General features: G+C 40.9%; 92 protein-coding genes (2 of these 92 cut by a window edge). 46 read left to right on the top strand and 46 right to left on the bottom strand.

Translation table 11 applies throughout. The features are described from left to right. The 7 genes in view from CXF95_RS26655 to CXF95_RS26685 are tightly spaced (at most 18 nt apart) and all read right to left on the bottom strand, a layout consistent with a single transcriptional unit that may run on beyond the window. Window positions 1–48 carry the 5' portion of a chemotaxis response regulator protein-glutamate methylesterase gene (locus CXF95_RS26655; protein ID WP_101201451.1) on the bottom strand. The gene continues 999 nt to the left of window position 1, outside the view, so only the first 48 of its 1,047 coding nucleotides appear in the window; its start codon is at window positions 46–48; its stop codon lies beyond the left edge, outside the window. A gap of 4 nt (window positions 49–52) precedes the next feature. Continuing rightward, window positions 53–676 carry a chemoreceptor glutamine deamidase CheD gene (gene cheD, locus CXF95_RS26660; protein ID WP_369809351.1) on the bottom strand — a complete coding sequence of 208 codons (624 nt, stop codon included), beginning with the start codon at window positions 674–676 and terminating at the stop codon, window positions 53–55. Next, a complete protein-coding gene (locus tag CXF95_RS26665; RefSeq protein ID WP_101201452.1) occupies window positions 676–1,506 on the bottom strand; it encodes a CheR family methyltransferase in 831 nt (276 codons plus the stop codon). Before CXF95_RS26665 ends, cheD begins: the two co-directional genes overlap by 1 nt. Window positions 1,507–1,518: 12 nt before the next feature. Further along, complete coding sequence (locus CXF95_RS26670; protein ID WP_304528720.1) at window positions 1,519–3,873, bottom strand: methyl-accepting chemotaxis protein; 2,355 nt, start codon at window positions 3,871–3,873, stop codon at window positions 1,519–1,521. 3 nt (window positions 3,874–3,876) lie between these two features. After that, a complete protein-coding gene (locus CXF95_RS26675; RefSeq protein ID WP_101201453.1) occupies window positions 3,877–4,389 on the bottom strand; it encodes a chemotaxis protein CheW in 513 nt (170 codons plus the stop codon). Then, on the bottom strand, window positions 4,386–6,332 hold the full coding sequence (locus CXF95_RS26680) for a chemotaxis protein CheA (protein ID WP_101201454.1): 1,947 nt from the start codon (window positions 6,330–6,332) through the stop codon (window positions 4,386–4,388). The genes CXF95_RS26675 and CXF95_RS26680 overlap by 4 nt, the downstream gene beginning before the upstream one ends. Before the next feature lie 18 nt (window positions 6,333–6,350). Then, window positions 6,351–6,716: a response regulator gene (locus CXF95_RS26685; RefSeq protein ID WP_101201455.1), complete on the bottom strand. Its 366-nt coding sequence runs from the start codon at window positions 6,714–6,716 to the stop codon at window positions 6,351–6,353. Window positions 6,717–7,311: 595 nt separating this feature from the next. On the opposite strand from CXF95_RS26685, the gene CXF95_RS26690 reads away from it, so the two are divergent. From CXF95_RS26690 to CXF95_RS26720, 7 genes are all read left to right on the top strand, one after another. Further along, a complete protein-coding gene (locus tag CXF95_RS26690; protein WP_101201456.1) occupies window positions 7,312–7,926 on the top strand; it encodes a response regulator transcription factor in 615 nt (204 codons plus the stop codon). 147 nt (window positions 7,927–8,073) lie between these two features. After that, window positions 8,074–8,958, top strand: coding sequence for an IS1595 family transposase (locus CXF95_RS26695; RefSeq protein WP_101197018.1), 885 nt, complete (start codon window positions 8,074–8,076; stop codon window positions 8,956–8,958). A 287-nt stretch (window positions 8,959–9,245) separates the two neighbouring features. Next, the gene (locus tag CXF95_RS26700; protein ID WP_198556723.1) at window positions 9,246–10,115 is read left to right on the top strand and encodes a sensor histidine kinase; all 870 of its coding nucleotides are present in this window, start codon (window positions 9,246–9,248) and stop codon (window positions 10,113–10,115) included. Window positions 10,116–10,358: 243 nt separating this feature from the next. Beyond that, a complete protein-coding gene (locus tag CXF95_RS26705; RefSeq protein WP_101201458.1) occupies window positions 10,359–11,534 on the top strand; it encodes a response regulator transcription factor in 1,176 nt (391 codons plus the stop codon). A 41-nt stretch (window positions 11,535–11,575) separates the two neighbouring features. Continuing rightward, on the top strand, window positions 11,576–12,697 hold the full coding sequence (locus CXF95_RS26710; protein WP_101201459.1) for a response regulator: 1,122 nt from the start codon (window positions 11,576–11,578) through the stop codon (window positions 12,695–12,697). After that, on the top strand, window positions 12,687–13,349 hold the full coding sequence (locus tag CXF95_RS26715; protein WP_101201460.1) for a BLUF domain-containing protein: 663 nt from the start codon (window positions 12,687–12,689) through the stop codon (window positions 13,347–13,349). The genes CXF95_RS26710 and CXF95_RS26715 overlap by 11 nt, the downstream gene beginning before the upstream one ends. Then, complete coding sequence (locus tag CXF95_RS26720; protein ID WP_101201461.1) at window positions 13,346–14,560, top strand: EAL domain-containing protein; 1,215 nt, start codon at window positions 13,346–13,348, stop codon at window positions 14,558–14,560. The genes CXF95_RS26715 and CXF95_RS26720 overlap by 4 nt, the downstream gene beginning before the upstream one ends. A gap of 84 nt (window positions 14,561–14,644) precedes the next feature. On the opposite strand, the gene CXF95_RS26725 is transcribed toward CXF95_RS26720, so the two are convergent. The 5 genes from CXF95_RS26725 to CXF95_RS26745 form a co-directional block, all read right to left on the bottom strand. Then, complete coding sequence (locus tag CXF95_RS26725) at window positions 14,645–15,598, bottom strand: diguanylate cyclase domain-containing protein (protein ID WP_101201462.1); 954 nt, start codon at window positions 15,596–15,598, stop codon at window positions 14,645–14,647. Then, entirely contained in the window at window positions 15,595–20,391 is a 4,797-nt protein-coding gene (locus CXF95_RS26730; RefSeq protein ID WP_101201463.1) for a CHASE domain-containing protein, read from the bottom strand. Before CXF95_RS26730 ends, CXF95_RS26725 begins: the two co-directional genes overlap by 4 nt. 406 nt (window positions 20,392–20,797) lie before the next feature. After that, window positions 20,798–22,201 (bottom strand): NAD(P)(+) transhydrogenase (Re/Si-specific) subunit beta, encoded by a 1,404-nt coding sequence (locus tag CXF95_RS26735; RefSeq protein ID WP_101201464.1) that lies wholly within the window; start codon window positions 22,199–22,201, stop codon window positions 20,798–20,800. Window positions 22,202–22,210: 9 nt separating this feature from the next. After that, the gene (locus tag CXF95_RS26740; RefSeq protein WP_101201465.1) at window positions 22,211–22,492 is read right to left on the bottom strand and encodes an NAD(P) transhydrogenase subunit alpha; all 282 of its coding nucleotides are present in this window, start codon (window positions 22,490–22,492) and stop codon (window positions 22,211–22,213) included. Next, entirely contained in the window at window positions 22,492–23,664 is a 1,173-nt protein-coding gene (locus CXF95_RS26745) for an NAD(P) transhydrogenase subunit alpha (protein ID WP_101201466.1), read from the bottom strand. Before CXF95_RS26745 ends, CXF95_RS26740 begins: the two co-directional genes overlap by 1 nt. A 438-nt stretch (window positions 23,665–24,102) precedes the next feature. Here CXF95_RS26745 and CXF95_RS26750 point away from each other — a divergent pair, with 438 nt between their 5' ends. Further along, entirely contained in the window at window positions 24,103–24,561 is a 459-nt protein-coding gene (locus CXF95_RS26750) for an RDD family protein (RefSeq protein ID WP_101201694.1), read from the top strand. An 11-nt stretch (window positions 24,562–24,572) separates the two neighbouring features. Here the strand turns inward: CXF95_RS26750 and lptG are convergent, their stop codons facing one another. Further along, window positions 24,573–25,640 carry an LPS export ABC transporter permease LptG gene (gene lptG / locus CXF95_RS26755; protein ID WP_101201467.1) on the bottom strand — a complete coding sequence of 356 codons (1,068 nt, stop codon included), beginning with the start codon at window positions 25,638–25,640 and terminating at the stop codon, window positions 24,573–24,575. Beyond that, window positions 25,633–26,742 (bottom strand): LPS export ABC transporter permease LptF, encoded by a 1,110-nt coding sequence (gene lptF / locus CXF95_RS26760; RefSeq protein WP_101201468.1) that lies wholly within the window; start codon window positions 26,740–26,742, stop codon window positions 25,633–25,635. The genes lptG and lptF overlap by 8 nt, the downstream gene beginning before the upstream one ends. Before the next feature lie 248 nt (window positions 26,743–26,990). Here lptF and pepA point away from each other — a divergent pair, with 248 nt between their 5' ends. The 5 genes from pepA (at window position 26,991) to CXF95_RS26785 (ending at window position 35,076) form a co-directional block, all read left to right on the top strand. Further along, window positions 26,991–28,496 carry a leucyl aminopeptidase gene (pepA, locus tag CXF95_RS26765; protein WP_101201469.1) on the top strand — a complete coding sequence of 502 codons (1,506 nt, stop codon included), beginning with the start codon at window positions 26,991–26,993 and terminating at the stop codon, window positions 28,494–28,496. Between the two features lie 27 nt (window positions 28,497–28,523). Then, a complete protein-coding gene (locus tag CXF95_RS26770; protein WP_101201470.1) occupies window positions 28,524–28,991 on the top strand; it encodes a DNA polymerase III subunit chi in 468 nt (155 codons plus the stop codon). Further along, window positions 28,984–31,836 (top strand): valine--tRNA ligase, encoded by a 2,853-nt coding sequence (locus CXF95_RS26775; RefSeq protein WP_101201471.1) that lies wholly within the window; start codon window positions 28,984–28,986, stop codon window positions 31,834–31,836. The genes CXF95_RS26770 and CXF95_RS26775 overlap by 8 nt, the downstream gene beginning before the upstream one ends. 106 nt (window positions 31,837–31,942) lie before the next feature. Then, window positions 31,943–33,445: a bifunctional UDP-sugar hydrolase/5'-nucleotidase gene (locus tag CXF95_RS26780; protein WP_232788064.1), complete on the top strand. Its 1,503-nt coding sequence runs from the start codon at window positions 31,943–31,945 to the stop codon at window positions 33,443–33,445. Then, entirely contained in the window at window positions 33,442–35,076 is a 1,635-nt protein-coding gene (locus CXF95_RS26785) for a diguanylate cyclase (protein WP_101201472.1), read from the top strand. Before CXF95_RS26780 ends, CXF95_RS26785 begins: the two co-directional genes overlap by 4 nt. On the opposite strand, the gene CXF95_RS26790 is transcribed toward CXF95_RS26785, so the two are convergent. Together CXF95_RS26790 and CXF95_RS26795 are read right to left on the bottom strand one after the other, a co-directional pair. Further along, entirely contained in the window at window positions 35,063–35,617 is a 555-nt protein-coding gene (locus tag CXF95_RS26790) for a DUF3016 domain-containing protein (protein WP_101201473.1), read from the bottom strand. The genes CXF95_RS26785 and CXF95_RS26790 overlap by 14 nt on opposite strands. A 205-nt stretch (window positions 35,618–35,822) precedes the next feature. Beyond that, a complete protein-coding gene (locus CXF95_RS26795) occupies window positions 35,823–37,838 on the bottom strand; it encodes a beta-propeller domain-containing protein (RefSeq protein WP_157828273.1) in 2,016 nt (671 codons plus the stop codon). A gap of 170 nt (window positions 37,839–38,008) precedes the next feature. Here CXF95_RS26795 and CXF95_RS29770 point away from each other — a divergent pair, with 170 nt between their 5' ends. From CXF95_RS29770 to CXF95_RS26815, 3 genes are all read left to right on the top strand, one after another. Beyond that, a complete protein-coding gene (locus CXF95_RS29770) occupies window positions 38,009–38,281 on the top strand; it encodes a hypothetical protein (RefSeq protein ID WP_157828274.1) in 273 nt (90 codons plus the stop codon). A gap of 132 nt (window positions 38,282–38,413) precedes the next feature. Next, entirely contained in the window at window positions 38,414–38,815 is a 402-nt protein-coding gene (locus CXF95_RS31005) for a hypothetical protein (protein ID WP_232788065.1), read from the top strand. Beyond that, on the top strand, window positions 38,806–39,150 hold the full coding sequence (locus CXF95_RS26815) for an ATP-binding protein (RefSeq protein WP_101201475.1): 345 nt from the start codon (window positions 38,806–38,808) through the stop codon (window positions 39,148–39,150). The genes CXF95_RS31005 and CXF95_RS26815 overlap by 10 nt, the downstream gene beginning before the upstream one ends. On the opposite strand, the gene CXF95_RS26820 is transcribed toward CXF95_RS26815, so the two are convergent. Both CXF95_RS26820 and CXF95_RS26825 read right to left on the bottom strand, forming a co-directional pair. Continuing rightward, the gene (locus tag CXF95_RS26820; RefSeq protein ID WP_101201476.1) at window positions 39,147–39,512 is read right to left on the bottom strand and encodes a hypothetical protein; all 366 of its coding nucleotides are present in this window, start codon (window positions 39,510–39,512) and stop codon (window positions 39,147–39,149) included. The genes CXF95_RS26815 and CXF95_RS26820 overlap by 4 nt on opposite strands. A gap of 423 nt (window positions 39,513–39,935) precedes the next feature. Then, window positions 39,936–41,189 carry a DDE-type integrase/transposase/recombinase gene (locus CXF95_RS26825; protein WP_101196919.1) on the bottom strand — a complete coding sequence of 418 codons (1,254 nt, stop codon included), beginning with the start codon at window positions 41,187–41,189 and terminating at the stop codon, window positions 39,936–39,938. 607 nt (window positions 41,190–41,796) lie between these two features. Between CXF95_RS26825 and CXF95_RS26835 the strand changes: the two genes are divergently transcribed. Continuing rightward, a complete protein-coding gene (locus tag CXF95_RS26835) occupies window positions 41,797–47,085 on the top strand; it encodes a carbohydrate binding domain-containing protein (RefSeq protein WP_198556724.1) in 5,289 nt (1,762 codons plus the stop codon). A gap of 16 nt (window positions 47,086–47,101) precedes the next feature. Here the strand turns inward: CXF95_RS26835 and CXF95_RS26840 are convergent, their stop codons facing one another. Continuing rightward, entirely contained in the window at window positions 47,102–48,073 is a 972-nt protein-coding gene (locus CXF95_RS26840; RefSeq protein ID WP_101201479.1) for a glycosyltransferase family 2 protein, read from the bottom strand. 14 nt (window positions 48,074–48,087) lie between these two features. Beyond that, window positions 48,088–50,373, bottom strand: a complete 2,286-nt coding sequence (locus tag CXF95_RS26845) for a hypothetical protein (RefSeq protein WP_101201480.1) — start codon at window positions 50,371–50,373, stop codon at window positions 48,088–48,090. 132 nt (window positions 50,374–50,505) lie between these two features. On the opposite strand from CXF95_RS26845, the gene CXF95_RS26850 reads away from it, so the two are divergent. Continuing rightward, window positions 50,506–52,179: a WecB/TagA/CpsF family glycosyltransferase gene (locus CXF95_RS26850; RefSeq protein WP_101201481.1), complete on the top strand. Its 1,674-nt coding sequence runs from the start codon at window positions 50,506–50,508 to the stop codon at window positions 52,177–52,179. After that, entirely contained in the window at window positions 52,176–53,354 is a 1,179-nt protein-coding gene (locus CXF95_RS26855; RefSeq protein WP_101201482.1) for a glycosyltransferase family 4 protein, read from the top strand. The genes CXF95_RS26850 and CXF95_RS26855 overlap by 4 nt, the downstream gene beginning before the upstream one ends. On the opposite strand, the gene CXF95_RS26860 is transcribed toward CXF95_RS26855, so the two are convergent. Both CXF95_RS26860 and CXF95_RS26865 read right to left on the bottom strand, forming a co-directional pair. Then, a complete protein-coding gene (locus CXF95_RS26860) occupies window positions 53,351–54,286 on the bottom strand; it encodes a UDP-glucuronic acid decarboxylase family protein (RefSeq protein WP_101201483.1) in 936 nt (311 codons plus the stop codon). The genes CXF95_RS26855 and CXF95_RS26860 overlap by 4 nt on opposite strands. A gap of 17 nt (window positions 54,287–54,303) precedes the next feature. Next, entirely contained in the window at window positions 54,304–54,966 is a 663-nt protein-coding gene (locus CXF95_RS26865) for a hypothetical protein (protein ID WP_101201484.1), read from the bottom strand. 252 nt (window positions 54,967–55,218) lie between these two features. Between CXF95_RS26865 and CXF95_RS26870 the strand changes: the two genes are divergently transcribed. Genes CXF95_RS26870 through CXF95_RS26880 form a run of 3 tightly spaced genes read left to right on the top strand, consistent with a single transcriptional unit; the run spans window position 55,219 to window position 58,524 of the window. Beyond that, window positions 55,219–56,154, top strand: coding sequence for an NAD(P)-dependent oxidoreductase (locus CXF95_RS26870; RefSeq protein WP_101201485.1), 936 nt, complete (start codon window positions 55,219–55,221; stop codon window positions 56,152–56,154). Beyond that, the gene (gene rfbG / locus CXF95_RS26875) at window positions 56,154–57,272 is read left to right on the top strand and encodes a CDP-glucose 4,6-dehydratase (protein ID WP_101201486.1); all 1,119 of its coding nucleotides are present in this window, start codon (window positions 56,154–56,156) and stop codon (window positions 57,270–57,272) included. The genes CXF95_RS26870 and rfbG overlap by 1 nt, the downstream gene beginning before the upstream one ends. A gap of 22 nt (window positions 57,273–57,294) precedes the next feature. Beyond that, a complete protein-coding gene (locus tag CXF95_RS26880) occupies window positions 57,295–58,524 on the top strand; it encodes a class I SAM-dependent methyltransferase (protein WP_198556725.1) in 1,230 nt (409 codons plus the stop codon). Between the two features lie 8 nt (window positions 58,525–58,532). Here the strand turns inward: CXF95_RS26880 and CXF95_RS26885 are convergent, their stop codons facing one another. From CXF95_RS26885 to CXF95_RS26915, 7 genes are all read right to left on the bottom strand, one after another. Beyond that, on the bottom strand, window positions 58,533–59,138 hold the full coding sequence (locus tag CXF95_RS26885; protein WP_101201488.1) for a hypothetical protein: 606 nt from the start codon (window positions 59,136–59,138) through the stop codon (window positions 58,533–58,535). After that, on the bottom strand, window positions 59,128–59,616 hold the full coding sequence (locus CXF95_RS26890; RefSeq protein ID WP_157828275.1) for a serine O-acetyltransferase: 489 nt from the start codon (window positions 59,614–59,616) through the stop codon (window positions 59,128–59,130). The genes CXF95_RS26885 and CXF95_RS26890 overlap by 11 nt, the downstream gene beginning before the upstream one ends. A 64-nt stretch (window positions 59,617–59,680) precedes the next feature. Next, a complete protein-coding gene (locus CXF95_RS26895; protein ID WP_157828276.1) occupies window positions 59,681–61,186 on the bottom strand; it encodes an oligosaccharide flippase family protein in 1,506 nt (501 codons plus the stop codon). Continuing rightward, window positions 61,173–62,195 carry a sulfotransferase gene (locus CXF95_RS26900; RefSeq protein WP_101201491.1) on the bottom strand — a complete coding sequence of 341 codons (1,023 nt, stop codon included), beginning with the start codon at window positions 62,193–62,195 and terminating at the stop codon, window positions 61,173–61,175. Before CXF95_RS26900 ends, CXF95_RS26895 begins: the two co-directional genes overlap by 14 nt. Further along, on the bottom strand, window positions 62,192–63,703 hold the full coding sequence (locus CXF95_RS26905; protein WP_101201492.1) for an O-antigen ligase: 1,512 nt from the start codon (window positions 63,701–63,703) through the stop codon (window positions 62,192–62,194). The genes CXF95_RS26900 and CXF95_RS26905 overlap by 4 nt, the downstream gene beginning before the upstream one ends. Window positions 63,704–63,709: 6 nt before the next feature. Beyond that, entirely contained in the window at window positions 63,710–64,678 is a 969-nt protein-coding gene (locus CXF95_RS26910) for a DUF6316 family protein (RefSeq protein WP_101201493.1), read from the bottom strand. After that, window positions 64,678–66,369 carry a Wzz/FepE/Etk N-terminal domain-containing protein gene (locus tag CXF95_RS26915; protein WP_101201494.1) on the bottom strand — a complete coding sequence of 564 codons (1,692 nt, stop codon included), beginning with the start codon at window positions 66,367–66,369 and terminating at the stop codon, window positions 64,678–64,680. Before CXF95_RS26915 ends, CXF95_RS26910 begins: the two co-directional genes overlap by 1 nt. Before the next feature lie 276 nt (window positions 66,370–66,645). Here CXF95_RS26915 and CXF95_RS26920 point away from each other — a divergent pair, with 276 nt between their 5' ends. Genes CXF95_RS26920 through CXF95_RS26940 form a run of 5 tightly spaced genes read left to right on the top strand, consistent with a single transcriptional unit; the run spans window position 66,646 to window position 72,546 of the window. Next, window positions 66,646–68,037: a sugar transferase gene (locus tag CXF95_RS26920; RefSeq protein WP_255418965.1), complete on the top strand. Its 1,392-nt coding sequence runs from the start codon at window positions 66,646–66,648 to the stop codon at window positions 68,035–68,037. Window positions 68,038–68,065: 28 nt separating this feature from the next. Then, complete coding sequence (locus tag CXF95_RS26925; RefSeq protein WP_101201496.1) at window positions 68,066–70,030, top strand: aminotransferase class I/II-fold pyridoxal phosphate-dependent enzyme; 1,965 nt, start codon at window positions 68,066–68,068, stop codon at window positions 70,028–70,030. Then, window positions 70,011–70,778, top strand: coding sequence for a polysaccharide biosynthesis/export family protein (locus CXF95_RS26930; protein ID WP_101201497.1), 768 nt, complete (start codon window positions 70,011–70,013; stop codon window positions 70,776–70,778). Before CXF95_RS26925 ends, CXF95_RS26930 begins: the two co-directional genes overlap by 20 nt. A gap of 31 nt (window positions 70,779–70,809) precedes the next feature. Beyond that, window positions 70,810–71,523: a sugar phosphate nucleotidyltransferase gene (locus tag CXF95_RS26935; RefSeq protein WP_101201498.1), complete on the top strand. Its 714-nt coding sequence runs from the start codon at window positions 70,810–70,812 to the stop codon at window positions 71,521–71,523. A gap of 9 nt (window positions 71,524–71,532) precedes the next feature. Beyond that, complete coding sequence (locus CXF95_RS26940) at window positions 71,533–72,546, top strand: glycosyltransferase family A protein (RefSeq protein WP_101201499.1); 1,014 nt, start codon at window positions 71,533–71,535, stop codon at window positions 72,544–72,546. 133 nt (window positions 72,547–72,679) lie between these two features. Here CXF95_RS26940 and CXF95_RS26945 read toward each other — a convergent pair whose 3' ends face one another. After that, complete coding sequence (locus CXF95_RS26945; protein WP_232788066.1) at window positions 72,680–73,078, bottom strand: hypothetical protein; 399 nt, start codon at window positions 73,076–73,078, stop codon at window positions 72,680–72,682. A 392-nt stretch (window positions 73,079–73,470) separates the two neighbouring features. Here CXF95_RS26945 and CXF95_RS26950 point away from each other — a divergent pair, with 392 nt between their 5' ends. Continuing rightward, the gene (locus tag CXF95_RS26950) at window positions 73,471–73,695 is read left to right on the top strand and encodes a hypothetical protein (protein WP_101201501.1); all 225 of its coding nucleotides are present in this window, start codon (window positions 73,471–73,473) and stop codon (window positions 73,693–73,695) included. Continuing rightward, window positions 73,692–74,030 carry an IS66 family insertion sequence element accessory protein TnpB gene (tnpB, locus tag CXF95_RS26955; protein ID WP_101201502.1) on the top strand — a complete coding sequence of 113 codons (339 nt, stop codon included), beginning with the start codon at window positions 73,692–73,694 and terminating at the stop codon, window positions 74,028–74,030. Before CXF95_RS26950 ends, tnpB begins: the two co-directional genes overlap by 4 nt. A 299-nt stretch (window positions 74,031–74,329) precedes the next feature. On the opposite strand, the gene CXF95_RS26960 is transcribed toward tnpB, so the two are convergent. Further along, on the bottom strand, window positions 74,330–76,441 hold the full coding sequence (locus CXF95_RS26960) for a PAS domain-containing sensor histidine kinase (protein ID WP_101201503.1): 2,112 nt from the start codon (window positions 76,439–76,441) through the stop codon (window positions 74,330–74,332). Further along, the gene (locus tag CXF95_RS26965; protein ID WP_101201504.1) at window positions 76,438–79,458 is read right to left on the bottom strand and encodes a chemotaxis protein CheB; all 3,021 of its coding nucleotides are present in this window, start codon (window positions 79,456–79,458) and stop codon (window positions 76,438–76,440) included. Before CXF95_RS26965 ends, CXF95_RS26960 begins: the two co-directional genes overlap by 4 nt. Before the next feature lie 430 nt (window positions 79,459–79,888). On the opposite strand from CXF95_RS26965, the gene CXF95_RS26970 reads away from it, so the two are divergent. Further along, on the top strand, window positions 79,889–81,529 hold the full coding sequence (locus tag CXF95_RS26970; protein WP_101201505.1) for an amidase: 1,641 nt from the start codon (window positions 79,889–79,891) through the stop codon (window positions 81,527–81,529). Window positions 81,530–82,029: 500 nt separating this feature from the next. Here CXF95_RS26970 and CXF95_RS26980 read toward each other — a convergent pair whose 3' ends face one another. Further along, window positions 82,030–83,025, bottom strand: a complete 996-nt coding sequence (locus CXF95_RS26980) for an aldo/keto reductase (RefSeq protein ID WP_101201507.1) — start codon at window positions 83,023–83,025, stop codon at window positions 82,030–82,032. Window positions 83,026–83,258: 233 nt separating this feature from the next. On the opposite strand from CXF95_RS26980, the gene CXF95_RS26990 reads away from it, so the two are divergent. Then, complete coding sequence (locus CXF95_RS26990; protein WP_101201509.1) at window positions 83,259–84,029, top strand: SDR family NAD(P)-dependent oxidoreductase; 771 nt, start codon at window positions 83,259–83,261, stop codon at window positions 84,027–84,029. A 130-nt stretch (window positions 84,030–84,159) separates the two neighbouring features. On the opposite strand, the gene CXF95_RS26995 is transcribed toward CXF95_RS26990, so the two are convergent. Continuing rightward, complete coding sequence (locus CXF95_RS26995) at window positions 84,160–86,388, bottom strand: EAL domain-containing protein (RefSeq protein ID WP_232788067.1); 2,229 nt, start codon at window positions 86,386–86,388, stop codon at window positions 84,160–84,162. Window positions 86,389–86,671: 283 nt separating this feature from the next. Here CXF95_RS26995 and CXF95_RS27000 point away from each other — a divergent pair, with 283 nt between their 5' ends. From CXF95_RS27000 to CXF95_RS30140, 3 genes are all read left to right on the top strand, one after another. Continuing rightward, window positions 86,672–87,877, top strand: coding sequence for a DUF885 domain-containing protein (locus CXF95_RS27000; RefSeq protein ID WP_232788068.1), 1,206 nt, complete (start codon window positions 86,672–86,674; stop codon window positions 87,875–87,877). A 277-nt stretch (window positions 87,878–88,154) separates the two neighbouring features. Continuing rightward, window positions 88,155–88,724, top strand: a complete 570-nt coding sequence (locus tag CXF95_RS27005; protein ID WP_101201510.1) for a DUF2239 family protein — start codon at window positions 88,155–88,157, stop codon at window positions 88,722–88,724. 25 nt (window positions 88,725–88,749) lie between these two features. Then, complete coding sequence (locus tag CXF95_RS30140) at window positions 88,750–89,076, top strand: MATE family efflux transporter (protein WP_198556726.1); 327 nt, start codon at window positions 88,750–88,752, stop codon at window positions 89,074–89,076. A gap of 235 nt (window positions 89,077–89,311) precedes the next feature. Here CXF95_RS30140 and CXF95_RS27015 read toward each other — a convergent pair whose 3' ends face one another. Then, on the bottom strand, window positions 89,312–89,815 hold the full coding sequence (locus CXF95_RS27015; RefSeq protein WP_232788069.1) for a hypothetical protein: 504 nt from the start codon (window positions 89,813–89,815) through the stop codon (window positions 89,312–89,314). Between the two features lie 229 nt (window positions 89,816–90,044). Next, window positions 90,045–91,619, bottom strand: a complete 1,575-nt coding sequence (locus tag CXF95_RS27020) for a YHYH protein (RefSeq protein WP_101201511.1) — start codon at window positions 91,617–91,619, stop codon at window positions 90,045–90,047. A gap of 188 nt (window positions 91,620–91,807) precedes the next feature. Here CXF95_RS27020 and CXF95_RS27025 point away from each other — a divergent pair, with 188 nt between their 5' ends. The 7 genes from CXF95_RS27025 (at window position 91,808) to gnd (ending at window position 103,240) form a co-directional block, all read left to right on the top strand. Beyond that, window positions 91,808–93,193, top strand: coding sequence for a sigma-54 dependent transcriptional regulator (locus tag CXF95_RS27025; RefSeq protein WP_101201512.1), 1,386 nt, complete (start codon window positions 91,808–91,810; stop codon window positions 93,191–93,193). Then, the gene (locus tag CXF95_RS27030) at window positions 93,174–94,469 is read left to right on the top strand and encodes a PAS domain-containing sensor histidine kinase (RefSeq protein WP_101201513.1); all 1,296 of its coding nucleotides are present in this window, start codon (window positions 93,174–93,176) and stop codon (window positions 94,467–94,469) included. The genes CXF95_RS27025 and CXF95_RS27030 overlap by 20 nt, the downstream gene beginning before the upstream one ends. A 150-nt stretch (window positions 94,470–94,619) precedes the next feature. Next, window positions 94,620–95,900, top strand: coding sequence for an efflux RND transporter periplasmic adaptor subunit (locus tag CXF95_RS27035; protein ID WP_232788070.1), 1,281 nt, complete (start codon window positions 94,620–94,622; stop codon window positions 95,898–95,900). Window positions 95,901–95,957: 57 nt separating this feature from the next. Continuing rightward, window positions 95,958–96,662, top strand: coding sequence for an ABC transporter ATP-binding protein (locus tag CXF95_RS27040; protein WP_101201514.1), 705 nt, complete (start codon window positions 95,958–95,960; stop codon window positions 96,660–96,662). Continuing rightward, on the top strand, window positions 96,659–99,085 hold the full coding sequence (locus tag CXF95_RS27045; RefSeq protein ID WP_101201515.1) for an ABC transporter permease: 2,427 nt from the start codon (window positions 96,659–96,661) through the stop codon (window positions 99,083–99,085). The genes CXF95_RS27040 and CXF95_RS27045 overlap by 4 nt, the downstream gene beginning before the upstream one ends. A gap of 12 nt (window positions 99,086–99,097) precedes the next feature. Beyond that, window positions 99,098–101,512 carry an ABC transporter permease gene (locus CXF95_RS27050; RefSeq protein WP_101201516.1) on the top strand — a complete coding sequence of 805 codons (2,415 nt, stop codon included), beginning with the start codon at window positions 99,098–99,100 and terminating at the stop codon, window positions 101,510–101,512. A gap of 273 nt (window positions 101,513–101,785) precedes the next feature. Beyond that, window positions 101,786–103,240: a decarboxylating NADP(+)-dependent phosphogluconate dehydrogenase gene (gene gnd / locus CXF95_RS27055; RefSeq protein WP_101201517.1), complete on the top strand. Its 1,455-nt coding sequence runs from the start codon at window positions 101,786–101,788 to the stop codon at window positions 103,238–103,240. Window positions 103,241–103,317: 77 nt separating this feature from the next. On the opposite strand, the gene CXF95_RS27060 is transcribed toward gnd, so the two are convergent. The 6 genes from CXF95_RS27060 to CXF95_RS27085 form a co-directional block, all read right to left on the bottom strand. Continuing rightward, on the bottom strand, window positions 103,318–103,974 hold the full coding sequence (locus tag CXF95_RS27060) for an OmpW family outer membrane protein (RefSeq protein ID WP_101201518.1): 657 nt from the start codon (window positions 103,972–103,974) through the stop codon (window positions 103,318–103,320). Window positions 103,975–104,767: 793 nt separating this feature from the next. After that, window positions 104,768–105,136 (bottom strand): YacL family protein, encoded by a 369-nt coding sequence (locus CXF95_RS27065; RefSeq protein WP_101201519.1) that lies wholly within the window; start codon window positions 105,134–105,136, stop codon window positions 104,768–104,770. A gap of 145 nt (window positions 105,137–105,281) precedes the next feature. Then, window positions 105,282–105,710, bottom strand: a complete 429-nt coding sequence (locus CXF95_RS27070; protein ID WP_101201520.1) for a response regulator — start codon at window positions 105,708–105,710, stop codon at window positions 105,282–105,284. Further along, complete coding sequence (locus CXF95_RS27075; protein ID WP_101201521.1) at window positions 105,707–107,248, bottom strand: ATP-binding protein; 1,542 nt, start codon at window positions 107,246–107,248, stop codon at window positions 105,707–105,709. The genes CXF95_RS27070 and CXF95_RS27075 overlap by 4 nt, the downstream gene beginning before the upstream one ends. An 84-nt stretch (window positions 107,249–107,332) precedes the next feature. After that, a complete protein-coding gene (locus tag CXF95_RS27080; protein ID WP_232788071.1) occupies window positions 107,333–107,731 on the bottom strand; it encodes a response regulator in 399 nt (132 codons plus the stop codon). A 119-nt stretch (window positions 107,732–107,850) separates the two neighbouring features. Further along, complete coding sequence (locus tag CXF95_RS27085) at window positions 107,851–108,363, bottom strand: M48 family metallopeptidase (protein ID WP_101201523.1); 513 nt, start codon at window positions 108,361–108,363, stop codon at window positions 107,851–107,853. 150 nt (window positions 108,364–108,513) lie between these two features. Here CXF95_RS27085 and CXF95_RS27090 point away from each other — a divergent pair, with 150 nt between their 5' ends. From CXF95_RS27090 to CXF95_RS27110, 5 genes are all read left to right on the top strand, one after another. Then, window positions 108,514–108,846: a metalloregulator ArsR/SmtB family transcription factor gene (locus CXF95_RS27090; protein ID WP_101201524.1), complete on the top strand. Its 333-nt coding sequence runs from the start codon at window positions 108,514–108,516 to the stop codon at window positions 108,844–108,846. Window positions 108,847–108,868: 22 nt separating this feature from the next. Then, entirely contained in the window at window positions 108,869–109,348 is a 480-nt protein-coding gene (locus CXF95_RS27095) for an arsenate reductase ArsC (RefSeq protein ID WP_101201525.1), read from the top strand. Next, window positions 109,348–110,067, top strand: a complete 720-nt coding sequence (gene arsH, locus CXF95_RS27100; protein ID WP_101201526.1) for an arsenical resistance protein ArsH — start codon at window positions 109,348–109,350, stop codon at window positions 110,065–110,067. The genes CXF95_RS27095 and arsH overlap by 1 nt, the downstream gene beginning before the upstream one ends. Before the next feature lie 31 nt (window positions 110,068–110,098). After that, a complete protein-coding gene (arsB, locus tag CXF95_RS27105; protein ID WP_101201527.1) occupies window positions 110,099–111,127 on the top strand; it encodes an ACR3 family arsenite efflux transporter in 1,029 nt (342 codons plus the stop codon). 129 nt (window positions 111,128–111,256) lie between these two features. Then, complete coding sequence (locus tag CXF95_RS27110) at window positions 111,257–112,261, top strand: phospholipase A (protein WP_101201528.1); 1,005 nt, start codon at window positions 111,257–111,259, stop codon at window positions 112,259–112,261. An 18-nt stretch (window positions 112,262–112,279) separates the two neighbouring features. On the opposite strand, the gene CXF95_RS27115 is transcribed toward CXF95_RS27110, so the two are convergent. From CXF95_RS27115 to CXF95_RS27130, 4 genes are all read right to left on the bottom strand, one after another. Then, window positions 112,280–113,179 (bottom strand): GGDEF domain-containing protein, encoded by a 900-nt coding sequence (locus CXF95_RS27115; RefSeq protein ID WP_101201529.1) that lies wholly within the window; start codon window positions 113,177–113,179, stop codon window positions 112,280–112,282. Next, on the bottom strand, window positions 113,172–113,978 hold the full coding sequence (locus CXF95_RS27120) for an alpha/beta fold hydrolase (protein WP_101201530.1): 807 nt from the start codon (window positions 113,976–113,978) through the stop codon (window positions 113,172–113,174). The genes CXF95_RS27115 and CXF95_RS27120 overlap by 8 nt, the downstream gene beginning before the upstream one ends. Window positions 113,979–114,131: 153 nt before the next feature. After that, window positions 114,132–114,698, bottom strand: coding sequence for a hypothetical protein (locus CXF95_RS27125; protein ID WP_101201531.1), 567 nt, complete (start codon window positions 114,696–114,698; stop codon window positions 114,132–114,134). Continuing rightward, window positions 114,680–115,343 carry the 3' portion of a zinc transporter ZntB gene (locus CXF95_RS27130; RefSeq protein WP_198556727.1) on the bottom strand. 308 nt of this gene lie beyond the right edge of the window, so the window shows 664 of its 972 coding nt (coding positions 309–972); its start codon lies beyond the right edge, outside the window; its stop codon occupies window positions 114,680–114,682. Before CXF95_RS27130 ends, CXF95_RS27125 begins: the two co-directional genes overlap by 19 nt.

Raw genomic sequence — 115,343 nt, forward strand, 5'->3', positions numbered from 1 at the left:
ACTCCTAATAAGGGCGGAGTCATCTACAATTAACACTTTTATCGTCATTTACTTAATCCTCAAACAAGTCAATTTCACCACTTTTTAATGCGCCACGGATGAGCATTTTATATTCGCTTTCCCTGTCTAAAATAGTGCTGTTATGGAGAGATTTAATTTTTCTCACATTCACAATGCCTGAACTGGGAGAAAAATATACTTTACGGGGATAGACATCTAGCAGGTCACTGGCCAACACCGGAATATGCTCAGCACTGAGATACTCCATGGTAAATTCTGCATTACGCTCACCTACATTAAAACCGGTGAAACCTTTTAAGACATTGCCCCCACCAAATATTTTGGCCTCTAAGCGTCGTCTATCAGCCCCAAGTTTTAACATCTGGTTGATTAAAAGCTCCATCGCATACACCCCATAACGGGCAGACTCTGAAACAGACGATATGTTAGAGGCACCATCGTTTGGCAACAAAAAATGGTTCATGCCGCCAATACGTTTTTGAGGGTCACGTAAACACACTGCCACACAGGAACCAAGCACAGTGACAATAACGGTATCTTCGGTCGTAGCGTAATATTCACCTGGTAATATTTTGACGACTTCACTTTCAAAGTGTCTGTCATAATATCGATTCGGAAAAGTCCCCGGCTCATTTTCATAATTTTCCATTACCATTAAGGTTTGCCCTTTACAGGTCGGTATAGGGTTTTACCTAAAGGGGCCACTAAGTGACCCGCATTAGAGAACGATTCAGAATGACCGGCAAAATACAGTCCAGTTGCGGGCATTAAATCAATCATTTGGCTGAGAATTTTAACTTGAGTGTCTTTATCAAAATAAATCATCACGTTACGGCAAAAAATAACATCAATCAGCGGTTTAATATCCCATTTGGAATGGGTGAGATTATTTTGTCTGAAATCGACCATTTTTCGCAGTTCTGGTACTACCCTTATCTTGCCGTGATTCAAGCCTATGCCACGATGAAAAAATTCTTTTAGCTGTTCTTGGCTTAAGTCGGTGACATTATTTTGGGTATAAATACCCGCTTTGGCTTTATCAAGAACCGCGCTATCAATATCCGATGCAATGATTTCCACTGGCGTGGTGAAACTACCAAAGGTTTCAGCTACTGTCATGGCGATAGAATAGGGTTCTTCACCGGTGCTGCTGGCTGCGCACCAAATACGTTTTTTACCTGGGTGTTTTTCCAGATAATCACGTAACGCCGGAAAATGGTGTTTTTCCCGAAAAAACGAGGTGAGGTTTGTGGTTAACGCATTGATAAAAGCTTGGTCTTCTGAGCGATTAGCTTCAAGATATTTAAGATACTCTGCCACGCTGGTGATTTTTAAGGCGCGCAGACGCCTAGCCAGACGACTGTACACCATGGAATCTTTACTATCAGCCAGCTGAATGCCTGCTTTTTTGTACAAAATCCTGCGTACATTATCAAAATCCAACCGGCTGAATTGAAACTCCCGTCCTGCTTCTAGCTCTGCCATAACTCAGCCTACTTAGAAGCTTTCCCACTCATCGTCTTTTGGTGAGGCTGGTTTTATTTTCTTCTGAGCCTTAGGTGTAGGTGCCCTTTCCTTTGGTTTGCTTGCTCTGGGTGCCGGCGAGCTTAATGCTTTACGTGGCGCGGCGCTTTGTTGAAGCTCTTGTGAGTCACTCATTTTAAAGGATGCAACACGTTCGGTCAGTTGTATTGCTTGAGACTGCAGACTTTCGGCTGCTGCTGCCGCTTCTTCCACTAACGCAGCGTTTTGTTGTGTCACTTCATCCATCTGGCTGATGGCTTTGCCGACTTCATCAATCCCAGTCGCTTGCTCGGCTGAGGCTGCTGCAATCTCTGACATGATATCGTTAACCCGTTTAATCGATGTCACCACTTTATCCATGGTTTCGCCTGATTGGTTCACCAACACATTACCGTTTTCTATTTTGCTGACCGAGTCAGAAATTAGCTCTTTGATATCTTTAGCCGCATTGGCTGAGCGTTGCGCTAAGGTTCTTACCTCAGATGCAACAACCGCAAAACCACGTCCTTGCTCACCGGCTCTTGCTGCTTCGACGGCGGCATTCAAGGCAAGAATATTGGTCTGGAAAGCGATGCCATCTATGACACCTATAATATCCGATATCTTATTGGCAGATTCATTGATGGAAGCCATAGTAGCGACGACCTTCTGAATCGTTTCGCCCCCTTCCATAGCCACTGTTGAGGCTTCTGACGCCAAACTATTGGCTTGATTAGCATTTTCAGAATTTAATCTGACTGTGCCTGTGAGCTCTTCCATACTGGAAGCGGTTTCTTCCAAACTGGAAGCCTGCTCTTCAGTTCGACTGGATAAATCTGAATTACCCTCTGCTATTTCTGATGAGGCATTATTAATCACTCCAGCTGCCTGACGAATTTCACCGATCATATTACTTAAATTACCGGTAGTGGTATTGCAATAGTTAGCCAGTTGTTCATAGGTGCCCTGGTATTCACTATCAATGCGTTCGGTTAGGTCGCCTTTGGCTAAGGCATTAAGTACTCGGGCAATATCTGTCAGGCCTGCATCGGTCACCTCAATCATGCTATTGAGGCCTTCGGCCACATTTAACATAAAGCCCTGTTTACCCTCTGTGGTGGCTTTTTCATTAAAATCACCACTGGCCGCAGCTTTAACTATGTTCGATATTTCTTGTTCAGCAAACACCTCCTCTGTTCGGTCAAGCCACTCCACAACTGTGCCCAAACGCTCATTGTCTTTACCGAAAATAGGGCTGGCAATCAAACGGAAATACAGTTCACCGACTTTAATCTGTGACTCATAAGGTGTTTGTAGACCCTCTAATAAACCTTTCTGGTGAGCAGGGTTTTTATGAAAAATATCAATGTTAGAGCCCACAACTTTATCAACCACAAAATTGGGTAATGACTTACGCAGCTCATTTTCATTGCGTCTGAGCATGGCTTCGACAGAGCGATTAATATAGATAATATTGCGATCCGGGTCGGCTATCATTAAGTTGGTAGAAGTACCATTAAGGGCTTCAAGAATACGCGTTGTACGATGTAATTCCTCTTGTACCTTAGTGGTATCTAACCACTCGACCACTGTGCCTAAACGTTCACCTCCCTCTGCAAAAATCGGGCTAGCCGTTAAACGGAATTTTAGGTTTCCTACCTCGATATTGCCTTCATAACTACTTTTTAAATTTTCCAAAAGAGATGATTGATGAGATGGGTTTTTATGAAAAATATCCATACTACTGTTCAACACTTTATCAACTGAAAAGTGAGGAAGTGCTTTTTGCAATTCAGACTCAACACCCCGCAACATTTTTTCTACCGACTTATTCATGTAAATAATTTTTCTATCAGGGTCGGCTAACATTAAATTTGTGCTGGTTGAGTCCAATGAACCCAGCATGCGCGCAGCAAACTTTTCAGTGATTAACAAGGTTGTTTGATTCAACCACTCTACTACGCTGCCTATATTATTACCTTCAGGGTCAAACAAGGGGTTAACCGTTAGTTTAAAATTCAGTGAGCCAACAGTGATGTCGGCAATATAGGTGCTTTTAAGATTACTTAACAACCCCATTTGATGGGATGGATTGGCATGAAACTGGTCGATACTTTGACCAATCAAATTATCTGCTGAAAACTGTGGCAAGCTCTTACGTAACTCGACCTCTGCCTCTTTAAGTAATTTTTTTACCGCCTTATTAGCATAAATTATCACTCGATTTTCATCAGCCATCATAAAGCAGCTTGAACTGGCCTCTAATGCCTGTGAATTTCTGTGTATTTTTAATGTATTTGCATTATCTGCATCGGTGTTTTTATTTTTGAACCAGTCGAATATTTTCATGTGTTACTCCTGAGAAGCGCTAATTTGTTTGTCTACTAATCCAAGTTCATCGCTGGATATAAGACTTTCTATATTGACTAAGATGACCATGTGATCTTCTATCGGTACCAGACCGAGTAAATAACGACTATCGAAGGCCACTCCAAATTCTGGTGGTGGACGTATTTGCTCATCCGTTAAACGAATGACATCGGATACGCCATCCACCACAATGCCAACAATGCGCTGGGCTACATTGAGCATAATGACTATGGTAAATTCGTTATAGGTCGCTTCGCCTACTTCAAATTTCAGACGTAAGTCCACAATTGGAACAATATCTCCTCGAAGGTTAATGACCCCTTTTATGAACGGGGGGGCATTGGCAATTTTGGTAACGGCCTCATACCCGCGGATCTCTTTAACCGACATGATATCCAGAGCATAATGCTCTTCACCCAGCACGAAACTCAGGAATTCTCGAGAGTCTGCGTCTGTGTAGGATTGATTATCTTGACTCATCTGTGCGTTAGTCATGTTTTTTTACTCTCGGTACTAGGTGGTTTAACTAAGCCGGCCAAGGATTCAACGTCAAGGATCATGGCAACTCCACCGTCCCCCATAATGGTGGCTCCCGCCACACCTGTTACCCGCTTATAATGTTTTTCTAAACTTTTTATCACTACCTGCTGCTGGCCCACTAAAGCGTCCACCAACAATGCAAAACGTTTTTTACTACTTTCAATCAGCACCACTATGGCTTTATCAGGCTCACTAATGGCATTCTCGATTTCCATGGTTTTATGCAACGGTATCAGTGGCCAATACTGTTCTCTTATCCATAAAAGGTTGTCATTTGAGATGACTTTTATTTGATCTTTAGAGGGTTGAATCGACTCGACAATATTCACTAGGGGTACCACAAATATTTGGTCGCCCACTGACACACACATGCCATCCACTATGGCTAAGGTCAGCGGTAAATGAATACGAAACACCGAGCCCTTGCCAAAGGATGATTCAATTTCAATGCGCCCGCCAATGGCTTCTATATTTCGTCTCACCACATCCATACCCACGCCGCGTCCTGAGACATCTGTTACTTCAACTGCCGTTGAAAAACCGGCTTCAAAAATCAGGTCCCACACTTGGCTATCAGGCATGTTTGAGTCGTGTTCTAGTCCATTCTCAACTGCTTTGGATAAAATTCTTTCGCGGTTCAGACCCGCACCATCGTCGGTGATACTAATCTCTATGCTGCCACCACGCTGTTCGGCGCGTAAGATAACAGTACCGGTTTCAGACTTACCCGAGGCTAAGCGCTGTTCTACTGTTTCAATCCCGTGGTCAATGCTGTTTCTAACTAAGTGGGTCAGAGGGTCAACCAATTTTTCAATCATGCCTTTGTCGATTTCGGTGGTTCCACCTTCTATTTGTAAATCGACTTTTTTACCTAATTTGCTAGACAAATCTCGAACCACTCGAGGAAAACGATTAAAGGTTACGCTAATAGGTAACATTCGCATTGACATGACTGACTCTTGAATTTCTCGGGTATTACGTTGTAATTCGGCTAATGCGGTCTGTAATTTATCTTCTATCTCTCCCGTCACTTCAGAACCAATCATGGCCAACATCGATTGGGTAATAACCAATTCACCTACCAGATTGACTAGTGAGTCAATTTTTCCAGTGTCCACTCTAATTGAGGCGGACTCAGCTACTTTTTTGGGTTGTTCAGATACTTTTTGGGACGGGTTGTTTTTACTGGGAGTAGCCCTTGCAGATGCGTCCGAAGTCTTATCTTTGGCATTGGGGTTTCCGACATTTTTATCATGAAAACCATATGCCTTGTTGTTGTCTTGAGGTTTCATAGGCATGGTTTCAAAAAAGCCAAAGCCATCCTCATCAGCAGCTGCTTTTGGCTGTTCGACAAGTCCAAAATCGTCGACTTCACCACTAACGTTATCAGTTATGCTCTCAGGGGAAGAGTCTGCTGTATCGACCGGTGGGTCAGATTCAAATAAACCAAAACCTTCTATGTCATCAGAGTCGTGATCCGTTGTTTCTGCAGATGCATCCAGTCCACTTTCGTCTGCCAGCACTAACTCAAGGGTTTGAATGCCCGCATCAATGCTTTGTTGGTCGACCTCTTCTTTATTTTTATAGGTATCCAGTGTTTTTTTGAGCAAATCAACAGTTTCAAGTAATACATTCACCATAGCTTCATTTAGCTGGGTGGTCCCCTGGCGGGCTTTATCTAACAGGTTTTCCATTATATGGGTCAAACCGGTTAACGCATCGAAGCCAAATATGCCACTACCGCCCTTAATAGAATGAGCGGCACGAAAAATACTATTTAGCTGTTCTGGATCTGGATGATTTAAATCCAGTTCCATCAGCTGTTGTTCCATGCTATCTAGATGCTCCTGACTTTCATCAAAGAACACACCATGGAACTGCTCCATATCAATAGACATATAAACCCTTTACGTTGTTTAACCGAGGACTTTACTGAGCACTTCTAACAATTTTCTGGGGTCAAATGGTTTTACCATCCAACCTGTAGCACCAGCAGCCTTACCTTGACTCTTAATTGTGTCGCTTGCTTCAGTGGTTAATACCACTATAGGCACAGAGGCATATGCAGACATGGCTCGCAAAGATTTAATCAATGTCAAACCATCCATCCGTGGCATATTTTGATCGGTTAGTACAAAATCAAAACGGGTATATTTGCATATATCTAAAGCCTCTTGTCCATCTTGGGCTGCTGTTACTGTATAGTTCGCTGACTTTAGTGTGACCTCAACCATTTGTCTTATAGAGGGTGAATCATCAACTATCAAAATGTTTTTACTCATATCTATCTCACTCAATGACTAAGGATTTTTTTGCTCGTTCGTTAACATTCATGTTTTGGCAATTTCAATACTTTTAATCCGGACATGTATTTGCCTGCTATTTCTAACTAAAAAAGTTCTACTTCTCCGGACGACATCGACACAGATGAAACAGGATTGGTGACTTTTTTTGTCGATTTCAGACTATTTTATGAGAAACTCACTAACACCCTTGCCGTTTTGTGCATTGATTATCTGCAACTGACGCATCACGAACGCCAGTGTTTCTATTGCATAGTCATGAGTTGCCAAAATCCCACTGAGAGTATTCTCACATTCAAAAACTAAAGGTTTGCAAAAACCATTGTCTGTAAGGCTTTATGTTTCTCATAAGCATTTTCAATTAACATCTGAGCCACATAACCTGTATAATAAAAATTTTTTTACTAACCGATTAATCCATTACAACTGTCGGAACACGACAACTTCCGAGCTGGCTTTAATTTAGACCCATTAGTACTCTGCTGACTATTAGTAAAAATACCTAAATTGTATTTTTAGATAACATCAGCTTTTAAAATTTTTACTTAATTGACTAAAATAGTGCAGGTATTTTTTGAACAATAAAATAATCTACATAGTGGATGATGAGGAGAACGTTCGAACTACATTGGAAAATGTTTTTCGACTAGCTGGTTTTATTGTCTATGTTTTTGATAATCCTTTTTCGGCAATCTCAGCATCACTTGAAACAAAAAACAGTTGTATTTTGCTTGATTTAAGTATGCCCGAAATGGGCGGCATTGAGTTTCAACAACTTTTGCACGAAAAACGAATTAGTATTCCGATCGTTTTTTATACCGGTAAAGCAGATATTGATTCAGCTGTCGATGCTATGAGTGGTGGCGCTTTTACCCTTGTCCGCAAACCAGCAGCAAACAGTGTATTGATTGAAAAAGTGCTGGGTGCCATCAAAATGTATAAGGATCAGGACCCTTTTTCTGATGAATCCGAGCAAGCACATGCAAGTTTACAGATCCTTTCAAAACGAGAATTACAGGTTGCTTTGCTGGTCGCCAATGGCGAAACCGCTACAGATATAGCTGAGCATTTATTTATAAGCCGCCGGACTGTAGAGGCCCATCGTGCGAATATCTTTGAAAAGTTAGAAATTAAGTCGGTTGCCCGCTTGGCTCAATTAGTACTGCTGGCTAAGGTGCATTTAATCTGATTATGAGAAATAATTTGCACTGATGTTTAAAATATTTTGATTTTCCTGTCAGTCATTCTAATGCTTAATTGTTTTACATGCTTCTCCACTTTGCTCAGGCATGAACTAAACTGTATATGAAAATAAACAGTTTAAGGGAGTTCGAACATGAACACGCCAGAAGCCAGTTTTTTAACGTGGCAACAGCAATTCAGAACGAATAAAGATTGTCTCCAGTATCTGAAGGAAATGAAGTGGCCTAATGGGTTTATGTGTCCTCAATGTGGTCACGACAATGGGATTGACCTTCACTGCCGAGAATTAACCGAATGCAGCCATTGTCATAAGCAAACATCGGTGATGTCAGGTACTTTATTTCATGGTAGTCATCTACCGTTACTCAAATGGTTTTGGGCACTGTATTTTATAGGCTCAGACAAAGGCAGTATTTCAGCGTTAAGGCTAAGCAAGCTTATTGAAGTGAATTGGAAGACTGCTCGGCTTATGTTAACGAAAGTGAGAGCGGCTATGGGACACAGGGATAGCCTCTACCGATTGTCGGGCACAATAGAGTTAGATGATGCCTTTGTTGGCGGTAAGCACAAAGGCAAGCGTGGTCGTGGAGCAGAAGGGAAAACCCCCATTATCATAGCATGTGAAAACAAGCATAAAAAGGCAGGGTTTATCGCAATGAAAGCGGTTAAAAATGTGAATTTTAAAACAGTAAAAGAATTTGTATCACATCACCTTTTAGCTAATCAGCATGTCAGAACGGATGCTTATCCTGCGTTAAATATTATAGATAAAACACAGCAACATGAGCCAAGAGTCACGCCAAGTGAAAAGGTAGACGAATGGTTGCCTTGGGTTCATATCGCGATAGGTAATTTGAAAACGTTTTTGTTGGGCACGTTTCATGGCGTTACGGGTAATTACTTACAAGAATACTTGAATGAGTTTTGTTATCGGTATAATCGCCGTTTTGTGGAAAAACAAATACCTAATCGATTGTTAAACTTGGCAATTATTCATACTCCTTTAAAATCAACCTGAGTTAAATGGAGAAGCATGTTGTTTTAATAAGAGTGTCCTCGAGTTAATTTCAAAACCCTTAAGTGTGACTTGCTTACCTAAAGGAAGTGGTCAATAACATGCGTTTTTCAGCCAAATTTCTCACCCTATTTATAAGTTTCAGTACCCTGATACTTTTTATAGTGAGTGTGGCTACTGGCTATTATGTCAACCTTTTACCTCTTTATATCCTGACAATTATCGCCACATCCAACAGCCCTAAAAACACTTTTAAAACAGTATTTTACATGTGTTTACTGGGTATCTTAATGACTAGTTATCTGGCTCTACCGCAACCCTCAAGTCTAGAGTTAGATGATGTATTGACACCAATTATTGCTCTATTCTCAACTGTCGCAGCTTATTTATTGCTACGTTCAAGAAATGCCAATCAGTACACTGATACTCAACTACTCATAGATAGGCTGAGGGATCGTCAAGAGATTCAAAAATTACAGCAACTTTCAGGTTCCGTAGCCCATGATTTTAATAATGTTATGAGCGTGGTTATGGGTAATGCAGAGTTGTTGAAATATACCTTATCCCAGCCTGAGAATTCAAAACAATTTATTGATGCCATTTTGGAAGCGGTGCAAAAAGGCATCGACTTGACACAAGATTTATTGTCTTTTGCACAGAAACAATTTTTACAACCGGCCGACATTGACTTGAATCAGCTTATTCGCAAACATCTGAGTGACATTGATTTACCCCTAGATGCTAAAAATAAAATCCATTTTACCGAGACGACAGATTTATGGATTGCAAAAGTAGACCCTAAGTTTTTGGAGCAGTGTTTATTACATTTAATTCACAATGCGATCCAAGCCAATTCAAGTCATATAGAAATAAAGGTTTCAAATATTTTCGATAATTCAAGTGTCGAAGATACTTTAGTAGATACGAAGCGTTATTTGTCAATTATTATTTCTGACGATGGGCTTGGCATGTCAGATCAAAACCTTAGCCGCATTTATCAACCCTTTTTTACCACCAGAAAAGCTGAAGGGGCTAAAGGTTTAGGTTTGAGTGCGGTCTGGGGGGGGTGTCAGCAAAGTGGGGGGCATATTTATGTTTACTCTACATTGGGAAAAGGTACAACATTCAACATTATTATTCCTGCAACTATGTTCGAGTAGTAAAAAAACACAACCAAAAATTCGAGTCACGAACTAAAAACAAACGTTATTACAAGATTCCAGCTGTGCTTTATGGTGAATTCTTTAACCTTTTTTGACTCTTTCTGTAAATCGATAGATAAAATGGGCACTCAGAATCAGTAATTCTACGTATTTACCACTCTCCTAATTAATTTAAACTAAATATCAATCTACTGTCACCGCAACACATTATGGCGAGCGTTCTTAGAATATGGATTTTATATGACCACGACAAAAAATAAGATATTAATTGCTGATGACGACCCAGAATTGTTATCACTTATGCAGAGCTTATTGTCTCCCCATTTTGAAGTGGTCGTTGCCAAAGACGGTGATGAGGCTCAAAAATGTATAGATAATGAAAAATTTTTATTTTTAATATTAGACATTCATCTTCCAAAGGTAACGGGGCTGGAGTTATGCCTAGGCATTTTAGAAAGTACCAAAATACCCAAGCCACATATTGTTATTTTAAGTGGTGATGACAGTTCAAAAACTATTCGCTCTGCCTACGAATTAAATATTGATGATTATATTATTAAGCCAATAAGTTCCCTTGCCTTTGTTCAAAGAATGCAACGTTTGGAAAGAGATATATTGGATCTGGCTAATCTAGAAGATCTTCGCAAGCAAACATTGAATATGGCAGATACTGCTATGCGCCAGGCGTCTGAATACGGAGGTGCATTAGAGTTAATTGCACGTCTTAACTATATTTCAGACCCCGTTCAACTCGCAAAAGAAGTCGCTGAATATCTAAAATCGTCTGGTTATTTCACCGCCATACAATTCCGTTCAGAGATGATGACAGTTAATTTTGACATTGATTTAAGTGAATGTTCGGAAGTTGAAATCAAAGTTTTCAACTTATTACATCAACGTGGCCGTATTTATAGTTTTGGCCGAAGGATCATATTTAACGATGAGCATGTTTCGATTCTAGTTAAAAACATGCCGCCAGTATCCTCACATTCATACGGTATGTTAGTGGATATAGCAGCCAAAATAGTACCAGCCATAAACAGCCGTTTTATCAGCTTATGTAATGAAAAAGCCATAAACAATAGTGTGACTATTTTGTCTGATGCCATGGACATGGTTGCAAAAGGAATTTCAGCAATGGAAGTTGAAAAAAGGGAAATAATACAAGGAGTCATCACCCAAATTAGCAGTAGTTTTCATAAACTTGAACTGAACGACGAACAAGAGCAATTTTTCATTCATTTGATTGAAACACAACTTCAAAATAAAGAGGTCAGTAGTGACTTTTTAACAGTACGAGATACGCTGGAAAACTGCCTTACATCGGTTCAATCTGCACAGAAGATGACCTTAGCCACAAACACAGATAATGATGAATCATCACAATCAACGTATCTAGATGTTGAATTATTTTAATTTGTATTTTATGAACCTTAGCTATTAAGTGCTGAAACTAAATGCCGAGTGAAATTTTGAACGATAAACTCAACACAAAGCAAGATTTTGATTATATCAATGAATATAAAGGATATGCGCTGTTAGATAATCTTCTGGAAGTAAAACTGCATACCCAAATGATTGGCGATCTGCTGAGTATTGCCACGCTGCCACATAGCATTAAACAGTATAATGCTTACCTTTATTCATTTATTAAGACATTAGTTAACAACGCAAAAACCAGCCATCATGGATGGAGTCAGGAACAACTAATATACGATACTCAACATTATGATTGCGCGGTAAATGTTGAAAAAGACACAGCGACTGGACTTGAACAGACACACTTATTTATGAGTTATTCCTTAAGCTCAAAATTACAAACACCCTTGTTAGAATTAGCCGAAACTGAAGTCAAAATCAGTGAAATGTATGCCCATATTGGACACGAAATAAATAATCCATTAGCCATCGCACTGGGAAATTTAGCGTTTTTAAAAAACACATTGCTTGATAACCCTTTAAGCTCGAAAAACACTGATCATTACCTGCATGCTCTTGATAGTAGTTTAGAGCGCATCCAATCAATCGTTTCAGGTCTTAGATATTTATCCAGTGATACATCCCATGAAGCCAAGTCTGAAGTACATATTTATGATTTACTTGAAATTACCGAATCTTCAGACCATCCAGTTTCAAAAAAACATGACACAAACCTCAATATAAAACAGGTATCCGTTTCACCAAATTTATCAAACGTGAATGCCGTGATCATAGATGATGAACCTATGTTATTAGAAGTGGTAGCTGCTAACTTAGCATCGTTTGGGATGAATGTTTTTGCGACCGATAGTTTCAAAAGAGTGCTGGATGAAATCAAAAATGGTCAGTATCAATTATTGATCACCGATATGTGTATGCCTGATTGTGACGGTTTGGAGTTAATTAAAAAAGTTAAAAAGCTATCTGCTAACAAGGTCAAATGTATATTAATGACGGGTGGCATAGTGAATGGAGTAAACCCTAACAGTTTATATTCTGATCAGATAGACGGTGTTTTAGACAAACCATTTTGCCTCAATAACTTGTTGGAATTGCTCAACAAATTAGATTTAAAACCGGAGAATCAAGATGTCGGATAAATCAATCCTTAGAAAATTTATTCATGACCTCTCTAATAAAATCATGATTTTAGAAGGTTACATAACACTAGTTAATATAAAACCTGATTTTGACTTAAAGCTGATGATTTCTAAGTTAGAAGAGAATGTTGTATCGGTTGTACAGATTTTGGAAAACATGCGGGGATATGTAAAACAGGAGTCCGATGAAACGGCTTTAATCTCCCTGGTCTATAGCAGCAAAGTGAAGGAATATATGACTGGCCTTACTCTTGAGTCTGAGCTAGAAAAAATTGAGCTATCTTCCGCTGCAAATAATACACACATCAATGTAACCGGATACTTATTGTATATGGATGGCTATTTCATTCAGTACCTTGAAGGTAGCCCTAAGGATGTTGAAACACTCTATTTAAAAATATCCCTCGACCCTCGCCACCATTCGATAACATTGCTGTCCCACGAAACAATCACAGAAAGATCCTTCAATAAGTGGACTAAACTATACAGAATGAACCTCAATAATCATTCTCAGATCACTGATATTTTGAAGTCTATTGTAGGTGAAAAACAACGATTATTATCTAAAACAGAATCACTGGCGCTAATTAACTTTGTCGCTTTGATAAATAAAAACAACCCGCCAAACTTTGAAGGCCGTAATACAGTATGAATATTAAAAGTATTTATATTATTGACGATGAGCCTGATTTATCAGAGCTCATCTCCCAGTTTGCTATGACACACAAAATCAAAACACATGCAGCTAGTGCTTGGAACAACGTTTGCCTAAAAAAACTGCAAGAAACTGATTTCATTTTACTCGACCTAAACCTTCCTGATTTAGATGGCCTGGATATTTTAGAACAACTCAAAAAAAACAAGGTAACTGTGCCTATCGTTTTTTGCTCTGGGCAGGATGATAATGTTGTCGATACGGCAGCAGATCTGCTTAAAGCACATGGTTTAAATTATGCTGGGAAAATATTAAAACCTTTTTCTTTTGCTGACTTTACTAAACTATTAGTTACATTAAATAAAAGGGACGTAACTAAGGACTTGGTTGCCCCTGAAAGCTCAATTTCCGAAACACCTTTAGATGTACTCGACAAAAAACAGTTACAAAATGCCATTGCAAATAACTATTTTTGTGTTGTTTTTCAACCTCAGTTCAACTCACAGAATCATCAGTTATGTGGAATAGAATGCCTAGCTCGTTTAGACATACCGGGTAAAGAACGGATCATGCCAGATTCGTTTATTCCAGCACTTATTGCCCATGATCTCATTGACGACTTCACATTCAATATTATTAAATATGGCTTAAACGTATTAAATGACTTACCCCTTCCCAGCGATATAAAAATTGCGTTTAATATTTCTAGAACCTCTTTAACCAATGAGTTCATCACTAAGCTTTGTGATTGCTTTAAACCATTTCGATTTAATGCATCTGACTTAGTTTGGGAAATAACTGAAACGGCTGCATTAGAGATAAGAAAAACCACAAAAAAATTGATGACTAAGCTACGATTAAACGGTTTTAATCTATCACTGGACGATTTCGGAACGGGTTATTCAACACTCCAAGAGATAGATGCACTGCCATTTAATGAGGTTAAAATAGATAAACAGTTTATTCACTCCATGCATGATAAAAAAACCTCTATGGCAATAGTATTGGCAACCATTCAGTTGGCCAAGTTACTTGATTTTAGAGTAGTAGCAGAAGGGGTAGAAACACTGCAACAGGTTGAGACGCTTAAGTTACTTAACTGTGAAGTTTCCCAAGGTTATTTTTATTCACGTCCTCTAGATAGCTTAGATTTTGAGTCTTTTATACATATAAATAATAATCAACAGCAGGAAATGGTCTCCCTCTAGATGTTTCTAAACTAGAGTGTTTGTGTGGCTATTTGAATAGGAGACGTTGAATCCAAGTTTCAATTAAGAATACCATTCACTATATCACTCAGTTGTTCGACCTTTGCTTTGCAGCTCGCTTAATTTAGCTGAATAAACACACCCGCGACCATTCTTTTTTGCCACACTTAACGCTTTGTCTGCGCTGGCCAACAATAATTCAGGGCTATTCTCAATTGAGGGTAATAAAGCGTAGCAGCCAATGGATAGAGTCACCATTTCGCGCTCAGCACTAGGGGCATGTGGGAACGCATGATTGGCAATATTTTTGAGTATATTTTCACCTATTTGGTTGGCACCTATTAGATCGGTATCTGGTAGCAAAATAACAAACTGGTGCTCTGTATAACGAGCAATAAAATCGGCAGTACGTCGAATCGAACCATGCAAAATACTGGCAATTTTTTTTATGCAATCATCACCCTGTGTGTGTCCAAAATGGTTGACATAAGGTTTGAATTCATCTATTTCAAGCATTAAAAGCGCCAGTGACAGTTTATTACGCTTGGCACGCAGCCATTCTACTGCAAGCTTTTCGTCTAATGCTCTAGGATTATATAAACCCGTTATACTGTCAATAAAGGTAAGGGATTGCAGCCTATCGATAGCTTGTTTATGAGCGATATGGGCTTTGGTTCTAACCGCAACAATGCGTGGGTTTACCGGTTTATGCATAAAATCTGTCGCGCCATAATCAAATATCTTTTGCTCGAAATCGGCCTCATTATGACTGGTGATAAATAGTATCGGAATATTGGCCGTTACTTCGTTTGCTTTTAGCTCACGGCAAACCTCAAAACCACTCATACCAGGCATTTCAATATCAAGTAGAATAATATCAGGCATCTCACTTTCGGCAAGTTTCAAAGCACTACAACCCGAAGTAGCGAATACAATCCGTCCTACTCCAAGAAGCGCTTTACTGGTTGCCATAATGAACGAAGGATCATCATCAACAATTAAGATGGTGGCAGAATTAAAATCACTTGATAATGTCATTGAACGCACTCCCTATTGATATTTTGAGATGAAGTAAGCAATGTTAAAGCTTGTTGAAAATGCAGGTCTTCTAACATAGATTCAAATTCCTCAAAGACTTTATTACCTAACATAAAGCGTAAATTTACTGAATATTGCTCTACTGTGTCCAGCGCCGATAACTCTTGTTTTTCTAAGGCAATAAATAGCGTCTCTAATTGCTTTTGATCCAGAGGTGTTGCATTTTCAATCGCAATTTGATCATGTTTTTTTCGTACATTTTGCTGTTGTGATAGAAACTCAGCACTGTTAATCCGTAAATTAATGAGGTTTTTTGCTACCTTTACTAATAATGGATTTATTTCACTGGCGTTGTTGCGCAAAGCTATCTCAGCTTCCCCTGCAACTTGATATAATTCCTGAGCACCGATAAGACCGGCACTGCCACGCAATTTATGTATGTGTGCTGCCATGGCCAACCTTTCAGACTCATCTAGGTTTTTTGTTGAATGACCGTCTTTAAGGGTTTCCAAATGTTGAAATTCATTAAATAGACGTTCAAGAATTGTCACAAACAACACCAAATCACCATTCAGTAAATCAGTATTGTTGGTCATGCCTTCTATATTTGGCCAACTATCACCGATGACTTCACTGTCTGTGGCGAGACTTTCAAAATTAATAATACGATGTCGATAACACTCAACCAGTTTTCGCAAAGTGTTGATTAATTTTGAAGGCTCAATAGGTTTAGTTAAAAAGGCATTCATACCTGAAGCGATTCCGCGTTTTCTTTCTTCCACTAAAGTGCCTGCAGTTAGCGCAACTACGGGTAATGTTTTGAGCCCAAGCTCTTCTCGAATATGCTGTGTCGTTTCCAGACCATCCATTTCTGGCATCTGCACATCCATCAATACAATATCAAACACATCCGGGCTTAAACGTAATTGTCTCAGAGCTGCTTTACCACTGCTTAATGTGGTCACCTTGGCACCATTTCGAATCAGTATTTGTCCAACCACTTCAAGATTTATGTCACTGTCATCTACTACTAATACATTTACCCCTGGTAACCATCTGGCTTTCAGTGCCTCGGTTCGAGTGGCTTCAAGTACTCGTTGAGAATCGTCGGTATGTTTGACAACCGCATCATTGACAGCATTAAACAACTGCGCCCCACTTATGGGTTTATATAATATTTTGTCAATCAATTGACCCGTATCTAATGCGGCAATATGCGCCTTTTCATAGGCTGAAACGACTAACACAGCGGGTAACTTTTTGTTTCCAAGATATGTGTTTAACTTAGACACAGCCTCTAGCCCATCCATTTCTGGCATATGCCAGTCAATCATTAGGACATCAGGTAACTTGCGCCCAGACTCAACCAGCGCAATCATCTCTTCAACAAGCACTACACCTGAACTGACACTCCTGACATGCCAACCTAACGCTTTAGCATAATCTTCAATCTGTTGACGGTCGATATCATCATCATCTACAACCCAGACGTACAGTGTATTTATACTAGAGTCTAAGGCATGTAGGTCTTCTTGATTGAGTACTTCAATAGGTAGTGTTAGCCAAAACTGACTGCCTTCATCAGGAATGCTATTGACACCGAGTTCACCCTGTAACAAATCGACCATACTGCTGACGATTGACAAACCCAAACCGGTTCCACCAAAATGCCTACTAGTACTAGAGTCCGCTTGGCTAAATGGCTGAAAAATACTTTTTTGTATTTCTTTACTGACACCAATTCCAGTGTCTGCCACTTCGAAGTAGACCTTAACCCTGTGTTCGGAAAGTGAATGGGATTCGACCACTTTAGCACTAAGCACTATAGTGCCATGACGTGTAAACTTAATCGCATTGCCAATCAGGTTGGTTAATATTTGACGTAACATTTTGCTGTCAGTATTTATGCAGTCAGGTAAAGTATGGCCGAGTTGAAGATTAAGTTGTAATCCCTTTAATGCTGCTTGCTCAGAAAATGCACTTTGCAGCTCTTCGAGTAACTCATGGAGCAGACAAGGCTCCTCATTGAGTTCCATTTCATTTGCTTCGATTTTGGCTAAGTCTAAAACGTCATTGACAATACCTAGTAAGGAGCGCCCAGAAAGTTGCACTTTATCCACTAGATTACGCTGTGCATCATCTAATTGTGAATCCCCAAGTAGGTATGAGAGTCCAATAATGGCGTTGAGTGGCGTACGGATTTCATGACTCATATTGGCTAAAAAAGCACTTTTCGCCAAATTGGCTCTTTTCGCTGCATCGGTTGCGTCACGCAATGAACTTTCGATACTTAGCCTTTGTGAAATATTGCGCACCGATGCGGCGACTAATAACCTATCATCAAGCTGTACTTCGCTAAGACTGACCTCAACGGGGAACAATGCTCCATCCGAATAACGACCATAAAGTTTCTCTCCATTGTCAATTAGCCAATCTATCGGATTCTTAACAATTTTTTTCACATGAGCATCATGATTTGCGGCGACATTTTGCGGGACAAGCATATTGATATTCTTGCCCATCATATATTTACGGTCATAACCAAATAAGTGTTCAACTTGTGAATTTACAAGCTCTACCACGCCCTTTGAATCAGTAAATATCATGGCTTCAGGAGATAACTCGGTGAGCCTTTTAAACATACTATCTTTGCCACGCTGAGTCTCTAATTCTAGCTCAGCCTGTGTGGCAATTATCTTGCGCTGATTGGCCACCCAGAATAAATAAACCACAATCACACTTAAAAATGTTAAGCCGAGTAATGGTAAAAAGAGGTATAAAAGTGCTAACTCTACTTTTTCATATACCTTTGATGTGAATAACGTCACCTTAAATGTTGATTTTCCACTTTTGGATGCACTTTCGGCTGACAAAATAGTGCCTGAAGGCCCTTCCCAGGTTTTAATATTTCTATTTTTCAAACCGAAAGGTGACCGAACAAGGGTGAATTCATTGTCCCATTGATAAGTCTCATTGAAGTCAGAACGGAAGGTTTTTGCCAAATCTGGATGAAATACATAATCACCACTGTGATTAATGACATAAATAACATGTTCAGGTTTTGCCAATTCAGCCAATTCAGTGAAGATGGATTTAGCATCAACATTGATAATGATTATGCCAAAGGGTGAAAAATTCTCATTAAAAACGGGAGTAGCGTAACGCAATGTCGGTCTTATAGGCGTTTCGATGACATCATTTTCCACATTGAGTTCAAGGTCAGAGACCCAAATATCTCCTTGGTTCAATGCAAGTGTTTCTTGCAAATAGGAACTATCGCTCTTGTATTGCAACTGTGCTTCGGGAACAACAAAAATACCGTTTTCTGTGCGCTCTATACGGATCAATTCTCGACCACTGGGATTAGCTCTAATTAGACGCAATTGATACACATCGGGAGACGAAACCATATAGGCTTTAAATACTTCGGCTAATTGTCCTTTCCAAGCATCGAGGGATAAAAGTGATGTTGGCTTTATTCCCGTATTCGAAGCCCGCACAATGCCTCTAACGGCTGGGGTGGATTGCAATAAGGTTAAGTTTTCATCATAGCTTTCATGCTCTCGCTCCATAATTTTCAGACTATGTTGTAGATTTTCTGTGAGATTGGCACTGGTTGATTTAAACTCTTGTTGCAAATATGACAGAGCACTGGCACCGAACAAAAACACTATTAATATGACGTAGGCTTGAATCAACCTTTTAAAAAAAAGGCTGCTTAAAAAGTAGCGAATGCCTATGGCTTTAGTCTTGTTTTTAGCTAGCTGGTCACTGTCGCGTTTGATTAAACTTATGGATAATAATAAAGCGACAATACTTGTGCTTATTAGACAAATAGTGGCTACCCAAACTGGTGACCATAAGCCCAGAGCTGCAGACATCTCAGTTAAAGAATGACTCTCTAACAGCCAATTACGTCCCATAAAGTGTATATCGCGTGTATCACTAAAGGTGGTATATTCGCTCAACACGTCTATAGAATGGGTTGCAAAAAAAGGCTTGTTTTCGGTTTTATCAGTCAACACAACAGACATTTCTCGCAGCACCGGCCCCAAATCAGCCAGTACTTTATCCACCACTAGCGGCGCATATGCCCATCCTAACGTGGCTTTTTCTCTTGCATCTGGGGTGCTCAGGTGCAGTGCTGGATCATAAATAGGTAACAGGGTTAAAAATCCACTCCCCTTCTTTCCTTCTGCTTGCACTAAAGTGATGGGGGCAGTGAGTCTAAACTTGCCATCACGGGCCGCAGCAAGCGCCGCATTACGCCGATTTGTTTCAGAGCCAATATCAAGACCTGTTGCACCCTGATTATCTTTTTCGGGGTAAATATACTGAATAATAAAACGATTTTGTTGATGTGCAGTAAGCGTTCTTATAGCAAAGTTTGGTCTTCCATCTGCACGTGCATTGGCAATAAACTTGGCTTCATAAGAAGGGCTGACATTACGTATAAGGCCAAAGCCAAGTGCCCCAGGGAATTCGCTTTTTAAATCACGAGAATTAATGTACCGTTCAAAATTTGAGCGTTTTATTTGATTGATATCTGCGGCTAACATAGCCCCACGAATACTTAGCAAACCATACTCGTATAGCTCAAAACGTTTTATGATAAGTTGTTCAACTGAGTCGGTTAATTGCTCCACACGGGACTGCATGGCAGCTGTATTTTGTTGATGTATAAACCATGTTGTTAAAATGGTGACTATGATGCCGATAAACCACACAGTCAACATAGGTAATTTTACTGACCAATTAAAATTTTTGAATACCTTTTGTGGTGTACTTATCATCGAGTGAATTCTACCTCAGGGGCTTACTTGGAAACGTTTATGTCATAAGCTATCTGTTCAAATAGTCGATGACACCAAGTTAAACTTTATGGAATACAGAATGTTTTACAATCCGTAAAAATACGCATTATGATGAAAAGATACGTTTTGTTATTAGTCTGAATGGAATGACATATTTTTTCAGTAACGTGAAAAAAAACGCTCAATCAGACCTCTGCTATGCAGATATTCACGAACTGGTGAGTGGACATGCGCGACAAAAAAATAAACCCGCTAATAAGCGGGTTTGTTTAACAATGAGTACAATTGGCATGCTGCAGAGGCTTCGTTTATCAGTATTTCATTTATCCTTCACATAATACTGACTGGTTTTACCCGCTAGGCATCCACTTTTACTTAGAAATTCCTAGTCTGAAAACTGCCTTATGATGCCATTCAGGGTTTCTTTGGCGTCACCAAATATCATTCGACAGTTAGGTTTGAAAAACAGCGGGTTGTCGATACCGGCAAAACCTGAGGCCATGCCCCGTTTGAGCACAAACACGTTTTTCGCCAAATCCGCATTGATCACTGGCATACCGTATATAGGGCTGCCTTTCATTTCTCGGGCTGCTGGATTCACTACATCGTTGGCACCAATGACCATGGCTACGTCAAAGTTTTGAATCCGCTTGTTTATTTCGTCCATTTCAAATAACTGCTCATAAGACACGTCAGCTTCAGCTAGTAGTACATTCATGTGCCCAGGCATCCGCCCGGCGACAGGATGAATGGCGTAAGCAACTTCAGCGCCGTTGTCTTCTAACAGTTGCTGTAGCTCTTTCATGGCATGTTGCGCTTGCGCCACTGCCATGCCGTAGCCAGGGATAACTACCACTGATTGCGCCGCTTCGAGCACGTAATACGCATCTTCGGCTGATAGTGGTTTAACTTCCCCCTCTATCACCATGTCTGTTTTGGTCACTGGCATAAACCCACTAAATAACACATTACTTAAGGAGCGATTCATGGCTTTACACATGATGGTGGTCAGGATAATCCCGCTGGCACCTACCAACGAACCGGCCACTATCAGGATGTTGTTATGTAAAGCAAAACCGGCGGCACAAGCCGCTAGCCCAGAGTATGAGTTGAGCAGTGAAATAACCACCGGCATGTCTGCGCCGCCAATGGGTAGTACCAGCATGATGCCGAATAACAAAGCAAAACCCATAGCCGTATACAACACCACATTAAAGTCGATGTTTATGCCAGCTAGCATTGTAGGCTGAGCCACAAATAGATAAGCAGAAAAGATAATCGCCAGTACCAGTAGACTATTAAACACCGCCTGACCGATGAACGTAATCGAACGACCAGAAATACGCTCACTTAGCTTTGCCCATGCAATCAAACTGCCGGAAAAGGTCACACCACCAATTAACAAGGCCAAAAATGTCACTATCATAGTGAAAGCGGTAAATTCACTATTAGCCTCAACCGTTGCCCAAGCAACAAACAAACTGGCGAGGCCACCGATACCGTTTAGCAAGGACACCATTTCAGGCATGGCAGTCATGGCTATCATCCTAGCGGCAAGCACACCTAATATGCTGCCTGCTAACATAGCAATGGCTATCACCTGAAAGCTAACAATGTTGTTGTCGAACATAGTGACAACAATCGCAATGAGCATCCCAATGGCAGAAAGCAAGTTACCCTTGCGAGCTGACGAAGGATGGCCTAGCAGCTTTAAACCAAAAATAAATAAGGCAGCGGCGAGCACATAACTGAAGTTGATCACGAGATCGGTTGTAGTTGTTTCTATCATCATAGTTCCCTACTGCTTTTTCTTGAACATGGCGAGCATTCGGTCAGTCACTAAATACCCTCCCACCACGTTTATAGTCGCCAAAAAGACCGCGAATGCTCCAAGATAAGTGGAGTATTCTCCCATGCTGTCACTACCAGCTAAGGCCAGCGCCCCTACAACTGTGATACCAGAGATTGCATTAGCACCAGACATCAAAGGCGTATGTAATGTAGCAGGGACTTTTTGAATCAGTTCAAAACCAACAAAAATTGACAGTAGTAAAATAAATACTAAATATACGGCGTCCATTAGAATCCCTCTTTTTTACTTGTGGTTTGATTATTAGCCTCATAAACAGACTTAAGCATGGCATTCACTACTTGCCCTTGATGAGTAATGATACAGCCAGACTGAACTTCGTCTTCAAGATCCAGCTTAAAAACATTGTCTTCTTTGTGCCAAAATTCGCTGATTAAATTAAACAGGTTGTTGCTGTACATTTGAGTGGCATGTTTGGCAACCCCATTTGCCCAATATCCAGTGCCTATAATGGTCACCCCATTATGCTGGATAATTTCACCGGCTATGGTGCCTTCGACGTTACCGCCATTTTCAGCGGCCATATCAACTATCACACTGCCAGCTTGCATCGATTCAACCGTTTTTAGGTCGATGAGCATGGGGGGGTTGCGCCCAAATAACTGAGCTGTGGTGATCACAATATCTGACTCGGCAATACATTTAGCTTGTTCCCGTTGCTGAATTTGCATTTGCTCTGGTGTCAAAGCCTGAGCATAACCCTGCCCTGTCTCACCGGTTTCACCTAAATCGATATGCAAAAACTTGGCACCCAAGGATTGCACTTGTTCAGCTACCACAGTGCGAGTATCGAATGCCGTTACACTGGCCCCTAAACGTTTAGCCGTAGCGATAGCTTGTAAACCTGCCACCCCAGCACCTATTACAAATACTTTAGCGGGCTTAAGGGTGCCTGCTGGTGTCATCATCATAGGTAAAACACTATCAAGTTGATTAGCCGCTTGCATCACCATAACATAACCAGCCAAACTGGCCTGAGAACTGAGGGCATCCATCTTTTGACAGCGACTAATGCGCGGGATCATTTCCATGCTAATGCTGGTGATTTCGTTGTCGCACAGACTGGCTACAAAGCCCTTCTCATTAAATGGGTCTAAATAGCTCACGATAAGCGTGTTGGGTTTTAAATGACGGAGATCATCGGTACTAAGTTTATGCAAACTAGGCACAATGTCAGCATTGGCTAAGATATCAACGCGACTCGTCACAATCTCTGCCCCAGCCGCTACATATTCTTCATCACTCACATGGATATGCTTACCGATACCGGCTTGCACATGCACAGTAGCACCCAATAATTTGTATGCCTTAACGTTTACTGGTAACACAGCACAACGTTTTTCCTGTGGCTTAAGCTCAGCAGGGAACCCAAGAATTGTCATAGAAACCTCAAAAGTTAATGTACTTTAATAAATATGGCTTATTTAAGAGTAGAATGTAAATTCATAGTATTTATAGTGGGTATGAAATTGGATGCTGTTTAGCGAACGAATAAGGAAACAGCCATCATTTGACATTAGTATTACCAGTGGCCATTTTTAAATCTAATTTTTGTTGTATTTATGTTATACGTTGTACCTACCGCTCAAATATGGGCTTAGGCTAGCCTCATAAGCCTACAGACACAGGTTTATTAATATTTCTACTGGTCGCTGCTGATCAAAATTTCATTACCAATAATAATTACAATATTATGTCATCTCAAAATGTATATTTATGTGATTTAACTGATAAGATCTGGTTTATTTTTTTAAAGGTATATTGTGAAATCTTCGCACCCACAACACATTCGAGCAAATTTCTTACGCAGACTAGCTGCCATGGTGTATGACGTTTTAGTTGCTGTTGCTGTCGGCATGTGTGCGGCAATGATAATGGTAGTAGCTATGTTGATACTAGTAGAAAATAATATCTTGAGTAATCAAGGTTATGAGGGTTTTAGTGAGCTAATGCAGCATTCCTTTGCCTACAAACTAATCCTGCAAGTTTGGGTAGGTTTATGGGTAGTAGGCTTTTTCTTGTGGTTTTGGCGAAATGGTGGTCAAACTATAGGTATGAGAGCGTGGCGCCTACGTTTATTTAGTACCAATGACAAACCTTTTGGTTATAGACGCGCACTGTTGCGTTTAATATGTTCATTTGGCGGATTAGGTACTATTTTAGTGTTATTCGATTTCAAATCTAAACAATCATTGCAAGACAGGATCGCTAATACTGAAATATTGGTGCTTAGCAAAGAAGATAACCATCATTCATCTTGGGGCAAGATTCAAGAATAAATGGGCAGACGCTAGCCTTTCCTTTGCAACATATAGATTGAAAAAGCAGCAAATACTAAGCTGGGTAAAGCCGCCCCCATAAACGGCGGCAGATGGTAAACCAAGCTTAAAGCACCAAAGACTTCATTACTCACAAAAAATCCAAAACCGGTTAACACCCCTAAGATGACTCGCGCACCCATAGTGACGCTGCGTAACGGCCCAAAAATAAACGACAAAGCCATTAACAACATTACACCCACAGATAAAGGTTGCAGTACTTTTCGCCACAGGGCCAACTCGTATCGACTTGGATCAAGACTGTTATTATTACTATAGTTAACATACTCAACTAACCCCCGAATCGACAGCGCTTCAGGTTTGACTGTTACCACGCCAAGTTTGTCTGGTGTGAGTGTTGACAACCACACACCTTTTTCAAGTTGCTTGAATCGGATCCTCTGATCGCCAATAAAGGTGTATTTGACTTGCTCTAATTGCCAACCCTTCTCGCTATAATTCGCCTGCAAAGCACTGGTGATTTGTCTTAGCACCAGATTCTCATCGAACTCGTACACATTCACTTTACGCAAAGTCTTGGTATCGACCACTTCACCGATACTAACGAAGTTCTCACCATCCTTTGCCCAGGTTATTTTGTCAGAAGCAAATAAGCTACCGCCAGAAATAGCCTGAGTACGAATTTCTTTCGCTTTTGTTTCTGTAACAGGAGCCACCCATTCACCGATAAACATCACAAATAACATCATTAACAGAGCTGATTTCATAGCAGAAGTAATAATATTCCATCGGCTTTGACCGGCGGTTTGCATCACAACCAATTCGCTGTTGCTTGCCAAGATCCCCATGCCTATTAACCCTCCAATCAGGGTAGCCATAGGGAAAAACTGTTCTAGCTCTCTGGGTAAACTAAGTAACACATACACTGAAGCGACGGTCATATCATAACTGCCACGCCCTACCTGTTTCATTTGTTCAATAAATTTAATTAAGGCGCTCAAGCCTACCAATACACTCAAACTCAGTGCAGTTGTCGCCAACAATGTCTTAGCGATATACACATCGAGTATTTTAAACATGGACATCTCCTTTTAATCGAGCGCGCAGCTTTACGCCAAAAGGTCGCCCTTTTAGTAATAATGCCGCTCCAATAGATAACAGCACTGCATGCACCCACCATAATCCAAGCTGAGGAGGTATATTGCCATCTTCCAATGCCTTGCGGCCCGCCATTAGCAGCATAAAATAGCCTAGGTATAGCATCAATGCAGGAAACATTTTCCCGAAGCGACCTTGTCTAGGATCAGCGGCACTGAGAGGCACCGCAATCAGTACTAAAAAGGGTAGCGATAAAGGAATGGCAATACGCCAATGAAGTTCTGCTAGAGCATCTACCGATGGGTCCGATATCAAGTCGGCGGTTGGATAGGCACTTAATTTTCTGCGCTTTTTTTCAGGCTGTTGTTCGGCAATTTGAATTTGATACTCTTCAAACTCAACAACGCGATAATCTTGCCTACCCACTTCACCTTCATATTGTTTGCCTTGGTTAAGTATCAGTTTTTGGGCGCCATTTGCTTGCTCTTGTATGCCTCCGCTGTTGGCATAAACAATTCGCACGTTTTCAGAATCGGAGTCATTATCTCTTTGTGCTAGAAAAACTTTTCTTAAGGGGCTTTGACTATTATCGATGTCATGTACAAATATCACCGCTTGCTGATTGGCAGTTTGTTCGAAACGTCCAGGTATCAAGCTTGTTAGGCCACTTTGTGCACCGACCTTTTCTTCAAGTTGATAAGTACTTTCAACGGATAAAGGCGTTAACCACAGCGTTAAACCCGCTGTGAATAAAGCCATAAAAAAAGCAAGGATCAGCATAACACGGGTGATATACCATTCACTGATGCCACATGCCCGCATGACAGTCATCTCACTGTCGACGTACAGCCGGCCATGTGCCAACATAATGCCCAGAAAAAGGCTGAGTGGTAACACTATTGATGCTAAAACCGGCGAATACAGAGCCAAAAAACCTAAAACTAAGCCAGCAGGGATTTCACCTTCTGACGCATCAGCCAATACTCTGACAAATTTCTGTGTAATAAAAATAGCCATCAACAGCATAAAAATTGCCAGTTGAGATTTCAAAGTTTCTTTCATTAAATAGCGGAAAATCAGCACAACACATCCAAGGGAAAGTAGTATTTTTAGTGGCACTATGGGAAATTTTAAGTAAACTTAACGTTTTCACAAGTTTAATTTATAAATTGTACGTATTTAAAGCACTCAGCCACGATCTTATTTACAGATTATGTCCGGCTGAAGTTAATCTTACAATAATATAGCTGTATTACCCAATGTCACCTTTAAATTATTCATTAAAAGGAAGAATGGTTGCAGTATTATTCATCATGTAACGAGGATTCAAAGTGGAATTTAGCGTAAAAAGTGGCAGTCCAGAAAAACAACGCAGCGCCTGTATTGTGGTGGGTGTGTTTGAGCCTAGGCGTCTCACATCTGTCGCCGAACAGCTCGATATTATTAGTGAAGGCTATATTAGCAACTTACTCAGAAGAGGGGATTTGGAAGGTCAAGCCGGTCAAATGTTGTTGCTTCACCATGTTCCTAACATCTTAAGTGAACGAGTATTGTTGGTAGGTTGTGGCAAAGAACGCGAACTAGACGAGCGTCAATACAAACAAATCATCTCCAAAACGATTAAAACGCTCAATGAAACAGGTTCGATGGAAGCGGTTAGTTTCTTGACTGAATTACATGTTAAAGGTCGCGATACCTACTGGAAAGTGCGTCAAGCCGTAGAAGCGACACAAGATTCTCTATACACCTTTTTGCAGCTTAAAACCAAAAAAGGTGAATTACGTAGACCACTTCGAAAAATCGTTTTTAATGTATCCACACGTCGCGAGTTATCCATTGGCGAACGAGCACTTGAGCATGGTTTAGCCGTAGCAAAAGGCGTTAAAACGGCGAAAGATGTTGCCAATATGCCACCGAATATTTGTAATCCTAAATATCTACTTGAGCAAGCAGAAGGTTTAGCCGTCACTTATGAAAATCTGCATGTTAGCTCAGTGAATGAGAAACAGATGGACGAGTTAGGTATGCACTCATATTTGGCGGTGGGCCGTGGCTCTGTGAATGAGTCAATCATGACTATTATGGAACATAAAGGTGGGCCATCAGATCAAGCGCCAATCGTTTTAGTCGGTAAAGGATTAACCTTCGATTCTGGTGGTATTTCTATCAAACCAGGCGAAGCCATGGATGAAATGAAATATGACATGGGGGGTGCAGCTGGGGTATTAGGCGCAATGCATACCATCAGTGCTCTGAACCTGCCAGTTAATATTGTCGGTATTCTAGCGGGTTGTGAAAACATGCCTGATGCCAACGCATACCGTCCCGGTGATATTTTAACCACTATGTCAGGCCAAACAGTTGAAGTGCTCAATACCGATGCCGAAGGACGTTTAGTATTATGTGATGCATTAACCTATGTAGAACGTTTTGATCCTGAGTTGGTCGTGGATGTTGCTACATTAACGGGGGCTTGTGTTGTGGCTTTAGGCAAACATGCTAGTGCCGTATTCAGTAACCATAATCCTCTTGCTCATGAATTGATCAATGCATCTGAACAAAGTGGCGATAAGGCTTGGCGTTTACCTTTATGGGATGAATACCAAGACCAAATCGAAAGTCCTTTTGCCGATATGAGTAATCTCGGTGGCCGTCCTGCAGGCGCGATTACGGCAGCCTGTTTTTTATCTCGTTTTACTCGCAAATATAACTGGGCTCATATGGATATTGCAGGCACAGCTTGGGTTGGCGGTAAAGAAAAAGGGTCAACAGGTCGGCCTGTACCTATGTTATCTCAGTTCTTAATGAACCGTGCAGGTATTGAAACTGAAGATTAATCACGCCCTTTAGGAACCACTTCGTATATGTCAAATGTAACGTTTTATCTGCTTGATGAAACAGACGACACACACCAACAGCCAGCGCACTTTGCGCTGGCTTGTTTGTTGGCGACCCGCTGTTATCGGAACAAACAAAAATGTTTAGTTTATTGTGAAGATCAACAACAGGCCGAACAATTTGATGAATTATTATGGCAGTTGCCCAACGATGCCTTTGTTCCCCACAATTTGGCCGGAGAAGGTCCGATAGGCGGCGCCCCAGTTGAAATATGTTGGCAAACACCCAGCCAATTTAATCGACCCATACTCATTAATTTAGCTGATAACATTCCCGATTTTCATCAACGATTTAGACAAGTCATTGATTTTGTGCCTGCAAAAGAGCAACTCAAACCTCAGGCCAGAGAACGATATAAACAATATAGAGCGGCAGGTAATCAACTCGATACCCTACCCGCCTCAAGCATTAACGAGGCACACAATAATGGATAAGATATTTAATCCACAAAATATAGAACGCGATATATACCAAAAATGGGAAGAAAGCGGACAATTTAAACCTTCTGGAGAAGGCGAATCCTACAGCATCATGATACCGCCCCCAAACGTGACGGGCAGCCTGCATATGGGCCATGCGTTTCAACAAACGATTATGGATGCGTTAACCCGATACAAACGTATGTCGGGCAATAATACCTTATGGCAAGTGGGCACTGACCACGCAGGTATTGCCACTCAAATGGTAGTGGAGCGAAAGTTAGCAGCAGAGAATAGCCCCACTCGTAAAGAATTAGGCCGCGAGGCTTTTATCGACAAAATTTGGGAATGGAAAGCCGAGTCAGGTAATACTATTACCAACCAGATGCGTCGCTTAGGTGCCTCAGTGGATTGGGAACGTGAGCGTTTCACCATGGACAAGGGGCTTTCAAACGCAGTAAATGAAGTATTTGTGCGCCTGCATTCAGAGAACTTAATCTATCGCGGTAAACGCCTAGTTAACTGGGATCCTAAGTTTCATACCGCCATATCCGACCTAGAAGTTGAAAGTAAAGACAAAAAAGGTCACATGTGGCACTTTCGTTATCCTTTAGCTGATGGGGTTAAAACGACTGATGGCAAAGATTACCTAGTAGTCGCAACAACCCGACCTGAAACAGTGTTAGGTGATACTGGTGTAGCCGTTAATCCGGAAGATCCCAGATATAAAGACTTGATTGGTCAGTTTATCGATTTACCTTTAGTGAATCGTCGTATTCCTATCGTTGGCGACGAACATGCAGATATTGAAAAAGGCACAGGCTGCGTAAAAATAACCCCAGCCCATGACTTTAACGATTATGAAGTCGGTAAACGTCATCAATTACCGATGATCAATATTTTGAGTTTCTCTGGTGAAATTCGCCAGCAAGCTGAAATATTCGATACTAAGGGTGAAGCAACTGATGCCTTAAATTCAGCCATACCTGAAGAGTTTCAAAACTTAGACCGTTTTGCAGCCCGCAAAGCCATAGTGGCCAAATTGGATGCAATAGGCTTATTAGAATCAGTAAAAGACCACGACTTAACGGTGCCTTATGGTGATAGAAGTGGTGTGGTAATTGAACCTATGTTGACCGACCAATGGTATGTACGTGCAGCATCTTTAGCTAAAGTCGCTGCAGATGCCGTCACCAATGGCGAGATTGAATTTGTACCTAAACAATATGAAAATATGTACTTTTCTTGGATGAATGATATCCAAGACTGGTGCATTTCCCGTCAATTGTGGTGGGGCCATAGAATACCAGCTTGGTACGATGAACAAGGTAAGGTGTATGTGGGGCGCAACGAAGCAGAAGCCCGTGCAGCAAATGGCTTGGCCGCTGATGTCGTACTCAGACAAGATGACGATGTATTAGATACTTGGTTTTCCTCTGCGCTGTGGACGTTTTCTACACTAGGTTGGCCTGAAAATACTGAAGACTTAAAAACTTTCCATCCTACTGATGTGTTGGTCACCGGTTTCGACATCATTTTCTTCTGGGTAGCCAGAATGATCATGATGACAATGCATTTTGTAAAAGATGAAAATGGCAAACCACAAGTGCCTTTCAAAACAGTGTATGTGACCGGCCTTATTCGTGACGATGAGGGTAATAAGATGTCTAAATCAAAAGGTAATGTTATCGACCCTTTGGATATGATAGACGGAATTTCCCTCGAAAATTTACTCGAAAAACGCACCGCTAATTTGATGCAGCCAAAAGAGGCTGAAAAGATCAAGAAACAAACAGCAAAGCAGTTCCCTGATGGAATAGAGTCCCATGGAACAGATGCTCTTCGTTTTACCCTTGCAGCACTTGCCTCTACCGGCCGAGATATCAATTGGGATATGAAACGCTTAGAAGGCTACAGAAACTTCTGCAACAAATTATGGAATGCCAGTAACTTTGTGCTGATGAATACCCAAGAACATGACTGTGGATTTAACTCAAATTCCCATATGAGGCTCTCACTTGCAGATAAATGGATCATCGGGGAATACCAAAATACGATAAAGACTTATCGTGATGCCATGGATACCTACCGTTTTGATATTGCCGCACATACTTTATACAAATTCACCTGGGATCAGTTTTGTGGTTGGTATATAGAATTAACCAAACCTGTTTTATTGCAAGGAAGCGAAGAACAACAGCGCGGTACTCGGCATACTCTCGTCACTATCTTAGAGTCTTTACTAAGATTGATGCATCCTATTATACCGTTTATTACAGAGACTATTTGGCAAGATGTATCTCCTTTGGCTAACTGTCATTCTGCCACTATCATGAATCAGGCTTACCCTGAATATGATGCTGCCAAGGTTGATGCCACAGCGATGCAAGATCTGGAATGGGTCAAAGCGTTTGTATTATGCATTCGTACAATTCGCGGTGAGATGGATATCGCCCCAAGCAAACCGTTACCTGTATTGCTCCGTAATGCCTCTGCTGAAGACATAAGACGGCTTGAAGAGAACGGGATATTTTTACACGCAATTGCCAAGCTAGAGTCTGTGACAGCTTTAAGTGAAGATGACAAAGCACCGGTTTGTGCTACATCTTTATTGGCCTCACTTGAAATTATGATCCCCATGGCAGGCTTAATTGATAAAGATGCGGAATTAGCGAGGATTGCCAAAGCCTTGGATAAATTAGAAAAAGATTTTGCTCGTACGCAGGGTAAACTTTCTAATGAAAAGTTTGTGAGTAATGCCCCTGACGTTGTGATTGAAAAAGAAAAAGCTAAGTTAGCAGATTTCACCATGCAGATGGGCAAACTACAAGAACAGCGCAGCAGCATTGAATCTTTATAGGGTGTAGTGATGAGTAGGGGATGTGTTATCAATAGGGGTAACACATTCTCGCTATCTTTAGTTCTGTGATAAAATTCAATAGAAGATTTTTACGAGGAAGGAGAAATTGGCCATATACTTTCGGCGCTTAATCGTTTTGCATATACTTTTAATGAGTATAGTGGCAAGTGCCGCTGCTACAACTGAAAAACACTTAACCTTAGTCTTTGCTGGTAATATGCCTGACATAAGTAAACATACTTATGGCACCTTCACAGACCTTTCAGGTTTACTAGAAAAAATCAGAGCCAAAAAAACGCCGACTATTTTTACCTTTGGCGGAGGTAGTTTAGGGCCTAGTCCTTTTTCCAGTTTAGACAAGGGCTCTCACATCATTGACATTCTCAATACCTTAGAGCCTGATTTAATGACGCTCACCAAACGTGAGTTTAGCTATTTCGAAGATGAGCTTACATTGCGCTCTTATGAGGCGGCATTCCCAATCGTCAGCAGCAACCTTTATGACCCACTCATTAATAGTAACCTCGAAGGCATTTTAACTAGTCTCATTGTCGAAAAAGAAGATGTGAAAGTGGGGTTTATTTCAATTCTAGACGAAGATGTGGTTGAAGAGTATTCACTAAAAAGAGCCAGTGTACTTGAACCCCGAGAGGTTATTCAGCAGCAAATTGACCTTCTCAAACAAAAAGGCGCTGAATTATTGGTGTTAGTTTATTCAAAAGAAAGGGATTATTACCAAACTCTTATATCTGAAAATCAAATAGATTTTGCTTTACGGATATTGCCAACATCTGCAAGTAACCACACTCAACTTCAGCCTAACAGGGTGTATTCTATTTCAAGCAAAGAGCCAATAATAGTACTTCGTATTAGTTGGCAGGCTAAGGGACAAGAGAAAAAAATCACCATTAAAACGTCAAAACATAATTCTGCGTATATACCTACTAAACCAACCACTGCATTGTTGATTGATGAATACAACCAACGACTCAACCGACTTCTAAACCAAGAAATTGGTTTTTTTGGAAGTGAAATACTCACATCCAGAAGTTTAGTCCGAACCAGGGAAATGCCCTTTGGAAACTTTATTGCTGACGTACTAAAAGACTATGCTAAAACAGATATTGGGTTAATCAATTCGGGAATGATCCGTGGTGACAAACGTTATACCAAGGGCTCAATCATTACCCGTAAAGACATTGCCACAGAGTTACCTTTTAGGGAACATATCGCAGTTTTATCTGTGACAGGTGCACAATTAATACAAGCTTTAGAAAATAGCGTCAGTCAAGTTGAACACGCTGAAGGACGTTTTTTACAAGTATCGGGTATTTCATTTACTTATTCCCTTGAAAAACCTGCTGGCAAGCGGATACAAAGCGTACACATTAATGGAAATACATTAAACCCTGAGCAAAAGTATTCGGTCGCCACCTCTGATTACCTAGCCAACGGGGGGGATGGTTACGATGTTTTTCAGAATGCACTACACAACGATAAGTACACTCATAAGTCTTCTGGGGTGTCACATGCTGTCACTCGAATGATACAACTGCAAAAAACAATTGAGCCTAAAGTTGAATTCAGAATAAGGCGAGTAGCTGAATGACTGTTTTAGCTACAAAAAAAGGCGCGCGTATTTCACTGGTAAAAGTATTCAGCGGCGGCTTAGTGGGAATATTGTGTATTTTTATCCTACTCAGTTATTTTACCTTTACGCGTTTACTTAGTTTTGAATCAACACTGACACATATATCTGACAAATCTTTACCTAACCTCATACTGATAAGTCAACTCTATAGTCAAGCAGCCACACTATTAGAATCTACAGCGATTTTGTCTAAATCTTCATCAAATGCGTCAAATCGTTTAGCGGAAAAGCAACTCCAAACCAACCTTATTAATGTTCGTCAGGCGGCAGAAAAAATCTTCAAAAATGAGTTTTTAGATACCCAACTAGACACCATCGCTATGGAATTAGATGAACTATCTGCTTTGATAGAAAATCGTTTGCAGACTCTAAATAATATCGAATTTTTAAGAACACAAATGTATGAGCTTAACACTCATGCCCTTGATCTTGAAAATCAACTTTCACCAGCCTGGGCGTTGGGGGTTTCGCAAGTATTAGTCAATGTGAGCAGAGCATTGAATGAGAAAAAGCTACAAAGGGTGAGGTTCTTATTTATTCTATTAAAGAAGCAACTTAACGAACTAAGTGTTCTTTTTGCCAAAGGACAAAATAATGCTGAAAAGCGTCAATTAACAAATCAATTCAAAACATTACTTTTTAGTGAAAATGGCATGGAAGCATCAAAAATACAATATTTGCGTTTAAACGGAAGAGCCATAGGTAGAGAAAATTTCGTACATAACTTAATTTTAGATTATGTGGCACAACTTGGTTTTGTGACCAATGAAACAGAACAAAACATCACCCTACAAGTCGCCTCTTCTGTTATCAAAATGAAACAACAGACCCAACTCATCAGGTCTATCTTGATAGGTGGCGTTATTGTTCTGTTATTTATAGTCGTCTTGTTTCAACAAAGGGTCCTTAAGAGGATCCGTCTTTTCAATCACATAGTGCGCCGCGAAACCCAAGGGTTTGAGAATCAAACAGTACTTGATGGGAATGATGAAATTACTGATTTAGCTGAAGCCTTTAATGAATTCACTCAAACAATTGAAATACAAAAGCAAAAGCTTGAACAACTTTCGATGTCAGATGGACTAACCGGTATTGCTAATCGCAGAGCTTTAGATATTCGTTTAAAACATGATATTAAATTATCCGTTAGGCAAAAATCTGGTGTCGCCTTATTGCTCATGGATTTAGATTGTTTCAAACTGTATAACGATAATTATGGTCATATAGCCGGAGACCAATGTTTAAAGGATGTATCTAAGCTTATTGGTGATTCACTGCATCGAGATAGCGACTTCGTTGCCCGATATGGAGGTGAGGAATTTGTTTGTGTGCTGCCAAATACTGATGCAAAAGGAGCACAAGAGATAGCGATACATATCATTGAAAAATTGAAAAATATGGCGCTGCCACATAAATACAGCAATGTGGCAGACTACGTGACTATGAGCATTGGCATTGCGACGTCACAACCTAATAGTATATTGACACCAGAAGCGATCATTAGACAAGCCGACTCTGCCTTGTATGCTGCTAAAGAAACAGGCAAAAACGCATATAGCCTATATTCCCCGGCTATCAATTCGAAGTAACGAGCTCTTTATTGGCAATTTTTTGATCTATATACGCGCCGAATTCTTGTTTAAACCAATGTTGTAACATGTTTTTTTCGAAACGCAAGGACTCACTTTTGAAAAAGTGACTGCTGCGATCTAGAAATGACATATCTTTGAGTTTCACTGCTGCCTGTTGCACGACTTCGCCAGACTCATCCAATAACTGATAGCTAAAATCGATCCTTGGTATATCAATATTCTTAACGATCCGTACATCGGATCCACCGTTACCCAAACCAACAAAGGAGGCAGGCCAGACTTGTCCAGCCAGATCAAGATCACTGACTTTCATTAGTAATTTTTGATTATTAGGTAACGTCAATGCCAACTCATTCATATATTCGTTAATCTGTTCAAAGGTCGATTCTCTGAATCTTTTACGGGACTCATTGCTAGGCCTAACATCACGGTATTTTTCTGGTTTGTCCCATTCAATTTCAACTTCTGCTTGGGCCAACACTTGACTAGTTAAACCTAATGTCATTGCAGAAATAATCAATCCATTTAATATTTTCATCATAAATCCCCTACGTTAAGGTAGTTGTCAGTATTGCTCTTATACCTGAATATATACTGAATCTAATTCAAATAAGTTGCAATAGGGTCTATTTATCTTTCATTTATAGATCCTAGGCCAAAACAAAAAAGCCGGATTATACCGACCAAAGATGACAACTCGTATCGAGCCGTAAAAAACAAAGTCAGCCAACATTTAACACTGATTAAAAAGGCCCGAATACTGCCGCATCTTCTGCCCAAGTGGTATGCCACACTTGATTGCCGTGAATATAGTAGACGTTATCACCATGGATAATACTTCTGTCCTGCCAACCACTAGCATAAGGCTGTTCATTCACGTCAGGACGCACTTCACTCCGTTGAATCAACTCAGGGTTGTTAGATGTGGTATCGACTTCAAGCAACATTAAACTATTGGATGCAGCCCAAAAACCGGTCTGCTCATCGGAAGATATATTCCAACTCTCAACAGGTAAAGCGAACTGGTAACTGCCATTATTATTTAGCACAGAAAGTGCGCGATAATCATATTCAACCGGGGTATAACTGCTGGGTTTAACAATACTGTTAACTTCAACAGGGTGAGCTGGATCGGATACATCAAATAAACTAATTTTCATACCCTCTTGAGTCACAGGCTCAGCGGTTACCTCTCCATTTTCAGAGATATTGTTAACATTAACCTGCTGACCTACTCCAAGTAGATATCCGTTATTTAAAGGATGCAAATAGCTAGAAAACCCAGGAATTTCTAATGCGCCTAACACCTTAGGGTCATTAGGATTTGCTAAATCAAGAACATAAAGCGGGTCTATTCTTTCGAAGGTGACTATATAACCTCGGTCTCCAAAAAATCGAACGGCAAAAATATCTTCACCGGGCTTTCCTATTGGCTCTGGGAATGTGTCATTGGGTAACGAAGCCAAAATAGTCAACTCACTGCCTTGCTGACCTAAGATTGAAAGTTTATGTGATGGCCCACCTGTAATGTAATCACTGGTCACTATTCGTAAATTATCATCTTGCTCACTTAAACGCAGATTAGGCGCGCCTCGCCAACCAATAATGCCATCTACCTTACCTGTTGCCTGATAGGTCAAATCTGTGTCCAACGCCACTTTATGCAAAACAGTGTGATTATCCACAGATGAACTTAGATACAAGTTTGCCTCAGACATATACACCATGTTTGCCACCGAACTGATGCAACTCGACTGAATATCATTGGGATCCGTTAAGTTAATTCTGCTTACTGTTAAAAGATGGGCATACCCATCTTTATCAGTAGCTTGAGCTGGGATCACGCAGTCTTCAGTTGAATTTAAAGGAGTGCCTTGATCGCCATTTAGATAGATTTTTGGCATGAGTTGCGAGTCTGGCGTATTCAAAATAGTCAAATAGTTGGCCAGTAACTCTTGTTCTGTGCTGGCATTTGGGTTCAGCCCCTCAAGATAGGCGGTATAGCTGGTTACTAGATATAGATCATCGCCTATTCGCCGACTCGACACCATTGCACCATCAATCTTGATATTGCTCACTGAAGAAGGATGACTCGGTACAAAGGTGTCGTAAATATCTAAGCTTAATTTACGTTCATTTGGCGCCCAAGGTTCAGAGGCAAAGGAAAGAGTATCAATGCTGTAATATTGAGTGTTTGTACTTAACACCGCTAACCTATCATTATGCTGATACATGCCTTCTATATTCGAATTCTTATCCACCAGAGGCAATTCACTTACTGCATTTAACGAAAAATCATTTTGCCTCTCTAACACTCTGACCTTTGACTGATAAGTGCCTCCTTCACCCCATTGCGGATAAGCCGCCAGATATAATACATTTCCATCGTATTCTATACGGTCTGCTTCATCGACCCCTGATTCTTGAGTATTAGTGGTAGAGAAATTGTTGTTTGCACTATCTTGGCTCACTGCGGGTTCGGCCACCCCTTCTTTAAAGTTATTGGCATATTCAAATGCAGCTGAATAAATACCATTTTTAATAAAACGGCTAACGGACTGTTGACCCGCTTTAACCAAAGGTCCATCAAATGAAGTAGCCGAATTAAGCTGCGGTGGCTCAGTGGGTATTTCAATTATAGGCTCGTCAATAACGGGGGCTGCCTCATCGGAACAAGCTGCTAATACAAAAACAAGCATCAGGATGATAACCACACAAAGCAGATCACCAACATTAGTTTTTTGGGGTTTTAGCAGCATAGTCAAATACCTCTCTGTATAAATGATATAAAAATATAAATAAGTATAGCTAATGTGATGTATTTTTTATGTTCGAATTTGATACTAATTGTGAATATTTGTAACCCAGTAACAAGCACCGCAAAAACTCTGCTAGGCTACGCATATCATCAATGCCAAGGTTTTTATTTTTGTACATTGTGTTATTTCGTTTATTGGTTTTATTTTGTTTGTTTTTCCCCAGCACAATACTAGCTTGCTCGGGAGATGAAACATGCATCGAGAAAAGCAGTTGGCACCTTGGAATAGCATTGGGAATAGGCGTTAAAACCAATCCACTGGTGGATGGGGACAATATCCCTTTGGTTATTATGCCAGACGTAGCTTGGTACGCAGAACAAGCCTACTTTGATAATGGCGAGCTGGGGTACCAATGGTTAAACCAACCCAAAATTGCATTTTAAACCTTTATACAACCTGACCGAGAACGTGCATTTTTTTAGTTTTTTGCATCCTGCCAACATCCTTATAGGATAAAAACCATTTGGGGCAAGGGGTTCTTTTTTGTCGCAGACGCCTGGGACGATTAACTTTTTATGGCTCGCCTATTCATCAGTATGTATCTATTTATTGCCTTATCTTTGGTGGGTTTGAGCGCAGGCCTTGAACGCATATTTTTCACTGAGTCAGACATATCTAATACGCAACTGTTAGGGCCTGTATTTGAGGAAGCCAAACAACAAAATGTCGATATGCCAAAGTTTATTCAAAGCTTAGGCGGCACGCATACATTACGAGATTTAGGTGATATTGCTTGGTCAGATAGTGATTTAAATAAATTAAACAATGGGCGAGCAATCGTGCTCAGCGACTCAAGTGTTACAGAGCAAATTTATATTCTTGATAGTACAACCCAGTTGCTAGAAATATCATTGCCGATTAACAGACCTGACTCTGGGAGATTTTTGTTATACTGCGTCATATTTTTTTGTTATTAGGTGGCGTTATCGCATTTTGGATTTGGCCATTATGCCGTGACTTATCACACCTTGAAAAAACGGTTTCAAACGTCAAGCCCGATGGCAGTATGGTTCAAAATAATATTCAGATATGTATAGAAGACGACGGTGTACGCATTCCTCATGCGAAGGGTGAAAAAAATTTTTCACCCTTTTGTCGTCTTGATGAATCTCGAGATAGACAAAAAGGTGGAGCCGGTCTTGGTTTAGCTATTGTAAAAAGAATTGTCGATTGGCATCAAGGAGATTATTTTGTAACCGATGGGGAGCTGGGGGGAGCTAAATTCATCATCACCTTGCCCAATTCTTTTTAGCTAAATTTGTTAAGCATACCTTTGCGGTTGATTTCACCACAGACGTGACGCAAATTGCTCCCATAAATGTAAGGGTTTTTATCTCCAGCATGGCAATAATGTTGATTAAAATTCTTAAGTTCAGTTTTTGTGCTAGTGATTTTATATAAGTATTCTGTTTGCGGCTCGGTTAAATCTTGAACATGGGCCGTAATTTCATTTCTAAACTTGGCTAATTTTTGATTATCGATGGTCATAGATATGCCATGTATCCACTGTGAAGTGGTCGTTTGCATGTCCGACAACCAAAATTGCACAAACGCACTGCGTAAAATCATTATCAAAGCCAAAATTTCAAACGTAACTACAACAAAACGTAACATATAGTATGTCTCAAAGACCATTAACTCATTATAAGAATCCACATGTTACGTGATACTGGCACAGTAAAACATACTCAATAGTTATGCCTTTTAATAACAACGAATAACAATCCCTGAGTTAAAGTAACCTAAACTCTGGTTAAGACGTGCCGCCTCCCTTAAGTTAATTGCAGTAATAACAGTATGTTAGATAGTATTAGTTGCATTGCAAAGACATTGAACACATCCAGTGCTGCTATTATTGCGTATATCGAGGCGAATCTGTGAAGCAATAGCGCCCTATTGTAAGCAAGTTCAACAAAGATAGGCGCAATAATAGTTGTGCTGGACGGTATGGCTTATCCAGAGTTCAGGTTAAGTATAAAAAGACTGATTGGGATCAGTATATTCCAATTAACAAATGAGTCTTAAGTAAGTAAATTTTTAGGCTCGTTTATTCTGTTCAAAGATCTGGTTAAATAATTCATTACGTTCTTTTTGAAGTAATTCAGCACAAGCATTATCTGTCATTTCCATAGCTTGCTCATCTAGTATTTCAAAATGAAAGTCTGCTTTCAAATATGTTTTGGCATTGGGTAAAGATTTTAGTTTTTCATAGGGCGTCATCATACTTTTGTAAGGGTAAGTTTTACGTTGTTTCCCTTTATCATCAGTGGTGACTTCAGGAAAGAAACAAGGTCTATGATAATTGATATACGGGTAAAGATATTTTAAATTAAACGTATTGATTAACGGTGCCCATTTCTGTGGAATATGTGTGTAACCAAACTGTTTTCTTACAATTGATGCATTTTTACTTTCTGCTAAGGCATTATCGTTTGAGTGTCTTGAGCGTGATTTAGTGAGCTCTATTTCAAGTTTGGTGAGTAATTTACACACGTGTTTGTTGATGTATTCAGAGCCATTATCTGAATGAAACCCTTTGATAATAAAAGGAAATGCGGCCATCATTTGCGTTAGTACTGGAATGAGGTAACGCTCACTAATACGTTCAACTGAGCAAACAACCTCAAACTGTGTCACCTCATCAACTGCATTAATATGATACACGCCTTTTTGTTTATCTAGGTCTCCTTGGTGCACGGTATCAATACGAATATAGCCAGGCTCGCCGTTGGGTTGAGGTTTACGCCGTTCGCCAATAGGCACTTGTCTTGATTGTGTTTTTGTGAAGTGTCTGCGTTGTTTTTGGTAGCCTTGAGAGTGCCTCAAGTTATATAAATGTGAAACAGAGATAGTGGCAAGCATTTGGTATTCTGATTGCTCAAACGTATTGTAGGCACGCTCCAACAGCTTTTTAGTGGCATGACCACAGATATCATCATGCCTTGCGTCCATTTCAGCCAGTAGCTTAATATCCTTTGTACTGTAAATGGTTGAAAAGCCGTTAGTTCGGCAAGGTTGCCAGTTAATTCTGCCGACGTCCTTGTATTGTTTTATCAATCGAGTGAGTTGCTGCCGCGAGTAGCCTGTCACCTTTTTAAGGTATTGATTGACGATCCCTTTGTCGGTTTTTTTTAACGTGATATAGCGAAATTTTATCAATGTTTTTTGAATGAATTGATATCGCTGATTTTTATCACCTAAAACGGTAAAGGCGACGGCTTGGTTACCTTGAATAAAGCGTTCAAGCTCTTCAATAGTGGTGAGGTTTTCTATATTCATGATCGCTTGCATCTTATGATCATGAACAGAATTTAAGTCTTTAGACGCATTTCATTTTGGAAACACGCAATTAGTTAAGACTCATTTCATATTGGACAAGGCTACGGGTAGTCTATAGTGTTAATTTGTCCTATACTAGGTTAGAAGGTTTTACTAATACAACGGGTCAATGCAGGTCGGTTACTTTCGTTATTATTGAAAATGAATGCAATAATCCAGAGACTTTTGTTTTTTGGGACCAGATTCACCCAACTACTGCTGCTCATGCCGTTTTAGGTAAAGAGGCATTTCGCTTAGTTTCCTCTGATAGTGTATTGGCCAAAGAAGTGACAGCGCCCGCCGTGTTTATGCTGTTTTCCTTGAGTTTAATAGGTCTAGCTTTTACTAGAAAATCCAAATAAGACTGCTTTAAGGAACATGCTTTAGTGAGCATTGTTGATTAGATAAATTGACAATGTTCACCGCGGTAACCTGATTATCATCCTCATGCAGTGTGAATAAATACGATAGTAATTAAAAAATCTCCAGCTGTGACGTTTTGACAACTTGATTCTATCCTTGTTGCATAGAAAGGGCGTAGCGTTTATTATTTAATATATTATAATAATTGGTAGTCAATGTGAATTCTTCTACAATATTCCTGAACTATTTGGTCATAATTAACCCAATCACTAGGCAGGTTAAGCGAAATTTGGGCCTAATTTCCTTGCCATTTTTTCTACTTTCTTTCATCGTTAATGCCAACACTCAATTTGAAAATGTCACCGTTGCCGCTGGATTACAAGATTACATTGCCGATAGTGGCGATATCCACGGCCCTGGTGCGGTGTTTACTGATTTAAATTCAGACGGTTTGCCTGACCTTTATTTGCTGCGTGGCAGCACAGTGTTTAATGCTAGTAGCCCAAATGAGCTGTATATCAATGATGGCAACGGCAGCTTTTATCGACTTCCAAATGATGCAGGCGCGGGTGATGACGGAGCAGCAACAGGCGCCATAGCTGCGGATTATGACAACGATGGAGACGTCGATCTTTATGTACTCAACTTCAATGGAGCGAATGTACTGCTTCAAAATCAACTTTCTGATACCGGCACATTCTCATTTATCGATCACACACCTTCAACAGCCCCTACTAATAGTGATGCAAACCAAATAGGACTAGCCGGTGCTTTTGACGATAATGCTGAGTTCGGTAGTATTTTACTTGATAACTCTTTAACAGCAGCATGGTCAGATGTGGATCGAGACGGCGATTTAGATTTGTTTGTCGGTAATCACGATTCATTTTGTTTAGAAGGGAACGCGGAAGGCCCCTCTGGTTTACCCGGACAACGTGATATTTTTTATAGAAACAACGGTGATGGCACTTTTTCAGATGTTACGGTGCATTTTGATGTGACTGGATATCAAAGCAAATCTGGGCAGACCATGACTAGCGGACAGCATTTTAGTTCCTCTATTGCCATTGTTTTCGCAGATTTTGATAACGATCTTTGGCCAGATTTATTGGTTACTAACAAAGTTGGCGGTAGTGATGATCGCAATATGTTGTATCGTAATCTGGGCGATGACGCGATTGGCAAGTGGCTAGGCTTTGAATTAGTTACTTATGATCTTACCCAAGCGTTTGGTCACAATAGTGGTTCTGCAATGGGTGTAGATGTTGGTGATCCAGATAATGACGGCGACCTTGATATTTATATTTCGGGGGCTGGTGGGACAACACCGGGCTCCATAGGTAAAAATGATTTTTGGGTAAATCAATTTAGCGAAACTGGCGAGCTAAGCTTTATTTATAGTTCAGAGCTACCAGCACTATTTTCATGGGGCGTGCAGTGGCAAGACTTTGATTTGGATGGCAGGCAAGACCTGCATGTTGCGAGCCATGGCGGCTTGCAAGACCGATATTACAGCAATCAGCCGTCTGGTTGGAAAGAGCAAGCTAGTATTGCAGGCATTGATCAACAAAAGAACTCAAGAGCAAACGTCAGTGCCGATTATAATCGAGACGGCTGGCCTGACATTTTTGTCGTCAATAAATCAGAGATGTCTGCGCTATACAAAAATCGCTCTGAAATAGATCATCCAGATCGTCGATATCTTGTGCTCTCGCTCGAGGGAAATCCAGAATTATCAGGTCCTTACCGCAGCAACCGAAGCGCAATTGGGGCAAGAGTAAGGGTAATGGCCGACGTTAATGGCAACGGTTCAATCGAGAGCCATGAATTTCAGATCAGAGAAGTGGTTGCCGGCTCTAGTAATGCAGGAAGTACTTCCAGTCACGAATTGGAATTTGGTTTGGGCTTGGCACAACAAGCTCAAATTGAAGTCAAATGGCCTAGCGGTCGCACAACGGTTATGGTTAAGCAAACCAATCAACATCTTCAAATTATTGAAAGCATTGGCTCAGGGGAGCTATTGAAAAATGGTGATTTTGCTAGTGAAAAAAATCATTGGAAAACCAGTGTTGGTGGTTCAGCAAGTGCAACTTGGCAACTTGAAGATGTGACGCCAAACAACAAGGCAATAAGTGTTGATATAAAAGCGCTTGATAGCCAGCCATGGAACGTAATGCTGCAGCAAAGTAACATTGCTATAGAAGAGAATCGAACATATCGTTTACATTTTCGTGCCCGTGCTAGTGTCCCTAATAGTGGCTTAATGGCTACCGTAGGTCAGAATTACACGCCATTTAGTCCTATTGGCTTAAATAAATATTTTGCACTTACCACACAATGGCAAAATTACAGCGTGACTTTTCAAGCAACAAGCAGCGATATAAACGCCCGCATAGCATTTCTACTTGGCTTTGGAGAACAGCGCAAAGTCTGGATTGACGAGCTTGAATTAATCTTAGTCCCGCAATTATTACCAAACACAGAATTGATTAAGAATGGAGACTTTGAGTCACTTGAGTTTTCATTTACTACCCTCGCGATGGGAAATGCTAGTGGCTTAACAGTTAATAAAGAGGCACTTTCGCCCACAGGCAGTAAAGCGGTTTCAGTTGAAATGGTGAATGGCGGCTCTGAATCTTGGGAAGTTCAGTTAGGCCAAAAAAGTATCCCTATTGTCGCCGGTCAAAAGTATCTTCTTACTTTCGGTGCAAAAGCTGCAACATCAGGGTCCATTGCAACACTCTTGATGCAAGACTCTCCACCTTGGAGTAATCTTGGCCATTACGCACAATTCGATGTAAGCACCGAATGGCAAAGTTACAGTGTATTATTTGAAGCGACGGTTAGTGTAAGCTCTGCCCGACTGGCTTTTTTGCTCGGCGGCAATGACGGAAAAAAAGTTTGGCTCGACAGAATTAGCTTAAAACCTTGGGTGCCGCCTCCTGTGCAAGCTATTTCTCCAGCGGAACTTTTACCTAATGGAGGATTTGAGCAGGGATCTTCTGGATGGCGTTTTGAGTCGTTTAATTCTGATAGTGTTGATTGGGCAATTGATCCAACTACTGCCAGCCAAGGACTTCGTTCATTGCGCGCTTCTATCAACAATGCTAGTGGTGTTGCATGGCATATCCAACTAATTAACGAAGGTCACTACATTGAAAAAGGACGGGAGTATCGAATTTCTTTCGACGCAAAATCTGACGTTCCCGGTTTTGCATTGCTTTCTGTTGACCAAAATCACGCGCCATGGCAAAACTTAGGCTTGAAACAAGCCATACCGCTGACTACTGAATGGCAAACGTTTGTCATTGAATTCACGGCAACGGCAACTGACAGCGATGCGAGAATTTCAATACAATTGGGAGACGGCCCTTTATCACGCAATGTATGGGTTGATAACGCAGGAGCCACAGCTAATTGTGGAGTTGCGTTCGTCCCTCCTGCAAATTTGACGATTATCCAAGGTTCAGGAACAGGTAACTTTGTTACGGGTGACCAGATCCCTGTAAGTGCTATTGCTCCAGAAGAAGGCTATTACTTTTCACATTGGACGAGCAGTGGTGGTGGAACATTTGCCAATCCCGAAGATATTAATACCATTTTTACAATGCCTGATAACCCAGTAACCTTAACCGCAAACTTCCTCCCAGGCGTTGCACCGGCAACTGATGTGTCTGCAGCAAGGCGCTGGAATGAAGTTTTATTACAAGCGATCAGATCTGACTTTGCAAGGCCTACCATCCACGCTCGAAATCTATTCCATACATCTTCAGCGATGTATGACGCTTGGTCTGCATTCGCTTTAACGGAAAAGCCTTGGTTATTAGGACGCACACGATCAGGTGTCTCATGCGACCTTTTGCCATTTAATGTGCCGAATAATACAGAAACTGCCCGTGCCGAAGCTATCAGTTTTGCAAGCTACCGATTATTGCGGCATAGGTTTGCTAGTTCTCCAGGCGCCGAGCAAATTATTTTAGACTCAAATGCCTTGATGTCGATGTTGGGTCATGATGTGGACAATGTATCAACAGACTATGTAACGGGTTCTGCAGCGGCACTCGGCAATCATATCGCACAATGCTATATTGAGTTTGGCTTAGCCGACGGAGCTAACGAACAAAATGATTACATCAATACTGTTTATCAGCCCGTTAATCAGGCGTTGGAACCGCAGCTGCCGGGCAATCCGAATATTGTTGATCTAAATCGTTGGCAACCACTGAAACTTGAGGAGTCGATAGATCAATCTGGTAATCAGATAAGTACAATGCCTGAATTTCTCGGTCCTGAATGGGGACAAGTTATCCCCTTCGCGCTGTCAGATAATGATTTATCCATTTATACACGTGATGGTTTCGACTATTGGCTTTTTCATGACCCAGGTGCACCACCAAGCGTTGAATCTGATATGTATAAATGGGCTTTTTCTCTTGTCTCTATATGGTCAGCACATTTAGACCCGAGCGATGGCGTGATGATAGATATATCCCCTGCTAGCATCGGTAATATTCAGCAACTACCTACTAATTTTGATGATTATCCAGAGTTCTATGACACTTATAATGGCGGTGATCCCAGTATTGGGTATACAGTTAATCCAGCGACTGGCCAACCATATACTCCGCAGCTCGTACCTCGTGGTGATTATGCAAGAGTATTGGCTGAATACTGGGCTGATGGACCCAGTTCAGAAACACCACCAGGTCATTGGTATGTGCTTCTCAATGAGGTGAGTGATCATCCTATGCTTGAGCGAGAGTGGAATGGTGCAGGCGCTGAATTGAATAAACTTGAATGGGATGTCAAAAGTTACTTTGTACTTGGAGGTGCAATGCATGATTCTGCGATTGCAGCCTGGGGCGCAAAGGGATGGTACGACTATATTAGACCTATAAGCTCGTTGCGCGCTATGGCTGACTTGGGTCAAAGTACAGATAGTAATTTGCCTTCATGGCATCCTAATGGCATAACGTTGCATCCTGGTTACGTTGAGCTAATTGATTTTAACGATCCGCTTGCGGGGCAAACGGGAGAAAACATTGGCAAAATAAAGGTCAACGCATGGAAGGGTCCTGACGCTATTTTAGACCCTGAAGTAGACGAAGCTGGTGTCGAGTGGATTCTGGCTGAAAACTGGTGGCCATATCAACGACCTAGCTTTGTAACACCTCCTTTTGCGGGTTACGTATCAGGTCATTCAACTTTCTCTAGAGCGGCAGCTGAGGTGTTAACAAATATTACAGGAAATGAGTATTTTCCGGGTGGCATTCATTCATTTGTTATTCCCCAAAACGATTTTCTTGTATTTGAAAATGGCCCTAGTATAAATATGTCATTGCAATGGGCAACCTACAAAGACGCTTCAGATCAATGCAGTTTGTCGAGGATTTGGGGTGGTATTCATCCGCCTTTAGACGATATACCTGGTCGCATTATGGGCGCGAAGATAGGAGTAGATGCATATATATATGCTAACTCGTATTTTAATGGATCAATGGATTAATTAAATTTTAGCCTACTTATAATAATAGAGATTTATAACGAATAGAGCCTCTAAGTAGTTGAATAAAATTACAAGAATCTTTAACAAAATAAATGCCTACTCTTATCAATCGCAGAGGGCCTTTAAGCGCTTGCGTTTTTTCACTCCCCCTCGCAAAACAATAGGGTAGTAGTAACAGCAAGCTAAACCAACTGATGACAATCCCTAGGAGGCCTATAAGAGCTATACTGTAGGTTGCTTGCGTGTAATCAAAAAAGTATCTCATATAAAAAAAGCGACGAGTTTGTGGAAAGTCTTTTGGGATACGTGGCACCACCATCATGCGCTTATCAAATAACCATTGCCAAGGCGTTACTTTTTCAACAACATGGAACACGGTTGCTTCTTCTGAAAAGCGACTCTCCCACCCGAGTGATTTAACTTTCCAAGCGAAGTCGGTATCTTCACCACCAAGAACAACCATCGATTCTGGGTGTTCATCTGCCCTAAAAGCGCCTACCTGTAGAAAAGCTTCACGACAATAAAAAATGTTCAAAGTTTGGTAAATGAAACTCTCTTCACGAAGCTCAAAAGAACGGTTGAATACACTATGCTCGGCCCCGGGTGCTGGCAAGGTTTGTCCTTGAACGAGTCCTACCCCTTCAGAAAATCTAAGTACGCCAGATCGCAACCACTCAGGAACTGCATCGCAATCACTGTCCATAAACGCGATAATAGTGCCCACAGAATTCTGTGCACCCATTGTGCGAGACGGACCGGGGCCTTCGGCTTTTTTCCTTAAACAAATCAGTCGACATTGGGCGTCAGCCGCTAGTGATAAAACTAATTTCTCGTTAGTATCATCAGCCGAGCTGTCTACAACAATGATTTCAAAAAGATGTGCGGGGTAGTCTTGCTGAATACAAGATTCCACCGCTTTTTTTAACAGTTCTGGCCTTCCATATGCCGGGATAACAATACTCGCCTGAGGTAGTTCAGAATTGTCCATTTCCTGTTTAATCCCTATTTTCTTTTTAGCTCTATACTAGTTACAGAGTGTTTAGGAAAAGTGAAATTAAACTTGATTGCAGCATCGTCAATTGGATAGGGATTTAAAGTTACTTCATTCATCGAGCCATAATCGAAACGGCCATTTTTTGAGCCTTTAGCTTGTTTACCCCACTTTAATCCTGGCACAGCAATTACCTTTGAACCAGTATGAGAATCGATATCTACCCCACCTAAGATCCAACTAGTTGCATCTTGCTTTGGAACGAAGTCTTTGAGTTGAATACTGGTCAATATGTCGGCATCAAAATGTTTGTTAATTCCAATTACATATAAAGTGTTACCGTCTTCGCTTAAACTCGAAATAACATCCAAAAACGGCACATCATCTTGACCTTCAGACCACCCAATTGAAGGAGTATCCATGGTAGGACTTTGCGCGTTCGTTGAAACCAACTTAGTACCAAAATGGGTACTAAATATCTCAAATGCGTAAGCGCGAGGCGTTGGAATCCACTCCGGCGCCGGCGGGAAAGTGTTATTAGCCGAAGATAACCAGCCTAAAACACTAAAATCATTCAACATCCAAAACGCTGCCATTTTAGTTTGCGGCGATTCAATAAATGATTTTAATGTACTCGCTGAGAAAATCGCAGAGCCCAAAGTTTTCGGGTGGTCGACGTAATCACCAGCATGGAAAAATTGAAATATGGGGCCCCATTCAGTTACAGCAATAAAAGGACGCTCTTTTTCATTAGGATAGAATTCACGCAATTCCTCCTCCATTTTATTTAAGTTTTTAGATATAGCTACTGGCCTACCCATCATCGCTTTATAAACCGTGCTTATAGGCTTATTTTTATGGTCACCGGTGAGAATAGGTGCGTATGCATTATGGATAGAAACAAAATCGAAGTGTCCCTGCATTTTTTTATACACAATACGATTCCAATTTTTGTAATCCATTTGCTTGTAGTCACCTTGATTGATACCACCAATAATGCCAATTTGGATACGCGGATCTGCTTTGCGCATTGCCTTGGCAAACAAGAGAGCGCGCTTTGCATATTTTTCTGGGGTTAAGGTGACCGCCTTTGATACAGCATTTCCATTATTAATATATTGTTCGTTGCCAATTTCCCAATACTTGACTCGGAGAGACTTTTTATTAACGTATTCTATCCATTCAACTGCATCTTGGGGTGTTCCATTGGTAAAGTTAACCGCAAAGATCAAATCGGCACCCAAATCGTCGGCCATTTCAATGACCTCATCAGTACCGAAATTGGGTACAGATGCATCCTCTTTCCCGGCTTCATGTTTTATTTTTGGACGCTCGTTATACGGGCCTATACCATCCTTCCAGTCATAAAAGTCTGAGTATATGCCACCAGGATATCGAATTAACTTTAAGCCCATTTTTTTGGACAAGCGTATAATTTCAGGGTCAACTTGGCGTTCTTTTTCCTGCCATAGGCTTGTTGCATTCCAACGCCATTCTATATTTCCACCAAATAGTTCCGATGGAATATCTCTAAGTTGATTGCCTGCATCTACTTCTACAGACGCTAACAACTGCTGAGGGTTTTTACTTGGTTTCCAAGGTTTACCATCATGTTTTATGGCGCTTTGAAAGGGCTCCTTGACGGATACTTGTTCAGTGAAATTCTTATCTAATCTAACTGAAATGTTATCAAACCACGCTTTTCCTGTATTGCCTGCAACCCAAACAGACAAATAAAGCTTTACGTCATTGCCATTTGGTACTTCGTAGGAGTCTTCATACCAAGCCCATTTTTTGTCTGACGATGAATGAAATAGCATTTTAAATTGACCTGACTTACCATCAACGACACTGACCATGCCGACTAAGGCATTGGCACCAGCATCTACCGCCATACTGCTACCGAAGTAGATGGTCTTTCCTTTCAAATTAGTACTATTAATCTCCTGCGCGACGGCTAATGGCTGTTTTTTATCGTTGTTACCATTGGGCTGCAATAAAAGTGAATAACTACCATTGAGCCTAAAAGAAGTGTCCTGCACTACAGTGCCCTTTTTACCGGTAGTACCAAGGTTTCTGACCCACGCGAGCGGGATTGTAGAGTTAGTCGTCGATACAAGCTCAAAGCCACCATTTTGAACAAAGTCTTCATTAAGGCCTTCGGCTGGGAACGGGCTTGAGCCACCTGACTCAAAGTCAGCTCCAACAGAATCACCGCAACTAAATAAAGCGATTAAAGAAAAGGTTAGAACAGATATTAGTGACGCTTCTTTAGTAAGGGATTGATAAAAAGACATTTGTTTGGTGCTCCTTAATCAAAAACAACTTGATTTTTATTTTATAGTGCTCATAGTGAACTTGACGAAGCTGTTTACTATGTCGATGGGGGAGTCTCCAGATAGCAGCGCAAACTTTATGGAAAACGTATTATGGCGCGCATCAGTGTAATAGTAAATACATTTAACGGCGAGAAAATAATCAATGAAACCTTGCAAAGCATTCTATCTCAAGGCTTTGAAGATTATGAAATTTTACTATGGGATGACTGTTCAACTGACACCACTGTTAATATAATAAAGCAAATATCGGACCCCAGGATTCAACTTCATTGTTCAACGAAAAACCAAGGACTAGGCGCTTCACGACTAGCCGCATTGAAGAAGGCAAAAGGTGAGTGGGTTGCATTTTTAGATCAAGATGATTTGTGGTCTCCCAATCACTTAACCGCGATTATTGATAAAAGTAACGAGCATGAAGATTTTAGTTTCATATATTCCCGAGCGGTAAGGTTTTTCGACAATGGCGATAAAGTAGAATATGACCATCGGCATGAGTTCAAAAAACTCCCAGAAGGTGACATATTCATAAACCTTATTGAAGATTCATGTTTTATAGCCATGGGCAGTGTTGTTTTCAAACGTAAAGAGTTAAACAATATTGACGATGTCCCTCCTAATATCACAGCATGCCCCGACTACTATTTTTATTTGAAACTAGCCTACAAAAAACGAGTAGGTGCTGTTCAGGAAGTTGGCTGCCACTATCGAATGTATCAAGGCAACATGACAACTCGATATGGCGTAATAATGCAAACAGAAATACTGTGGCTGCTAGATCAATGGCGCTCCTTTATGCCGGACTCTTTGCATCGTAAACGTTGTAAAATACACTATTCGAATTTAGCATTTTGCCTCTGGAGGCAGAATCATAAAGGAAGGGAAGCACTGGGCATTTTGGTCAAACAAGGATCGTTTGGGTATTTGTTAGTACGCCCTTTTGCACAAGCATGGCGCAAAATAAAAAGAAAATTTGTCGTCCCTTTTTGGCAGCGGCAGCGCAATGTAACCGTAGAGTTTATAGGAACCAAAGTATCTGCATTCGATTTTGAGTTTGCGGTCAAAGCAATTAAATCTATGGTTTATAAGAACAATGGTGGTTACGTAAGTTGCGCAAATGCTTTTGGTTTAACCATGGCGCATGAAGAACGCGATTATAAAAACATATTAAACAGCGCGGATATTGTCACTACAGATGGCATGCCTGTTGTTTGGGCATTGAACGCGATGGGTAATTATTGTGAGCGTGTACACAACGACGACTTAGTATTAACATGCTGTGAACGCTACCCCAAATGGCGCCAAATTCTTGTTGGCGGCAGAGAAGGCCAGCCTGAGAAAGTCGCAGCTGAACTCAAACGCAGGTATCCAGACGTAGACATAAAAGCCTGCTTTCCAACCCCTCAAAGACCTGTTCCAAAAGACTATACAGACAGTTTGGTAAAACAAATCGAAGAACTAAAGCCGGATGTGATTTGGGTTGCCCTAGGAACCCCCGCACAAGACCATTGGATGGCTGAAGTAAACGGCAGGATAAAAGCGCCAATGGTGGCCTGTGGTAGTTTGTTCGATTTGCTTTCGGGGCAAACAAAGCCTGCTCCAGAATGGATGAAAAAAGCAGGCCTTCAATGGCTATTTCGCTTAACCTTAGAACCTAAACGACTTTTCAAGCGATATGCTTATTACAATAGTAAATATGTTTACTTGGCACTTAAGTCTGTTTTGAAATATAAGAAATCATCTGAAAGGATTGAACACCGCCGATGAGTAAAATTAGTCATAATTTAGAACAACTCCGCATACTTCATGTATTCAATCAACCCAGAAGCGGCGGCGGGTCTCTTGCATCGACTCTAGCTACTATATCAATATTTAAAAAAACCGGACATAACGTAGAAACGTTTACCCGAAAAAGTACCGAATTACCTGCGGGATTAAAGGGGAAATGGGCAGCAGCAAGTCGTGCGCTATACAATCCTGAATCTGTGAGAGATTTCAGGGCATTTTTAAAGCGCTTTAATCCTGACATCGTGCATGCTAACGAGTTCTTTCCACTCGTCTCACCTAATATATTGATGGAATGCAAAGAAAGAGGTATTCCGGTTGTTTTAACATGTGATGACTATCATTTAACTTGCCCCGCAAGAACTCATTTCCGAAATGGTGAAATATGCACCCTTTGCTTGAATGGGAAAGAATACAACAGCGTTCTAAATAAGTGTAAAAACAGCTATTCGGAAAGCGCTATCAATGCACTTTACAATTATAATCTCAGGCGAAAAGAAACATATCAAAATACAGTTGACCATTTCATCACATGCTCAGAATTCACCAAGTCGTGGATAATTGAACATGCTAATGTTTCTCCAAATTGTATTACTGCCATTCCCCATTCGATTGAAATCCCTGACACTAGTGTTAATGCGGGGCAGGGTACTTATGCCTCTTTCGCTGGACGTTTTGTTAAAGAAAAAGGTATTAACACTCTACTTGAAGCCGCAGATATATCTAAAGTCCCAGTCAAGTTAGCTCGTAACGTCAATCACTTTGTTGATATTGTACTACCAGACACCGCTGATTCTATGGTGACTCACGGAAGAGATGATTTGGCATCCTTTTACAGAAACGCTCGTTTCTTGGTGTTTCCAAGTAATTGGTTTGAAACTTATGGAGTTGTAGGTGCCGAGTCAATGGCCCATGGCGTCCCCGTTTTAGCGGCTAAAATTGGTGCTTTAAACAACTTAATTGAGGATGGAAAGACCGGTGTGTTTTTTGAAGCAGGGAATGCCCAAGACCTGGCAGAAAAAATGCGTATGCTTTGGGAAGACCCAGACTTGTGCAATCGCTTAGGCCAAGCAGGGCGACAATATGCTATAGATAACTGGAGCGAAGAAGTAAATTTCAAGCACACTATGAAGGTTTATATGAAGGTATTAGCCTAGCAATGCTTTCTAAAGTACTCGATGGTTTTTTCTAAACCTTCACGCAACGGAACAATGGGCTCCCACGACAGTTTTTCTCGGGCTAAGCGCAGGTCTGGTTTGCGTTGTTTTGGGTCGTCATGAGGAAGTGGTCTGTAAACGATCTTGCTTGTGCTCTCAGGAAGTAATTCTAAAACTGCTACAGCAAGCTGTTTCATTGAAAACTCAGTATCGTTCCCAACATTCACTGGACCCATGAAATTGGATGTGTTTTCCATCATTTTAGTCATGCCTAGCAACAAATCATCAATGAACTGGAAACTTCTAGTCTGGCTGCCATCACCATATATGGTGATATCTTGATTAGTTAGGGCTTGTACAATGAAATTTGAAACCACGCGTCCATCGTTAGGCTGCATATTCGGGCCATACGTATTGAAGATCCTAATAATTCGAATGTCAATGCCGTGTTGACGATGATAATCCGAAAACAAAGTTTCTGCACAACGTTTTCCTTCGTCATAACATGAGCGTATGCCGATTGGATTAACTCGTCCCCAGTAGTCTTCTGGTTGAGGATGCACCGTCGGATCGCCATAGACTTCGCTGGTTGAGGCTTGCAAAATTGTTGCCCCCACTCTTTTGGCCAAGCCAAGCATATTGATTGCGCCATGAACTGAGGTTTTTAAAGTCTGTACAGGGTCATGCTGATAATAAACAGGTGAAGCAGGGCATGCTAAGTTGTAAATTTCATCTACTTCGACATATAAAGGAAAGGTCACATCATGACGTAAAAACTCGAAATTATAGCTATCGAATAATTCCTTAATATTCTGCTTATTGCCGGTAAACAAGTTATCGACACAGAGAACGTCGTGTCCCTGGTTGACTAAACGCTTACATAAATGAGAGCCAATAAATCCCGCGCCGCCGGTTACTAAAATTCGTTTCATTGTAGCGTTTAGTTCCTTTATTTATTATTTTTAGTCAATTGTTCCAAGGACTTTCGTCTTAATTGCCATATACCAGCGAGTAATAAAAGCATAAAAACTGACGGTGCAGAAACCCTCTGTATTGGTGTTAATGGCCCAGCTATGGTTAATTCAATCTGACCATTTGTCTGGGGGCTAGCGAACAATAACGCATAAGTACTTGGCGAGTTCAGATTTTGAAATGAACCAAAGAAATCTCCACCAACGTTTAGGGAAGCGTCAGAAAAAAATATCTGATTACCAAAAGAAGGTAAGAAAACAAAAAAACCAATGTCTCCAGCGCCTGTAAAAACACTTTGAATACTATTGTTATCAACATCTATTACAATATTATTATTCAGATTAATTACTGCTTGGTTATTCTTCGCATCTGTCTGGTCAAATACCACGTGCAGATTATTTGTATCTGTCACGTCGGCTCCTTCGAAATAAAAACCAAATACGTTGCCAACAAGCCCAAAAGCCTCACCAATGTCTAATATTTCAGTTAGAAAACTGCTGGTTCCGGTAACAGAGAAATAACCTGTACCGTCAATATCTTCGCTGTAAACGCCGGGAACGGGATTTTGGATAATAGTGGCATTGACTTGAGAACTAAATAAGACAGCAAGTGCGATAACAGTCCGATATAAAAGTTTCATTTGTATTTCCTAGTCTGGTAGTTTTCGATGAATTTATTACAAAATAATAATACTTTAGATTGTTGGAAAAGTATGCAATATTTAAAATCTAAATTTAATTTTCTGATTTATCAAGTAGTTGGAAATAAGCTTAATTGATTAGTGCCTTGAATAAATAGAAAGTATAAAAATTTTTGCAAACGATAAAGCATAATTACATAATCAAAAAGTGTTTTTAAATTTCTGATTTTTTAAAAAAAAAGGTAAAGTCGAATGTCATTTTGGTCAGGTAAAAAGGTATTTGTGACTGGTGTATCTGGTTTGATAGGCCAGCATTTACTGGCTCATCTATCAGAGCTTGGCGCCGAACTGGCCTTATTTACTCACTCTTCGATTATCATGCCAACGGATATTCCAAACTACAATAAATTCAAAGGCGATATTTCAAATAAGCAAGATATCGAAACCGCATTAGTTAAATTTCCTGCAGATCTTGTTATTCATTTAGCAGCCCAAAGTCAAACATCGAATGAAAATATTCGCGACACCTTTCAAACAAATACGTTAGGTACACTTAACTTATTCGAAGCCGTCAGCGCTGTTAGGCCTAACGCCAGTGTAATCTTAGCATCCAGCATCGCAGTGCAGTTTCCCGATAACATGTATGCTCCAAGTACATATGCTGCATCAAAGCAGTGCGCCGAAATTATCGCGCAAAATTACTCTGCAGCTAGAGGTATCAACTGTATGGTAATTAGACTGGGAAATACATACGGCCCAGGTGATCACCACAATCAGCGTTTGGTGCCTAGCTTAATACAAGCAATGTTAAATAAAGAGAAAATTCAATTACGCAGTAATATTGATACCGAGACCAACTTGCTTTATGTAGAAGATGCGGTAAATGGGTTTCTACTCGTCGGGGAATATTTACTGCAAGACAAGCGCCTGTATAGCGCATTGACGCTATGTGCAAATATGAATGTAACTACAAGGGAGTTGGTTTCATCTTTATCAAAAATTTTAGACTTATCAGCAAATGTAGCGTTAAATGAAAACTTATCATTAAAAGTCGCTGAACACGCGATTTTACCATCTGAACTTTTAGTATCAACCTTAGGTTGGCAGCCTAAGGTGAAAATGTCAGATGGGCTAGAGCAAACAGTTAACTATTACCGGCAAACACTTAATATACAAGGAACAGATTGATGAATCGGCTAGCCAATTTTTATAAAGGCAAAAAGGTATTGATTACAGGCCACACCGGTTTCAAAGGCGTTTGGCTTACTGCTTGGCTAAACCAACTCGAGGCGCAGGTCATAGGATACGCAATTCAGCCACCCAGTGATCCGAATAGTTTCGAAGCATGCCGAATGACTGATCACATGACTCATATCTCAGGTGATGTATGCAATGCAAGTCAGGTTGAGGAGGTTTTTGAAACTCATAAACCCGATATTGTCTTCCACTTGGCAGCACAATCATTGGTTCGATATTCTATTGATGAGCCGGCTAATACTTATTCTGTTAATGTCATCGGCACAGTCAACGTGCTTGAAGCGGCAAGAAAGTGCGACTCAGTTAAGGCCGTAATTTCGGTCACTAGTGATAAATGTTATAAAAATCAGAATTGGCAATGGGGCTATCGTGAAACTGACGAATTAGGTGGATTAGATCCATATAGCTCTAGTAAAGCTTGTGCAGAACTAGTTGTCAGCTGTTTAAGCAACCCGAGGTATCAGAAATCTGCCGGTTCCAAAACGGTTACGCCAATTGCATCGGTAAGAGCGGGTAATGTTATAGGCGGCGGTGATTGGGCTGCAGATCGAATTATCCCAGATATTTTTCGAGCTATCGTCAATAAAGACGATGTGACTATCCGTAGCCCCAATTCAACTAGGCCGTGGCAGCATGTCTTAGAGCCTTTAAGTGGATACTTGTGGTTAGGCGTAAAAATAGTAGAGCAACCAGATGCGTTTTTAGGAGGTTGGAACTTTGGCCCTAAAAATGATGATATTTGGACGGTTCAAGATATCGTAAACGGTATACTTGACCGTTGGCAAACAAAAAACACCAAACTAATTATTGATGAGGACAAGTCGGGTGCTGAATCTCAGTTACTGAAACTTGATTGCAGCAAAGCTCAACAGTTACTGGACTGGAGTGCAATATGGAATGTACCGACAGTATTGGATGCAATAGTGGCTTGGTATCAACAATACTTGTTAGAACCAAATGCAGACATGTATCCCCTTTTGATTACTCAAATTAAGCAGTATTCAGCAGATGCTGAGAAAGCTGGTCACGCTTGGGCAAAAGCTCATTAATAAAAAAATAGGAGAAAATAAAATGGCTGACTCGTTTAAATGCCTTGCATGCAACAGCAACAAATATCACATGGTACTCGATATGGGGGAAGTCCCTTTAGCTAACGCGTTTGTGCAAAATAGTGAAGATACTGCAGATCAAAATAGAGAACCCTTATCATTAGTGATGTGCTTGGAGTGCGACTTACTTCAGATCAAAGATGAAGTAGACAGAACAAAATTATTTAGTAACTATTTGTGGATGACGTCAACTTCATCCGGTGCTAAAACACATGCTGAAAACTTATCTGAGCATCTATGGAAAAGATTTGGCAACAATGAAAAGAAACCTTTTTTAGTTGAAGTTGCCAGTAATGATGGCTTTTTTCTTGAACATTATAGAGATGCAGGGTTTGATATTTTGGGTGTTGATCCTTCCAACTTTGCAGAAGAAGCCAATGCGCGAGGCTTGCCTTCAATAAGAGACTTTTTTGGTGTCGATGTAGTTAATAAAATTTTAGAGACTAGAGAAAAACCAGAAGTGATGGTTGCGCGCAATGTCTTAGGGCATTCCAGTGAATTACAGGATTTAGTTGCGGGTATGCAAAAACTATTGTCTGCTGAAGGAACCCTGGTATTAGAGCTTCCATATGCTTATATGCTAAGAGCTGAATTGCAATATGACACTATATTTCACGAACACCTTTCTTATCTTACTGTTGGTTCATTGCATAACTTATTTAAGCGATACCAATTAAAAATAACCAACGTTGATTTTGTGCACATGAACGGTGGCTCTTTGATATGCGAAGTGATGCATGAAAATAGTAAGGTGGCGTCGAATGATCAGGCAATGCTCGCGTTTGAGAAGTTTATTGGCTTAAATACGGTTAATGGATGGGAAAATTTTGCCAAAGACGTCAATAAACAACGAAAAGATCTGGTTGCTTTATTAACTGATTTGAAAAACAAAGGTCACAAAGTGGTTTCCTATGGTGCTGCTGCGAAATTTATGACGATGCTAAATTATTGTGATATTGGACCAGACTTAGTCGCAGCTTGTGGCGACGCAAACACTAGGAAGCAAGGACTTTTATGTCCAGGAGTCCATATTCCTGTGGTGAGCCCTAAGGAATTGATAGACATGAGTCCCGATTTTATACTGATAGGGGCTTGGAATTTCAAAGATGAAATAATTAGCGTAATGCGCAACAAATATAATTTTAAAGGTGAATTTATTATGCCATTACCTTACCCTGAAATTATTGACTGAAAGCACGCTTAGTGACTGCTTATTTTATACCGTAACTTTCGTCTGATTAGGGTTTTGTTTTTGCCTATATCTCGTTTAGTTTGTAGTAACGGAAATATCTTAACGTTGTCACTGATTTTTATGGGTCCAGACACGGTTGTGTAGGCGCCTAACTGTACATTATTGCCCAGCCTCGGGCACGCTTCTAATATTGTATCTGCGGACGCTGTTGAGGAGTAACAAACGGCCAGAGAAAACAATGTAAGACGCTTGCCTGCGCTACCATGAAAAACAACACCAGGAGGATGTGATAGACGACATCCTGGTCCAATACAACTCTGTGGCGGTATATTTACTTTATGCACAATCTGATTTAAGCGTGCAACAAAAAGACCGAGATTTTTCCATTGATTAACATAGAGGAAGTGAGCTAAACGGTATAACATCAAACATTGAATTTCAGGCATAAAAAACGCACTTAGTCGTCGCTTAAATCCTTTACCCAAGGCTTTATTCGTTTGGGATTTCGTTAGGTAACGATTAATATCTTGGCGAATATTGAACCTCAGCCCTTTCCAAAAAGAATGATGATATTTGTCACAATTCTTATGTTCCTGACTATGCTCATTTTGCATTAGAAATCGCCCGATACTCGTGGGCTTCTACCGTCGTGTTGTCTGGCACATCAAACGTAACGGCTACTACAGCACTAATTATTACGTTGTTACCTACTGTCACTGGCCCTAGAACTCCGCTATGGGGTTCCAATATCACGTTATCTCCAATCAAGCAGAAACCAGGACCTGCGCCAATATCTTCAAATCGACCAGTTTCACCACCTAGGCCAGAGCAAGCGCTAACAGTAAGGTTTTTTCCCGCACTGCCCATCACGGCAACGCCAGCTGGATGGAGCACAACAAACCCCTCTCCTATATCGGCATGCTCGCTAATATCAGCACCAGTCCATAACAAATTGAAATGCCAAATCATTCTTCCTAGCCAAGATGAACCTCTGGCCTGAAAGTAATTAGCTAATCTATAAAACAATACTGCGTGAAAACTGGGATGAAAGTAAGCTGATTTACGATTGCGAATGCCCTTTTCGTTTAACATATTAAGCAATCTGCGGTGGTCCCAACATATTCGCCTTTTTACTTCACTAAAAGTTAATCTGGGACTAGGAAACATCTTTGCGTACTCTAATAATGGTCAAAATCGTGGTTGGACTGGTTTGTTTGGTTATTATTGCGATACCTAATAGCAGTATTGGCGATAGCACTAGCTCTAAAGCGCTAGGTAAGTGTATAAAATATTTAAACAACAAAATGACAGCAAGGCAACTTATTGCTAAGAAAATCGTGGGTAGAAAGTTAATATTGAGTTTTGCTTTTGCTCTTAGGAAACCAAGTGTGCAAGGAAATACGACGAAAGCTTCAACTGCTAGAGATACAAGTGCACAACCAACATAACCATACTCTTCTGCAAAAATACTAACAAAGAATACTTTTATCAACACCGACGCCACGAAGTAGCCAAAAGCTGCTTTTTCTGCGCCAACAATAAATAATAAAGGCCCCATTGCAGCCGAGAAAGATTTGATTAAGCACATGGCCAACAATATGTGCAATGCATCAGTAGCAGTAACTAATTCAGGACTGATTAATCCCATCATGAATTCTGCACCGGGATAGATCCCCGAAAAAGATAAAAAACCTAAAAGCGCGATAATGTTAAAAGCATTTTGCGCAGATATTGTAAACTGCCCGCGGTTATTGTTCCAATGGCTAGCAAGGACCGGATAAAATACGGCACCGACAGCCGTTAAAATCATAAACATAGGCCACACTAATTTTTGCGCAGCAGAGAATATTGCGACATCCTGCAATGTGCTTAGCTTAGATAAAATCAGAATTTCAGCTGCATTATTTACTACAGATAGTAAGCCAATAAAGCCTATCAAATATGATGCTCGCCATAATTGCTTAGCGTCGGCGACCGATGCTGAGCCAATAGTGAGGTATTCGATTGTTGATAGCCAAATACAACACAGTAAAAAAATTAAGCGAGACAGCACTAGAGATAGCGCTATACCAATAATGCCGGCGTTTACGTAAAACGATAGGACAATGAGTGGGATCATCAGTATGATAGAGATAAACTCGGCCAACATTTCTTTTTCTAGCGTCATGCGCGCTTTAAATACAGCCCGATAAACACTGACAAAGGCGTAAAAAACTAAACCTAAAGATGCACAAATACCACCAAGCATCAAATTTGATGATGGATTTAAAAGGCTGACAATCGTTATCATTAAAGCGATGCTTAGCGGAATTTGGAACCCTTTCAACATAAATAGAGTGGATAACTTATGGGTAAACTCGTGCTTATGTTTACTTACTTCTCGAACGAAAACGTCGGTAGTACCGAAATCTAGTAACCATTCTGCAATCATCATAGTAGCTAACAATAATGAGTATTCTGCAAACGTATTCGCGCCAAAAGCACGCGCTATTATCGCCGCAATCACTAGCCGCAGCATCGAATTTATATTGCGGCCCACAGCCAAGACGGCACCGTTTTTCAGCAAGGCCCAATTAGTTGATTTTTTATTGTCATGAGGCAGGGGAGCCGCCTGCGAGGCGCTGCTTTGAACTTCGGCATGCTCGGACTTATTTGAGATCATCGACTGTTTCACTGTTGATGAATCTGGAAAGCCCATTATCGGCAATGCGTTGTTCGAGTTTTTTCGCAGCAATACGAACTATGGGGTTGACTATTTTTTTTGCTCTTTTAGCTAAGGGAACTTCAGCTCCTAACCTAGGTTGTAAATCAAGAAATTTTGATAATGTATCAAAAATAAACGCTGGCTTATCAAATAAATCAGCGTAGCTAATCTCCACTAGCTGATGCGTAGGAATAGATTGAATATCAGTTAAATATTTTTCTATGTTGTTTGTAATATCCGCTACAATAAGCTTTGACACTAGCGTTGTGAAGCCAGATTCAGACAAAACTTTACGTAGTAATCGAAATATTCCACTTAACGTTTTTGTTACTCTAATATTATTCGATAATAAAGCTAATAGCGGATCTTTGGTGCGAGTAAAGTGTAGCGCATTATTTATTTCAGAACTGAGTATCTCTGATGGAGACCGCTTAATAAATACAAATTTTGCCTTAGGGAAAGCCTCAGCTAAAAAGGCCCCTTGTCCAATATCCCACGGATTTTTCAACATAACGGCCTGTTTCGTTGAGTGTATGAGGGAAAGCTTATCTACTATTTCTTGCAGCAACGTTAAGGTCTCTGGACTACTTGTGAATTGGCCGCCCCAGCGCTTCAAAATCCAGCCGTATTCTTCTGCGGTCTCAGGGCCTAATTCTAGATTGTCATTTCCTCTTTTTTTATAGCCAAAGCTCTGAAAGTATTCATTAATAGTGTTAGCGTCGTTTAAGGCCGTTGCTTGCTGAATTCTTGAAATTAGTTGCGGGTAATAGACAATATCTTGAATGGTTAATTTCGCTGCACCGTAGTAATCAGCCATGCTCTCATACAAAAAGGTTGTGCCTGACCGATGCAATCCCATTATAAAAACAAGAGGTTGTTGCGATTTCGGTAAATTTAGCTTGGTACTGCTTTCAAGGTCTGCAAGTGATGAAAAATCAAATGCTGTCGACTGACGTTTAACACTCATAAATGATTCATTTTATTGTGTTTAATACTATTGTTACGTGCTTCCATAGTCTGACGCCAATAATGAATCACAACAATAATAGCTGCTAAAAGTATAAATATTCTTTGCGGCTGACTTACTCGTAATGAAAAGCTTAAAAAGCCATCAAAAGCGAATACAACCATCGCGCTAACGCAGGCCGCATTAATCACAAAAAGCCCCTCATTAGGCACTTTGAAATTCTTAATGCCTGCCCAGACAATGAAGCCCCAAAACCCCATATGTAGAGCTACGCCAAGCAAACCTAACTCACCCCACCATAAAAAATAGATATTATGAACGGGTGGTATCCAACCATTGTAAATTTTCTCTGAAAAGCTCAAATACGGTGATAATTCTAGTGTGTAGGCATTAATGCCTACTCCGAACAACCAATGATCTTGTATAAGCCTAAAAAAGTCCTCCAAAAAGACTTGTCTACCAATTGATGCGTCGTCTTTACTGTCAAATAGTCGGTTAAATATTTTGCCTGCGAACGGTACTAATAGCACTATCATTCCGATACCAGACGTAATAGTTGCAAATAGTGCTCTGTTACTAAGGGTTCGGTGAGCAATCATTAGCAACATCAACGTAATGTAACCTAAAGCAAAACCAACCCATGCTGAACGTGATTGTGACAAAATTAACCCACATAGCCCAAAAATAATGGCAGCAGCTAAAATCATTCTTAACCAAAACTGTTTAAATATTAGAAACGAACCAATTAAAATGGGTAACAGAACAGCGATATAAATGCCAAAAATGTTGGCATGCAGAAGCAATGCGCTTGGCCTAAAGGCTAGGGATCCTTCAACCGAAGTGTAAGCAAGGTTTTCGATCGTTTTCGCAGTTGTCTCGCCTAAAAATTCAAGCCCGAGAAGGTTGCCCTTCAAGTATTGTGCAATCCCAACAATACCCTGCATCAACACACCCAGCGCTAAAGGCGCAACGCATGTATACAGGTGTTTAGGTGTTCTAATTTCATTTACCAACACAATAAACAATAAGGCAACTTTACTCATTCTTAGCACTTCATGCGCACCAGATGTCTGCCATGGGCCTTGAATAACGTCAATGATACCGATAAATATAATACCTAACCAAAGCCAAATGACCTTAGGAATGCGGTAGCCAGGTATTTTTTTTGTAAACACATCACTTAGTTGCAATGCCAAAAGAACGAATACAAACAAGTCAAATAGCTCAATACGAAACGCTTGCTCGCCACCACCTTTAAATACTATTTCTCCAAATTGCTTGCTTAAGGCTAATGGCAGAGAAAACACGAGGAGCCATAAAATGAGTAATCTTGGATTAGATGACAGCATCAACAGCACTATCATGCTCAATACTAATATCGAGACGATAACTAACTTGAAGCCGCTAACAAGTAATATTAGCAACAACATTAGACCTAAACCCAAAGCAAAGAAAACGGCAAATAACGACTGTAACTTACCTTTGCTTGACAATGTTAGGTGATCCATATTGGCTCACTTACTTCGCAAGCTTGATGATAATGCCCTACCAGAAATTTTAACTAACATGTTGTTGAAGTGTTCAACGCCACAAAGTCTTAGCGTTTTTACTGCACTACGGTATTCTTCTTGGGAAGTTAGGTTCTCGGTTGTAGACAATACTACTTTCCCAACTTGCGGAGCCACTTTCATACCTGTTGGGCAATCCAACAAATAGCCACCGAAAAATACAATATATTCATATTTTTCATGCACTTCCTCAATAAGACTGGCTATTTCTTTCATAAAAAAATCTTCAGATTTATTCTCTAACGACGCATGTAAGCCAGCCGAAACAGCAGATAGATAGTCTATACTTTCAGATTTTGATGGCATTATATAGTTAGTCGCGAACTGCTCTTGCGGCAATGGGGTTTCGAAAAGATCGTTTTCTATATAGCGTTCTAATTCTAGTTTTGCGTCTGCAAGAGATAAGAATGGACCCACGGTTATACCTTCACGTGTTTTAAAAAACCAGCCTAAATCTTCTTCAAAAAAGCGCTTTTCTCTAGCCTCTGGCGGAATATCAACGCTTTCCCCAGCTCGCGAAGTGCAGCCTAATAACTCGGGTAGGCTAGAGCCTGCAATAGTAACGTCAATAATTAAGACTGACCGTTTTAGTACGCTGCTCAGAGCCATGGTCAACAGCACACAACTGTGTGCGGCATTCTCAACTCGATTAGCACTCACTAGCAACAAAGAAGGAGAGTTAGCCTTATCGTGAATCAACTGCAAAGCCATAGTGCGATAAGCGAAGATATCTTCGCTTATCTGCGTGTTACGTTTAGCGCGCCATCGAGTCCAACTTCGTTTAAGACTCTGCTTCAATAATGCTATTCCAGATTTAGAGGCTTGTTTGTTGTCACTAGCCTCAGTATTCGTTTGTTTTACCTGATGCGTGCTTGCGACCTCAGATAAATGAGTTTGATTCGAGTTAGTGTTCATCAAGTCCTGCTATTACTGTCAGTTAAACGTTGCTGCGCGAACCTACCGCGAAACTGCTCATATAAGGGCTTATCAGATGCATTGGTTCGTATTTCAACAACCGACAATTCTCTGCCTAAACCTGCGTCTAACTCTAGGAATCTAGCGGTAACTTTGCTACTCAGTAAACTTTTTATTAAAGCAGCAATAATACCTAATATTACGCCTATTATAAGCGCTAACGGGTATAAGTATTTTGCCTTTGGCCAACTTTTAGAAGCTGGTGGAACAGCATAATCGACCACACGCATCGTTGGCATCGCCTCTTGTGACGATAAAAATGATATGTCAGCCTGCGAGCGTTTGGTTAATAATACTTTATAAACCTGCTGGGCTACACTGAATCGCCTATCGATGTCTCTCAATTGAGAGGCTAATTCAGGCGCTTTAGTTAAGCTTTCTAACATGTCTGCCTGAATCTGTTTCATCGATTGTATTCCGGCAGCCAAACCTGATAACTCTGATTGCAAACTGGACTGTCGTCTAATTAGTTCGACCCATGTTTGATTAATCGCAGTAGTAGTCGAGGTCTCATTTGTGTTTGCATTTTCTTCGATGATTCTATCTACCCCAGCAATTTGATTCACTAACATCGTGATTTCTGGGGAATCTGCCCGGTAGCGAACAAGATCAGTTACCATTCTGGTTTCAAGCTCAAGTCGCTTCGACTTTGCTGATTCTTTAACCGAATTAAGTTCCGTGGTTGAGCTAACAATTTTGCGTTCAGGCTGTATCAATAATTGCTTATTGATTTCGATTAGATTTGCGGTAATCACGTCAATTCTTGTGTCTGTTGCGGCAATTTCAGATTCCAGATTAACCAATTTTTCTAATTGTTGAGTTTCTCTGAGAAAATCAAATACTAAATTATTATCTCGTAAGAACTTAACTCGTTCTTTCGATGTTTCTAGTATTTCTGCGTGTAATTTATCGATGTGCGAGGTTAGTGCCGTAATAGAGCGCTGAGCTTCTTCTTCTAAGGATTCCATCCGCCACTCCATGTAAGTATCAATCCAAGTATTAGTTATTTGGTAAATTCTAGGGCTGGGTCCTTTTGCATAAACTTCACCGATTAGAATATCACCTGTGGTTTGCACCACTAATCCAGCGCGCAAATCGCGAATAGTCTTACCGAGTTCTTTTTGTTCAGGTGTGAGTTGATCGACTTCGCTGGGGCCTAGAATCCAAGACTTAACTTCCTTATATCCTCTACCAACATAAGAAATCTCCCAAAAATGAGAAATTTGAGACATAAGAGGATGATATACATCATCAAACTTTAAGTTCTCTTTTTCTATTACGCGTCTTAAAACTGTCCCTGACTTCATAAGTTCAATTTCAGTTCTAGCGTCGTTCTTTCGAAATAGGTTCCATTCTTTATAAAACGCGTCACGCTCCGAATCTTCAGAACGTTCAACCATGATGACGGCTTCAGCGGTATAAATTGGCGGCCAAACATATTGATATAAAGCAGCAAACGCAATAACGCATAGTGTTGTGTAAACTACTATCATTTTATGAACAAGAACGGTTTCGAGACCATTTCTCAAAATACTATTGAAATCAAACATGTCGGCTGATTGATTTTCGTAGACCGGCTGGTATAACTCTCGCCTTCCTAACTGACCGGTTTCAGATAATCCATTTTTCATGAGTTTTCCTGCTGAGAATTACTAGTTCATAAGCGAATTAACGCGCAACTACTATTGCTCTTTTTGATTAAGATAATATCGAATTTTTCCTGTCATATCATTCTGCACAATTTTTGGTCTAGTGTCAGTTAAATTTTTAGGATATCATCGTTTTTTACATTTTTTTTACTATTGTGTAAAAAAGTTTATGTTGAAATAACAAATGCCTACTTACTTAAGGTTGTATAAAGAAACATTAAGGAACTTAGCTGTATGCTTTATCACAACGTCAGGATAATGGGATCTTACTTAAGGTTTATTGATGCTAGCGCAATAGCTAGTCTGTCTTTTGTTGGTTTGATTAATTTAGACTTCTTTTCTGAAATACAAATTAGCATTCGTTCTACCGCAATTTTTGCCTTAATCATATTTTGCGCTTATTTGCTGATGACCTTCCGACATAATATTTATCACGAGCGACGCACAGGTAAAATTGTAGACGAGTTGCTAGCACTTGGCGAAGCTATCATTTATTCATTTGCAATTGCTTTGTTGGTAACTGTGTCAGTTTCTTTATTCCCTATAAATCAATTTTATTTTTTATTGATGGGAATGGTGGCCTCAGGTTGCTTAGGCTTAAGAATATTAGTGCGTGTAGGTATTCGTTATATGCGGAGCCACGGCAAGGATTATCGAATTTGGTTATTGATAGGGGCAAATAAGCGCTCAGATGAAATGATCAAATTGGTTAAGCAAAATCCACATTTCGGGGTCAGAATACTAGACGTTTATGACCTGATGAATGAGCAAGACCAAGATTTCAAAGCTAGTCATTCACCAAGCACTAAAACTTTAAACGATGTTAATGATTTGAAGCTTATTTTGGCTGAAAATGTGGTTGATGAAGTTATAGTATCTTTGCCGCTGAGAACATATTACGATAAAATTCAAAAACTTATGGATATATGTCATGACGCTGGCATTTCCATTAAAGTACCTACTGATCCTTTCTCTAAATTAGATGTCAGTTCAAAAGTTGATGATACTGGCGGTGTTTCTGTTGTTACTCAGTATACAGGACCTGACAAAATACATATGCTAGCTGTTAAAAGAGTTGTAGATTTGATAGGGAGTAGCCTTGGATTGATTTTCCTGTTACCTGTCTTTTTGATCATCTCAATTTGGATTAAATTGGATTCTAAAGGCTCGGTGTTTTACCAGTCCATACGTATAGGATTGCATGGCCGAAAATTTATGATTTTAAAATTTAGAACTATGGGCGTTGATGCGGACAAAAAGCAAGCTGAATTATCCGATCTAAATGAGTCTGGTGGCGTAGCATTCAAAATAAAAAATGATCCCAGAGTAACCACTCTCGGAAAATATTTGAGACAGCTCCACATAGACGAACTGCCCCAACTTTGGAATGTGGTTAAAGGTGATATGAGCCTTGTTGGTCCTCGCCCCTTGCCCGACTTGGAGGCCGCAGGAAACGAGTGGTGGCATAGGCGACGTTTATCAATGCCGCCAGGGTTAACTTGCTATTGGCAAGTGACGGGTGATCACAAAATGCCGTTTAATGAATGGGCACTGCTTGATTTGAAATATATTGACACATGGTCATTGTGGGTTGATGTCAAGATATTATTCTCCACAGTAAAGATTTTATTCAAGCGCCAGGGCTGGTGATTTTTTTTATAATGAGTGATATAAAATAATGATTGTTGGAAACGGACTTATAGCTAAAACATTTCAATCTTTTGAAGATAGTAATAATGTTGTCATTTTTGCATCTGGCGTTTCTAACTCACTTTGCACAGACTCATCTGAATTTGAACGTGAGCGCGAATTATTAAAAGCTATTTGTTCAAAAAAGCCAGACTGCAAGCTAATTTATTTTAGTACCTGCAGCATATCTGATCCCGAGCGTCAAGGCACTCAGTATGTTCAACATAAGTTAGATATTGAGTGCAAGTTGAAACAATGGTTTTCTAACTATCTTATTCTCAGACTACCTGCGGTGATAGGCAAGAGCAATGCCTCGAAAACACTGCCGTTTGTGTTATCAAAAAAAATTGAACAAGGTGAGTTTTTCTCTGTGTGGGAAAATACATTGAGATACCCTATTGATGCTGCAGATGTTTATATACTTGGCTGTGCTTTTATTAATGACCATGACTGTTCGAACAAAACTATAAATCTTGCAGCTTATCCCTATCGTGTCGGCGAGATTGTAAGAATCATTGAACGCATCAAAAAACGCAAAGCACATTATCAGACCGATGAGAAAGGGTCACTATACTCGCTAGATCTAGTAAAGTGTTATCAAAAAGCCAGTGAGTTAGGCATAAATTTTGACAGGTTCTATCTCGATAGGGTGTTAAATAAATATCTAACTAAACATGAAAAAAGACCAAATGCGCCATCTAATGTATTGTTACCTGCAGCTGTTGGCGGGCAATTAATACGTGTTGATATGCCTTCCATTCTTTTCGGTGCCCCTGTCATCACAGAGCAAGATGTAGCCGCGGTATCTGAATGTTTGCGTAGTCGTTGGATCGGGAAAGGTGCACTGACGAAACAATTTGAAACTGCATTTGCAGAGCTAAAAGGAACAGCCGATGCGGTCGCAGTAAACAGCTGCACTGCGGCCCTGCATTTAGCTATGCTAGCTTTGGGTGTTAAGGCTGGTGACGAAGTGTTAGTGCCAACTATGACATTTTGCGCAACTGCGCAAGCCGTCGAACTGATTGGTGCGATACCTATTTTAGTTGATTGCGACCCCAATACTTACAATGTAACCGCAAAGCTAATAACCGATAAGATTACAGATAAAACGACCGCAATCATTGTTGTGCATCTTGCGGGAAGATGCGTCGAGATGGACGAAATTATGTTACTTGCTGAAGAAAAAAACCTTCTAGTAATCGAAGATTGCGCTCACGCTTTGGAAGTAACTTACAAAAATTCGGCGACAGGTCTTATTGGTGACGCTGGCTGCTTCAGTTTTTATGCTACTAAAAGTATTACAACTGGAGATGGCGGAATGGTCATCATGAAAGAGAGTAATAATCTTCAAAAAGTTCGCTTACTGTCAAATCATGGAATGACGACTGACGCATGGTCGAGAGTAGTCAGAAACACTAGTAATTACGAAGTCGTTAGTGAGGGATTTAAATATAATATGACTGACATGGAAGCAGCATTAGGTTTGTCTCAATTAACTCAAATTAACGCCAAACTTGAGGCACGTAAAAAAATCTGGAATTATTACTTTAAAGCTCTAGCTAACTTACCCATAAAACTGCCTGTTAAGCCAGTAAACGAAAATGAAATGGGATATCATCTTTTTTCTATTGTGCTAAACGAAGAGCTTAACATTGAGGCGGATACGGTGATGGATGCGCTTAAGTACGAAAATATTGGAACCGGCGTACATTATCACCCTTTGCATTTACACCCTTATTACGCAGAAAAATATAAATTAGATGCGGCATGTTTTCCAAATGCTAACTTAACTAAAGAACGTTTATTTTCATTGCCATTAAATACCGATCTGGAAGAGAGTGATTTAAAGACCATTTGTGATGCATTAAGCCGAATATTACTTTATTTTACATGCTTCAAGAAAACAAACTTATTGTTAAAGGATAACGTTATAGATGAAACTTGGATTAACTAAATTACGACTGCCTCTTTTACAAAAATTAGCGGTCACAAGTATATGTTGCCTAATGTTTGCAGGCTGCACTACAATCTCGACGACGGAGGAGGAATTACCCTTACCACAAGAAATATATAGTGCAAAAGGGAAGTTCAAAAAGGAATACATAATTGCGCCGGGAGATAATATTGAAATATCCGTTTGGCGCGTACCTGAAGTCTCGCGCGTAGTTGTCGTTAGGCCGGATGGCTATATTTCTCTTCCTACGGTAAGCCAAGTGCAAGCCAGCGGTAAGAGCTTTACTGAGCTAGAAGAAATATTAACTAAACGATTTTCTGAACGCTTAAATGAGCCTAATGTAACGGCCATTGCAGTTAAAGTAAGAGATAATATGGTTTTCGTTATCGGGGAAGTTAATATTCCTCGTGCAATCCCTCTGCATCAAGCACGCACAGTTATGGAGGCTGTAACCATAGCTGGAGGGCCTAAACGGTCTGGTCTGGTAGCAGATGTATCTATTATTAGATTAGGTGACGACGGCGTATTGAGGGCAATTCCGATACAAACAGACTTAGAGGGCCAACCATCACCATATATGGCGATGAGTATCGCGCAATTACAACCTGACGATATTATATTTGTACCTGAAACGGGCCGCAGCGAAGTGCTGAGGTTTCTTGATGATTTCGTAGGGCGACCACTTCAATATGTAAATATCATCGGCAATACCGTGCTCAGTTACCGTATTATAGACCAAAATTTTTAAATGAACGAACAAAGCTAAGAAGGATTTCGACATGAAAACAGTCATACTTTGCGGTGGCAGAGGTACAAGAGCGTATCCGTACACCGAGCATTTTCCAAAACCCATGATGCCGATAAATGGTACGCCGATTATCGTGCATTTAATGCATGTTTTTGCAGCTCAAGGATTTACCGAGTTTGTGCTTGCTGCTGGGCATAAGCAGGAAATGCTTCTAGATTACTTTGATGGCCGTTTTCCAGACTGGGACATTCGCGTTGTCGATACAGGTGCCGACGCAGATACCGGAGAACGTATTGCACGTTGCGGTTCATTCGTTGGCGAGCAATTCTTTGCTACTTATGGGGACGGTCTAGGCAATATTGATTTGCATAATTTAATCGAAAATCACAATAAATCAAATCGTTTGGCTACGCTAACCACAGTGCCACTGCGTGCGCAGTATGGCTTAGTAGTCTATGATAAAACTGGTAAAGTTGAACGTTTTGAAGAAAAACCTTTAGTCAATAATTATTGGATCAATGCTGGGTTTATGATGTTTGAGAAAAAGGCACTTTTAGACTGGCAAGGAAAAAACTTAGAGCAGGAAGTATTGCCGCATTTTGCCAATAACGGTCAACTTTATGTGAGTGAACATGAGGGCTTTTGGAAATCGATGGATACTAGTAAAGACCAGTCTGAGCTCGAGGATTTGTTAGTTGATGGTAAAGCGCCTTGGCAAGTGGTGCCTGATAAAAATACGCAATAGAGTATAAGAATGAGCTGTCATTTAAGTATTGTCATTCCTACTTTTAATAGAGCGCATCTGATTATTGATTCTATTCCAATACTGATGTCTTTAGAGTTTGAAGAAGAACAAGGCTTTGAAGTTATTTTTGTTAGTAACGGGTCAAGCGACAACACTATGCAAGTGTTAGCAGATGCTGCGAAAAAAAATGACAATCTTAGGTCGTTTGAAATAGCGCCCAGTGGCGGCCCCGCGGCCCCAAGAAATAAAGGTATAAAAGAAGCATCGGGCAGTATCATTGTCATTTTAGATGATGACGTTATTCCCGATGCTGACATGCTAATTCATTACACGCGTCATCATAAAAACTATCCTGCGGAGAATGAAGCAGTGCTCGGCGTAGCTTACGTTCCTGAACATGTTAAAACAAAGCCTGTTTCGCTATTTCACGAGTTCAACTATACTAATTTAGGCAAAAACGTGCCTATTTGTTATACCTATTTTTGGACATGTAATATATCGTTTAAACGAGATTTTATGCTGCAAAACGGGATGTTTGATAAACTTTATTTATACAATGAAGATATTGTTTGTGGTTATAAATTAGCGCAAGCAGGCATGACTTTGCGTTTTGAGGAAAAAGCGAAAGGGCAACACCTACATCAACTTAAGTTAGAGGATGTTGCTTTAAAAGGAAGGTTTGTAGGGAAATGGATATGGGCAACCGCAGAAACCACTGGAACACCTCAAATTTTAGATCGTTATGGCGTGTTGGCTATGAATATAGGTTTTTTCAAATTCATTAAGCGAGTGGTCAATAGAATCGGATTTTGGCTATTGGATAACGCCATGACTTTATGGGTTTTAGAAGTTTTAGGGGCAAAAGCGCCAATAAGAAGCAAAGTAACTGATTTTTACTACTACCTCATTTACCGAAAGCAAATTCTGCTAGGCTTCAAACTAGCTAAAAATGCCTATATTTTAGATAAAAAGAGCAACGATAAAATCGACGTTATTCAATTCGTAAGGGATCTCGAAATTTAGTGCCCGTACTATTATTTAACCACTAAAAAGTGCGACAAATATTGGTCATATTTTACTTAAGCTCCAGATATTCAAAGAGCGATTGCTAATAATCGGAGCATTTTTAAAGATAATTTTTTCTAAGCAAGCTTTTCTAATTTAACAGCCGGTCAAATAATTGAATATTCACGCTTTCACTAGCCGCCACAGAACCACGCTCACTTTCTAAAATGATATAGCAGTTACTATCAGAAAAACTAGAAAACACCCCTGATCCTTTTGCCCCAGTTGATTCAACAACTAACTGCCCAGAGCCATCAATAAAGCAAATTCCGCGTTGGTAATCTGTTCGAGCAGGGCGTTTTTTGTTTGCCCAGCGAAGCTGGCAAACCCGATAGGCTGAAAGAAGCCTTATCACCTCGACTAAGGGGAAGATAATCCGAATGGCAAGGGCGTTATTGGCTAACGCTAGGGTCTGAAGGAAGCCATAGGAAGTTAGAGGTACACAACTAACCGTAACTTGTTTCGGCGGTGTTGGTGGGTAAGCGTCCAAAATAGCGCGAAGCCCGATACTTAGTCAGACCAACATTGTGATTGAGGGTGGCATTTCTAACAGGGAGTCAGTGCAGTAACTGGGGAAGCCTGGCATCTAAACTTGCTGATTGTAAGTGACGTAAATTCAAGAGGAGACTCAAGGTTTATCGTCGGTGTGAGGGTGAGCTTGCGGCAGCATAGCGCAACTTCGTAAATTTGATCTGGTTTAATGTTTGCAACTTATTCATTGAAGATGAAAATATGGCAAACGCTAAAAAAATAAATCAGATCGTTGAAGCATTTGAGCGGTGGTGAAAAAACCGGGTTAGCCGTCGTTCTGCAACCCCACAAGCTCTGCGCCAACAAGCAGTTGATCTACTCGAACACTGCTCTTCCACTAAAGTCACCGCGATGCTGCGGATCAGTGGCACACAATTGAAACAATGGCGTGAAGCCGTTGAACCAAGCCCAACATCCTCTGATTTTATCCGCTTACCTGGGCAAGGCGTGAGGGAGCCTGTTGCTAACGAGCATCTCAGTGTCGAGCTTCGGTTGTGTAATGGTGCAGCATTAACGCTTTCGGGTGATATTTCCCAAGCCTTCCTCGTGGCCATGATTCAGGAAGTTAGATCGTGATCCATTTAACGGCCCAAACGCCAATCCTGATCGCCACTGAGCCTGCTGACTTTCGCATGGGGATTGATGGTTTAGCGGCGCTTTGCCATAGCAGGCTGACGCACGAGCCTCGTTGCGGGATCTTATTTGTGTTTATTAATCGCAATAAAACCATGATCCGCACGCTCGCCTATGATGGCACAGGATTTTGGTTGATGACCAAGCGTTTATCTAAGGGTAAATTTCAATGCTGGCCCACCGTTAATTCACCTGTTCATCCGTTTGAGGCCAGGCAGTTGCGTCAACTTCTAAGCCCCGTCAAACCTGATCTTAAGCGATCATTTACGGCAACATAAATGAGCGTCGTGAGCGGGTTGTATTTTCAATTAATGAGATCATACTGCCTGCCAATCTCCTATCCACACACAACAAACGGTTAAGCGAAACAGTGAGTAAACCTTTTACAGATATTGATGGTCAGGCGCTGGAAGCGCTGATAGCCCGTGAGCTCACAAATATCTGGCAATAAATAAAGAAGTGCAGTCAAAATTGATAAGGTTTCAAGCAGGGGAGTTACCCAAGCTGATGAATGATTTGCTTGGGGTTAACCTATGAATGGATCCTTGTAATTATACCAGTGTGTCAACCATAGAAATCATGATGGGTGTTTATCTTCATCAGCATCCAAGACCTCTCTCACTTTATTTGCCAGAGCCTCCATGGAAAACGGTTTCTGCAAAAAGCTAGCGCCTTCTTCGAGATTTGCTTGGTTACCAAGTATGTCCTGTGGATAGCCAGACATGAAAATTACTTGCAAATTAGGGGTAAGTGCTTGTAATTGAACCGCGAGATCCATGCCATTAATTTCGGGCATAATGACATCAGTCATCAATAGATTAATCTCAAATAAGTGCTCACGGAACAGGGCTTCAGCATGATCCCCGCTCGATGCTGCGAGCACAGTGTAGCCGCTATTTTCCAGCATCGCGGTTTCGATTTCGAGTAACATCTCCTCATCTTCAACCAGAAGTATGGTTTCTGTGCCCTTTTTATATGGCGCATCAGTGATTTTTTGTTTCATTTCCTCTGGGGATTTAACTTTTTTAAAATAGATATGAAAAGTGGTGCCTTGTTCAGGTTCACTAAAAACGTTGATAAACCCAGCATTCATCTGCACCGCTCCTAACGTAAAAGACAGCCCTAAGCCAGTACCAGATCCTGGGGCTTTGGTCGTATAGAACGGCTCGAAAATTTGGGCTTTGGTTGGGTTATTCATGCCACAACCATCGTCGCTTACTGAGAGTTTCACATAGTCCCCTGGTGGCATTTCGTCACTATGATTGGTTGCAAAATGCTCATCTAAGCGACAGTTACGGGTACTAATAGAAATGTGTCCGTTGCCAGAAATCGCATCGCGGGCATTGATACACAAATTAGCCAGAACCTGATCAATCTGGGTTGGGTCGACTTTAACCGGCCACAGGTCCTGGGCCGGATCCCAGGACACCTGAATGCTCTCGCCAATAAGTTGTTTCAGCATGTCCATCATGGCTGATACCGATTTATTTAGATCCAGCACTTTGGGTTCAATCGTTTGTTTTCGGGCAAAGGTCAATAGTTGTCGTGTGAGTTTGGCTGAATGCTCAGCTGCTTTGGTAATTGACTGTATATGATCCATCAGAGGACTAGCGGGCTCTAGCTTGTTTGTTAGCCATTCAGCCTGCCCAAGAATGACACCCAACATATTGTTGAAATCATGTGAAATCCCCCCTGCTAATTTGCCAATGGCCTCTGTCTTTTGAGCCTGATGTAGCTGTTCAGTCAGGCTGAGTTGTTTGGCTTCCTCCGTTTTCTGGCTGGTGATATCTTCTATTATGGCGATAAAATAATCAGGATCATTATTGATGTCTCTTACAAGATTCATGGTTACTTTGAGCCAAACGATACTACCTGCCCCAGTGTAATAACGTTTTTCCTTGGCGTAGGTGCTGATCTCATTGTTAATAAGCTGACAAATAGCGGCCTGTTCCCTAGGTAACTCTTCTGGATGTATCAGGTCTTGAAACCCTTTAGATAAGAGTGCATGTTGTGAATATCCAACAATAGCGCATAGTTTTTGGTTGACCTCTAACCATGCTCCATCTAAACCCATACGCGCGACTCCCATTGCCGCCTGCTCAAAAACACTTCTAAACTTGTTATCACTTTCCTGCAATTCAGCTTCTACTTGCTTATTGCGAGAAATATCCGTCACCGTTACCCAGTATTCACCGCACTTCATGGCAACCACATGCAGCAGTCCCCAGAAAAATTCTCCATCAGCTCTGACTAAGCGCATCTCGAAATGCCGTGTAATATCCATTTCGAGAGTTGCTTTGAGGTTGTCATAGAAAATGATCTGGTCTTCTTTTAGCAATATTTTACTGATAGGCGCTTTGATCAACTTATTTCGATTCACCCCCATCATGTTGGCGACGAACAAGTTGCACTCCTTTATTAAATGCCGCTCATCAAGGGTTAAATAGCCGACTGGTGCTAGATCATACAAGTCAAAGTAGCGAGCCTTCGAAACCTCCAGTTGCTGTTGTGCACTGCGTAGTTCTTCGTTTTGCATGTCTAACTCAATCTGATGCACTAGCAGCTCGTGTAGAAGTTGCTTGGTCTCTGAGGAAGAGCTTGTTAACCGTTTACCTTCTGGGCTGGCGTCAGGTAATCGTTCGGCACGTTGCCGCAATTCCGCATCAGTTTGAGTTGATCTTTGGTTCATGTCTTAAGCTTCCGTTCTTGATTTCTCTTATTATGTCGCTCGGTGGTCGCGATGGCATACACCTCCCCAGCCTGATTTATAAGCCCTGTGGCGGTAAGCCAAACGTTGATGACTGAACCGTCTTTAGTGAGGCGTTTGGTTTGATACGCCTCTAGAATTTCTTTTTGGCTCAACTGCTTGATCCGGTTTAACTCTATCATTTGTAAGTCTTCTGGGACCAGTTTAGCGATGTTCAGTATTAACGCTTCCGATTCAGTCCAGCCATACAAACCTTGTGCAGCCGCATTCCATGCCATAATATTGCCATCCAAGTCCTGCAACAGGATCGCATCGTGGGCATCGCGCACCACAGTCGCTAGACGCAGTTGGTCGTTGGCCTTTTTGAGTGATAACTCTGCCTGCTTGTGTTCAGTGATGTTGATAAAGTTGATTACTGCGCCCTCAATCCGGTTGTCAGTGGTGCGGTAGGGCAACATCCGTAACATGAAATAGTTGTGGTCTATGGTCTGCACTTCTACTTCACGGGGTATAAGACTATGCAACATAGACTGAAGGTCCTGTTCCAGTTGATTATAAACGCCCAGAGTGGAGGTAAAGTGCATCAAGGGGCGGCCAATATCCGCATCAATCAGACTAATGATGTTGGTTAACCCGGGCGTAAAACGTAGTATATTCAGTTTTAGATCCACAAATATTGTGGCAATACCGGTTCCAACCACCAGATTGTTCATATCGTTATTAAGGTTGGCTGACTCGAGCGCTTTGACTTGTAACTCAGCGTTGGTTGTGGCCAGTTCTTCGTTCACCGACTGTAACTCCTCTTTAGAAGTTTCGAGCTCTTCATTGGTGGACTGCAACTCTTCGTTGATTGCCTGTAGTTCATCGTTTGCTGATTTAAGCTCTTCGTTAGCCGCTAACTGTTTCTCGCTGGCACTTTGAATAAAACTATCATTGTCTCGTAATGCTTGTTCAAGTACCGTTATGCGGGGATCAGTTTGATTACCTTGGCTAGTGGCAGAAACGTCAGTCGGGACGCCCAGCTGACTGGATGCTTCTTCCAATACAACCATGAATAGCGAACTTGCAGCAACCCCTGTGGTGACTGGGGTAACACTCAGGTTAACGTTGCTATAGTAACCATTGGTTTTGACGCGCACACCGCAACGGCGCACTATATCATTGTCAACTGCTGCTTTGTGTAGCGCGACTATCAACTCGGGTTGTAAGCCGTCACGGGCCATTTTCAGAATATTGTAAGAGTCGATCCCACCTGTAACAGGTTCAATATACATCCCAGCGCGGCCATGTACATAAAGGATGTCGCCATTCTGGTTGACTAAAACACCGGCTTGAACCAGCTGTTTTAATATCGCTTTCTCAGCCAGTTCTTTTATTGGAGCATTATAAGGTAATGCTTCTAGGCTGCCTTTCGGTTCTGCGGTATTGAGAGAAGAATACAACTTTGAAGACTTATGATGAGAGATATAGCTATCTATTTTACGTTGGTACAATTTTTGTTTGTTATTAAGTGTGGTAAAAGACGAACTTAAGTCACCAAGGGTTTCAGAGCTCCCCAAAAATAGCAAACCACCTGGGTTTAATGCATAGTGAAACAGTGAAATGATTTTCGCTTGTAGAGGCGGCCCCATATAGATCATCAGGTTACGACAACTGATCAGGTCAAGGTTAGAAAAGGGGGGATCCCTGACCACATTTTGCTCAGAAAAAATCAACATTTTTCGAATGTTTTCATTAATACGATAGGTTTTGGTTTTAGTATTAAAACTAAAATACTGTGCTAAGCGCTCCGGTGTTACATCACTGGCAATACTTTGAGGGAACACACCTTGACGGGCCTTCTCAACCGCTAATGTATCAATATCGCTGGCGAACACTTGCACTTTGAAGTTGTTATTAGGCAATTGGTCTAACTTTTCCTGTAGCAAAATGGCAATAGAGTAAGCTTCTTCGCCGGTACAACAGCCGCAGACCCAAATCCGGATCTCACGGTTGGCTGGCTTATTGTCAAATAACGTTGCTGTAACCACTTGCTCAAGTGCCGCGAACGCCTCTGGATCTCGGAAAAAATTAGTCACACCAATCAATAAGTCGTGAAACAATAAATCAATTTCTTTTGGCATCTGTTGTACATATTTCACATAGTCTTCAAGCTTGGTGATTTGGTGTGCTGCCATGCGCCGTTCAATACGACGATGAATAGTACTTTGTTTGTAACCAGAAAAATCATGACCAGTTTGGACACGGATCAGCACAAATAACTTCTTCAAAAAGTTATCAGTTTGCGAATCAGAAGTAGTGGTCGCTATCCGAGACTTCCCGTAGGCATACTTAGCGTATATCAGAAGTCGGTTTGGCATGTCCGCAGGCGCCAGCACATAGTCTACCAATCCGGTTTTGATCGCAGAGTTTGACATGCCATCGAATTCGCAAGACTCCATGCTTTGCACCATGGCCATGCCGCCTTCAGCTTTGATCTCTCGAAGACCCAGTGTGCCATCACTGCCGGTACCAGAAAGGATGATACAAATGGCCCGTTCACGAAGGTCCTGGGCCAAAGAGCGAAACAGAAAATCAATGGGGAAAGGGTGACCTCGTGGTGTCAATGGTTCCAGCAATTGTAATGTGCCATTGATAAAAGCCATGAATCGGTTGGGCGGAATGATATAAACGCAGTTTGGTTTCACAACAACACCATCCTCGACTAGGATTACCGGCATGGGCGTATAACGTTGCAGCAAATCACAGAGAATGCTCTTGTGATCGGGCGCCAGATGCTGCACCACCAAAAACGCCATATCCATATCTTTATCAGCAGGTATAGCACGAAAGAAGGTTTCGAAGGCAGCTAAACCTCCTGCAGAAGCACCGATACCGACAATCGGAAAAGAGGGGGTTACCGGTGTTTTCGAGCTGATTTTTATGTCGCTTTCAGCTTTCTGAATTGTTTCATTTTTTTTTATCGGTGTGATGGACGGCTTATTTTTTTTGGTTACCATGCTAGCTACCTTGTGATCCTTAAAAATACAACGTGCTGATAATCTCTTAAGAGTGGTTGCCTGATTTAGAATATTGACTTGTTGCGAGTAAAACAAAACGTATTAAAGGATTTGCGTAATTAATTTCAAGAAAATAGAATCAAAAATCAAAGCTTCTAAACCCGTTACATACATTACTCTCATTGGCCCTCTAACGCAGTATAAATACGTAGTATACAATCTGAAAGAGAATGTAAGTTGAGTGGGGAACAATTGCACTCGATGTTTGAAGGTGGATTTCACCTTAATTTACCTTAATGTCAGCCAAACGCGGCCCTAAAAAAATGGGCATAATCTATCCCACAACATTGTCTGTGAACAATATTCTCTTGCAATAATCAGTCAGTTTTATTAATTTCAATCATCTCACAAGAATTTAAAAAGACATTTAATGAAGCATTTACTGTTTTGTGCCATAGCCGCTGGTATTGCCATTGTTGGTTGTACGTCAACGTTACAACCTTTGGAGACAACACAACCAGTATTGGTTGATACTGATTTTCGCGCCACAGGTATTCTTGCAGGCTCTTTACCTGATGTTATTGAAGCGCTGAATAGTAAAGAAATAAGTTCACAAACCCTGGTAAAGTTATACTTAGATCGGATTGAAAAAATTGACAAAAGTGGACCTAGATTACAATCCATTTTAGCTCTCAATCCTGATGCATTGGAAACTGCCAAGCAACTTGACCAAATGCGGGCAGCAGGCGAAATTTTGGGACCCTTGCACGGCGTACCTATTTTACTGAAAGACAATATCGAGACAAAAGATCGCATCGCTACTACAGCGGGAGCTCTTGCGCTGAAAGATAATATAACTGGACGTGATAGCCCTTTGGTTGCAGGATTGCGTGCTCAAGGAGCGATAATTTTGGGTAAAACCAACCTGAGTCAATGGGCCAATTTTCGCTCAGAAGGTTCGATGAGTGGCTGGAGCGCATTGGGTGGGCAGGTCAGAAATCCGCATATGTTAGATCGCAATCCCTGTGGTTCCAGTTCAGGATCTGGTGCCGCCACTGCGGCTTCTCTTGCCGCGGCTTCAGTAGGGACTGAAACTAACGGTTCGATTATTTGCCCGTCAAACGCCAACGGCATTGTAGGGTTTAAACCTACAGTGGGGCTTGTGCCCCAGCAGTATATTATTCCCATTTCTGAGTCTCAGGATACTGCGGGTCCAATGACTAAAACGGTAATGGGTGCTGCGTTGATGATGAGTGCCATGGCCACTACCACTCCGGATGTAGACTATAGCGCAGGCCTAAAAAAGGGCGCTCTACAAGGTGTACGAGTCGGCGTTTTGAATTTTGCCAAAGGAGAGTCAAAGCCAATATTGGCTCACTTCAAAACCGCGTTGATTGATCTTCAGGCTGCTGGGGCCATTCTGGTTGACATAGATGCGCGCCCAGATACCCCCGATAATTTTGGTACCATGAGCTACGATATTCTTAAATACGAATTTAAAGATGGGATAAATACCTATCTGGCTTCCACGTCTCCTGAACAGGTAACCAGCCGTAACTTGGAACAGTTGATCGCTTTTAATGAGGCACACCAAGAAATTGAACTCGCCTTGTTTGACCAAAGTATTTTTGTGGCTTCACAAGCCATGGACTCCCTTGAAAGTGAGGTATATAAAACGGCGATTGAAACCGTGCAAAAAGCCACTCGCCAAGCAGGCATTGACACACTATTGCAAACCTACGATGTGCAAGTACTGTTGGCACCTTCCGGGCCGACAGTGCCAAGAGTGGATCCAATCAATGGCGACGTATGGCCAAATAGCTGGCCTGGGTATGGCGGTCACGCTGCACGGGCAGGGTATCCACATGTGACAGTGCCTATGGGTGGTATTCATGGCCTTTCGGTTGGCCTATCATTTATTGGTGGTAAAAATACCGATGCCCAGATGCTCTCCTATGCCTTTGCATACGAACAACATTCGTTACGAAGATTAGAGCCGCAGTATCTCAAAAACGCAGAAGCCTTACCTTTTATTGCAGAAGCGATGCAGGGTTATAAAGAAGGATTATGATAAAGGGTATAAGCCCCCTTTTAGTACTTTGAACCTTGATTTTTACGCTCACAAAAAAGCCGAATTCACAAGAAGTGTCGCGGCCATCCGTGGTTTTAGTTATCACGGTTTTAGAAAGAGATTGATGGCACAAGGATATGAATTTTTTGAATTGCCTAACAGCATATCAGCCATTCAACTGTTTAAAAAAAAACGAACCAGCGACTTATTTCTTATCTTTCCCCCGTTAACTAGCATATTCAAGAAAAAAACCTGAATATTGAAGATGACATATCTGTTTTACCCCTTGTAGAAGTATCTACATATTATGCTATTTCTGGTCAATCCCCCTATCGTGAAACACTACAAGCTGCCTTTGATGATTATGCCTCTAAGCATCAACTGACGTTTTTTGACGAACTGAATTAATACCTTGTCTGCTGGTATTTAACCCGCAGAATTTATGGCGTACAGCTCATAGAAAACATAGCAGGTTCAAGTGCTATGTTTTTTAACCGGGGTTACTGTCCAAAACGCTCCGCTGCTGGGGGTTTGTTGTCAACAATACTTTCTATACGTTCGATAACCTCAGGAGTTAACTTTTTAAGAACATGCATCGCGCTTAAATTGTCTTCTAGTTGCGACAAACGAGAAGCACCTATAATAACTGTACTCACATTTGGATTCTTTAAACACCAAGCTATTGATAAATGGGTTAGGCTGATGCTTAACTCTTCGGCTAGAGTGCTCAATTGCCGAATTTTATCGAGTTTTTTCTTGCCTTCTTCGCTGGTCCACAAATCCCGCAACCATTCATAACCTGGGAGCGCTAAACGACTGTCATCTGGAATGCCATCATTATACTTACCCGTTAACAATCCGCTGGCCAATGGCGACCAGATTGTGGTGCCCATGGCATATTGTTCATACAGCGGAGTAAACTCACCTTCAATTTTATCTCGGTGCAATAGATTATATTGAGGTTGCTCCATAGTGGGTGGTGTTAAGTGCTCTTGCCGCGCTATGGCGTGGGCTTGAGTAATTTGCTGTGCGGACCACTCAGAGGTACCCCAATACATCACTTTACCTTGCTGAACTAAGTTGTGCATGGCGCGCACTGTTTCTTCAATGGGGGTATCAATATCCGGCCGGTGACAAAAATATAAATCCAAATAATCGACACGTAAACGTTTAAGGGCTGCATCACATGCATCACGCACGTGTTTGGCACTTAAGCCCATTTGCATTTTATGGTCACCGCCCCAAAATACTTTTGAAGACACGGCAAAGGAATCACGTGCTAAACCTAAGCCCGAAATCGCATCACCCATAATTTGTTCTGATTCACCAGCTTCATAACCTTCGGCATTATCAAAGAAGTTAATGCCGCCATCGTAAGCGGTCTTTAATAGCTGCTTTGCATCGTTGATATCAACTTGCTTTCCAAACGTAACCCAAGAGCCCAGCGACAAAGCTGACACTTTTAAACCTGCTTTACCTAAACGACGATATTCCATATATAATTCCTTGCGATTAAATTAATTCCGAGTGTCTTTATCTCAGAGCGAATTAGTGCGAATTCAGGATCGGTTAGATAACCTTCTGTTTCGCTGTAAGTGCCCAATACCAATCCGTAAAAAACCTTCATATCGAAGATGAACAAACATTTATCAGCCATTTCTAGCATACTTGGGCATGGTGTGAATACAACGCGCTTAAAATTGACTTTTTTAAATAATAGGGATCATATATGAATAATTTATTTTCGGTTGCTGGAAAAGTCGCCGTGGTTACCGGTGGGTCAAGCGGAATAGGCGCAATGATTGCTCGTGGATTTGTCGAAAATGGCGTCAAAACCTATATTACTGCACGCAAACTTGAGCAGTTACAGCAAACGGCTGCTGAATTGGCCACTTTAGGCGAGTGTATCGCCATTCAATCTGATTTATCAACGATGGAAGGGCTTGACGCTTTTGCAGATGAGATGCTTAAAAGAGAGCCTAAAATCGACATTCTCATTAATAATGCAGGTGCAGCCTGGGGGGCCCCAGTTGAGGAATTTCCCGAAGCGGGTTGGGACAAGGTAATGGATTTAAATGTGAAGTCTATTTTCTTTTTAAGCAAACGTTTATTGCCGGCATTGCGTTTGGCTGGTGCAGCAGATGAACCCTCAAGGATAGTGAATATTGCTTCTGTAAATGGCATCACTCATCCGCGCATGAACAATTATTCTTATTCTGCCAGCAAAGCGGCTGTCATCCAAATGACACGGCATATGGCAGCAGATCTTCGTCCAAGCCACGTTAATATTAATGGTATCGCACCTGGTTTTTTTCCTAGCAAGATGACAAAACACGTACTGGTACACGAACAGGAGATAGTGAAGAATCTCCCTGCTCGCAAAATAGGCGAACTTACTGATATTGCTGGCACCGCCATTTATCTTTGCTCACGTGCTAGCAACTATGTATGTGGTCACACTGTTGTTTTGGATGGTGGACAAGTCGCCAATGCAGGTTGAACTTAGATAAAACAAAAATTTAGATCCAACGCTGTATTTGTATTAAGAAAAATACAGCGTCAAAGTTTTTTAGGGTGGGGGAAAACCGTTGTATATGTTCTCATTAATTCACTAAATCTGGTGCAACTTATTAAGCTTTCCAGATAGGACTGGCGTGCCAGCTTTTCACCCATGCAGGTAAATCATCGGGCGGCATGGGCCGGGCGATACCGAAACCCTGTCCTATCTTACAGTTCATGGATAGCAGTTTGTTGGCATGGGCCTCAGACTCTACCCCTTCGGCAATGACGCTACGACCAAAAACCTCTGCCAGACTAATAATTCCTTGCACAATGGCCAAATCATCTGGGTTGGTTAACATGTCTTGTACAAAACTCTGGTCAATTTTGAGGGAATCTGCAGGCAAGTTCTTAAGGTGAGATAAGGAAGAGTAACCGGTGCCAAAATCGTCCAGAGAAAAGTTCACTCCTAGCTTTTTACAGTCACTGATCAAAGCACTGACCTGAGTCATTCTATCTAGTCCTGAGGTCTCTAGTATCTCTAATTCAAGTTGACCTGGCTGCACATTTTGATGGGCGCCGAGTGCTGTAGTAAGTTGTTCATAGAAATGTTTGTCGTGAAGCTGGTAGGCAGCTACATTGACACTGACGGGCAAATCTAATCCCTGTTCATTCCATTGACTTATCTGAGCCAGCACCCTATTGATTATCCAGGCACCCAGCTCAATGCGGATCGGGTTGTTTTCAATAAAAGGCAGGAATTGACTTGGCTCTAATAGTCCTTTTTTTGGGTGTTTCCAGCGAATTAGCGCTTCCATACCCACTACTTTAAGAGTGCTCATATTAATCTTAGGTTGATAATGTAATAGGAACTGGTCTTGAGTGAGGGCATGGCGTACCGCATTTAGATTTTCGTATAGAATTTTGGTTTCAGTTGAGGCGTGTTCATCAAAAAAATGGTAACGATTTTTGCCACTCTCTTTGGCTACGTACATCGCCTTATCCGCTTCGCGTATGAGTAAATCGGCATTACTACCATTTTTGGGGGAAATCGCGACACCCATGCTTGCTGAAACATTTAACAAAACATCACCCAAAGCGATAGTTTCTGATGTGGCCTTTAGTAGCCGCTTAAGTATCGGCTTACAATCGTTAGGTGTTTCCAAATCATCTAACACCGCCACAAACTCATCACCGCCGATGCGTGCAAGGGTATCGCATTCACGCAGTGCATCCTTCATGTGCTGTGAGATGGAGATTAATAGTTTGTCTCCCATATCATGGCCATAAGTGTCATTAACTTGTTTAAAACCGTCCAAGTCTATATACACTACGGCTAACATCTTTAAGTGCCGCTGACATTGAATAAGCGAGATAGGCAAGCGGTCAGCTAATAACACCCGGTTAGGCAGGTTGGTTAATGAATCATAATTAGCCGCGTGCTCCAGTTGCTGCTGATTTGCCTTTGATTTTGTAATATCGGTAAATAGAGAAACGTAATGTTGAGTTTTACCCGTGATATCCCGAACAGCGCTGATGGCTTGCATTTCAAGATAAACTTCGCCATCTTTTCTCTTGTTCCACATCTCGCCATACCAGTAGGATTTTTCAAGTAGTGTGTGTTGTCTGGCTTCATAGAACTCAGGTGACTGATTGTCGGATTTAAGAATATCTGAGTTTTTGCCGAGCACTTCTATACGCGTTAAGCCTGTGATCTGTGAAAACGTATCGTTGACTTCAATAATAGTACCGCTAGCATCGGTAATCATGATGCCCTCATGGGAGTGTGAGAAGACACTCGCTGCGAGTTGCAGCTTGATCTCAGCTTTTTTACGCTCAGAAATATCGGTCAACACCAGTCGATATTCCAAATTATTATCGTCGAAACTAATATCCATCTGCACGGTTTTTTCAAGCGTGCCTGCAAGTTCAATTTCACAACCGGGTTGAATATCATGGATGTTGGAGGGCGAGAGCAAATTGTTGAATTTAAGTAGGTCTTTCTGTGCCACAAACGCTGCCAAACGTGCACCTTGTAATCTACTGCGTGCCATGTCTAATAACTTGGCAGCAGCAAAATTTGAGCGAGTAATATCCCCTTTAAGATTAAGCGTAACGTAGCCAACTGGTGCAAAATTATAGAGATCTGTGAAGCTTGCTGCAGCTATTTCAGCTGTGTTCGTTATATTAATCAGTTGCTCGTTCTGCAACTTTAATTCGATCTGGTGGACTTGTAGTTCATACAGAAGGCGTGAGGCGTCTGCAACTTCAGCAGGGGATGAAGGGTCACCGTATAGACGTGATTCTGCCTCTTTTAGTAATTTAGCATCAGTGGGTAAGCGGCGTGAGTCCTTACTCATGATTACAGTTCACTCTTAAAATTATGGTGTGAGACTTTATTGTTTCTCGCATAACACACTTCCTTAGTACTCTTTCCATATTGATAGCAGATTATGCTTAAAATATATACACTAATAGTGGAAATAATCACCACTGCACACAGGGACATAAAAATGAAAACAAAAATAAGGTGTATTGCAATAACACTATTACTCTTTTCTTTTGGCGCAAAATCGTCTGCTAATTTTAGCCAATTAGAAACTCTCTTTACTCAATGGCGAAGCTTCGAAGTCGCTCCCTTGCATGACCTTGCGCCTGATTATCGTCAAAAAACCTTTTCATATCCAAGCCAAAGAGAATTTAACCGGAAATGCTAAAGAATTATGGATAGCGGGTATACGAGATATTCAGATACAGCAGCAAGATTTACTGGATATTACGCCACAAATTGAAACAACTGCGAATGCAGCACTCATAAAAACACACCAGCAAGCCGTTCAGTCTACGGGGCAATTTATTGAATGGTTGCAACAGCAAAGTGCTACAAAAACCGGCCCTTCTGGGCTTGGAATTGAGCAGTACAGTTGGTATCAAAAACACGTACATTTGTTATCCATGACATGGGAAGATGAAGAAAGGTTACTGCGACGTGAGCTCGATAGAGCATGGTCGTCGTTAAAGTTAGAAGAACAAAGAAATATTGGATTGCCACCTTTAGTATCGGTTAAAAATGCCGAAGAATATGATCAATTAGCGAATCGTTCCGCTGAATTCTTTCTTAGGTTTTTGGAGGAAAAAAATATTGTCACTGTTGCTGATTATTTTAAACCAGCACTTTACGAAAGATTGGGCCAATTCGTGCCAGAAGCAACTCGCCACTTCTTTTACATCGGTTCACACCTTGACCCCACACCTTTATATTCGCATTTTTATCATTGGTTTGAGCTGGCTATAATGGAAAACGATCCTAATCCAAGAACCATCAGAAAAAATGCACTCTTGTATAATATTTTTGATAGTCGAAACGAAGGCACAGCTACGGCAGTAGAAGAAATATTTATGCATGCTGGATTATATGATCACAATCCCCGTGCCCGAGAAATTGTGTGGATTATGCTGGCTCAGAGGGCGGCCAGAGGTCTTGGCTCTTTGTATGCTCATGCTAACCAGATGACGATGCAACAAGCAGGTGAAATCCATATGAATTATACGCCTAGAGGATGGATGAAAACAGAACCTGATTTATTGATTTTTGAGCAACATTTATATTTACGTCAACCCGGTTACGGCACCAGTTATGTGACGGGCAAAGCTTTACTCGATACTGCCATGGCGCAAAAAGCAAAACTAGACGAAGAGCAGGGTCGTGATTTTGTGTTGAAATCTTTCTTTGACCAACTCAATAGTATCGGTGGTATACCCATTACTTTGGGGACTTGGGAATTGACGGGTAGTAAACCTGCATTTCTCATTGAGGTTGAGGAAGTTGCAAAAGCACAACAGCAATAATCAGATACTCGTGCTAGATGGCATGCTCCGGCACTTGACGTCCAGTTAAGCGGTTCAGACCACAGGAAACATACTCAATAAGCCTCGCTTTAATCTACAGAGAGCCTCTTCTAATGGGTTCATATTAAAAACCGCCTTGGTGGTTTTTTTGTATTTAAAACACACTTATCCCGTAACATTTTAATGAATTAAATTAAATTTATTTTACCCAGGTGTTATTGTAAATGTATTTTACCCGGGTATTATTGTTTTGGTTTTTTGACGATAAGAAGATGAAATGACTATTCAGTATTTGGCAATTTATAATAAAGAGGTAGTCTCTAGAGGGTCTCTTGAAGAAATAATTCACCAGGTAAAGGCGTTTGATCGCAATATTGAACCTATGGTGTTTGAAGAGGAGAGTTGCCGGAGAATCGATTTTAGTTGGTACGGTGATGCAAAAACAGTATTAGCCAATGCGTCTACTGATAACACTCACGGCAGTAAGCGCGGCCGACCGAAGCTTGGGGTTAAAGCAAAAGAAGTGACGCTATTACCTCGTCACTGGGAATGGTTGTCCACTAAGAGAGGAGGGGCATCATCGGTATTAAGGCGATTAGTTGATGAGGCACAAAAGAATGCTTCAACTGAAGATGTGATCTGTGGTCAGCAACAGCAGTTAGACAAATTTATGCTGGCCTTTTTAGGTGATGAGCCCGGCTTTGAAGAAGCAAGTCGAGCCCTATACCGAAATAGTAAAGTGAGTTTTGAAGCCGCTATTGCGTCTTGGCCTGACGAGATTAAAGGTTTTGTAATAGATAAATTTATGGGTATATCAGATTTACATAGCGGCTCGAACTCCACATGACAGATTCATCTAAAACCAATGTTTTTTGAATGCTCCTTTACCTTTTGTATTTTTTAAAACGGCAGCGCCGATTATTTTGATTATGTTGGTGAATGGCTCATTTTCACTGGTGGATGCGTATTTTCTTGGTGTGTTTGTCGGAGCTGATGCGTTAACAGCCGTTACCTCGATGTTTCCTGCGTTTATACTGATTGTTGCTCTGTCTACTTTAGTCTCAAACGGTTTTGCAAGTTTGATGGCGCGGCAGTTAGGTGCGGGTGATCGCTCTAAATCAGTGGAAACTTTCTCCCAAGCGATAAGCTTGTCGTTAGTGGTGTGCAGCTTATTGCCTTTATTTTCAAAGACAATTTAGGTGCGATGTTTGTCAGTGATCAAGTTGTTATTAAAGAAGTGGTTCGCATCTTACCCTTTACTACTTTAGCCCTTTTTCTTTTCTGAATGGGGAATATGGTACGCAGCAGCGAGTACCGAGTTTCTAGCCTTGTTTCTGACAGTCTTAGTGTTAAGTCTACGCAGTAGAAGCCATAACACTTCCTTTGGATTATTTTTTAAGGAAGAGTAAACATAAAAATTAGAAACATGTTCACCTAATGGTGAGCATGTGGGTTTTCTATCGGTTGAGATGTAAAGTTATGTAGTACCAATTGTTCTTTAGACAGGTCTAAGAATATCGCCCCTACGATATTATGTTCATTCGATACCCAGTTTTCATGTTGATGGCTATTTAACGAAATGGCGACTTGATTCACCCCGTCTTTTAGCCAACTTTTGGGTATGTGAATATCTTTCCCATAGAGCCTTTGACGTTTGATGCCATTCACAAAAACATGTGCATGGCCTTGTAAAAAACCTTCTTCAGATACAAGTGATTTAGTCGCCAAATCGGGGGCATTTAACACATAACTAGCGACTTCAATATGCACATTGACTCCATCCATTACATCTCTAAAAGCGGTTAATTCGATTTTAGGAATGGGAGTGTTTGGTCCAATCACCCTTGACTTGTGTTGATGAATTTCAACGTTTGCCCCTATGGCCAAAACACTGAAGAATATTAATGCTAAGCATCCGTAATATTTGTGTAATTTCATATTTAACCTCTAATTATTATAGGCTCGTGGAAGCTCCATTTTACTACTACTTAGACAGCTATTTGAACCGTCAGTTGTGTCACAAGATGCTACCGTTCTATCTTCTAATTCACCAGAAAAAGGTAAACTAGCTCAACATCTGAGATTGAGGATATTTTATGTGAGTAGATTTTAATGATTGCCCAAAGGGCAATCATTAAATAAAGCTTATATCATATTGAATGGGTGACTATGGAGGAGGACCCATCATAGTGTCACCAGAGTCACAAGAAGCAACAGCGTTGTCTTCTAGTTCACCCGCAAAACGTAAACCAATTACATAAGGGAATGCAGGTGAGTATGTGCCGTCACCGTCATCACTCAAAGTAATATGGTAATGATAACCACGGTCATCATCTGAATGTGCATTATATTGGTCAAGGTACTCGCCACCTAATGCGGTTAGTTCGCTGTCCCAATAATAATCATCATAATAATAGCCATTAGTCGCGGTTAACTCGTTACCAGACAAAGTGCTGACAGTTTCATCAAAAGCAGGACCATCGGTAGCAGTTTCTGTACCAAGAGACACATCATATGCGTCAACCATGGTGCAGCTTCGCGTTCCGTCATCACAGCCAGTTTCGGTAGTAGATGAAGAATAATCACGAGTTGTCCAAGCGCTAACGGCTAACACACCATCTGATTCCCAAGGACCATAAATAGGGTAACCATCAGCTGCGTAACCATAAATAGGAGAATGTCCATCACCATCGTCACCTAATAAGGTCGCTAAACAACTGGTATAGAAATGATGATGATAATCACCATTAGCAGAGTGACCGCCACAAACATCTACGTCATATTGTTCGGCAACAGGTGCTAGGTTTAACCAGGTACCATCTTGCGCATAACTCATGCCGTCGCTCCAGTTATAGATAGAGCTGCCGTTGACCATAAGACCCACTTTACCTAAGCCGTTTTCGCACACTTCAGTAGTGGGAGTTGGCTCAGTTGGGAAATACACTTCTCTTTCATCAGCTTTTGGGCAAGCAGGACCTTTAGGCCAGTAACCATAACCACCTGTGGTATCGCAATTGTCACCGGTGCTGATGTAACCGATATCTGCACCAAACTCGACTACGTCGCCTGCAACAGCAGTTGTAGCACCATCAGTGAAATCAGAACTTGCTTTAGGACGAGCATTTAAGGTGTCCACTATGTCTTGAGTAATAGTCACGTCATATTCTGGAATTCCCTGAGTGGTGACAACTGTGTAGGTCGCGCCGTTAACAGTTTCTTCAGTGACAGATTGAACATCTACAAGTATGCCTTCACCGGTACTCGCATCAGTGATATTAGTGGATACAGCATCAGTGTCGTTGATTATCCAGATATCACTTTCGGTAGTTGTAGTACCTTCAGCTTCAACGGTAACTGATACTGAATCGATGACCACGTCATTTACGCCATCATCTACAGACACTTCAAATACTAGAGTTTCATATTCACTTACAGTCGGTGCTGTAAAAGTAGTACTAGCAGATGCGCTGTCGCTTAAAGTGACTTCTGTGCCAGAAGATTGAGTCCAAACAATTGTGTAGTCACTATCATCATCGGTAATAGTCGCTGTTAGGGTTACTGATGTAGCTGAGTCGACAGTTTGATCAGCTCCTGCATTCAATGTAGGAGCTGTGTTTACCACAACGCCGGTGCCGTCATCATCATCGTCATTATCAGACGAGTCGGAGCTACAAGCCCCTAAAATAACACACAGCAATAACATGCTCGTGTACTTGGTCAATAGTGAAACTGATGGTTTCATGGTTAGCTGTACCTTTTAAATTAATCTAGGATTTAAAATATAACAGGCAATTGTGCAAACATTATGGATGTACAGGTTTGATTTTTATAAAATTGGTATTTTAATTTATACATCATCTTATTTGAATAAGAGTGCGAGTGTATGATTTATACTATAAATTAGATTTTACTCACCTAAAAAGATGTTGAATGTCTATTAAATCTCTCCCTAAATACAGCGTGTTAGTCGTAGACGATAGGGCTGATGTACGGATCAGTGCGCGTTTTGTACTTGAAGATAATCAGTATCAAGTCACTGAAGCTGAAAGTCCCGCTATGGCTAAAGAATTAATCAAACAGCATCAGATTGATTTAGTGTTATTGGATATGAATTATTCTCGGGACACCACTTCTGGGGAGGAGGGGCTTGAGTTGTTGGCATGGCTGAATAAAGCCGAACTGGGTATTCCCGCCATAGCGATGACGGCTTGGTCTAATGTCGAGCTAGCAGTTAAAGCAATGCAATTAGGAGCTGGGGACTTTCTCGAAAAGCCATGGAAGAATCAACGTCTGCTGCAAGTGGTCGCACAACAAATCAAAGTTAGCGCTCTTAAAAAACAAAATCAAAAACTTCAGCAACGATTAGATAACTCTGAGGTTGAAAAAGGTGATTATCAATGGCTTTCACCTTGTATGGACGAGTTGATGCAGCAAGTTAATAGCGTGGCCAGTGCTAATGTTGGCATATTACTCACCGGTGATAACGGCACAGGTAAAAGCCAATTGGCTAGCTATATTCATGCACAATCTCAAGTCAGTAGTGGGCCTTTTATTGCGGTTAATATGGGCGCTATTTCAGAGTCTCTATTTGAAAGTGAAATGTTTGGGCACACCAAAGGCGCTTTCACCGATGCTAAATCTAGCCGAATAGGTCGCTTCGAATTGGCCAAGAATGGCACCTTGTTTTTGGATGAAATTGCCAATATTCCATTGTCACAGCAAGCAAAATTATTACGGGTATTAGAAACAGGTGAATATGAGGTATTAGGCTCTAGCCAGACTCAATTCACCTCAATACGTTTGATTAGCGCAACTAACAGCAATTTTAAACAGTTGATTGAAAAAGAGTTATTTCGTGAAGACTTATTCTATCGGATCAATACCATCGAATTTAGGGTGCCGTCTCTGAAAGAGCGCACTTTGGATATCGTACCTTTGGCTGAATATTTTATGGCGATGTACTGTAAAAAGTACTCAAAATCGAGTATTAATCTGAGCTCCGAGGCTATTTGTGCTCTGCAGGACTATCACTGGCCAGGTAATATTCGTGAGTTGAGCCATTTGATGGAAAGAGCGGTATTGCTGTGTAGGGATGACGTGTTGTCTGTCAGCGCCCTCAATATTAAACCTAGTCAACTTGCCACTGCATCGAGTGCCGATTTACCTATGATGACCTTAGAAAAGGCTGAAAAACAACTTATCACTCAGGCGCTTGATCAGGTCAGTCAACATGTACCTAAAGCCGCCAAATTATTAGGTCTCACTAAATCGTCACTTTACCGAAGATTAGAAAAATATGCCGATCTTCAAAAGTAAAAGTTTAAGCGCTTATATTCTTGCTGTTTTAGGGGGGGTTGCCTTACTGTTTTTACTTTCTGTATTCTGGATTTTAGTTGTCGCAGATTGGCAAGCTTGGAATATCGGTTTGACTTTGGTGGTACTGGGTTTGTTTTTGTTCATGGGAATTATGCGGTTTAAACATAGGGTGATGTCATCTTTTGACCGTGCGCTTTTGCATATCGAAGCGGTAAAAGTGGAGGACTATAATCAATACGCCAAGTCTGAATTCAAAGAGGGGGTAACGGCTAACTTTCACAATGAACTGACCATGCTCAGTGAGAAAATGCAGACCCACAAATCACAATATGACCAACATGCTTTGCTGTTGTATCAATTGATTGATCAATTAGATACACCTATGTTGGTGTTTAATCAAAAGCAAAAATTGACCTATGCCAATGCCGCATTTTCGACCTTGTTTGGTCAGCCTTGGCAAATGTATCGGCTCGCTTCGCCTAAATTACTTGGGTTGATTTACACGGCTAAAGGCTGGCATTTGCCCAGTAAAGATCAGCAATGGCATGTCAGCCAAAGTGCGTTTATTGATAGCGGCGAAAGCCACCAACTTCTGGTATTTACCAATATAGACTCAGCTATTCGTGCCAGTCAGCTGCATGCGTGGCAACAAATCATTCGGGTTATGGGCCATGAAATTCGTAATTCCCTCACGCCGGTGTCTTCCTTAGCTGAAAGTCTTGGGAGTAAATTAAACTCGACTAGGGAAAAACAAGCATTAGCCGTTATTTCAGAGCGTTGCCATCATTTACAGGATTTTGTAAATCGATACTCCTCTTTGTCTCAAACTCTAAATTTGGAGTTACAACAAATCAACGTAGCGATGTTTGTAGAGCGCCTAAAAGGTTTGTTTTCGCAAAATAACCTGATTTTTGCTAATAAGTCACAGTGGTTGTGGGCAGATCCAACGTTTATTGAGCAAGTGTTTATTAATCTATTAAAAAACGCTTTTGAAGCACAAGCGACACAAGTCAAAATTGAAATGACTGAAAAGGCCCAAAAATCGTTGCTCAAAATTATCGACGATGGCCATGGCTTGGCCAACACAGAGAATCTGTTTGTACCTTTATTTACCACAAAACAACAAGGGCAGGGCATAGGACTCACTTTTTGCCGTAACATTGTAGAACAACATGGTGGTTCAATAGAGATTAAGAATAATGCAGCACCAGCCAAAGGTATGACTGTATTTATTGCATTACCTCTTTCTGCGTCACCTCCTCCTCAATCTCTTTAGACTTTTTCAACACACGTTACATTTCGATATCGGACTTATCTGGTCCGATATCGGACAAAATTTTGAGTCTTATACTTTTCATATATCCTAACCACCTGTAATTAAAGGTTTTTATTGGTTGGCATGACTCTTGATATAGCTCGGATATCAATGCCGAAAATAACTGAGCTAAAAAATAAAATGGATGTAGTGAAAACCAAAAAAACGTCTTCTTTCAAACCTACCAAAGGCAATTTGCTGTTAGGTTTGATTGTGGTGATTGGGATACTGATATATTTTGCTGTTGGCAAAAATGGTGCTATGTCTGTTGCAAGAGAAAACCTGTTAATTGAGACAGTCCAACAAGGTGACTTAGAGGTCATTATCGAGGGTTATGGCACGTTAACATCAGCTAAACAGCAACTGATTACTTCGTTTTCACCCGCGACAGTGAAGGAGATTGTGCTTAAGCCGGGTGCACACGTTAGTGCCAATAGTGTGATCGTGCGTTTGGAAAACCCAGAGTTAGTGTTGCAAGTTGAAAACGCAGAGCAGGAATTGATACAGGTGCAGGCAAATTTGCGTCAATTGAAACTCAATAATCAACGTGAAATTCTCAATGAGTCAGCAAACTTGGCGGAAATTACCGCACGTTTTGATGCCGCTGCACTGAAACGTACAGCAGAAGAAAAGTTGGTTAAACAAGGCATAGTGTCACAACTTACTTTTCAACAATCTGAGTTGGATGAAAGGCAGCTTAAGCAACGTATCGCTATTCTTAAAGAGCGTATCGACCAACTCGAATTGGTCCACGAGGAATCGGTTAATATTCAACTTGAGCGAATAAAACAACAACATGGCCGCTTGAATATAGCACAATCGCGTTTGGAAAAGCTGATGGTAACAGCGGGTTTTGACGGGGTGTTACAACGCTTGTCAGTGGAGTTAGGTCAAAGTCTCGCGGCTGGACAAGAGGTAGCGCTAATCGGCAGTGTCACAGATTTAATTGCGCTTATTCGTGTGCCCCAAAGTCAAGCACAGCTAATCACTATTGGTAAAACGGCAATCATCGATACCCGCCGAGACAAAATCCAAGGTGTGGTCAGTCGCATCGACCCTGTCGTTGATAATAATACAGTCGAAATAGAAATTAAATTACCTGCCTCGTTACCCGCCAGCGCAAGGCCACAACTCAGTGTGGACGGCGTCATAGTGGCCGACACATTACTAAACGTTAAGTATATCAAGCGCCCAGCGGGTGCGAAGTCAAATACCAGTTCATCACTGTATCGATTGGATACTCAGGCAAACGCCACCACTCAAGATTTACGTTTCGGGGTGCAAGCCGGACAATTTATTCAAATATTGACAGGCGCATCGGTAGGCGAAAAATTCATTATTTCAGATTTGTCGAATCTTCAGGCGTCCAGTCAAACCATTAGCATTGACTAGAATCCTAATGAATAACATAAAGATCAATAACTTAAAAATAAATAAAGGGAAACACTTATGAGCGATATTAAAATTCAAATGAAAAACATCTCTAAGGTTTTTGAAACAGATGAGCTAGAAACTCACGCCTTAAAGAATATCGATATCACCATAAATTCAGGGGACTATGTGTCGATTTCAGGCCCTTCTGGTTGCGGTAAGTCGACTTTGTTATCCATTTTAGGTTTATTAGATATGCCCACAAGTGGCGAATATTTTATCGAAGGCACAAACGTTACCGAGTTGTCTCTGGATCAAGCAGCAGAAATCCGTAACAGTAAAATTGGGTTTATTTTTCAGTCGTTTAATTTGATTGATGAATTATCAGTTTTCGATAACGTGGCTTTACCCTTGCGTTACAAAACAAAAGTGCCCAGTGACAAAGAGATTTCAGACCGTGTGCATGAATGCCTTGAATTAGTCGATATGAGTCACCGCTCTAGTCATAAGCCGAATCAACTGTCTGGTGGGCAACAACAACGTATCGCCATCGCTCGTGCTCTAGTTGCCAATCCCGCTATTTTGCTGGTGGATGAGCCTACAGGTAACTTGGACTCTAAAAGTGGCGATCAAGTGATGGATGTACTGGAAAAGCTTAACGACAGCGGCACGACTATTTGTATGGTAACCCATGACCCTCGTTATGCTGATATGGCCAATATTCAGCTTAAATTATTAGACGGTTCAATTTTAACTTCCCCAGAGTTGCGGGAGGCGGTATGAGCCAATTCCTTTACCAACAAAAACAAGCGTGGGCCAGTCTCAAGAAAAAAGTCGGTTTTGTGGCAACAGTAGTGACTACTATGGGTACAACCTTAGGGGCATTGCTGTGCGTTCTTACATTAGGTTACTTATTGATTGTTGAGCCTTTGCCTTATCCTGAACAAGAAACCTTATATAAGGTAATACATGCTATAGGCGATAAAACTGGGGAGACCAATGCCACGGCATTTACCTATCCAGGGCTGATTCATTTATACAAAAATCAAGATGTGTTTGAGAATGCGGCCTTGATTCAATATGGCCAAGATGTACTCACGTCTTTGCCAAACCAACCCACTCTAAGCACCGGTTATGCCACACCAGAGTGGTTTGAGCTATTAGGTGCGAAAATGCAGATGGGTCGTGCTTTTGAAGCCACTGAAGCATTGGATACCTTTAATCCAGTCGCGGTTATTAGTTACAAAACATGGCAAGACGAATTCGCATCTGCCGCTGATATGCTTGATAAAAAAGTCTCTTTCAGTGGTGTGAGTTATCGCGTAATAGGTGTTTTGGGCGAAAATTTTGTAGAGCCACAAATCAGGCAGACTGGACTCAATGTGGGAATGTGGTTTCCTTGGGATTACAACCTTGATGTACGATTTAAAGAACGTTGGGGCAATATCAGCGGTGCTTTGACCTTCGTAGGTAAACTAAAAGACACCCTAAGTGCAGCACAAGCAGAGCAAATAATCACACCATTAGTGAACGACACTTGGGTTGAAAATGTGGCTTCTATTCCATTTTTTAGCGGTTGGTCAATCCAAATGAAGCTTGAGTCTTTTCAAACCGCTATCGTAGGTGACAGTCAAAACACCGTGTATAAATTGTTGGCTGGTGTGTTTGGTTTAGTATTAATTGCTTTTGCCAATATCGCTAATTTGTTTATGTCTCGTACGGCCGAACAACAAAGGCAGTTAGCCATTTATGCTGCGCTGGGTGCTAAAAAGTCGCATTTATTCCGTGGCTTATTGGCCGAGTCAGGATTATTAATGTTTCTTTCGATATTGGTGGCACTCGTCATCGCGTCTTTGGGCTTTTCTTTATTACAAGTAAACTTAGCCTCTGAGTTGCCCCGCATCAATGAACTTGGGTTAAATATTGTGACTGTTATCACCTCGATAATTCTAGCCCTAACCTTCGCACTGCTATTCGCTTTTCTGAGTAGTAAGATGATTAATTACCGTGCCCTTAATTCAATGCTGCAAGCCAGTGGCAAAGGCACAGGTGTACAGGTGTCTAAGCGTTTTAGACAAGGATTAATTGTGAGCCAAGTGGCGATAGCAACGGTATTGGTTTTTGCCAACATCACACTGTTTAAAGAAGCGGTAGACACGATTACACAACCTTCTGGATACAGTGTGGATAATATGACACAAATGGGTTTGTCAGTTTCAGCGCCAGAATTTCCACCCGAAGAAGAAGTCGCTGCCGCTATGCTCGAACTCAAGAAAAAGCTTTTAGAACTCCCCCAAGTTGAAAGCATTTCCCAATCTGGTTCTGTTTTAAGTGGTTTTGGTTTGTGGGCATTGACTGCTGTGGCTTCAGGAGAAAATTTTACGCCTGAGAGTGCGACTGCAAGTCATAACTACTTCACTATGATTGGCCAAGAGCTGCTTGAGGGGGATTATTTTAGTGAAGCTGATATCTCAGACGGAAATCGGGTGATGATAGTCAACGATGTATTTGCCAAACGCCTGAATCCCAATGGCAGTGCACTAGGCTTACAGCTTTCACCTGGAGGTAGTGATCCTTACACCATTATCGGTGTTGTGAAAGGAGTAAAAATGCCCGCTCAATATGACATGCCAATGCGCGTTTACACCTCCGCAGGTTTGGCCAATACACAAATGACCCTTAAGTTACGTGATGGGCAAAGTGTTAGTCGGGAGCAAGTAGTCACCGCTATTAACGAAGTGAGTAGTTTATATGCGTTATTTAGTTTGCAAACATTAGAAAGCGAAAAAAAGAGGCGGCTATTCACTCAATATACTACTGCAGCTACTACCTCGGCACTGGCCATTATCACGCTGTTTTTAGCCAGTGTTGGTCTGTATGGCATCTTAAGTTACGGCACACAAATGCGCAGGTTTGAGTTGGGTACACGAATGGCAATTGGTGCCAAACGCAAAGATTTGGTGGGCTTGATTATTAAAGACAATGTGTGGGTGATTGTGCTGGGCGTGGCTTCAAGCATAGCAGTAATGTTGGGCGTCTATATCGGTTACAAAGAAATATTGTCGGTTTATATGAGTGTTGATTTGTTACCCATATTTATGTCAACCATATTATCTATTGCCTTATTGTCACTTTTTGCCTGTTATTGGCCGCTACGCCGGTACATCAATCATCCTGCAATACATTCGTTGCGTGGTAGTGACTAGGAGGATATTAGGATGAATCAATCTGTATCTTTACTGAAACAAGCTTGGGCAAGTCTCAAAGGTAAACCTGGGTTTGTTGCAGCCGTTGTCACGACAATGAGCTTAACTATGGGCGCACTTTTATGTGTGCTGACGTTGGCATATTTATTATTGCTATCACCCCTTCCTTACCCAGCAAGTGACAGCCTATATACAGTTGAACATAACCTGATTGGTAAAGACGGTGATGTCGACGGCACGGCCTTTACCTATCCTAATCTAATGCACCTGTACGCCAAACAGACCAATTTTAGTGATTTAACCTTGATGTATTACGATGCGGATGTGCTGGTTTCTAAGCCGTCTCATCCCACCCTACCCATTTCTTTTGTTACGCCCCAGTGGTTTTCACTGTTGGGAACCGAGTTGGCCATTGGGCGAGGCTTTGAGCAGACAGAATCTCTTAATACTTACCATCCGGTTGCAGTATTGAGCTACCAAACCTGGAAAAACGAATTCGCACTCGATGCGGATATTTTGTCAAAAAAAGTACAGTTTGGTGAGGTGAGTTATCGCATTATTGGGGTGCTCAGTGAAAAATTCATTGAGCCTCAAATCTATGGTGTGGGTATTAAATCCCAAGTATTTTTACCTTGGGATTACAACTCTATTAGCCCAAGTGAGCGCAAAAAATGGGGGAACGATGATGGTGGTTTGATGGTGCTGGGTAAATTGAAGTCAGGTTATTCACCCGCTCAGGTTGCACAACAACTTGCTACATTAGTGAGTGATAACTGGCAACAACAGGTGGCTGGGCATCAATTTTTTAACGGTTGGAGTATTGGCATAAAATTACACACCTTGGAGTCGGTTATTCTGGGCAAGAGCCAGAACACAGTCTATTTATTGATTGCCGGTGTGTTTGGTTTAGTGCTGATTGCCTGTACCAATATCGCAAATTTGTTTATGTCACGTACGGTTGAGCGTAGCCGACAAACCGCTATCTACGCGGCATTAGGCGCCTCTCGTAAGCAGTTATTTAAAACTTTGTTAGCAGAATCTATATTACTGGTGGGGTTAGCTACGTTTATTGCTTTGTATATTGCTTCAATAGGATTCAAAGGCATGCAGTTGTTTTTAAATCATTATTTACCCAGAATTGACGAGTTGTCTTTGCATTTTAGTACCCTTGCCTGCGCCTTGATTTTGATGCTGGTATTTGCGTTATTTTTTGCTTATCTAAGCATGCGTATGATTGACTACCGTGCGTTAAATCAATCTATGCAAAGCGGCAGTAAAGGAGGCGGCATACAAGTATCTAAGAAAGTCAGGCAGGGCTTAGTGCTGTGCCAAATCGCCATTGTGACAGTGTTAGTATTTATCAATATTGTATTGTTCAATGAATCCGTTACCACAATCAATCGGCCCTCAGGATTTGCAACAAAGGATATTTCCTTCTTAGTGATCTCTTTGCCTGCCGTTAGTGAATCCCAACAGGCCGGATTAGTGGCAAATGTGACTGACCTTAGGAATAAATTAGCTGCATTGCCTCAGGTAGAAGACGTAAGTCAGTCTATGGCACCTATGCCCTTTTTTACGTTAGCACTGAGTCACTTGGGCGGCGAAGAGCGTTATTCAATGAGAGCTAAAGATGTCGATCACGCCTATTTCCAATTGATTAAGCAACCGTTATTGGCAGGTAATTATTTCAGCGAAGCCGATATCAAAGATGAAAATAATGTCATGATAATAAATGACGTTTTCGCTAAGCAGCTCGCGCACGATGGTAACGCCCTTGGTTTGAAATTTGATAATGGTGCAACTGTTGTGGGGGTTGTTAAAGGCACATTGTTACCAGGACAAAGCAGTATTGAACCACGTTTCTATTTTCCCGCCTCACCCGCTAGAAATATGTTTTTAGTCAAAACCAAAGTCGGCCAAGTTATCACCCGCGAGCAAGTAGTGAGGGTTTTACTACAAGTGTCCAGTGAGCTAAAACTTTTTAGCTTGTCCACATTAGACTCCCGCCGTGTTGCACGTTTGTTTGCACAATACACCACAGCCGTTACCAGCGGAGCCTTAGCGGTTATCACTTTTCTGCTGGCCGGAATAGGCCTGTATGGGATTTTGAGTTACAGCACCCAAATGCGGCGATTTGAAATAGGCACCCGATTAGCAATAGGTGCTAAACGCAGGGATGTGGTCAAACTGATTGTAAAAGATAATGCTTCGATGATCTTACTTGGGATGCTGACTAGCGTGTTGGTTTTGCTGGCGTTGTATTTAGGAGTTAACGATAGTTTAAACGCCTATCTAAGTGGCAATCTAATTCTTGCTTTTGTTCTGACTGTTGCACCTATTACTCTGTTGTCACTTTTTGCCTGTTATTGGCCGCTTCGAAAATACATCAATCAACCTGTTATCCATTCATTGCGTGGTAGTGATTAACGAGGTTTTTGAGTGTGTAACCGGCGATTTTAACGATTGTTTTGTTGCAATAAATTGGGCTGAATAATATTTCTTATACCAATGCATTATTTATTTATGCATTTATGAAGTGTTAAGTTTCATTTTAGTCGTTAGTATAAGAGTCAACACGTTCTAACACCTTAAATTGCTTGGTTCAATTGGCCCTACACCTTCGGACTGTATTCAAGCGTTTGACGTATAACGTTGAATGGCAAATCAAGCATTTTTAATTAAAATAAACATTGGGATTTTATGAAAACACTATCTGATATTGGCTTAATCGGCCTTGCTGTCATGGGTGAAAACCTCATTCTGAATATGGCAAGTAAAGGTTATACCGTTACTGCTTATAACCGCTCCACAGATAAGGTTGAAAACTTTATTAATGGACGAGCAAAGGGCGAAAGCATTCGCGGGGCTTATTCAGTAGAAGAGTTGGTGCAATCACTTGCCAAGCCTCGTAAAATCATGATTATGGTGAAATCAGGCGCACCAGTGGATGCCACTATTGACCAGCTTTTACCTTTGTTAGACAAAGGCGATATCATTATTGATGGTGGTAATACTCATTTTCCAGACACTATCCGTCGTGAGAAATACTGTGCTGAAAAAGGCATTAACTTTGTGGGTGCCGGTGTATCTGGTGGTGAAGAAGGCGCGCTAAAAGGGCCTTCAATTATGCCTGGTGGATCCGCTGAAGCATGGCAAGCCGTTAAACCTATTTTTCAAGATATCTCTGCTAAAGTAGATGATGGTTCTCCTTGTTGTGATTACGTAGGCGAAAACGGCGCCGGTCATTTTGTTAAAATGGTGCACAACGGTATTGAGTACGGCGATATGCAGTTGTTGTGTGAAGCCTATCAAATTATGAAAGATGTGCTTGGCATGTCAGCCGATGAAATGCATGAAGTGTTTAAAGAGTGGAACACCACAGAATTAGACAGTTATTTAGTGGAAATTACTCGCGATATTTTAGCTTTTAAAGACGAAGACGGTGGTCCACTAGTCGAAAAAATTCTTGATACTGCAGGCCAAAAAGGCACAGGTAAATGGACTGGTATAGTGGCACTAGACTTAGGTGTGCCATTAACCCTGATTGCTGAATCGGTATTTGCTCGTTGTATCTCTGCACTTAAAGATGAACGAGTTGAGGCGTCTAAAGTGATGACGGGCCCAGCTAAAACCTTCGATGGTGATAAAGCCGCTTTTATTGAAGACTTACGTCAAGCGGTGCTGGCCGCTAAAATTGTGTCTTACGCCCAGGGTTACACCCTAATGCGTGAAGCTGCCAAAGAATATAACTGGAACCTCAATTACGGCGGCATCGCATTGATGTGGCGTGGAGGTTGTATTATCCGTTCTGCTTTCTTAGGTAAAATCAAAGAAGCCTACGATAAAAATCCTGAGTTAAACAATCTGTTATTAGATGACTACTTTAGAGACACAGTAGTAGGTGCTCAAGAAGGCTGGAGACGGGTAGCAGTGAATGCTATTACAACGGGTGTTCCTGCACCTTGCTTAACGGCTGCACTTAACTACTTCGACGGTTATCGCACCGCGCGTTTGCCGGCTAACTTGTTACAAGCGCAACGTGATTATTTTGGTGCTCACACATACGAGCGGACAGATAAACCAAGAGGTGAGTTTTTCCACACTAACTGGACAGGGCGTGGTGGCAATACTTCGTCGTCTACTTATAACGCTTAAGTTGTTTTAAGATAAATAAAAGGCCGTACTTGAACGCAAGTTACGGCCTTTTTTGTGTCGATTAGATTATTACAAAATTAGAAACGATAACCGGCAGTAATGGAATATATTAAGGGGTCAATGCTGACATCTACGCTGCCCGCTGCACCATTTAGGTCAAAGCTGGCTTCGGTGTCTATGTCTATCCAACGAACTGACCCATTGATGAGCCATTTATCGTCAAGCATATAATCAAAACCCACCTGAGCGGCTAAACCAAACGAGCTGTCTAAGTCTAGATTACTAAAGCCAGCATCAGTGTTGGCACTGGTAAATTTTTCATCAAAGAATATGGTGTAGTTAATACCTGCCCCTACATAAGGCTGAAACTTAGCGCTGGGCTCTGAAAAATAATAGTTAGCACTAACAGTAGGAGGTAAGTGTTTGGTGTTACCTAATGGGCCTACAGTATCCAAGCCTATATCGTGACTAAATGGTGTAGCAGCCAAGACCTCAATGGCCAACTGTGGGCTATAGAAATATACAAAATTTAAACCCAGTTGGGTATTGCTATCAACATTCACACCTACACCTAAATCTGCTCCTGCTACGTTAACATTGTTGCTTGAGTCATCTGGCGCAATATTAGTCATACCAACGCGTACCACCCAATCACCTTGCTCATAGGCAAAAGCTGGACTGATTGTGCTTAATAAAGTACCTGCTATCGCGACCGATAAAATCAATTTTTTCATATGTTTCTCTCTGTATATTAATGAATAAATCAATTTTAAATGACTCACCAAGCTCATGACTGATCTAAAACAAGGTTTGTCTTTGTATTGTGGCTGTTTGCTCAAAAAAATTATAATTTAGGTTTGTTGCGTGATTTTTAAGCAAGTAATTGATGGTTGGCAAATGGCTTGGGAATATGTGGGTTCAGCCACTTAAAAAGGATTATGTATGTTGGTTAGTATTCAAAGTCGGTAATATGCCACAGTCTAAAGGTTGTCGCCGACAAAACATGTGAAGTCTGACAGAGCCTTGCATAAACACTTCTATCGCAAAGATACATTGGAATTGAGCTTGGTGCAGATATCAGAGTTGTTCGAGTCTAATGTCATTTACGCCGCTGTCTGGCCTAGAAATATTTTTATCAACGGCTGGGTTGTGATGAATCTAAGTGAGCTTTAATAGTAATCACTATTAAAAACAACAAGCGCCGCCCCATATCATTATGGAACGGCGCTTCTGCTTTTGAGTCAGTCTGTCTTCTGCCTTGATAACTATTGGTTGTTATTTTTGGCAATCAGGGTTGTCTATAAACCTTGATTAGTCCCTACCTCTCGAAGACAGCCCCCTCGTTGGCATAAATAAAGCAGATATTAGACCAGTATTTTTTGTTGTTTAAAAACAGTTGGTTATATTATTACAAAGGATTAAATAGCGGATGGTTGCACGGTATTTGTGAAGTGTAAGTATGAAATCACCAAAGTAGTGCGTTAGACTGGATGCTCTAGTCATAGTCATTTATTATGACGATTGGTATTAGCTAACAAACTTTTGCCAAGCTTTCAGTAAAGTGTGAAAATCGGCTAAGCCACAGCCTGATTGGATATGTAAATCACTTAATTCTTGGCTTTCGTCTTCTTCTGAGGATGTCATTTCTTGAATATGATTGTTATTTAAGATGAGTTCAACTTCATCTTTATCAAACTCTAAATGATATTCCTTTCCATTGTGTTGGTAACTAGAAAGTTGATTAGTTTGAAGCTGCTGGATAGTGTTGAGTAACAATGTTATTTGCCCAAAGTCTTGAGCGATTTCATGACTTAACCAATCACCAAAAGCTTCACACTCAAGCTCACATGTGGCTACAGGTTGCCCTAAAATATCATGGGAAAATTGATAGTCCATTAGATGTCACAGGTTATTGAATTGTGATCTGCTACTATACGCTAATCCAGTCGCCTACTGTTAATAAAATGCCCATTCAGCCATTCAAAGTCATCAGTCTTTACCGGTGATTTGATTTTATCGACAACTAAGATAATGAGGGGATTTAGCTTAATGGCAAATGTACAACATTCCTGTAACCGTCAATAATATCAACAATGCTAATAAAACCATCCCCTCCTTCGTCTTTGATAAAATAGCCGGCAACGTTTGACGCGTAACTGTTGAAAATATCGCTCTCATCTTGTGAGGTGCTTAGAACAAAGACTACACTATTTTTGTAAGCACTATTAGCACGCAATGTAGTCAAAAATTCTAAGCCGTTCATACGTGGCATTTGCAAGTCTAACAATATGATAAAAGGATGACTTATTTTACCTGATGCGAGCAATTCCAGTGCTTCTACCCCGTCTTTAGCGCGTACTATGGGGCTGGATATTTCGCGCCTTTTAAACTCTCGTTTGATGCTCATGGCATCAATATCATCATCTTCGATTAAAAAGAGGGTGACGTCATTAGGGTTCGGTTTGTTCATTTATGACTTGCCTCCAGTTTAGGCCATGTGACAGTAAACGTTGCCCCTTTGCCAATATCTGATTTGACTGCAATGTTAGCTGAATAATTTGCTAATGCTTTTTCTACTATTGCCAGTCCTAAGCCACTGCCTTCCACTTCATCTCTTGGCTTAAGGGTTTGAAATTTCATAAATATTTTTTCATGTAAGCTAGGATCAATACCTGGTCCATCATCTGTCACACTTATTTGATAATCATGTGCTAAATTTTTGCAATGTATTTTGATATGACCAGATTTTTTAAAATGATGTTTGACTGCATTGGATATTAAGTTTGTAAGCACCAACTCTAATGGTACCTTGGGTAATACAAGGTCTATGTCATCTATGTCAATTTTAAAACCTTGAGGCAGGTTTAACAACTGGTAACAGTGTTTTGCTGTTTTTTGTAAATTCAGCGTTTGTGGTAAACCATCGTTTTTTCCGACTCTTGAATAATCAAGTAAGTCTTTAAGTAACATATTCATGCGATCAATACGGTTCTTGATCATACCAAAATGTTCGAGGCTCTCTCCTTGCAAGACTTCACTGGCGTCTTCCTCAATCCATGACACCAAACGCTTAATAGCATTCAATGGTGCTTTTAGATCATGGGAGGCAATATAGGCAAATTCCTCAAGGTCGCTATTTGACTTCTTTAACTTTTCGATTAACGCTTCTCGCTCGGTGACATCTCGAGCGATACCGAATATATAGGCTTTACCTTTGTCATCTTCAAAACGGGTTTTGGTGATAAACAAAGTACGGATTTCGCCGTTTGAAAAGGTTATTTTTTCTATGGTTTCGGCTTTGCCTTGCTCGAAAGCTAACTTGTCTTGCACTATAAAAGTTGCGGCTGCTGCATCGCTATATCTTTCTAAAGCGGAGGAACCAATGACCTTATCGCGCATTTTTTCTGGGAATAAAGACAAAAAAGCCGTATTTGCATGTAATATTTTATAGTCACTGTCTTTGGCAAATACTAGATCTGGGTTGTTTTTTGTAATCAACTGATTAAGATCAGTTAGTTTAGATAACTCGAAATTTTTTCTTCGAAGTTCTAATTGAGATACTACATCTTTAGCCAACAGTTTTAAGATAGATTTTTGGTGTTTATTTAACATGTTTGGCTTAGTGTCAAATACACACAAGGTACCCAAAATTTGCTCCTCGGTATTGATGAGGGGTACGCCAGCGTAATACCGAATATTGGGTGTTTCTTTAACAACTTTATTTAGTTTAGTGCGCTCATTAAGTAGGGTGTCAGAAATTTCTAACACACCGGTTTGATTGACTGTGTGTTTACAAAAATCATTTTTTTGGTCCATTTCGTTAGGAAATAATCCAACTTGTGAGAACACCCACAGTTTATCAACATCGATAAAATTGACCATGGCGAAAAGTTTGTCGCAGCTTTTGGCTGCAAACATAACTATGTCATTAAACATGGTGTCTATTTCAGCATCCAAAAGGTTGTATTTTATTATTGTTGGGACTCGAAATTTTTTACCTGATGACATGATTGTTTCCTAAACAAAATTAAATTGAAATATTCACTAGGGTTATACAAAACCTCCTTGATAACCGAGACGGTAAGTTATGACCTACATGGTTCCAATCTTCGTTTTTAATTCTTCTATAGTCGATTTACCTTTGATGAGAAAACCTTTTACAAAGTCATATGCTAAGGCACGTGCTTCTTCTTGGGGGTCGTCGGCCCCTGAATACATCAAAATTTGACAGATACCTAAGTCAAGTTGCGTTTTTAGTTCAGCGAATTTTTGTAAAAATTCAAATCCGCCCATGATGGGCATATTGACGTCAAGAATGATGATGTTGGGGGGGAAATTAGCACCAAACTGCTGCTGGTTTTGTGAATAGTCGTTTAAAAATGCCAGCCCTAATTTACCATCGCTTTCTTGCATGATTTCGCTCACACCAATTTTTTTAAGCTGATGGCTTAAAATGTACCGTTCAATCTCACTATCATCAATAATTAACACGCTTGGCTGCGGCATAACAAGTGGTCTTTTTTGTACAGTAAATCTTTATACCACATTAATCATTTTTGTTTGTAGATAACAGCGATACACAAGACTAAAGTATCATTAAATTATGCCTTTTATTTAACAAATACTGCACCCGAGCGTTCTAGCTCAGTTAAATATACTCTTACCTCAAATTCAACTTGATGATACTCAGGCAGCATATGCTGGCATAGTTGATAGAATGCTTTGTTGTGTTGTTTTTCTTTTAAATGGGCGAGCTCATGTACTACTATCATCTTTAAGAATGGCTCGGGAGTTTGCTTGAATAAGGTACTGACCCGAAGCTCGTTTTTACTCTTTAACTTGCCACCTTGAACCCGTGATACATAGCTGTGTAGCCCTAAAGCGTGGTTGACTATATGAATTTTACTGTCGTAGATCACTTTGCTTAGTGGTTGGGTTTTCTTCATAAATTGATTTTTTAGAGATATAGCGTAGTCACGGAGTTCGCCATCGTTGGCGATGTCATGTGTGTATGGGTAACGTGTTCTTAACCAATCCCCCAGTTTATTTTGCGAAAGTAAATGTTGAATGTCATCTTGCAAATGTGCTGCATAGTGAGCGAGATAGGGTAGTGAATTTGACATAAAGATTCCTAGCTGAATAACTTACTTAGTTTAAATCTTAAAAGTTAAATAGTCGCCTGCTCGTTTAATTAACCTGAGTTCAGGTTAACTATTGACATATGAAATATCATATATATGATATTTCATATGTATTGAGCGGAGTACTACTTAATGATCCCCGTCGTTTTTTATAAATGTTTATCTGAAGACACTCGTCTGAAGTGTTTGTTATTGATCACCCTTAAAGGTGAGTTATGCGTGTGTGATCTAATTAGTGCTCTGCAGTTAAGTCAGCCTAAGGTGTCCAGACATCTAGCTGAACTCCGTAAATGTGGCATTCTGTCTGACCAAAGACGGGGTAAATGGGTGTTTTATCAACTTAATCAAGCCTTGCCTAATTGGTCACTTGAGGTGCTTAAGCTTACCGCCAAAGACAATATTCAATACTTAAGAGATTGTTTAACTCATTTAGAAACAGTTAAGCAATTAGATCATTGTTGTTAACTCTCTATTGGAATGTTATTGAATGAAAATTTTATATATTTGTACCCATAATCGCTGCCGAAGTATTTTGTCGGAAGCTATCACTAATCAATTTTCTGTTGGCAAAGCTGGGAAAATAGTCGCCAAAAGCGCGGGTAGTCAACCTGTAGGCGAAGTGCACCCATTGTCGATTCAATACTTGCAAGAAGCGGGTATTTCAACAGATGGCTTATGTAGCCAATCTTGGGATGATTTTGAACAGTTTGCGCCTGATTTAGTGGTGACTGTATGTGATTCTGCCGCCGGTGAAACTTGCCCCGCTTGGTTTGGCAAAAGCCTTAAAGTACATTGGGGCTTAGCCGACCCATCTAAGTTACAAGGGTCTGAAGCACAAATCGCCGAAGCTTTCAGAGCAACTATCGAACAAATCAAACAAAGAGTGGAACAACTGGTTAATCTCGACGTTGATGTAAAAGACAAGGTCGCTTTTAAAGCTGCACTTGCTAATTTAGGTGCAGTGTAATGTCTGATTCTCATGGGTTGATACCTAATCTTGATTTCACTGAATTTCACTCTCCCAGAGCAACAGATTTCGTCAAAACAAGCTCTGAACATAAACCCAAAATACTTTTGCTGTATGGTTCATTACGGACACGGTCGTTTAGTCGATTGGTGGTAGAAGAGTCGGCCCGCTTATTAGATGCCATGGGAGCCGAAACACGGATTTTTGACCCTACAGGTTTACCTTTACCCGATGGTGATGAAGCAACTCATGTAAAAGTGGTGGAGCTGCGTGAACTGATGATGTGGTCTGAGGGTCAAGTATGGTGTTCTCCTGAGCGTCATGGCGCAATGACAGGCATTCTAAAAAGTCAGATTGATTGGGTGCCGCTGAATATAGGTGGTGTAAGACCCACTCAAGGAAAAACCCTAGCTGTTATGCAAGTTTCTGGTGGTTCCCAGTCATTTAACGCGGTGAATCAAATGCGTATTTTAGGCCGTTGGATGCGTATGTTGACTATTCCTAATCAGTCGTCAGTCGCCAAAGCATTTATGGAATTTGACGACAACGACAGAATGAAAGCGTCCCCTTATTACAATCGCATTGTCGATGTGTTGGAAGAGCTAATAAAATTTACATTGCTGACCAGAGACAACAACGATTATTTGGTTGACCGCTATTCGGAACGAGTCGAATCTGCAGAACAAGTGAGTCAGCGCGTTAATCAGCGTGTTATCTAGCGTTTAATAAAAAGCATAGAGGAACAAAAATATGGGATTATTTGAGCGTTATTTATCTGTTTGGGTAGGCATCAGCATCATAGTGGGTGTGCTTTTAGGCAGTCTTATTCCAGGGGTTTTTGCCCTAGTGGCAAGTTTAGAGTATGCCCATGTCAATATAGTAGTGGCAGTACTGATTTGGTTAATGGTGTACCCCATAATGATCCAAATTGACTTCTCATCCATCAAAGATGTTGGAAAAAAACCTAAGGGGTTAGCGTTAACACTGGTCATTAATTGGCTCATTAAACCTTTTACAATGGCTGCTTTAGGATGGCTATTTTTTAAAGGTTTTTTTGCTGATTGGGTCGACCCGCAATCTGCCAATGAATACATTGCAGGCATGATTTTGTTAGGAGTGGCACCTTGTACCGCCATGGTATTTGTTTGGAGCCAAATGACCAAAGGTGATGCCAATTATACTTTGGTGCAAGTATCGATTAACGACATCATTATGATCTTTGCCTTTGCGCCTTTGACTGCACTTTTATTAGGTGTCAGTGATATTCAAGTACCTTGGAATACCCTACTCATTTCGGTGGTGCTGTATGTTTTATTACCTTTGATTGCAGGTGTATTAACCCGTTCGTTACTAGATGAAAAAGCCGAAAAACTTGGCGAACACAAACATATTGATAGTTTTGTCGCAGCACTTAAACCTTGGTCGATAGTGGGTTTACTCGCTACTGTGGTGTTATTATTTGGTTTTCAAGCGCAAACTATATTGGCCAAACCTCAGACTATCCTGTTGATAGCGATACCACTCATTATCCAAACCTATGGCATTTTTGCTATTGCCTACTTTTTTGCTATGCGGCTAAAATTACCCCACAATATTGCTGGGCCCGCTAGTATGATTGGCACCTCTAACTTTTTTGAGTTGGCGGTTGCTGTGGCCATTTCGTTGTTTGGATTACATTCAGGTGCTGCCTTGGCCACTGTGGTTGGGGTCTTGGTTGAAGTGCCAGTGATGTTGTCTTTGGTGTATTTTGTTAATAGAACTCGCCACTGGTTTGATTAACAGCAGATGCGAGCTTGGTAGGAAGACTGAAAACTGAAAACAGAAGCAACTCCGAATAGTGTCTGCATTCTTGACTTGTGCTGGCAACATTAACCTTTTTAAATAAGACCATCAGGGAAGTATAGGGCTATGAAAGCTTTTGTTTTATTGTTATCCGCTATGCTTGGTGTAAATAGTGCTAGTGCTAAGACTAATAGTGCTGAGTCAGCTTCAACTAAGCTAAAAGGTGCAGATAAGTGTTTAATAAATGCCCTTGAACAAGCAACACCGGAACAAACTGTGGGTGAATTACGCCAAAGTTGCGCAGATAAAGCGCCGACTTTATTTAAGCAGCGTGTTGAGCTAGAAAAACAAGCGTCGAAAAACCCTTTTGCAATCATACCCCATAAGCCCAATTTTGTGTTGCCCGCCAGCGTGACTAGTATTAATCAAGAGCCCTATATTGGTACTCCTGTTGGTTCAAAGTTGGATAATGTTGAAATTAAATTTCAAGTGTCTTTAAAGTATTTGTTCACGCAAGATCTGATATTTAAAGATCTCGACCTACAATTTGCTTTTACCACTACCAGCTGGTGGCAAGCCTACAATAGTGATATTTCAGCACCTTTTCGAGAGACTAATTATGAACCAGAAGTGATACTCAATTATCACCATGCTTGGTCGTTATTGGGATTGCCTGTTGAACAAACCACCTTGTCATTTAATCATCAGTCAAATGGCCAAACAGGACAGCTATCACGCAGTTGGAATAGAGTCATCCTAGGTTTTGCTTTTGCCCCAGCTGATAACGTGTTGTGGGGCATTAGAACGTGGTATAGATTGCCAGAAAACGATAAAAAAACCGCACTTGATCCCGCAGGAGACGATAATCCAGATATCGAAAAGTACATGGGTTATGGTGAAATAGGCGGGCTGTGGAGCATATCCGATAAAAATTCGTTAGAATTTATGCTTAGAAACAACTTACGCAGCGATAATAACAGAGGAGCGATTCAACTGGGTTGGTCATTTCCTATTAACGACCGTATTCAAGGGTACATAGAATACTTTAATGGATATGGCGAAAGTCTGATTTATTACAACCATCATGCCCATAGGTTAGGTATCGGATTTAAACTGACTAATTGGTTGTAGCCTTTTAAAGTCTGATGTTTATGAGTAAATTTCGGTTCTGTTGCGGCCATTATTTTTAGCTAGATAAAGAGCGTCATCAGCTTGTTGATATAAATGATGGAGATTTTGACTACCATCGCTCATAGTGATCCCTATACTGACAGTGATTGGGATGTTGTTGACTTCTATTTTTGATACTAACTTATGTAGTCGCTCAGCAAACAGATTGGCATCCTTTACATCTGTATCTGGCAAGAACATGATAAATTCTTCGCCACCAAATCTTGCAATCAAGTCCGTTTGACGACCCAATTTTTTTAATCGCTGACCTAATTCTTTTAAAACACGGTCCCCTTGCATATGTCCAAATGAATCATTCACTTTTTTAAAGTGATCAATATCAATCATGATCAAAGCAATCTTATGAGCATATCGTTTTGCTTGATTCAGGAGCTCTGGTGCCCGCAAATTGAGTTCGCGGCGATTCATCAGTCCAGTTAACTCATCTGTTGATGCCATCAACGTTAAAACCTTTGCTTGAGCTTCTAACTTCTTTCGGGTAGCTATAAGTTCCTCATATAGTTTGTCACGATTTGATGCGTTGAAAAAACTCCAATAAACATGTCCTTGTTCATCCATTTTTGCACTCACAATTATCGAGATGCGGTTGTTATTGCCGTCTAATAAAGCTAATTGAATCTCTTCGCATTTTTTTTCGTGTAATAACATTGGCATCAAATAACTTTCGATAAATATCTTCGATGAATAGGTAAATAAATCATCTGAACTTTTACCTAGCAATGTCTCAAGTTTCCAATGTAGTTCATCAGAAAAATACGCATTAGCATAGATAATATTCCGGTTTTTATCGGTTATCAATGCACCAGACTGGAATGCATCTGGGCTGGGATGTAAAAAGCTAATGGCCTTGTTAGTCAATGTGGTTTTTTAACTCTTGGTTGATGATGTCTGGATGAGTCATATGTAAACAATGCCCTTCAGCTTCAATGAGCTTTAATTCTGCATCTGGTAATTGTTGCAGCATATAATCTCCGATGTCTGTTGATGCAAGGGCATCCTGACTACTTTGAAAAATTAATACTGGGTGTTTTGCGTCTTTTAATAGGTGACGGTAATCAGAAAAAAACGTCGCTTTGGCAAAGGTTTTGGCCACTACAGGTTCGGTCGAACAAAAACTTCCCGATAACTCAGCCACTAGTGTTTCAGAATTGTTTGCACCGATCACCAGAGGTGCGAGGTAATTTGCCCAACCAATATAATTTTTGTCCATTAAGTCGATGAGTTCTTCTAGGTCAGATTTTTCAAACCCACCGATATAGTCAGGTTTAAAATTTAAAAAACAAGGCGTGGGGCAAATCATAATCAACTTGCTAAACGCTGTTGGTTTTTGGATTGAAGCAATGAGACCCGTCATGCTACTGACTGAGTGACCCACAAAGGTGACATCCTGTAAATCTAGCGCTTCACAAATATCCAGAATGTCTTGAGCATAACCTTCTAGTGAGCTGTAACGTGTTTGGTCATAACAAGATAAATCGGATTTTCCTGAGCCTACATAATCAAACAACACCACTTTATAATGAGGGGTTAGTGCGGGTAACATAAAACGCCACATATTTTGATCACAGCCAAAACCATTAGCCAGAACCAAGGTTTTTTCGCCCGACCCTAAAATACTCACATGGTTTCTTTTAATGATTTCATTCGCAAATGACATGTCGTTTCCACCTCTATTGAGTATCGGTAATAGTGTTCTTAATCTTAAACTTAATGAAAGTTTATTAAAGATAAATCATCTGGTATCGAGTATGGATTATCACAGCCAATACTTTGTTTTGAACTGTTAATTTGCACTAATACTTCAATGTATCTAATGCCAAATAAAAAGTAGTTGATTCATTGATATTTCAATTTCGTCAGCAGGGCGTCTGAGTGAAAGTGTGGTTATTTCTGTTAGATTAAACAGCACTATATCCTTAAAATCATTGATAAGACTTTGTTTAATCATTTTTATTGGTGGTTGCGAGTCGGAATAAGAATCTTGTTCAATTTTAAAACTGTCTAATAGTAGATTTTCAAGCTGATATGACTCTGTAAATGGGTGGTATTGCATATCGCCGGTAAACACTAATTTTGCGATTAAACTTTGTTCAGCTTTATTAGAGGATACTTTCATTTGTAACTTAATGGATTGATCCAGTGTGTTTATGAGTATCTTGGCATCATAAAACGTGGCTGAGGTGCCTTGAAATGTCTTATCAATGGGAAACTGCAAGGCTAAATTTCTATCAATCGTTTTAGCGTTAACCACTTGAAACATTTTTTCCAGTTGTGAAAATACTGGAGGGTTGTACAGACTAAAAAGGCCAAGAACTAAAAGTATTTGTTTAATCAAAGGTTTTGCTCCAAATAAAATGCTTAAAACCACTTTTTCCATACCATGCTTATTAGCAACACTATGGCCAATATAAGCATAGCTGTGGCTAAATAGAAAAATGCTTTAGGCTCTTGAGTACCGGGTAATCCCGCCACATTCATACCAAATACACCGGTTAAAAAGGATAAGGGTAAAAATATTGCGGTGACTAAGGAAAGCACGTACATACGCATGCCTTGTTGTTCAGCAATACGATTACGTAGTTCATCTTGTAAAACCATGGCACGTTCTTTCGCTAGGTCTAAATCTTCAACGTAGCGAGTCATGCGGTCAGTCTGGTCCCGCAACTCAAAAGCTTGTTGTTGGCTTAGTGATTTATTGAAACGGTATATTGCGTCAAGTGCATCTCGTTGTGGCGCTAAATAGCGGCGTATTGCGGCAGCTTGCCTGCGCACCATTGAAAGTTTAATTCTGTCTTGTTTTTCAGACTTATCTAAGGTTTCGAATTCAGTAAGCTGTTCGTCTAACACATCAACAGTTTCACTGATCCTGTCGGCAATTTTGGTAATGATTTTTAAGGTTAAGTCCAGAGGAGATGAAGGAGTATAGCCTTTTTCTAATGCTTCTTTTACGTCTTGCACCGACAGTAATTGACGGTCTTTACGTCTAGCAGAAATCACTAGCTTATCGCTGATCCATAATCGT

The organism is Paraglaciecola sp. MB-3u-78, assembly GCF_002835935.1.
In the GTDB taxonomy this organism is placed as follows: domain Bacteria; phylum Pseudomonadota; class Gammaproteobacteria; order Enterobacterales; family Alteromonadaceae; genus Paraglaciecola.

Bases quoted from the DNA above. Each gene is read 5' to 3' on its own strand.
- cheD (WP_369809351.1), bottom strand. From the start codon at position 676: ATGGTAATGGAAAATTATGAAAATGAGCCGGGGACTTTTCCGAATCGA.
- CXF95_RS26665 (WP_101201452.1), bottom strand. From the start codon at position 1,506: ATGGCAGAGCTAGAAGCAGGACGGGAGTTTCAATTCAGCCGGTTGGAT.
- CXF95_RS26670 (WP_304528720.1), bottom strand. From the start codon at position 3,873: ATGAAAATATTCGACTGGTTCAAAAATAAAAACACCGATGCAGATAAT.
- CXF95_RS26675 (WP_101201453.1), bottom strand. From the start codon at position 4,389: ATGACTAACGCACAGATGAGTCAAGATAATCAATCCTACACAGACGCA.
- CXF95_RS26680 (WP_101201454.1), bottom strand. From the start codon at position 6,332: ATGTCTATTGATATGGAGCAGTTCCATGGTGTGTTCTTTGATGAAAGT.
- CXF95_RS26685 (WP_101201455.1), bottom strand. From the start codon at position 6,716: ATGAGTAAAAACATTTTGATAGTTGATGATTCACCCTCTATAAGACAA.
- CXF95_RS26695 (WP_101197018.1), top strand. From the start codon at position 8,074: ATGAACACGCCAGAAGCCAGTTTTTTAACGTGGCAACAGCAATTCAGA.
- CXF95_RS26700 (WP_198556723.1), top strand. From the start codon at position 9,246: ATGACTAGTTATCTGGCTCTACCGCAACCCTCAAGTCTAGAGTTAGAT.
- CXF95_RS26705 (WP_101201458.1), top strand. From the start codon at position 10,359: ATGACCACGACAAAAAATAAGATATTAATTGCTGATGACGACCCAGAA.
- CXF95_RS26710 (WP_101201459.1), top strand. From the start codon at position 11,576: ATGCCGAGTGAAATTTTGAACGATAAACTCAACACAAAGCAAGATTTT.
- CXF95_RS26715 (WP_101201460.1), top strand. From the start codon at position 12,687: ATGTCGGATAAATCAATCCTTAGAAAATTTATTCATGACCTCTCTAAT.
- CXF95_RS26720 (WP_101201461.1), top strand. From the start codon at position 13,346: ATGAATATTAAAAGTATTTATATTATTGACGATGAGCCTGATTTATCA.
- CXF95_RS26725 (WP_101201462.1), bottom strand. From the start codon at position 15,598: ATGACATTATCAAGTGATTTTAATTCTGCCACCATCTTAATTGTTGAT.
- CXF95_RS26730 (WP_101201463.1), bottom strand. From the start codon at position 20,391: ATGATAAGTACACCACAAAAGGTATTCAAAAATTTTAATTGGTCAGTA.
- CXF95_RS26735 (WP_101201464.1), bottom strand. From the start codon at position 22,201: ATGATAGAAACAACTACAACCGATCTCGTGATCAACTTCAGTTATGTG.
- CXF95_RS26740 (WP_101201465.1), bottom strand. From the start codon at position 22,492: ATGGACGCCGTATATTTAGTATTTATTTTACTACTGTCAATTTTTGTT.
- CXF95_RS26745 (WP_101201466.1), bottom strand. From the start codon at position 23,664: ATGACAATTCTTGGGTTCCCTGCTGAGCTTAAGCCACAGGAAAAACGT.
- CXF95_RS26750 (WP_101201694.1), top strand. From the start codon at position 24,103: ATGGTGTATGACGTTTTAGTTGCTGTTGCTGTCGGCATGTGTGCGGCA.
- lptG (WP_101201467.1), bottom strand. From the start codon at position 25,640: ATGTTTAAAATACTCGATGTGTATATCGCTAAGACATTGTTGGCGACA.
- CXF95_RS26770 (WP_101201470.1), top strand. From the start codon at position 28,524: ATGTCAAATGTAACGTTTTATCTGCTTGATGAAACAGACGACACACAC.
- CXF95_RS26775 (WP_101201471.1), top strand. From the start codon at position 28,984: ATGGATAAGATATTTAATCCACAAAATATAGAACGCGATATATACCAA.
- CXF95_RS26785 (WP_101201472.1), top strand. From the start codon at position 33,442: ATGACTGTTTTAGCTACAAAAAAAGGCGCGCGTATTTCACTGGTAAAA.
- CXF95_RS26790 (WP_101201473.1), bottom strand. From the start codon at position 35,617: ATGAAAATATTAAATGGATTGATTATTTCTGCAATGACATTAGGTTTA.
- CXF95_RS26795 (WP_157828273.1), bottom strand. From the start codon at position 37,838: ATGCTGCTAAAACCCCAAAAAACTAATGTTGGTGATCTGCTTTGTGTG.
- CXF95_RS31005 (WP_232788065.1), top strand. From the start codon at position 38,414: ATGGCTCGCCTATTCATCAGTATGTATCTATTTATTGCCTTATCTTTG.
- CXF95_RS26820 (WP_101201476.1), bottom strand. From the start codon at position 39,512: ATGTTACGTTTTGTTGTAGTTACGTTTGAAATTTTGGCTTTGATAATG.
- CXF95_RS26825 (WP_101196919.1), bottom strand. From the start codon at position 41,189: ATGCAAGCGATCATGAATATAGAAAACCTCACCACTATTGAAGAGCTT.
- CXF95_RS26840 (WP_101201479.1), bottom strand. From the start codon at position 48,073: ATGGACAATTCTGAACTACCTCAGGCGAGTATTGTTATCCCGGCATAT.
- CXF95_RS26845 (WP_101201480.1), bottom strand. From the start codon at position 50,373: ATGTCTTTTTATCAATCCCTTACTAAAGAAGCGTCACTAATATCTGTT.
- CXF95_RS26850 (WP_101201481.1), top strand. From the start codon at position 50,506: ATGGCGCGCATCAGTGTAATAGTAAATACATTTAACGGCGAGAAAATA.
- CXF95_RS26855 (WP_101201482.1), top strand. From the start codon at position 52,176: ATGAGTAAAATTAGTCATAATTTAGAACAACTCCGCATACTTCATGTA.
- CXF95_RS26860 (WP_101201483.1), bottom strand. From the start codon at position 54,286: ATGAAACGAATTTTAGTAACCGGCGGCGCGGGATTTATTGGCTCTCAT.
- CXF95_RS26865 (WP_101201484.1), bottom strand. From the start codon at position 54,966: ATGAAACTTTTATATCGGACTGTTATCGCACTTGCTGTCTTATTTAGT.
- CXF95_RS26870 (WP_101201485.1), top strand. From the start codon at position 55,219: ATGTCATTTTGGTCAGGTAAAAAGGTATTTGTGACTGGTGTATCTGGT.
- rfbG (WP_101201486.1), top strand. From the start codon at position 56,154: ATGAATCGGCTAGCCAATTTTTATAAAGGCAAAAAGGTATTGATTACA.
- CXF95_RS26880 (WP_198556725.1), top strand. From the start codon at position 57,295: ATGGCTGACTCGTTTAAATGCCTTGCATGCAACAGCAACAAATATCAC.
- CXF95_RS26885 (WP_101201488.1), bottom strand. From the start codon at position 59,138: ATGCAAAATGAGCATAGTCAGGAACATAAGAATTGTGACAAATATCAT.
- CXF95_RS26890 (WP_157828275.1), bottom strand. From the start codon at position 59,616: ATGTTAAACGAAAAGGGCATTCGCAATCGTAAATCAGCTTACTTTCAT.
- CXF95_RS26895 (WP_157828276.1), bottom strand. From the start codon at position 61,186: ATGATCTCAAATAAGTCCGAGCATGCCGAAGTTCAAAGCAGCGCCTCG.
- CXF95_RS26900 (WP_101201491.1), bottom strand. From the start codon at position 62,195: ATGAGTGTTAAACGTCAGTCGACAGCATTTGATTTTTCATCACTTGCA.
- CXF95_RS26905 (WP_101201492.1), bottom strand. From the start codon at position 63,703: ATGGATCACCTAACATTGTCAAGCAAAGGTAAGTTACAGTCGTTATTT.
- CXF95_RS26910 (WP_101201493.1), bottom strand. From the start codon at position 64,678: ATGAACACTAACTCGAATCAAACTCATTTATCTGAGGTCGCAAGCACG.
- CXF95_RS26915 (WP_101201494.1), bottom strand. From the start codon at position 66,369: ATGAAAAATGGATTATCTGAAACCGGTCAGTTAGGAAGGCGAGAGTTA.
- CXF95_RS26920 (WP_255418965.1), top strand. From the start codon at position 66,646: ATGGGATCTTACTTAAGGTTTATTGATGCTAGCGCAATAGCTAGTCTG.
- CXF95_RS26925 (WP_101201496.1), top strand. From the start codon at position 68,066: ATGATTGTTGGAAACGGACTTATAGCTAAAACATTTCAATCTTTTGAA.
- CXF95_RS26930 (WP_101201497.1), top strand. From the start codon at position 70,011: ATGAAACTTGGATTAACTAAATTACGACTGCCTCTTTTACAAAAATTA.
- CXF95_RS26935 (WP_101201498.1), top strand. From the start codon at position 70,810: ATGAAAACAGTCATACTTTGCGGTGGCAGAGGTACAAGAGCGTATCCG.
- CXF95_RS26940 (WP_101201499.1), top strand. From the start codon at position 71,533: ATGAGCTGTCATTTAAGTATTGTCATTCCTACTTTTAATAGAGCGCAT.
- CXF95_RS26950 (WP_101201501.1), top strand. From the start codon at position 73,471: ATGCTGCGGATCAGTGGCACACAATTGAAACAATGGCGTGAAGCCGTT.
- CXF95_RS26960 (WP_101201503.1), bottom strand. From the start codon at position 76,441: ATGAACCAAAGATCAACTCAAACTGATGCGGAATTGCGGCAACGTGCC.
- CXF95_RS26965 (WP_101201504.1), bottom strand. From the start codon at position 79,458: ATGGTAACCAAAAAAAATAAGCCGTCCATCACACCGATAAAAAAAAAT.
- CXF95_RS26970 (WP_101201505.1), top strand. From the start codon at position 79,889: ATGAAGCATTTACTGTTTTGTGCCATAGCCGCTGGTATTGCCATTGTT.
- CXF95_RS26980 (WP_101201507.1), bottom strand. From the start codon at position 83,025: ATGGAATATCGTCGTTTAGGTAAAGCAGGTTTAAAAGTGTCAGCTTTG.
- CXF95_RS26990 (WP_101201509.1), top strand. From the start codon at position 83,259: ATGAATAATTTATTTTCGGTTGCTGGAAAAGTCGCCGTGGTTACCGGT.
- CXF95_RS26995 (WP_232788067.1), bottom strand. From the start codon at position 86,388: ATGAGTAAGGACTCACGCCGCTTACCCACTGATGCTAAATTACTAAAA.
- CXF95_RS27000 (WP_232788068.1), top strand. From the start codon at position 86,672: ATGACCTTGCGCCTGATTATCGTCAAAAAACCTTTTCATATCCAAGCC.
- CXF95_RS27005 (WP_101201510.1), top strand. From the start codon at position 88,155: ATGACTATTCAGTATTTGGCAATTTATAATAAAGAGGTAGTCTCTAGA.
- CXF95_RS27015 (WP_232788069.1), bottom strand. From the start codon at position 89,815: ATGAAATTACACAAATATTACGGATGCTTAGCATTAATATTCTTCAGT.
- CXF95_RS27020 (WP_101201511.1), bottom strand. From the start codon at position 91,619: ATGAAACCATCAGTTTCACTATTGACCAAGTACACGAGCATGTTATTG.
- CXF95_RS27025 (WP_101201512.1), top strand. From the start codon at position 91,808: ATGTCTATTAAATCTCTCCCTAAATACAGCGTGTTAGTCGTAGACGAT.
- CXF95_RS27030 (WP_101201513.1), top strand. From the start codon at position 93,174: ATGCCGATCTTCAAAAGTAAAAGTTTAAGCGCTTATATTCTTGCTGTT.
- CXF95_RS27035 (WP_232788070.1), top strand. From the start codon at position 94,620: ATGCCGAAAATAACTGAGCTAAAAAATAAAATGGATGTAGTGAAAACC.
- CXF95_RS27040 (WP_101201514.1), top strand. From the start codon at position 95,958: ATGAGCGATATTAAAATTCAAATGAAAAACATCTCTAAGGTTTTTGAA.
- CXF95_RS27045 (WP_101201515.1), top strand. From the start codon at position 96,659: ATGAGCCAATTCCTTTACCAACAAAAACAAGCGTGGGCCAGTCTCAAG.
- CXF95_RS27050 (WP_101201516.1), top strand. From the start codon at position 99,098: ATGAATCAATCTGTATCTTTACTGAAACAAGCTTGGGCAAGTCTCAAA.
- gnd (WP_101201517.1), top strand. From the start codon at position 101,786: ATGAAAACACTATCTGATATTGGCTTAATCGGCCTTGCTGTCATGGGT.
- CXF95_RS27060 (WP_101201518.1), bottom strand. From the start codon at position 103,974: ATGAAAAAATTGATTTTATCGGTCGCGATAGCAGGTACTTTATTAAGC.
- CXF95_RS27065 (WP_101201519.1), bottom strand. From the start codon at position 105,136: ATGGACTATCAATTTTCCCATGATATTTTAGGGCAACCTGTAGCCACA.
- CXF95_RS27070 (WP_101201520.1), bottom strand. From the start codon at position 105,710: ATGAACAAACCGAACCCTAATGACGTCACCCTCTTTTTAATCGAAGAT.
- CXF95_RS27075 (WP_101201521.1), bottom strand. From the start codon at position 107,248: ATGTCATCAGGTAAAAAATTTCGAGTCCCAACAATAATAAAATACAAC.
- CXF95_RS27085 (WP_101201523.1), bottom strand. From the start codon at position 108,363: ATGTCAAATTCACTACCCTATCTCGCTCACTATGCAGCACATTTGCAA.
- CXF95_RS27090 (WP_101201524.1), top strand. From the start codon at position 108,514: ATGATCCCCGTCGTTTTTTATAAATGTTTATCTGAAGACACTCGTCTG.
- CXF95_RS27095 (WP_101201525.1), top strand. From the start codon at position 108,869: ATGAAAATTTTATATATTTGTACCCATAATCGCTGCCGAAGTATTTTG.
- arsH (WP_101201526.1), top strand. From the start codon at position 109,348: ATGTCTGATTCTCATGGGTTGATACCTAATCTTGATTTCACTGAATTT.
- arsB (WP_101201527.1), top strand. From the start codon at position 110,099: ATGGGATTATTTGAGCGTTATTTATCTGTTTGGGTAGGCATCAGCATC.
- CXF95_RS27110 (WP_101201528.1), top strand. From the start codon at position 111,257: ATGAAAGCTTTTGTTTTATTGTTATCCGCTATGCTTGGTGTAAATAGT.
- CXF95_RS27120 (WP_101201530.1), bottom strand. From the start codon at position 113,978: ATGTCATTTGCGAATGAAATCATTAAAAGAAACCATGTGAGTATTTTA.
- CXF95_RS27125 (WP_101201531.1), bottom strand. From the start codon at position 114,698: ATGGAAAAAGTGGTTTTAAGCATTTTATTTGGAGCAAAACCTTTGATT.